The 114,650-nt window shown below is 71.1% G+C and carries 101 protein-coding genes and 1 pseudogene (1 of these 102 running past the window's edge); 33 read left to right on the top strand and 69 right to left on the bottom strand.

Features of this window, described 5'->3' with window-relative positions:
* Positions 1-654: transposase (locus AB0L65_RS46360; RefSeq protein ID WP_364260057.1), on the bottom strand; the 654-nt coding region annotated here is incomplete at its 3' end.
* 151 nt (positions 655-805) lie between these two features.
* Between AB0L65_RS46360 and AB0L65_RS46365 the strand changes: the two genes are divergently transcribed.
* Positions 806-2,191, top strand: coding sequence for a GH1 family beta-glucosidase (locus tag AB0L65_RS46365; protein ID WP_364260060.1), 1,386 nt, complete (start codon positions 806-808; stop codon positions 2,189-2,191).
* On the opposite strand, the gene AB0L65_RS46370 is transcribed toward AB0L65_RS46365, so the two are convergent.
* The 3 genes from AB0L65_RS46370 to AB0L65_RS46380 all read right to left on the bottom strand — a co-directional run bounded on the left by AB0L65_RS46370 (position 2,192) and on the right by AB0L65_RS46380 (position 4,615).
* The gene (locus tag AB0L65_RS46370; RefSeq protein WP_364260063.1) at positions 2,192-3,022 is read right to left on the bottom strand and encodes an SAM-dependent methyltransferase; all 831 of its coding nucleotides are present in this window, start codon (positions 3,020-3,022) and stop codon (positions 2,192-2,194) included.
* A 55-nt stretch (positions 3,023-3,077) separates the two neighbouring features.
* Entirely contained in the window at positions 3,078-3,851 is a 774-nt protein-coding gene (locus tag AB0L65_RS46375; protein ID WP_364260325.1) for a uroporphyrinogen decarboxylase family protein, read from the bottom strand.
* Between the two features lie 116 nt (positions 3,852-3,967).
* On the bottom strand, positions 3,968-4,615 hold the full coding sequence (locus AB0L65_RS46380) for a nitroreductase family protein (RefSeq protein ID WP_364260066.1): 648 nt from the start codon (positions 4,613-4,615) through the stop codon (positions 3,968-3,970).
* A 62-nt stretch (positions 4,616-4,677) separates the two neighbouring features.
* Here AB0L65_RS46380 and AB0L65_RS46385 point away from each other — a divergent pair, with 62 nt between their 5' ends.
* On the top strand, positions 4,678-6,084 hold the full coding sequence (locus AB0L65_RS46385) for an APC family permease (protein ID WP_364260069.1): 1,407 nt from the start codon (positions 4,678-4,680) through the stop codon (positions 6,082-6,084).
* A gap of 36 nt (positions 6,085-6,120) precedes the next feature.
* Here AB0L65_RS46385 and AB0L65_RS46390 read toward each other — a convergent pair whose 3' ends face one another.
* The 5 genes from AB0L65_RS46390 to AB0L65_RS46410 form a co-directional block, all read right to left on the bottom strand.
* Positions 6,121-7,116 (bottom strand): LacI family DNA-binding transcriptional regulator, encoded by a 996-nt coding sequence (locus tag AB0L65_RS46390; protein WP_364260072.1) that lies wholly within the window; start codon positions 7,114-7,116, stop codon positions 6,121-6,123.
* Between the two features lie 29 nt (positions 7,117-7,145).
* The gene (gene iscB / locus AB0L65_RS46395) at positions 7,146-8,456 is read right to left on the bottom strand and encodes an RNA-guided endonuclease IscB (protein WP_364260075.1); all 1,311 of its coding nucleotides are present in this window, start codon (positions 8,454-8,456) and stop codon (positions 7,146-7,148) included.
* A gap of 329 nt (positions 8,457-8,785) precedes the next feature.
* Positions 8,786-9,643, bottom strand: coding sequence for a carbohydrate ABC transporter permease (locus AB0L65_RS46400; protein WP_364260078.1), 858 nt, complete (start codon positions 9,641-9,643; stop codon positions 8,786-8,788).
* Positions 9,643-10,527 (bottom strand): sugar ABC transporter permease, encoded by an 885-nt coding sequence (locus AB0L65_RS46405; RefSeq protein ID WP_350735197.1) that lies wholly within the window; start codon positions 10,525-10,527, stop codon positions 9,643-9,645. Before AB0L65_RS46405 ends, AB0L65_RS46400 begins: the two co-directional genes overlap by 1 nt.
* Entirely contained in the window at positions 10,524-11,840 is a 1,317-nt protein-coding gene (locus AB0L65_RS46410) for a sugar ABC transporter substrate-binding protein (RefSeq protein WP_364260081.1), read from the bottom strand. Before AB0L65_RS46410 ends, AB0L65_RS46405 begins: the two co-directional genes overlap by 4 nt.
* Positions 11,841-12,020: 180 nt before the next feature.
* On the opposite strand from AB0L65_RS46410, the gene AB0L65_RS46415 reads away from it, so the two are divergent.
* The 3 genes from AB0L65_RS46415 (at position 12,021) to AB0L65_RS46425 (ending at position 16,126) form a co-directional block, all read left to right on the top strand.
* Positions 12,021-14,000 carry a beta-galactosidase gene (locus AB0L65_RS46415; protein WP_364260084.1) on the top strand — a complete coding sequence of 660 codons (1,980 nt, stop codon included), beginning with the start codon at positions 12,021-12,023 and terminating at the stop codon, positions 13,998-14,000.
* Positions 14,001-14,010: 10 nt separating this feature from the next.
* The gene (locus AB0L65_RS46420; RefSeq protein WP_364260087.1) at positions 14,011-15,108 is read left to right on the top strand and encodes an arabinogalactan endo-1,4-beta-galactosidase; all 1,098 of its coding nucleotides are present in this window, start codon (positions 14,011-14,013) and stop codon (positions 15,106-15,108) included.
* Between the two features lie 184 nt (positions 15,109-15,292).
* Positions 15,293-16,126 (top strand): SAM-dependent methyltransferase, encoded by an 834-nt coding sequence (locus AB0L65_RS46425; RefSeq protein WP_364260090.1) that lies wholly within the window; start codon positions 15,293-15,295, stop codon positions 16,124-16,126.
* 4 nt (positions 16,127-16,130) lie between these two features.
* Here the strand turns inward: AB0L65_RS46425 and AB0L65_RS46430 are convergent, their stop codons facing one another.
* The 6 genes from AB0L65_RS46430 to AB0L65_RS46455 all read right to left on the bottom strand — a co-directional run bounded on the left by AB0L65_RS46430 (position 16,131) and on the right by AB0L65_RS46455 (position 25,225).
* Positions 16,131-16,505: a YchJ family protein gene (locus AB0L65_RS46430; RefSeq protein ID WP_350735188.1), complete on the bottom strand. Its 375-nt coding sequence runs from the start codon at positions 16,503-16,505 to the stop codon at positions 16,131-16,133.
* Between the two features lie 5 nt (positions 16,506-16,510).
* The gene (locus AB0L65_RS46435; protein WP_364260093.1) at positions 16,511-17,338 is read right to left on the bottom strand and encodes an NAD-dependent protein deacetylase; all 828 of its coding nucleotides are present in this window, start codon (positions 17,336-17,338) and stop codon (positions 16,511-16,513) included.
* 65 nt (positions 17,339-17,403) lie between these two features.
* On the bottom strand, positions 17,404-19,164 hold the full coding sequence (locus AB0L65_RS46440; protein WP_364260096.1) for an ABC transporter ATP-binding protein: 1,761 nt from the start codon (positions 19,162-19,164) through the stop codon (positions 17,404-17,406).
* Positions 19,161-20,906, bottom strand: coding sequence for an ABC transporter ATP-binding protein (locus AB0L65_RS46445; RefSeq protein WP_364260099.1), 1,746 nt, complete (start codon positions 20,904-20,906; stop codon positions 19,161-19,163). Before AB0L65_RS46445 ends, AB0L65_RS46440 begins: the two co-directional genes overlap by 4 nt.
* 132 nt (positions 20,907-21,038) lie before the next feature.
* Positions 21,039-22,514, bottom strand: coding sequence for a hypothetical protein (locus tag AB0L65_RS46450; protein WP_364260102.1), 1,476 nt, complete (start codon positions 22,512-22,514; stop codon positions 21,039-21,041).
* Positions 22,514-25,225, bottom strand: coding sequence for a hypothetical protein (locus tag AB0L65_RS46455; protein WP_364260105.1), 2,712 nt, complete (start codon positions 25,223-25,225; stop codon positions 22,514-22,516). The genes AB0L65_RS46450 and AB0L65_RS46455 overlap by 1 nt, the downstream gene beginning before the upstream one ends.
* A gap of 314 nt (positions 25,226-25,539) precedes the next feature.
* Between AB0L65_RS46455 and AB0L65_RS46460 the strand changes: the two genes are divergently transcribed.
* Entirely contained in the window at positions 25,540-26,628 is a 1,089-nt protein-coding gene (locus AB0L65_RS46460) for a PP2C family protein-serine/threonine phosphatase (protein ID WP_364260108.1), read from the top strand.
* Positions 26,629-26,770: 142 nt separating this feature from the next.
* Positions 26,771-27,880, top strand: a complete 1,110-nt coding sequence (locus AB0L65_RS46465; RefSeq protein ID WP_350735174.1) for a histidinol-phosphate transaminase — start codon at positions 26,771-26,773, stop codon at positions 27,878-27,880.
* Positions 27,881-27,930: 50 nt separating this feature from the next.
* Here AB0L65_RS46465 and AB0L65_RS46470 read toward each other — a convergent pair whose 3' ends face one another.
* Entirely contained in the window at positions 27,931-28,980 is a 1,050-nt protein-coding gene (locus tag AB0L65_RS46470; RefSeq protein ID WP_364260111.1) for a glycerophosphodiester phosphodiesterase family protein, read from the bottom strand.
* A 213-nt stretch (positions 28,981-29,193) separates the two neighbouring features.
* Between AB0L65_RS46470 and AB0L65_RS46475 the strand changes: the two genes are divergently transcribed.
* The 4 genes from AB0L65_RS46475 (at position 29,194) to AB0L65_RS46490 (ending at position 34,281) form a co-directional block, all read left to right on the top strand.
* Positions 29,194-30,792, top strand: coding sequence for an ABC-F family ATP-binding cassette domain-containing protein (locus AB0L65_RS46475; RefSeq protein WP_364260114.1), 1,599 nt, complete (start codon positions 29,194-29,196; stop codon positions 30,790-30,792).
* Between the two features lie 113 nt (positions 30,793-30,905).
* Positions 30,906-31,121, top strand: a complete 216-nt coding sequence (locus AB0L65_RS46480) for a helix-turn-helix domain-containing protein (RefSeq protein ID WP_020547488.1) — start codon at positions 30,906-30,908, stop codon at positions 31,119-31,121.
* A 151-nt stretch (positions 31,122-31,272) separates the two neighbouring features.
* Entirely contained in the window at positions 31,273-32,088 is an 816-nt protein-coding gene (locus tag AB0L65_RS46485; RefSeq protein ID WP_364260117.1) for an enoyl-CoA hydratase/isomerase family protein, read from the top strand.
* 306 nt (positions 32,089-32,394) lie between these two features.
* Positions 32,395-34,281, top strand: coding sequence for an ABC transporter ATP-binding protein (locus AB0L65_RS46490; RefSeq protein WP_364260120.1), 1,887 nt, complete (start codon positions 32,395-32,397; stop codon positions 34,279-34,281).
* Here the strand turns inward: AB0L65_RS46490 and AB0L65_RS46495 are convergent.
* Complete coding sequence (locus AB0L65_RS46495) at positions 34,253-35,137, bottom strand: sulfotransferase (RefSeq protein WP_364260122.1); 885 nt, start codon at positions 35,135-35,137, stop codon at positions 34,253-34,255. The genes AB0L65_RS46490 and AB0L65_RS46495 overlap by 29 nt on opposite strands.
* A gap of 58 nt (positions 35,138-35,195) precedes the next feature.
* Between AB0L65_RS46495 and AB0L65_RS46500 the strand changes: the two genes are divergently transcribed.
* A complete protein-coding gene (locus AB0L65_RS46500) occupies positions 35,196-36,089 on the top strand; it encodes an LD-carboxypeptidase (RefSeq protein WP_364260125.1) in 894 nt (297 codons plus the stop codon).
* A 33-nt stretch (positions 36,090-36,122) separates the two neighbouring features.
* Positions 36,123-36,992, top strand: coding sequence for a hypothetical protein (locus tag AB0L65_RS46505; RefSeq protein ID WP_364260128.1), 870 nt, complete (start codon positions 36,123-36,125; stop codon positions 36,990-36,992).
* Between the two features lie 34 nt (positions 36,993-37,026).
* Here the strand turns inward: AB0L65_RS46505 and AB0L65_RS46510 are convergent, their stop codons facing one another.
* The 10 genes from AB0L65_RS46510 to AB0L65_RS46555 form a co-directional block, all read right to left on the bottom strand.
* Positions 37,027-39,324 (bottom strand): excinuclease ABC subunit UvrA, encoded by a 2,298-nt coding sequence (locus tag AB0L65_RS46510; RefSeq protein WP_364260131.1) that lies wholly within the window; start codon positions 39,322-39,324, stop codon positions 37,027-37,029.
* 111 nt (positions 39,325-39,435) lie between these two features.
* Positions 39,436-42,018, bottom strand: coding sequence for a Tat pathway signal sequence domain protein (locus AB0L65_RS46515; RefSeq protein ID WP_364260134.1), 2,583 nt, complete (start codon positions 42,016-42,018; stop codon positions 39,436-39,438).
* Entirely contained in the window at positions 42,015-42,635 is a 621-nt protein-coding gene (locus tag AB0L65_RS46520) for a rhamnogalacturonan acetylesterase (protein ID WP_364260137.1), read from the bottom strand. Before AB0L65_RS46520 ends, AB0L65_RS46515 begins: the two co-directional genes overlap by 4 nt.
* The gene (locus AB0L65_RS46525; protein ID WP_350735155.1) at positions 42,632-43,531 is read right to left on the bottom strand and encodes a carbohydrate ABC transporter permease; all 900 of its coding nucleotides are present in this window, start codon (positions 43,529-43,531) and stop codon (positions 42,632-42,634) included. The genes AB0L65_RS46520 and AB0L65_RS46525 overlap by 4 nt, the downstream gene beginning before the upstream one ends.
* A 12-nt stretch (positions 43,532-43,543) precedes the next feature.
* Positions 43,544-44,515: an ABC transporter permease subunit gene (locus tag AB0L65_RS46530; RefSeq protein ID WP_364260140.1), complete on the bottom strand. Its 972-nt coding sequence runs from the start codon at positions 44,513-44,515 to the stop codon at positions 43,544-43,546.
* Positions 44,516-44,572: 57 nt separating this feature from the next.
* Entirely contained in the window at positions 44,573-46,006 is a 1,434-nt protein-coding gene (locus tag AB0L65_RS46535; RefSeq protein ID WP_364260143.1) for an extracellular solute-binding protein, read from the bottom strand.
* Positions 46,007-46,122: 116 nt separating this feature from the next.
* Positions 46,123-46,752 (bottom strand): DUF624 domain-containing protein, encoded by a 630-nt coding sequence (locus tag AB0L65_RS46540; protein WP_364260146.1) that lies wholly within the window; start codon positions 46,750-46,752, stop codon positions 46,123-46,125.
* Between the two features lie 123 nt (positions 46,753-46,875).
* Positions 46,876-47,532: a DUF1961 family protein gene (locus AB0L65_RS46545; RefSeq protein ID WP_364260149.1), complete on the bottom strand. Its 657-nt coding sequence runs from the start codon at positions 47,530-47,532 to the stop codon at positions 46,876-46,878.
* Positions 47,533-47,631: 99 nt separating this feature from the next.
* Positions 47,632-48,651 carry a LacI family DNA-binding transcriptional regulator gene (locus tag AB0L65_RS46550; protein WP_350735145.1) on the bottom strand — a complete coding sequence of 340 codons (1,020 nt, stop codon included), beginning with the start codon at positions 48,649-48,651 and terminating at the stop codon, positions 47,632-47,634.
* A gap of 293 nt (positions 48,652-48,944) precedes the next feature.
* Positions 48,945-49,601, bottom strand: coding sequence for an acVLRF1 family peptidyl-tRNA hydrolase (locus tag AB0L65_RS46555; protein WP_364260152.1), 657 nt, complete (start codon positions 49,599-49,601; stop codon positions 48,945-48,947).
* Between the two features lie 201 nt (positions 49,602-49,802).
* Between AB0L65_RS46555 and AB0L65_RS46560 the strand changes: the two genes are divergently transcribed.
* Positions 49,803-50,825, top strand: coding sequence for an EAL domain-containing protein (locus AB0L65_RS46560; protein ID WP_364260155.1), 1,023 nt, complete (start codon positions 49,803-49,805; stop codon positions 50,823-50,825).
* 164 nt (positions 50,826-50,989) lie between these two features.
* Complete coding sequence (locus AB0L65_RS46565) at positions 50,990-52,267, top strand: aminotransferase class V-fold PLP-dependent enzyme (protein WP_364260158.1); 1,278 nt, start codon at positions 50,990-50,992, stop codon at positions 52,265-52,267.
* 9 nt (positions 52,268-52,276) lie between these two features.
* Here the strand turns inward: AB0L65_RS46565 and AB0L65_RS46570 are convergent, their stop codons facing one another.
* From AB0L65_RS46570 to AB0L65_RS46605, 8 genes are all read right to left on the bottom strand, one after another.
* Positions 52,277-52,882, bottom strand: coding sequence for a response regulator transcription factor (locus AB0L65_RS46570; RefSeq protein ID WP_364260161.1), 606 nt, complete (start codon positions 52,880-52,882; stop codon positions 52,277-52,279).
* Positions 52,879-54,021, bottom strand: a complete 1,143-nt coding sequence (locus tag AB0L65_RS46575; RefSeq protein WP_364260164.1) for a sensor histidine kinase — start codon at positions 54,019-54,021, stop codon at positions 52,879-52,881. The genes AB0L65_RS46570 and AB0L65_RS46575 overlap by 4 nt, the downstream gene beginning before the upstream one ends.
* A gap of 231 nt (positions 54,022-54,252) precedes the next feature.
* On the bottom strand, positions 54,253-54,987 hold the full coding sequence (locus tag AB0L65_RS46580) for an ABC transporter permease (protein WP_364260167.1): 735 nt from the start codon (positions 54,985-54,987) through the stop codon (positions 54,253-54,255).
* Positions 54,987-55,871: an ABC transporter ATP-binding protein gene (locus tag AB0L65_RS46585; RefSeq protein ID WP_364260170.1), complete on the bottom strand. Its 885-nt coding sequence runs from the start codon at positions 55,869-55,871 to the stop codon at positions 54,987-54,989. The genes AB0L65_RS46580 and AB0L65_RS46585 overlap by 1 nt, the downstream gene beginning before the upstream one ends.
* 93 nt (positions 55,872-55,964) lie before the next feature.
* Positions 55,965-56,810 (bottom strand): ATP phosphoribosyltransferase, encoded by an 846-nt coding sequence (gene hisG, locus AB0L65_RS46590; RefSeq protein ID WP_364260173.1) that lies wholly within the window; start codon positions 56,808-56,810, stop codon positions 55,965-55,967.
* A gap of 64 nt (positions 56,811-56,874) precedes the next feature.
* Positions 56,875-57,138 carry a phosphoribosyl-ATP diphosphatase gene (locus AB0L65_RS46595; protein ID WP_192785690.1) on the bottom strand — a complete coding sequence of 88 codons (264 nt, stop codon included), beginning with the start codon at positions 57,136-57,138 and terminating at the stop codon, positions 56,875-56,877.
* A gap of 63 nt (positions 57,139-57,201) precedes the next feature.
* Positions 57,202-58,836: a transposase gene (locus AB0L65_RS46600; RefSeq protein ID WP_364260176.1), complete on the bottom strand. Its 1,635-nt coding sequence runs from the start codon at positions 58,834-58,836 to the stop codon at positions 57,202-57,204.
* 193 nt (positions 58,837-59,029) lie between these two features.
* The gene (locus tag AB0L65_RS46605; RefSeq protein ID WP_364260179.1) at positions 59,030-59,167 is read right to left on the bottom strand and encodes a hypothetical protein; all 138 of its coding nucleotides are present in this window, start codon (positions 59,165-59,167) and stop codon (positions 59,030-59,032) included.
* Positions 59,168-59,283: 116 nt separating this feature from the next.
* Here AB0L65_RS46605 and AB0L65_RS46610 point away from each other — a divergent pair, with 116 nt between their 5' ends.
* The 4 genes from AB0L65_RS46610 (at position 59,284) to AB0L65_RS46625 (ending at position 63,707) form a co-directional block, all read left to right on the top strand.
* Positions 59,284-60,324, top strand: coding sequence for a LacI family DNA-binding transcriptional regulator (locus AB0L65_RS46610; RefSeq protein WP_364260182.1), 1,041 nt, complete (start codon positions 59,284-59,286; stop codon positions 60,322-60,324).
* Between the two features lie 204 nt (positions 60,325-60,528).
* Positions 60,529-61,773 (top strand): extracellular solute-binding protein, encoded by a 1,245-nt coding sequence (locus tag AB0L65_RS46615; RefSeq protein WP_364260185.1) that lies wholly within the window; start codon positions 60,529-60,531, stop codon positions 61,771-61,773.
* Positions 61,774-61,836: 63 nt separating this feature from the next.
* Positions 61,837-62,748, top strand: a complete 912-nt coding sequence (locus AB0L65_RS46620; RefSeq protein WP_364260188.1) for a sugar ABC transporter permease — start codon at positions 61,837-61,839, stop codon at positions 62,746-62,748.
* Positions 62,748-63,707 (top strand): carbohydrate ABC transporter permease, encoded by a 960-nt coding sequence (locus tag AB0L65_RS46625; RefSeq protein ID WP_350740076.1) that lies wholly within the window; start codon positions 62,748-62,750, stop codon positions 63,705-63,707. Before AB0L65_RS46620 ends, AB0L65_RS46625 begins: the two co-directional genes overlap by 1 nt.
* Before the next feature lie 6 nt (positions 63,708-63,713).
* On the opposite strand, the gene AB0L65_RS46630 is transcribed toward AB0L65_RS46625, so the two are convergent.
* From AB0L65_RS46630 to AB0L65_RS46695, 14 genes are all read right to left on the bottom strand, one after another.
* On the bottom strand, positions 63,714-65,399 hold the full coding sequence (locus AB0L65_RS46630) for an IS200/IS605 family accessory protein TnpB-related protein (protein ID WP_364260190.1): 1,686 nt from the start codon (positions 65,397-65,399) through the stop codon (positions 63,714-63,716).
* Between the two features lie 422 nt (positions 65,400-65,821).
* Entirely contained in the window at positions 65,822-68,272 is a 2,451-nt protein-coding gene (locus AB0L65_RS46635) for a glycoside hydrolase family 2 TIM barrel-domain containing protein (RefSeq protein WP_364260193.1), read from the bottom strand.
* 41 nt (positions 68,273-68,313) lie between these two features.
* Positions 68,314-69,369 carry a LacI family DNA-binding transcriptional regulator gene (locus AB0L65_RS46640; RefSeq protein WP_364260196.1) on the bottom strand — a complete coding sequence of 352 codons (1,056 nt, stop codon included), beginning with the start codon at positions 69,367-69,369 and terminating at the stop codon, positions 68,314-68,316.
* A 119-nt stretch (positions 69,370-69,488) separates the two neighbouring features.
* Positions 69,489-71,450: a DEAD/DEAH box helicase gene (locus AB0L65_RS46645; RefSeq protein ID WP_364260199.1), complete on the bottom strand. Its 1,962-nt coding sequence runs from the start codon at positions 71,448-71,450 to the stop codon at positions 69,489-69,491.
* Positions 71,451-71,758: 308 nt separating this feature from the next.
* On the bottom strand, positions 71,759-72,118 hold the full coding sequence (locus tag AB0L65_RS46650) for a metal-sulfur cluster assembly factor (RefSeq protein ID WP_350740061.1): 360 nt from the start codon (positions 72,116-72,118) through the stop codon (positions 71,759-71,761).
* A complete protein-coding gene (sufU, locus tag AB0L65_RS46655) occupies positions 72,115-72,552 on the bottom strand; it encodes a Fe-S cluster assembly sulfur transfer protein SufU (protein ID WP_350740058.1) in 438 nt (145 codons plus the stop codon). Before sufU ends, AB0L65_RS46650 begins: the two co-directional genes overlap by 4 nt.
* A gap of 2 nt (positions 72,553-72,554) precedes the next feature.
* Positions 72,555-73,811 (bottom strand): cysteine desulfurase, encoded by a 1,257-nt coding sequence (locus AB0L65_RS46660; protein ID WP_364260202.1) that lies wholly within the window; start codon positions 73,809-73,811, stop codon positions 72,555-72,557.
* Complete coding sequence (gene sufC / locus AB0L65_RS46665) at positions 73,808-74,554, bottom strand: Fe-S cluster assembly ATPase SufC (RefSeq protein ID WP_363970012.1); 747 nt, start codon at positions 74,552-74,554, stop codon at positions 73,808-73,810. Before sufC ends, AB0L65_RS46660 begins: the two co-directional genes overlap by 4 nt.
* A gap of 5 nt (positions 74,555-74,559) precedes the next feature.
* Complete coding sequence (locus AB0L65_RS46670; protein ID WP_350740049.1) at positions 74,560-74,880, bottom strand: non-heme iron oxygenase ferredoxin subunit; 321 nt, start codon at positions 74,878-74,880, stop codon at positions 74,560-74,562.
* On the bottom strand, positions 74,877-75,998 hold the full coding sequence (sufD, locus tag AB0L65_RS46675; RefSeq protein WP_364260205.1) for a Fe-S cluster assembly protein SufD: 1,122 nt from the start codon (positions 75,996-75,998) through the stop codon (positions 74,877-74,879). Before sufD ends, AB0L65_RS46670 begins: the two co-directional genes overlap by 4 nt.
* A complete protein-coding gene (sufB, locus tag AB0L65_RS46680) occupies positions 75,998-77,410 on the bottom strand; it encodes a Fe-S cluster assembly protein SufB (RefSeq protein WP_350740043.1) in 1,413 nt (470 codons plus the stop codon). Before sufB ends, sufD begins: the two co-directional genes overlap by 1 nt.
* Positions 77,407-78,105, bottom strand: a complete 699-nt coding sequence (locus AB0L65_RS46685) for a helix-turn-helix domain-containing protein (protein ID WP_350740121.1) — start codon at positions 78,103-78,105, stop codon at positions 77,407-77,409. The genes sufB and AB0L65_RS46685 overlap by 4 nt, the downstream gene beginning before the upstream one ends.
* 95 nt (positions 78,106-78,200) lie before the next feature.
* Positions 78,201-79,427, bottom strand: coding sequence for a multidrug effflux MFS transporter (locus tag AB0L65_RS46690; protein ID WP_364260208.1), 1,227 nt, complete (start codon positions 79,425-79,427; stop codon positions 78,201-78,203).
* A 93-nt stretch (positions 79,428-79,520) separates the two neighbouring features.
* On the bottom strand, positions 79,521-80,297 hold the full coding sequence (locus tag AB0L65_RS46695; protein ID WP_364260211.1) for a VOC family protein: 777 nt from the start codon (positions 80,295-80,297) through the stop codon (positions 79,521-79,523).
* Between the two features lie 146 nt (positions 80,298-80,443).
* Here AB0L65_RS46695 and AB0L65_RS46700 point away from each other — a divergent pair, with 146 nt between their 5' ends.
* Both AB0L65_RS46700 and AB0L65_RS46705 read left to right on the top strand, forming a co-directional pair.
* Positions 80,444-81,352 carry an ABC transporter ATP-binding protein gene (locus AB0L65_RS46700; protein WP_357742335.1) on the top strand — a complete coding sequence of 303 codons (909 nt, stop codon included), beginning with the start codon at positions 80,444-80,446 and terminating at the stop codon, positions 81,350-81,352.
* Positions 81,349-82,146 (top strand): ABC transporter permease, encoded by a 798-nt coding sequence (locus AB0L65_RS46705; protein ID WP_364260214.1) that lies wholly within the window; start codon positions 81,349-81,351, stop codon positions 82,144-82,146. Before AB0L65_RS46700 ends, AB0L65_RS46705 begins: the two co-directional genes overlap by 4 nt.
* 6 nt (positions 82,147-82,152) lie before the next feature.
* On the opposite strand, the gene AB0L65_RS46710 is transcribed toward AB0L65_RS46705, so the two are convergent.
* Positions 82,153-83,358 (bottom strand): MFS transporter, encoded by a 1,206-nt coding sequence (locus tag AB0L65_RS46710; RefSeq protein WP_364260217.1) that lies wholly within the window; start codon positions 83,356-83,358, stop codon positions 82,153-82,155.
* A gap of 103 nt (positions 83,359-83,461) precedes the next feature.
* Between AB0L65_RS46710 and AB0L65_RS46715 the strand changes: the two genes are divergently transcribed.
* A complete protein-coding gene (locus AB0L65_RS46715; protein WP_364260220.1) occupies positions 83,462-84,376 on the top strand; it encodes an EamA family transporter in 915 nt (304 codons plus the stop codon).
* A gap of 321 nt (positions 84,377-84,697) precedes the next feature.
* On the opposite strand, the gene AB0L65_RS46720 is transcribed toward AB0L65_RS46715, so the two are convergent.
* The 8 genes from AB0L65_RS46720 to AB0L65_RS46755 are packed head-to-tail and all read right to left on the bottom strand — an operon-like array spanning position 84,698 to position 91,998.
* Positions 84,698-85,366, bottom strand: a complete 669-nt coding sequence (locus AB0L65_RS46720) for a GntR family transcriptional regulator (RefSeq protein ID WP_350740024.1) — start codon at positions 85,364-85,366, stop codon at positions 84,698-84,700.
* Positions 85,367-85,378: 12 nt separating this feature from the next.
* Positions 85,379-86,314 (bottom strand): ornithine cyclodeaminase family protein, encoded by a 936-nt coding sequence (locus AB0L65_RS46725; protein ID WP_364260223.1) that lies wholly within the window; start codon positions 86,312-86,314, stop codon positions 85,379-85,381.
* A complete protein-coding gene (locus AB0L65_RS46730) occupies positions 86,311-87,324 on the bottom strand; it encodes a proline racemase family protein (protein ID WP_364260225.1) in 1,014 nt (337 codons plus the stop codon). The genes AB0L65_RS46725 and AB0L65_RS46730 overlap by 4 nt, the downstream gene beginning before the upstream one ends.
* Positions 87,321-88,322 carry a proline racemase family protein gene (locus AB0L65_RS46735; RefSeq protein WP_364260228.1) on the bottom strand — a complete coding sequence of 334 codons (1,002 nt, stop codon included), beginning with the start codon at positions 88,320-88,322 and terminating at the stop codon, positions 87,321-87,323. The genes AB0L65_RS46730 and AB0L65_RS46735 overlap by 4 nt, the downstream gene beginning before the upstream one ends.
* Positions 88,319-89,212: a dihydrodipicolinate synthase family protein gene (locus AB0L65_RS46740; protein ID WP_364260231.1), complete on the bottom strand. Its 894-nt coding sequence runs from the start codon at positions 89,210-89,212 to the stop codon at positions 88,319-88,321. Before AB0L65_RS46740 ends, AB0L65_RS46735 begins: the two co-directional genes overlap by 4 nt.
* 22 nt (positions 89,213-89,234) lie before the next feature.
* Positions 89,235-90,620, bottom strand: coding sequence for an NAD(P)/FAD-dependent oxidoreductase (locus AB0L65_RS46745; protein WP_364260234.1), 1,386 nt, complete (start codon positions 90,618-90,620; stop codon positions 89,235-89,237).
* On the bottom strand, positions 90,617-90,859 hold the full coding sequence (locus tag AB0L65_RS46750; RefSeq protein ID WP_185076981.1) for a (2Fe-2S)-binding protein: 243 nt from the start codon (positions 90,857-90,859) through the stop codon (positions 90,617-90,619). Before AB0L65_RS46750 ends, AB0L65_RS46745 begins: the two co-directional genes overlap by 4 nt.
* The gene (locus AB0L65_RS46755) at positions 90,856-91,998 is read right to left on the bottom strand and encodes an FAD-dependent oxidoreductase (RefSeq protein ID WP_364260237.1); all 1,143 of its coding nucleotides are present in this window, start codon (positions 91,996-91,998) and stop codon (positions 90,856-90,858) included. The genes AB0L65_RS46750 and AB0L65_RS46755 overlap by 4 nt, the downstream gene beginning before the upstream one ends.
* Before the next feature lie 316 nt (positions 91,999-92,314).
* Here AB0L65_RS46755 and AB0L65_RS46760 point away from each other — a divergent pair, with 316 nt between their 5' ends.
* Together AB0L65_RS46760 and AB0L65_RS46765 are read left to right on the top strand one after the other, a co-directional pair.
* The gene (locus AB0L65_RS46760; protein ID WP_364260240.1) at positions 92,315-93,310 is read left to right on the top strand and encodes a COX15/CtaA family protein; all 996 of its coding nucleotides are present in this window, start codon (positions 92,315-92,317) and stop codon (positions 93,308-93,310) included.
* A 62-nt stretch (positions 93,311-93,372) separates the two neighbouring features.
* Positions 93,373-94,080 carry an ElyC/SanA/YdcF family protein gene (locus AB0L65_RS46765; RefSeq protein ID WP_364260243.1) on the top strand — a complete coding sequence of 236 codons (708 nt, stop codon included), beginning with the start codon at positions 93,373-93,375 and terminating at the stop codon, positions 94,078-94,080.
* On the opposite strand, the gene AB0L65_RS46770 is transcribed toward AB0L65_RS46765, so the two are convergent.
* Together AB0L65_RS46770 and AB0L65_RS46775 are read right to left on the bottom strand one after the other, a co-directional pair.
* On the bottom strand, positions 94,056-95,246 hold the full coding sequence (locus AB0L65_RS46770; protein WP_364260245.1) for a PrsW family intramembrane metalloprotease: 1,191 nt from the start codon (positions 95,244-95,246) through the stop codon (positions 94,056-94,058). The genes AB0L65_RS46765 and AB0L65_RS46770 overlap by 25 nt on opposite strands.
* Positions 95,247-95,328: 82 nt before the next feature.
* Complete coding sequence (locus AB0L65_RS46775) at positions 95,329-96,273, bottom strand: heme o synthase (protein ID WP_350739996.1); 945 nt, start codon at positions 96,271-96,273, stop codon at positions 95,329-95,331.
* A 248-nt stretch (positions 96,274-96,521) separates the two neighbouring features.
* Here AB0L65_RS46775 and tkt point away from each other — a divergent pair, with 248 nt between their 5' ends.
* Genes tkt through pgl form a run of 6 tightly spaced genes read left to right on the top strand, consistent with a single transcriptional unit; the run spans position 96,522 to position 104,662 of the window.
* On the top strand, positions 96,522-98,630 hold the full coding sequence (tkt, locus tag AB0L65_RS46780) for a transketolase (protein WP_364260248.1): 2,109 nt from the start codon (positions 96,522-96,524) through the stop codon (positions 98,628-98,630).
* Positions 98,631-98,637: 7 nt separating this feature from the next.
* The gene (gene tal / locus AB0L65_RS46785; RefSeq protein WP_364260251.1) at positions 98,638-99,729 is read left to right on the top strand and encodes a transaldolase; all 1,092 of its coding nucleotides are present in this window, start codon (positions 98,638-98,640) and stop codon (positions 99,727-99,729) included.
* The gene (locus AB0L65_RS46790; protein WP_364260328.1) at positions 99,729-101,342 is read left to right on the top strand and encodes a glucose-6-phosphate isomerase; all 1,614 of its coding nucleotides are present in this window, start codon (positions 99,729-99,731) and stop codon (positions 101,340-101,342) included. The genes tal and AB0L65_RS46790 overlap by 1 nt, the downstream gene beginning before the upstream one ends.
* A 1-nt stretch (position 101,343) precedes the next feature.
* Positions 101,344-102,939, top strand: a complete 1,596-nt coding sequence (gene zwf, locus AB0L65_RS46795; RefSeq protein ID WP_364260254.1) for a glucose-6-phosphate dehydrogenase — start codon at positions 101,344-101,346, stop codon at positions 102,937-102,939.
* A 1-nt stretch (position 102,940) separates the two neighbouring features.
* Entirely contained in the window at positions 102,941-103,855 is a 915-nt protein-coding gene (locus AB0L65_RS46800) for a glucose-6-phosphate dehydrogenase assembly protein OpcA (protein ID WP_364260256.1), read from the top strand.
* A 33-nt stretch (positions 103,856-103,888) separates the two neighbouring features.
* Positions 103,889-104,662: a 6-phosphogluconolactonase gene (pgl, locus tag AB0L65_RS46805; RefSeq protein WP_357742282.1), complete on the top strand. Its 774-nt coding sequence runs from the start codon at positions 103,889-103,891 to the stop codon at positions 104,660-104,662.
* 57 nt (positions 104,663-104,719) lie between these two features.
* Here pgl and add read toward each other — a convergent pair whose 3' ends face one another.
* Entirely contained in the window at positions 104,720-105,733 is a 1,014-nt protein-coding gene (add, locus tag AB0L65_RS46810) for an adenosine deaminase (RefSeq protein WP_364260259.1), read from the bottom strand.
* Between the two features lie 99 nt (positions 105,734-105,832).
* Between add and AB0L65_RS46815 the strand changes: the two genes are divergently transcribed.
* Positions 105,833-106,579 (top strand): class I SAM-dependent methyltransferase, encoded by a 747-nt coding sequence (locus tag AB0L65_RS46815; RefSeq protein ID WP_364260261.1) that lies wholly within the window; start codon positions 105,833-105,835, stop codon positions 106,577-106,579.
* Here AB0L65_RS46815 and AB0L65_RS46820 read toward each other — a convergent pair.
* The 3 genes from AB0L65_RS46820 to AB0L65_RS46830 all read right to left on the bottom strand — a co-directional run bounded on the left by AB0L65_RS46820 (position 106,568) and on the right by AB0L65_RS46830 (position 108,833).
* Positions 106,568-107,143, bottom strand: a complete 576-nt coding sequence (locus AB0L65_RS46820; RefSeq protein ID WP_363970055.1) for a TetR/AcrR family transcriptional regulator — start codon at positions 107,141-107,143, stop codon at positions 106,568-106,570. The two genes, AB0L65_RS46815 and AB0L65_RS46820, sit on opposite strands and share 12 nt — an antisense overlap.
* Before the next feature lie 11 nt (positions 107,144-107,154).
* Positions 107,155-108,024: an oxidoreductase gene (locus tag AB0L65_RS46825; protein ID WP_364260263.1), complete on the bottom strand. Its 870-nt coding sequence runs from the start codon at positions 108,022-108,024 to the stop codon at positions 107,155-107,157.
* A gap of 62 nt (positions 108,025-108,086) precedes the next feature.
* Positions 108,087-108,833 carry a hypothetical protein gene (locus AB0L65_RS46830; protein WP_364260265.1) on the bottom strand — a complete coding sequence of 249 codons (747 nt, stop codon included), beginning with the start codon at positions 108,831-108,833 and terminating at the stop codon, positions 108,087-108,089.
* Positions 108,834-108,905: 72 nt separating this feature from the next.
* Between AB0L65_RS46830 and AB0L65_RS46835 the strand changes: the two are divergent.
* Positions 108,906-109,322: pseudogene (locus tag AB0L65_RS46835) on the top strand (Clp protease N-terminal domain-containing protein); the annotation flags it as partial.
* Positions 109,323-109,496: 174 nt separating this feature from the next.
* On the opposite strand, the gene AB0L65_RS46840 reads toward AB0L65_RS46835, so the two are convergent.
* A complete protein-coding gene (locus tag AB0L65_RS46840) occupies positions 109,497-110,516 on the bottom strand; it encodes a GNAT family N-acetyltransferase (RefSeq protein ID WP_364260267.1) in 1,020 nt (339 codons plus the stop codon).
* Between the two features lie 367 nt (positions 110,517-110,883).
* On the opposite strand from AB0L65_RS46840, the gene AB0L65_RS46845 reads away from it, so the two are divergent.
* Entirely contained in the window at positions 110,884-112,488 is a 1,605-nt protein-coding gene (locus AB0L65_RS46845) for an amidohydrolase (protein ID WP_364260269.1), read from the top strand.
* A gap of 76 nt (positions 112,489-112,564) precedes the next feature.
* Here the strand turns inward: AB0L65_RS46845 and AB0L65_RS46850 are convergent, their stop codons facing one another.
* The 4 genes from AB0L65_RS46850 to AB0L65_RS46865 all read right to left on the bottom strand — a co-directional run.
* Positions 112,565-112,909, bottom strand: a complete 345-nt coding sequence (locus AB0L65_RS46850; RefSeq protein ID WP_350739960.1) for an RNA polymerase-binding protein RbpA — start codon at positions 112,907-112,909, stop codon at positions 112,565-112,567.
* Positions 112,910-112,983: 74 nt separating this feature from the next.
* Positions 112,984-113,214, bottom strand: a complete 231-nt coding sequence (gene secG, locus AB0L65_RS46855) for a preprotein translocase subunit SecG (RefSeq protein ID WP_185076999.1) — start codon at positions 113,212-113,214, stop codon at positions 112,984-112,986.
* 99 nt (positions 113,215-113,313) lie between these two features.
* Positions 113,314-114,096, bottom strand: coding sequence for a triose-phosphate isomerase (tpiA, locus tag AB0L65_RS46860; protein ID WP_364260272.1), 783 nt, complete (start codon positions 114,094-114,096; stop codon positions 113,314-113,316).
* 7 nt (positions 114,097-114,103) lie between these two features.
* Positions 114,104-114,650, bottom strand: the 3' portion of a protein-coding gene (locus tag AB0L65_RS46865) for a phosphoglycerate kinase (RefSeq protein ID WP_364260274.1). Its footprint extends 653 nt past the window's final position; only the last 547 of its 1,200 coding nucleotides appear in the window; its start codon lies beyond the right edge, outside the window; its stop codon occupies positions 114,104-114,106.

The raw sequence follows: 114,650 nt of genomic DNA on the forward strand, positions 1-114,650 counted from the left end.
GCGGGCCAGCTTGCGCCGGTCGGCACGTTCGTGACGCGGGTTGACGATCTTCTCGCCGGTCGAGAGCGTGGCCAGCGCCGTGATGCCCGCGTCCAGGCCCACCGACGCCTCGACCGGTGGCAGCGGCGAGATCTTCTCCTCGATCAGAAGGGACACGAACCACCGCCCGGCCGCGTCTCTCGACACCGTGACCGTGGACGGCTCGGCCCCCTCGGGCAGCGGACGCGACCACACGATGTCCAGCGGCGCATCCATCTTCGCCAAGGTGAGCCGGCCCTGGCGCCAGCGGAACGCCGAGCGGGTGTACTCCGCCGACGCGCGCGCCTTCTTCCTGCTCTTGAACGTCGGGTACTTCGCCCTGCGCACGAAGAAGTTCGCGAACGCCGCCTGCAGGTGGCGCAGCGCCTGCTGCAACGGCACCGACGACACCTCGCCCAGAAACGCCAACTCGGGCGTCTTCTTCCACGCCATCAGCGCCGCGGAGGACTCCACGTAGGAAACCCGTTTGCCCTCCAGGGCGTAGGCGCGGGTCCGCTCTTCCAATGCCTTGTTGTAGACCAGGCGCACGCAACCGAACGTCCGGGCAAGCTCGCCGGCCTGCTCGGGAGTCGGGTAAAAGCGGTACCTGTAGGCCCGCTTCACCAGCTGCACCACGCCTCACATCTTTGCAGGAAGACCAGCCAAGTGCTGCTCGATTGTCGTAGACGGTGGTCCGCCTGACGGCGAACCACCATTCCTGCCTCGCTATGCAGGTGTGCCTTTTCTCTCTGGTTTGAAAGCCTGAGCATCCATAAAAGGAGTTTGAATGACCATCTTCCCCGAGACGTTCGTATGGGGCACCGCCACCGCCGCCTACCAGGTCGAGGGCGCCTGGAACGAGGACGGCCGCGGCCCGTCGATCTGGGACACCTTCTCCCACACCCCGGGACTGGTGACGGGCGGCGACACCGGTGACGTGGCCTGCGACCACTACCACCGGATGGAGGAGGACCTGGACATCCTCGCCGGCCTGGGCGTGGGCGCGTACCGGTTCTCGATCTCCTGGCCGCGCGTGCGGCCGGGCGGCCGGGCCAACCAGCCGGGCCTGGACTTCTACTCGCGGCTGGTGGACGGGCTGCTCGCCCGCGGCATCGCCCCCGTCGCCACCCTCTACCACTGGGACCTGCCGCAGGAGCTGGAGGACGCGGGCGGCTGGCCGAACCGCGACACCGCCCACCGCTTCGCCGAGTACGCCGACCTCATGGGCCGCACGCTCGGCGACCGCGTCCGCACCTGGATCACCCTGAACGAGCCGTGGTGCTCGGCCTACCTCGGCTACGCCTCCGGCGTGCACGCCCCCGCCAGGACCGAGCCCGCCGCCGCCCTGGCCGCCGTCCACCACCTCAACCTCGGCCACGGCCTGGCCGTGCAGGCGCTGCGCGCGGTCGTCGACCCGGCCGCCCAGATGTCGGTCACGCTCAACCTGCACCATGTGCGCGGCGTGTCCGACCAGGACGCCGACGCCGTACGCCGCGCGGACGCGCTGGCCAACCGGGCCTTCCTCGGCCCCATGCTGGAGGGCGCCTACCCGCGCGACCTCATCGCCGACACCGCCGCCGTGACCGACTGGTCGTTCGTGCGCGACGGCGACGAGGCCACCGCGTGCCAGCCGCTGGACGTGCTCGGGGTCAACTACTACAACCCGACGCTGGTCCGCCAGTGGGACGGGTCCTCCGAGCGGGCGACCGCCGACGGGCACCAGGACGGGGCCGCGTCGCCGTGGATCGCCTGCGAGGACATCGAGTTCGTCCCCCAGCCCGGCCCGTACACCGAGATGGGCTGGAACATCGACGAGACCGGCCTGACCGAGCTGCTGCTGCGGCTGCACCGCGACTACCCGTCCATGCCCACGATGATCACCGAGAACGGCGCGGCCTTCGCCGACGTCGTCGACCCCGACGGGCGGATCCGGGACGAGCGGCGCGTCGACTACCTGCAGCGTCACCTGTCCGCCGTGGCCGAGGCGATCTCGGCGGGGGCCGACGTACGGGGATACTTCGTGTGGTCGCTGATGGACAATTTCGAGTGGGCGCACGGGTACGCCAAGCGGTTCGGGATCGTACGGGTGGACCCGGACACGCTCGAGCGCACCTGGAAGGACAGCGCCCACTGGTACCGCGACGTGGTCGCCACCGGAAAACTGCCCGCCTAGCTAGGGTTTGCGGGCCACGCCTCCGACGAAGGTGTGGTACGTGATGCCCGGCGTGGCGCGGTCGTCGGGGCCCGGGCGCCACTCGGGCAGCGGCACCAGGCCGGGCTCCAGCAGTTCGAGACCGTCGAAGTAGGCGAGGATCTCCTCGCGGGTGCGCCACCGGCCGGTGCCGAGGTGCTCGTTGAAGATCCGCTCCGCCTCGTACGCCTGCTTCGACACCTCGGGGTGCTCCTCGCCCGGGTTGTGGAAGTGCGAGATCACCACGTGGCTGCCCGGGGCGAGCGGCCCGATGAGCGCGGCCGCGACGCCGGCCGGGTCCTCGTCGTCGCCCAGGTGGTGCAGGATCCCGAACATCAGCAGCCCGACCGGCTCGCTGAAGTCGATCAGCGAGCGCGTCTTCGGGTCGTCGAGGATCTTCCCCGGCTCGCGGGCGTCGGCCTCGACGATCGTGGTGCTGGCGTCCACGGCGAGCAGGGCGCGGCCGTGGACGAGCACGATCGGGTCGTGGTCCACGTAGACGACCCGCGACTGCGGCGCCACCGCCTGGGCGATCTCGTGGACGTTGCCCTGCGTCGGCAGGCCGGAGCCGATGTCCAGGAACTGGCGGATGCCCGCCTCGGCCGCCAGGAAGTGGACCGTGCGCCGCAGGAACTCCCGGTTGGCCATGGCCGCCTCGGGCGCGTCGGGCGCGACCTTGAGAGCGGCCGCCGCCACCTGGCGGTCGATCTCGTAATTGTCCTTGCCGCCGAGCATGTAGTCATAGACGCGGGAGACACTGGGCTTGCTGGTGTCGATCCCGCGAGGCGCGCGCTCCTGCTCGCTCTCGGGCACTGTCGGCTCCTTGGTCGGATGGGTGGAGCCATGATCCTAATTGGCAACCCCCGATTTATGCCGATATTTCGTGACGCAACAGGCGGGCGGCTTCGGCCATCGCCCGCATCTTGCCCTCGGCCGACTCGCGCGGCAGATATTTCATTCCGCAGTCGGTCGCGATGACGATCCGATCGGGCGGCACGTGGCCGAACGCCCTGCGCACCCGCCCGGCCACCACCTCGACCGGCTCGACCTCCGGCGTGGACAGGTCGATCACGCCGAGGATGACCGTCTTGTCCTTGAGGTCGGACAGCACACCGAGGTCCAGCCCCGACTGCGCGGTCTCGATCGACACCTGCCGCACCGGGCATCCGGCCAGCTCTGGCAGGAACGAGTACGCCTCCGGCCGCTCGTGGATGATGGCGGCGTACCCGAAGCAGATGTGCACCGCCGTCGTGCCGGTGACGCCGTCGAGGGCGGCGTTGAGCGCGGCCAGCCCGTAGGCGCGCGCGGCCTCGGGCCTGGCCTGCATGTACGGCTCGTCGATCTGCACGATGTCGGCCCCGGCGGCGAACAGGTCGCGGATCTCGGCGTTGACCGCCGCCGCGTGGTCCATCGCGGCGGCCTCGGCGTCCGGGTAGTGGTCGTTCTGCGCCTGCTGGCTCATGGTGAACGGCCCCGGCACCGTCATCTTGACCGGGCGATCGGTGCGCGCGCGCAGGAACCGCAGGTCGCCCACCTGGACGGGGGCCGGGCGGCGGATCGGGCCGACGATGCGCGGGACGGGGTTCGGGTGGCCGCTGCGGTCGAGCGCCGTGCCCGGGTTGTCGAGGTCGACGCCCTCCAGGGCGGTGGCGGGTTGGAGTAGCTTTCGCGGCGCATCTCGCCGTCGGTGAGGATGTCGAGCCCGGCGCGTTCCTGGGCCCTGATCGCCTCCTTCTCCCGGATCCTCCTACTGTGCGCCTACCAGCGATCGACGTGAAGCACTTCGTCGAGCGGCTGCCGCTTCGCCGGGGCGAACGTCTCGCCGAGGAAGTAGGCGGTCGGGACGAGCACACCCTGGCGCACGTCGCCGGGGATGCCGAGCAGCTCGGCGATCTCGCTCTCGTAGGCCAGGTGCAGCGTCGTCCACGCCGTGCCCAGCCCGCGGGCGCGGGCGGCCAGCATGTAGCTCCACGCGGCGGGCAGCAGCGACCCCCACAGCCCGGCCTGGTTCCCCTGGGGCAGCCCGTCGCCCGACACCGTGATGCACCCGATCACCAGCACGGGCACGTCCCCCATGTGCTCGGCCAGGTACAGCGAGCTGTCGCCCACCCGCCGCTGCTGCGCCGCCCGGGCCGGGTCGTCCTGGAACAGCGCCCGCGCGGAGGAGGCGGACTCGAAGTACGCCTGGTGCGAGCGCTCGTAGTAGCTCCCGATCGCCTTGCGCAGCTCGGGATCGGTCACCACCATCCAGTGCCACCCCTGCCGGTTGCCGCCGCTGGGCGCCTGGAGCGCGACCTCGAGGCACTCGCGCACGAGCTCCAGGGGAACGGGGCGGGTGAGGTCGAGACGCTTGCGCACGCTGCGCGTGGTGGTGAGCAGCTCGTCCGGGCTCAGTTCGATCGTCATACGGCCATCATGCCCCCCGCGATCACGGTTTCCCCGCGGCTCCCAGCGAGAAGGACTAACGCATGTCCCAAACCAGACCCCCCAGTCCGGCCGAGGAGACCAGCGGCGCCGACGAGCCGAGTCTGAAGCAGGTGATGGGCCCCGGCCTGTTGCTGCTGTTCATCGTCGGCGACATTCTCGGCACCGGGATCTACGCGCTGACCGGCGAGATCGCCGGCGAGGTGGGTGGCGCCGCCTGGCTGCCGTTCGCCATCGCCTTCGCCGTCGCGTTGATCACCGCGTGCTCGTACCTGGAGCTGGTGACGAAATACCCGCAGGCCGCGGGAGCCGCGCTGTACGTGCACAGGGCCTTCGGCAAACACCTCCTGACCTTCCTGGTGTGCTTCGCGGTGATGTGCTCCGGCATCACCTCTGCCTCGGCGGCGTCCCGGGCCTTCGCCGCCAACCTCGCCACCGGCTTCGGCCTGGACGTCGGCAACGGCGTCATCCTGCTGATCGCGCTGGCGTTCATGCTCCTGGTCCTGGCCGTCAACCTCCGCGGCGTCGGCGAGAGCGTCAAGATCAACGTCCTGCTCACCGCGGTCGAGCTCTCGGGTCTGCTGATCGTCATCCTGGTCAGCCTGTTCTTCATCCTCGGCGGGAACGCCGACTTCTCCCGCGTCGTCACCTTCGAGACCGCCTCCGACAAGAGCGTGTTCCTGGCGGTCAGCACGGCCACGTCGCTGGCCTTCTTCGCCATGGTCGGGTTCGAGGACTCGGTCAACATGGCGGAGGAGACCAAGAATCCGGCCCGGATCTTCCCTCGCATGATGTTCACCGGGCTCGGGATCACCGGGTTGATCTACGTGCTCGTGTCCATCTGCGCCGTCGCCGTGGTCCCCGTCGGACAGCTCTCCGAGAGCGAGACCCCGCTCGCGACGGTGGTGCAGACCGCGGCCCCCGGCTTCCCGATCTCCGATCTGCTGCCGTTCATCTCGATGTTCGCCGTGGCGAACTCCGCGTTGATCAACATGCTGATGGCCAGCCGGCTGCTCTACGGCATGGGCAAGCAGGGCGTGCTGCCGCCCTTCCTGGCCAAGGTGCACCCGGGGCGGCGCACACCGCAGGCGGCGATCGTGTTCACCACCGTGATCGCCCTCGGGCTGATCACGTTCGTCTCGCTGAGTCCCGACAGCCCGGTCGTGTCGTTGCTGGGCGGGACGACCTCGCTGCTCCTGCTGGCGGTCTTCACGCTGGTCAACGTGTCCGTTCTCGTCCTGCGCAGGGAACGGGCCGCGACCGAGCACTTCAGCGCGGGGCGCGTCCTGCCCGTGGTGGGCGCGATCACCTGCCTGTACCTGGTCCTGCCGTGGTCCTCCGGACGTCCCTCCGGCCAGTACGAGATCGCGGGCGTGCTGCTCGCGCTCGGCCTGGTGCTCTGGGTGCTCACCTGGTACGCCCGCAGGAAGGAGAACGCGAACGCCGGCTGACCGGGCCGTCCGGCACGCGCCCGGCGGCTCACCGGATCAGGCCGACTCGCGGATCACCAGCTCCGTGGGCAGCACCACGGGATCCACGTGCTCGGCGCCGTCGATGAGCGCGAGCAGCAGGCGTACGGTCTCCTGCGCCACCTCCGCCAGCGGCTGGCGGATCGTGGTCAGCGGCGGGTGCGTCGAGAGGGCCACCGACGAGTCGTCGAAGCCGCCCACCGCCACGTCGTCCGGCACCCGGCGGCCCGCCGCCCGCAGGGCGGCCAGGGCGCCGGCGGCCATCAGGTCGGAGGCCACGAAGACGGCGTCGATGTCGGGCGTGCGGGCCAGCAGCTCGGTCATCGCGCGCTCGCCGCTGGCCTGCGTCCAGTCCCCGTGCGCGATCAGCTTCTTCGTCGCCTTGCGGCCCAGCACGTCGGCGAAGCCCTCCAGGCGCTGGATGCCGCCGGGGGTGTCCATCGGGCCGGTGATCATGGCGATGCGCCTGCGGCCCTGGTTCACGAAGTATTCGGTCATCTGGCGGCCGCCCAGGCGCTCGTCGGCGGCGGCGTACGGGATGACGCCCTCGCTGCCGATGACGGCGCCGCAGGAGACCGCGGGCGGACCCGAACGCAGCGCGTCGATGAACGGGTCGCCGGCGTGCGTCGACATCAGCAGCACCCCGTCGGCGTGGCCGCCCCGGATGTAGCGGACCACCCGCTCGCGGTCGCCCTCGTCGCCCGCCAGCATCATCACCAGCGACAGGTCCCGCTCGGCCAGCATCCTGATGGCGACCCGGATGGTCGTGCTGTAGTTGGGGTCCTCGAACAGCTTCTCGTGCGGCTCCGACAGCACCATCACGATCGATCCGGTGCGCTGGGTGACGAGGCTGCGGGCGGCCCGGTTGACCACGTAGCCGGTCTCCGAGATGGCCCGCTCGATGGCCACGCGTGCCGCCGGGCTGACGTACTTGTCGCCGTTGAGCAGCCGGGACACCGTGCCACGGGACACTCCCGCGGCGGCGGCGACGTCATGGATCGTAGGGCGCTTCATCAGATGTCTGGGGCTGAAACCCCCGGGCTTCAGCCCGAGGAGGACGCCCTTCCCTCCTTCTGCGTGGTGTAGGCGTAGCCATCCGCTCTCTGGAGGAGACGGAAATGACGGTGGTGGACGCCTTGGACGGTTCTATGGACGGTCGTGACGTTGAAGTAGCCGTTTGTGCGGGCGGCGACGCGCCCGGTATGGGTCCCTTGCTTCTTGCCGGTGGGCACGATGGCTCGGACGAAATCTCCGGTCTGGAAGCCGAAGTACAGTTTCCGGCGGGGCATGCGGAGGCGGGGGAAGCCATACTTGTCAGGTCGGGTGCGGGCGTGGGTTCCGCGGCCGGCGCATCCGGCGACCAGGACCGTGGACACGGTCTCGCTGATCGAGTCGAGCTTGCCCACGGCCAGGGCGTCCAGCGTGTGGGTCTTCGGTAGATGGTTGCGGGTGCGGTTCCACTTCGTACGACCTCCCGAGGCCACGTGCGTGGGCAGGCGGATATCGAGTGCTCGCCACAGCGCCCAGCGGCTGGACTGCACGGCTGCCGCGTCTCCAAGCGGTGCTTTGGCCTGTGCGATGATCTTCGCCAGCAGTTCTGGCTTGCGGGTAAGGAAGTCTTCGATGGGGCGGTTGCCTTTGGCCTGGTTGCAGGACACGCAGGCCAAGGTGAGGTTGGAGACGCGGTCGGATCCTCCCCTGCTGCGGGGGTGGATGTGGTCGATGTTCAACGGCACTCCGCTACTACGGCAGTAGGCGCAGGCCCGCCCCCACTTGGCCAGCAGGTACTCGCGGACCTCGGTTCCGTGCAGGGTTCCGAGCTGATACTCGACGCCTTCCAGGGACTTGCCGGCGGCGATGGCATGGGTGTCGAACGCGACCCGTTCCATATGTACCGCCCGCACCGGTGCCCAGCGGGCCAGCCGGTCGATCCACGAGATGGTAGTTGCCACCCGATGTCGCAGCGATGGCGGGAGCCAGCCTGACGGCCGGGTGCGATTGGAGAACCGAGGGGCGCGGTAGCGCAAGTTTTGGGTACGGCGGCGACGCCGGTAGGCAGCCCGCTGCTGCAGCATTTTCCGGATCGTGGCGCCGCGGTGGTCGAGCCGGATCGCGAATCTGGCGCGTCGCTCGCGTGCCTGCGCAGTGAACACCGCGATGCCGGTGTGCCGGGAGCCGGGGTCAACGCCCACTTCTACGCCATCGGCCTCTGAGGAGTCAATGGAACGGTCCTTGAGACGGATGACGAACGGCGTATGCCGGTGAACAACAGCACGTCCCTTCTTGAGCAGTTGACGTGCCCTGGCAGGGGTACAGGGCTGAAGCGGACGCCCGTGCCTGTCAAGCACGAACACATAGGGGTGGGACTCACGTCCCTTCTCCCGGACCGGGTGGTCCGGGGTGACGCCTCTGGCAGCAGGTGAACTGCCGGGGGTCTCACCTCGCACATGTCCCGCGCCCGGTGCCTTACGGCCTTCGAGCCCCGTTTCGTCCCTGATCCCGGGGTTGTCTGCTGACTCGAATTCGAGAGCGCGCTGTTGGTGAGGCACAGCGTGGTCGGTCTTCTGTCGTACGTGGAACGTAGCCAACGTCGGTCACCTCCTCGAATAGTTGGCTGGTGCTGGTAGCACTTGGGCTTTCACTCCGTTTGGCATGAAAACCCCGCTTTCGGGCGGGGATCCGGCTACTTCACGGCTCCGGAAGACAGGTCGGTCTTCCAGTATCGCTGCATCGTGAGGAAGAGCGCGATCAAGGGGACAAGCGACAGGAAGGCCCCGGTGAGGATCAGGTTGTAGAGCGAGGGCTGGTTCGCCCCCGACTCCAGCAGCGTGAACAGGCCCACCGTGAGCGGGAACTTGCCGTCGTCGCCGAGCATGATGAACGGCAGCAGGAAGTTGTTCCAGATGGCCACGAACTGGAACAGGAAGATCGTCACCATGCCCGGCACCATCAGCGGCAGGGCCACCCGGTACATCAGCCGCCAATCGGTGGCCCCGTCGATCCGCCCCGCCTCCAGCAGCGAGTCGGGGATGGCCGCCGTGGCGTAGATGCGGGCCAGATAGATGCTGTACGGGTGCAGGATCTGCGGCAGCAGGACGGCCCAGTAGGTGTCGGCCAGCCCGACCTTGGAGAACAGCAGGTACTGCGGGATCGCCAGCACCACGGCCGGCACGAGGATGCCGCCGATGAGCAGGTTGAAGATGAGGTCGCGGCCGCGGAAGCGGAACTTCGCCAGCGCGTACCCCGAGATCGCCGAGACCGCGGTCGACAGCAGCGCGCCGCCGCCCGCGTACAGCAGTGTGTTGGCCGCCCACAGCCAGAACACCCCGTCCCGGTAGGCGAACAGCTCGGTCACGTTGTCGGCGAACCCGGTGCCGAAGGCCAGCGTCGAGGTGGTGAACAGCTCGCCCGGCGACTTGGTCGCCGCGATCAGCACCCAGAGCACCGGGAACAGGCAGTAGATCGCGCCGAGCAGGAGCAGCCCGGTCGGGGCCACTCCCCACGGCGTGCGCGCGACCGTCGCGCGGTGTGTCGTGGCCATCAGCCCTCCCCGAAGGCGCGGTTGCGGACCACGCGCAGGAACCCGAACGACATGACGAGCGAGATCGCCGCGATGACGATCGAGGTGGCGGCTGCCGAATACAGGTCGCCGGTGACGAAGGCGTCGCGGTAGACCTTCATGAGCGGGCTCCACGTGGAGCTGATCGTGTTGGTCAGCGGCCGCAGCGCGGTGGGCTCGGTGAACACCTGGATGGTCGCGATGATCGAGAAGACGGTGGTCAGGATGATCGCCGGGGTGAGGATCGGGATCTTCACCCGCAGGGCGATCTGGAGCTCGGACGCGCCGTCCAGCCGCGCGGCCTCGTACAGGTCGCGCGGGATCGCCCGGAGCGTGGTGTAGAGCACGAGCATGTTGAAGCCGGTCCCGCCCCACACCGCCACGTTCGCCATGGAGAACGTGACGGTGCTCGCGCCGAGGAAGTCGATGTCCAGGACGTCCCTGATGGGGCTGAGCGAGGGGAGGTAGAGGAAGCCCCACAGGAGCGTGGCGGCCACGCCCGGCACCGCGTACGGCAGGAAGATCGCGATCCGCGAGAACCGGGCCAGCCGCACCCGCGCCGAGTCCAGCAGCAGCGCGAACAGCAGGGCCAGCCCCAGCATCACGACCAGCACCAGCGCGCCGTAGCCGAGCACGCGCAGCCAGCCGTGCCACAGCTCGGGGTCGGACAGGGCGGCGGAGAAGTTGTCGAAGCCGACGAAGATCTCTTTCCGCGCGCCCCTGCCCAGCCCGAGCCCGGACACCTTGGTACGGCGCGTCGCCAGCCAGACGGTGTACCCGATGGGGACCGCGAGGAAGAGCGTGAACAGCACGATCGCGGGGGTCAGGAACAGGTACGGCCACGCCCCCCTCCCGGACTTCTTCATGAGGCGATCTGGAATCCGGACTTGCGCATGTCGGCGACGGTCGCGTCCTGCATGCCCTGGACCGCGTCGGAGAACGATGACTTGTTCTGCACGGCCTTGTCGAAGTTGTCCTTGAAGGCGTTGTACGTCACGCCGACGTTCGGGCCGAAGGTGAAGCCGCGGGCGACGGCGGAGACGACGGCGGCCTGCTGCCAGAAGTCGGGCTGGTTGGAGAAGTAGTCGGGCGCCTGGCCGAGCGACGACTGGGCCTTGGTGGCGGCCGGGTAGATGGCGGCCTCCTTGACCAGCAGGTCCAGGGCGGCGGGGTCGGTGTTCATCCAGGTGACGAACTGGGCGGCGGCGTCCCTGTTCGGCGTCTTGGCGGACACGGCCGTGGACGAGCCGCCCCAGAAGCCGCTGAAGTTCTCGCCCGCGTTCCACTGCGGCAGCGGCGCGGCGGCCCACTTGCCCTTGGCCTTGGGCGCGTTGCTCGCCAGCACGCCCGGCGCCCAGACCGCCGACGGCCAGGTGAGCAGCTTGCCGTCGTTGAGCGCCTTGTTCCATTCGGGGGTGAAGTACGGCATGTCGTCGATGACGCCCTCCTTGACCAGGCCGCCCCAGTAGTCGGCGACCTTCTTGGTGGGCTCGTCGGCGATGCCGACCTTCCAGGACTCGCCGCTGATCGACCACCACTGGGCCCCGGCCTGCTGGGCCAGGCCCGTGAACGCTCCCGGATCCTTGCTGGAGAACGTGCCGAGGTACACCTTCGGGTCCTTCCTGTGCACGGTGCGCGCGGCGTCGGCGTACTCCTGCCAGGTCTTGGGGACCGCGATGCCGTACTTGTCGAACAGGTCCTTGCGGTAGAAGAGCATCATCGGGCCACTGTCCTGCGGGATCCCGTACACGCCCTCCGTGCCGAGCGTGACCAGGCCCCACAGGCCCTCGGCGAACTCGCCCTTGATCGAGGCCGTCTCGGCCTTGATGTCGGCCACCGCGTCGGCGGCGACGAACGAGGGAAGGTGCTGGTACTCGGCCTGCACCAGGTCCGGCGGGTTGCCGGCCTTGGCCGCGGTGAGGAACTTGGCGGCCGCGTCGTCACCGCCCGCCTGCTTGCTGACCGTGACCTGGATGTCCGGGTGCGACTGGTTCCAGACGGCGGCGATCTTGTCCATGTTGGGGGCCCAGGTCCAGTACGTCAGCTTGACCGGTCCCTTGGCGGCGGCCGTGGGGCTCTGCGCCGCCTCGGTGCTTCGGGCGGGTTCGCTGGACCCGCAGCTCGCGAGAGCAGCCGTGAGCACGACGGCCAGGGCGGCTCCGAGGCGGTTGGCGCGCATGCGTACCTCCAGAAAGTTCTGTGAACGTGCACAGAGTGAAACAGGCGCGAAACGCCAGTCAAGGGGTCGTTATGCTCTCGTTAATCAGCCATTATCGGGATAAGTCAGGGCGACTGTTCCCGGAGAGACCGGGTGGGCGCTACTGTGCACGTTCACAGAAGAGCTTCTCTAGGGGGATGGATGTATCCGGAGCGTCCTGCCGGCATCGCCTTTGGCGGCGACTACAACCCGGAGCAGTGGCCACGCGAGATCCTGGAGGAGGACGTGGCCCTGATGCGCGAGGCCGGGGTCAACCTGGTCAGCCTGGGCCTGTTCTCGTGGGCGCTGATGGAGCCCGCGGAGGGGCGCTACGAGTTCGGCTGGCTGGACGAGATCGTCGACCGGCTGCACGAGGCGGGGGTCGCCGTCGACCTGGCCACGCCGACCGCCGCCCCGCCCGCCTGGTTCATCCGGAAATATCCGGACGTGCTGCCGGTGACCAGGGAGGGGACGCGGATCGGGTTCGGCGGCAGGCAGAGCGCCTGCTCCAGCGCGCCGGCCTTCCGCGAGGCGACCGCGCGGCTGGTGCGCGCGCTGGCCGAGCACTACCGCGGGCACCCGGCCGTGGTCATGTGGCACGTGCACAACGAGTACGGGGCGCCGCTCGGCGAGTGCTACTGCGAGCACAGCGTGGCGGCCTGGCGCGGCTGGCTGAAAGCCACCTACCGGGATGTCTCCGCATTGAACGAGGCCTGGGGCGCCACATTCTGGGGCCAGACGTACACCGACTGGGCGGAGATCGACGCCCCCCGGTTCAACCACACGGTCGTCAACCCGGCCCAGCGCCTCGACTACGCCCGCTTCAGCGACGGCCAGCACCGCGAGCACTACGCGCTCCAGCGCGACATCCTGCACGAGCTCACCCCCGGCATCCCCGTGACCACGAACTTCGCCGGCACCGTGAACTGCAAGTCCACCGACCTGTGGCAGTGGGCCCGCGAGCTGGACGTGGTCGCCAACGACCACTACCTCCGGGCCGAGCGGCCGGACAACCACATCGACCTGGCCATGTCCGCCGACCTGGCCCGCTCGGTGGCGGGCGGCGCGCCGTGGATGCTCATGGAGCACTCGGCGGGGGCGGTCAACTGGCAGCCGCGCAACATCGCCAAGCGCCCCGGCGAGATGCGCCGCAACAGCCTGGCGCACGTGGCCCGCGGCTCCGACAGCGTGCTGTTCTTCCAGTTCAGGGCCTCGCGGTTCGGGGCCGAGAAGTTCCACTCGGGGATGGTGCCGCACGCGGGGACCGGCTCCGAGCAGTGGCGCGAGGTGGTCCGGCTGGGCGCCGACCTGCGCGGGCTGGCCGAGCTGCGGGGCAGCCGGGTGCGGGCCGAGGTGGCGGTGGTCTGGGACTGGGAGTCGTACTGGGCGCTGGAGCTGGACTGGCGGCCGTCGGTGGACCTGACGTTCAGGGAGCGGATGGACGCCTTCTACGAGGCGCTGTGGCGGGAGCACGTCACGGTGGACTTCGTCCACCCTTCCGCCGATATTTCGGGATATCGGCTGGTGGTGGCGCCGAGCTCGTACCTGCTGACCGAGGCGTCCGCCAAGAACCTCCACCGGTACGTGGAGGCGGGCGGCAACCTGCTCGTCTCCTACTTCTCCGGCATCGTCGACGAGCACGACACCATCCACCCGGGCGCCCATCCCGGCGCGCTGCGCGAGCTCCTGGGCCTGTCGATCGAGGAGTTCCACCCGCTGCGCGAGCACGAGACGGTGACGCTGGCGGGCGGCGGCACGGCCCGGATCTGGTCCGAGCGGGTCCACCCGGCGGGCGCGGTCGCCGTACGCGACTTCGCCACCGGACCCGACGCGGGACACCCCGCCGTCACCCGCCACGACCTGGGCGCCGGCTCCGCCTGGTACCTCGCCACCGCGCCCGTCACCGGCTTGCGCGAGCTCCTCGGCCAGGTGCTCGACCACGCGGACGTGTCCCGGCCGCGCGGCCTCCCCGACACCCTCGAACTCGTCCGCCGGGGCCGCCACGTCTTCCTGATCAACCACGGCGACGAGCCCGTGACGGTCGAGGGGGTGACCGGGACCAGCGTGTTCGACGGCGTACGGCACGAAGGGTCGGTCACCGTCGCGCCCGGCGCGGTCACGGTCGTCGCCACCACCCCCTAGGGAGACCTCCATGAAACGCATCCTGACCACGCTCCTGTTAGTGCTCGCGTCCCTGACCGTCGCGCACCCGGCCCAGGCGGGGGTGCTGCGGATCAGGGGCGCGGACGTCTCCAGCCTCGCCAAGTCGGAGGCGTACGGCGGCGTCTACCGCGACGCCCGCGGCCGCGAGGGCGACGCGCTGCGCATCCTGTCGGACGCCGGGCTCAACTACATCCGGCTCAAGGTCTGGGTGAACCCGGCCGACGGCTACAACACCAAGGCGCGGATCCTCCCGGTCGCCAAGCGGGCCAAGGCGCAGGGTATGAAGCTGCTGGTGGACTTCCACTACTCCGACACCTGGGCGGACCCGGGCAAGCAGTTCAAGCCCGCCGCGTGGGAGTCGCTCACGCTCGACCAGCTCGCGCGGGCCGTCTACGACCACACCTACGACGTGCTCGCCGCCCTGCGCCGCCAGGGCACCACGGCGGACATGGTGCAGGTGGGCAACGAGATCAACGGCGGCCTGCTCTGGCCGGACGGCTCCAACGCCGACTGGCCGGGCACCGCCCGCCTGCTGAACGCCGGGTACGACGCGGTCAAGCGGGTCTCGCGCGCGACCAAGGTCGTGCTGCACCTGGCGAACGGGGGCGACAACGGGCTGTACCGGTGGTGGTTCGACAACGCCGCAGCCCACGGCATCCGGTACGACGTGATCGGGCTGTCGTACTACCCGTACTGGCACGGGACCCTGGAGACGTTCCAGGCCAACATCAACGACGTGGCCACCCGTTACGGTCGGCCGGTGGTCGTGGTGGAGACGGCGTACCCGTTCACGACGGAGGACGACGACGGCTGGCCGAACATCATCGTCTCCGCCGAGCCGTACCCCGGCTACCCGGCGACCCCGCAGGGCCAGGCCGCGCTGCTGGCCAGGGTCGCCGACATCGTCCGGCAGGTCCCGGAAGGGCTGGGCCTCGGCCTGTTCACCTGGGAGGCGACCTGGACCGGCGTCAAGGGCAACGGCTGGGACCCGGCGGATCCGGCGTCGGGCAACGGCTGGGAGAACCAGGCCCTGTTCGACTACGCCGACCGCGCCCTGCCCGCCATGCGCGTCCTCGGCCACGCCTGACCGTCCATCCCGGCCCCTGACGGCGCCCGGTCTCATCCCGGGCGCCGTCAGCGTGCGCGTCACCTCGGGGGTTTGACCGGATTCCATGACCGGCATTTACCGAAATTGCGGAAATCTGGCTTACCGCGACACTATGATCGCTTTACGCCACCTCCGCACCACGGTGCGTACCCGAAGGAGCCCCATGGTCGACCGCCGGCCTGAGCGCGCGCCGCGCGGAATCGACACCTCCAGGCCCAACGTCTCCCGTGTCTACGACTTCATGCTCGGCGGCAAGGACAACTACGAGGCCGACCGCGAGATGGCGCTGCGGGCGCTGGAGATCGTCCCGGACGCGCCGGAGGCGGCGCGGGCGAACCGGGAGTTCCTCGGGCGGGTGGTCAGGTTCCTGGCGGCACGGGCCGGGCTGCGCCAGTTCCTGGACCTCGGCTCCGGGCTGCCCACGCGGGACAACGTCCACCAGATCGCCCAGTCGGCCGCTCCCGGCAGCCGGGTCGTCTACGTCGACCACGACCCGATCGTACTCGTCCATGCCCGCGCGCTGCTGGCCGTGAACGAGAACACCACCGTCGTCGAGGCCGATGTCAGGGACCCGGACGCGGTCCTCGACGACCCGGAGACCAGACGCCTCATCGACTTCGGCGAGCCGGTGGGGCTGCTGATGTTCGGCATCCTGCACCACCTGGCCGACCACGAGGACCCGGCCGGGATCGCCGCCCGCCTGATGGCCCGCCTCCCGGCCGGCAGCCACCTGGCCGTCTCCCACTTCTACGACCCGGGCACGGAGCACCCCGAGGCGTCCGCCCAGGCGTACGCGGCCGAGAAGCTGTTCAACGAGACCCTGGGCACCGGCCGGTGGCGCACCCGCGAGGAGATCCTCGCCTGCTTCGACGGCCTGGAGCTGCTGGAGCCCGGGCTCGTGCCGCTGCCGGAATGGCGTCCGGTCTCCGCCGACCTCGCCCGGCCCGGCCTGTCCCGTCACACCCTGGCCGGCGCCGTCGCGCGCAAGCCCCGATGAGGGATCACAGCGCGCCCGCGTACACCCAGCGGCCCTCGAAACGGACGAACCTGCTGTTCTCCTCCATCTCCCCCGGATTGCCACGTTCGACGTAGTGGGCGCGGAAGCGCACCGTGCCCTCGGTGTGGACGACGCTGCCGCCGGTCGTCTCCAGCACCTCCAGCCGCACCCAGCGCGTCTTCCTGTCCAGGTCGAGCCGGGCCGGGCGGGCGGACGGATGCCAGGTGCGCAGCAGGTAGGCGGCGTCGCCCACACCGAACGCGCTGTATCTGGACCGCATGAGCTGCTCGGCGGTGGCGGCCGCCGCCTCGCCCCGGTGGAGCCTGCCGCAGCAGTCCTGGTAGGAGGCGGGCAGGCCGCACGGGCATGTACGAGGCATGACCCCTATTGTGCCGGGACCGGCAGCCGGGTCGTGAGCTCGGTCAGCGTGGGGCCGAGCGGGGCGTCCAGGGTGAGCGAGGCATCGGCGTCGCCGCCGGTCTCCCCCTGGTTGACGATGGCGATGGGGATGCCGAGCGAGGCCGCCTTGGTGACGAACCGCAGCCCCGACCTGACCGTCAACGACGACCCCAGCACCAGCAGCAGGCTCGCGCCCGCCACCAGGGCGAAGCACTCGTCCACGCGGGGCCGGGGGACGTTCTCGCCGAAGAACACCACGTCGGGCTTGAGCACCCCGCCGCACGCCACGCAGTCGACCACCTGGAACCCGGTGACCTGCGCGTCGGTGAGCACGGCGTCGCCGTCGGGGTTGATCCGGGCGGCGGCGGCCTCCCAGGCGGGGTTGGCGGCCCGCAGCCGCCGCTCCAGCTCGGCGCGGGGCGTGCGCTCGCGGCACGACAGGCACACCACCCGGTCGAGCCCGCCGTGCAGCTCGATCACCCGCCGCGCCCCGGCGGCCTGGTGCAGGCCGTCGACGTTCTGGGTGACGATGCCGGCGAGCAGCCCGCGCCGCTCCAGCTCGGCCACCGCCTGATGGCCGGCGTTGGGCCGGGCCTGGCCGATCTCCCGCCAGCCGACGTGGCTGCGCGCCCAGTATCGCTGCCGCGCCTGCGCGCTGCCGACGAAGCGCTGGTACGTCATCGGCTCCGCGCGCCGGGCCCGGCCGGTCGGCCCCCGGTAATCGGGGATGCCGGACTCGGTCGACAGGCCCGCTCCGCTGAGCACCGCCACGCCTCCGCCCGCGACCAGCTCGGCCAGTCGTGTCACTGTCACACCCCCCATGGTGCCCGATCTCCGCGCCCGCCCGTCCCCCGGCCCTGGGGACGGGCGGGTCACGCTCAGTCCCCCGTGCGTTCCTCGGCCTCGGCGATCCGCTCGGCGCTCCACAGCCGCCGCATCTCCGGGCAGCTCTCCAGCAGCTCGCCGAGCCGCCCGCGCCCCGCGACCCGGCCGCGGTCGAGCACCACGATCTGGTCGGCGCGTTCGAGCGCGGCCTGCCGGTGGGAGACGACCAGCAGGGTGCCGTGGCCGGCGATCCGCTCCCACAGGAGCCGCTCGGTCTCGACGTCGAGGGCGGACGACAGGTCGTCCACGACCAGCAGGTCCGGGTCGCGTACGAGGGCGCGGGCCGCGGTGGCCCGCTGCACCTGCCCGCCGGACAGCCGCACCCCGCGCGGCCCCACCACCGTGTCGAGCCCGTCGGGCATCGCGGCCAGGTCCGGCTCGAACGCGGCCAGCTCCAGCGCCCGCCCGATCTCGGCGTCGGTCGCGGGCCGGCCGAGGAGCAGGTTCTCGCGCAGGGTCTCGGAGAACAGCCTCGGCACCTGGCTCGCGTACGCCGCCCGGCCGGGGACGAGGAACGTGCCCGGGTCGCCGACGGGCCCGCCGTTCCACGAGATCGTGCCCTCGTCCAGCGGCAGGAGGCCGAGCAGGGCGCGTACCAGGGTGGTCTTGCCCGAGCCGACCGCGCCCGTCACGACCGTGAACGAGCCGCGCTCGACGCGCAGGTCGATCCCCCGCACCCCGCCCGCGCTCAGCCCGCGAACCTCCAGCACCCGGAGCGGACCCGGGTGCGGGGGCACGGCCGCGACGGCCGGCGGGTCGCGGCGCAGCCAGACGTCGGCGCCGCGCGACAGGTCGCCGGCGCTCTCGTGCGGCGCCATCAGCCGGGTGAGCCGGTCGGTGGCGACCGCGGCCTGCGGCAGGCGGTAGAGAACGGTACCGATCGACCGGGGCAGAGCCGTGAGCCAGCCGACGTAGCTGGTGAACAGCGCGAGGTCGCCCACCGTGAACTCGCCGCCGCGCATCGCGGGGGCGGCCAGGAGCAGGACGAGCCCGATGCTGAGCTCGACGGTCGCGCCGGTCGTGGCGTCCAGCAGGTCGGTGGCCAGGCGGTCCTTGACGGCGGCCGCGCGCCGCCGCCGGTTGTGCTCGCGCAGCCGCTCCAGCGCCGCCTCCTCGGCTCCCGCGGTCTTGATCGCGAGCACGCCGCCGAAGATCTCGCCCACGTACGCCGTGACGGCCGCCCCGAGCGTCCTGGCCCGCTGGTGCAGCCGCCCGATGGTCTGCCGCATGAGCCTGCTCAGCACGCCGATCGCGACCATCGGCAGCACCAGCGCCACCGTGATGACGGGATCGACGGACGCCATGATCGCCAGCGCCGCGACGGCGAAGAGCGTCGTACCGGCCAGGCTGACGCTCTCGTCGGTGAAGTCGACCGCGTCGGCCACGTCGTCCCGCAGGCGGGCGACGGACTCGCCGGGCGAGTGCGGCAGCCGCGCCGCGGCGGGGCCGCGGGCGGTCAGGACGGAGCGCAGGGTGTTGGCGCGCAGCAGGGTGGCCGCCGCGGCCCACCAGTAGACCCCGTACGTCCACGCGATGACGATCATCAGGCCCCGGGCGACCTCCACGCCCACGAACGCCGCGCACAACCACAGCGCCCAGCCCGGGTCGCCGCCGAGCCCGTCGAAGATCCGCTGCAGCACGAGCCCGCTCGCCAGCGGGATCACGTGGACGGGCAGCCAGAGCAGCGCGCCGACGAGGTATCGGCGGAAGTCGAACGTGGCCAGCCTGGTGGCCACCAGCATGACCGGCTTCACCGGCTCACCCCCGCCAGGTCGAGCAGGCGCCCGAACCTGCTGCCGGGGTCGGCGGCGAGGTCGGCGCGGCGGCCGCACTCGACGATCTTGCCGTGGTCGAGCACGGCGATCTTGTCCACGCGCGACAGCGAGGACAGGCGGTGCGCGATGATCACGCCGGTCCGGCCGTCGAGCAGGCGGTCGATGCTCCGCTCGATGCGGCGTTCGGTGGCGGGGTCGAGCCTGCTGGACGCCTCGTCGAGCACGACGAGCCCGGGGTCGGCGAGGAACGCGCGGGCGAACGCGATGAGCTGCGCCTCCCCCGCCGACACCTCGCGCAGCTCGGTGTCGAGCCCGCCGGGCAGTCCGGCCAGCCAGTCGCCCAGCCCGACGCCGTGGAGGACCTCCCGCAGCCGGCCGTCCCCCGGGGACTGCCGGAAGAGCGTCAGGTTGTCGCGCAGGCTCGCCGCGAAGAGCTGCACGTCCTGCGTGACCACGCCGATCCGCGTTCGCAGGGACGCCTGGTCGGCCTCGCGCAGGTCCAGCCCGCCGACCCGTACGGCGCCCTCGGTCGGGTCGTACAGGCGCAGCGCCAGGCGGGCGAGCGTGGTCTTGCCGCTGCCGGTGCGCCCCACCAGGCCGAGCGTCTCGCCGGGGGCCAGCGTGAGGGTGACTCCCGACAGCACCTGCTCGTCGTCGCCGGGGTAGGCGAAGCCGACGCCGTCCAGGCGCAGGCCGAGCGGGCCGGTCGCGGGCAGGGGCCGGGTGCCCTCGGGCAGCGTGCGCCGCTCGGCCAGCAGGTCCGCGATGCGGGCCAGGCCGGCCAGCGCCGCCTGGTACCGCCTGATCTGGTCGATGAGCCGCTCGAACGGCGTCCGTACCATCAGCGTGTACTGGAAGATCAGCACGGCGGTGCCGACCGTGAGCGTCCCCGACCGCAGCGCCCAGGCGGCGAGCCCGAGCATGATCGCGGTGCCCGCGGCGAACGCCACCGACGTGCCCGCCAGCAGCGTGGTCCCGATGCGCGCGTCCCTGACCTCGGCGCGGTAGAGGGCGGCGCTGACCTGGTGGAAGCGGCGTACGGTGTGCTCGCCCGCGCCGTTGGCCCGCAGGTCCTCGGCTCCGGCCAGCCGCTCCTCCAGCATGCCGAACAGCCGCGCGCTCGCCGCGCGTGACCGGGCGGCGGCCGGGACGGCCAGCCGCTGGGCGCGGGCCATGCCCCATCCGATGAGCAGGCAGTAGACCAGCAGCGCGCAGCCGATGCGCCAGTCGACGCCGAACACGATGACGACCACCCCGGCCAGGAGCAGCACGCTGGCCACGACGTCCATGAGGAACGCGACGACGAAGTCGGCCACGGCCACGACGTCGCCGTCCACGCGTTCGATCATCTCGCCGGGCGTGTGCCGGCCGTGGAAGGCCAGGTCCAGGCCGAGCGCGTGCCGGGCGAGGCGCTCGCGCAGGCGGTTGGTGCCGTCCCAGGCCAGGCGGCCGGCCAGCCACGCGGTGACGAGCCGGGCGGCCTGGCCGGCGACGGCCAGCGCCAGGTAGCCGACGGCGATCAGGGTCAGCTGTCTGATGCTCGCGCCGCCGATCGCGTCGTCCACGAAGCGGCGGGTGATCTGCGGCGCCGCGAGCGGGAGCGCGGTGGCGGCGGCTATGGCCGCGACGAGCGCCGCGCTCCGGCGGGGTCCTGGACGCAGCAGGCGCAGGACGGAGGTGCTATGCGGTGGAATCCGTTGGTCGAATGATCTCGATGACAAACGTCATGCCCTTTGGATAGGAGGTCTCATTGCTCTGGCGGGACATGAACGTTGTCCTCATCGCCGACCTCCTTGATCCGATGGGCTCGCTCCCGGGAGTACAGCAGCCCCGCGCGGGCCGGGGCAACCGGTTTACCCGCTCTCCCTCAGCACCCCGGCCCGCGCCAGCCCGTCGGTCAGCCGCGCGCGGGCGGGGCCCGGGAGGCAGTCGAGGGCGTGCGGGTCGTCGGCGGCCAGCCGGGAGACGGGCACGACCTGGTACGGGTTGAGCCGGAACGACCGCCCCGACCGCAGGCTCACCGCGAACGTCCCGGGCCCGCACCCGTCGGGCCCCGCGCCGCCGGCCACCACCTGCGCGCACGGGTCCCACCCGGGAACGGGTTCCGCGCCGGCCACGGAACAGGCGGCCAGGCGCCCGGGCGGCAGCCCGGGAAGCCGCTCCAGCCACTCCTTGATCATGCGGGTGACCTCGTAGGCCCGCATCGTGTCGGGCGCGTCGAACTCCACCCACCTGACCAGGTCGTCCCCGGCCCTCGGCGGGAAGCGCACGCTCTGCCCGGCCCACTCCGAGCGGATCGCCATCCGGTACGGCCGCAGCCCGGCCAGCCGGACCCCGCCGGCGCCCGCCGCCAGCAGCTCGACGGACTCCCCCGCGGCGCCCGCGGCCACGCCGGGCGCGCCCAGCACCAGCTCGCACGCCACCGCCACGCCCGGCGGGATCGCGGCCAGCAGCCGCCGCAGGTTGACGGTCCACCCGTTCAGGCCGGTCACGGCGGCCAGGAAGTCGATCCGCGTCACGGCGATCGTCAGGCCGCGGCAGCGGGCCAGGACGTCCCTGGGGAAGGCGGCCACCCGCTCCGCGTCGAGCCATCCGGCCCACGGCCCGCCCGCGGGCGGACGGCACGCCCCGGTCACCCAGCGCACCTGCTTCCCCGGCCGGGTGTCCGAGGCGTCCCGCGACCGTGCCCCCTCGACGGGCCCGGCGTCAGTGTCCTTCCCTTTGCCGGCGCGCCACAAGGGGCGGATCACCCGTTCGGGCGACCACGCGGAGAACTCGACCCCGGCCAGCTCCGGCACGCGCCGCAGCGCCGTGCCGTGCTCGGCCACGAGCCGCCCGCACAGCGTCACCCGCCCCGCTCCCAGCGCTCCCACCAGCGCGAACGCCGCGGGAAGCTGCCGGGCGCCGTCCAGCGCGACGTGCGCCCGCCGCCCGTCGGCGACCTCCGCGGCCAGCTCGACCTCGGGCCGGAACACCTCGCACCGCCCGGCCGCGCCGAGCACGTCCCTGCTGCTCTGCATGCTGCCCTCGGCCAACTCGAGGTCGTCGATGCTGAGCCGGACCGCAGGGTCGGCCGCCAGCCGCAGCGCGGTGCCCACCGCTCTGAGGCGGGCGTCGTCGAACGCCTGCCGTTCCAGGACGGCCGCCGCCGCCCGCTCGAGCAGCGCCGCGAGCGGGCCGCCGTCGAGCCGTTCGGCGGCGGCCCGCAGCCGGGACGGGTCGGCGAGGCGTTCGACGACGTGTTCGTTGAGGTCGAGCACCTCGGCTCCGGGGGGCGGCACGACCTCGGTGGTGAAGTCGGTGAGCGGCGGGACGACGAGCAGCTCCATCAGCGACACTCCCCCTGCCACGGGTACGGATGCGCCGCCCGCGCGCCCGGGGCCACCGGGTCGGCCACCCGCGAGCACGCGTCCGCGCGCACGTCCGCCGGCCCCGGATAGCGGGCGACCGCCCGCGAGCGCGTCACCGGAGCCGGGGAGCAGGTGTCAGCCGCCTCCGGCTTCGGCCGGGACGCCGGGCTGCCGCCGGCCGGGCGCAGGTAGACGCAGCGGAGCTCGGCGGCGAACCGGAGCCCGCCGTCGCGCAGCCAGCACCCCTCCGGCCCCGGCAGGGTCTCCGTCAGCGTGAGCCGCTCGGCCGTGGCCGCCAGCCGGCCCAGCCCTTCGACGAGCGCGGGCGAGCGGGTGTCCACGTGGATCGGCCGGCGTTCGCGGGGGGACGCGGCGAAGAACGTCACGGGCAGGTCGTGCGTCTCCCGCAGCCGCGCCATCGCGACCAGCAGCTCGCGATCCCCGACCGCCTGCCCGAGCGCCTCGAACGACGCCCGGCCCACGCGCCACGCGCGCCGCGAGATGACCACGTTGTCCCAGGTCAGCCGGGGCACGCGGGAGAGGTGCCGCAGGTCCGGCCGGCGCACCCTGGGCAGGGCGAGCGCCGTGTGCAACGCCGTGTCGTCGTGCTCGCCGTTGTGCAGCAGCAGCGGCCCGTCCACCCCCTTGGCCCGCAGGACGGCCCGGCGCCCGTCGCTGTGCACGTACAGCTCGTCGAGCCCGATCCGGCGCCGCCCGCCGTCGGCCGTCACGCCGCCCAGCTCCAGCACCGGCCCGGGGAACTCCAGCGGCGGCCTGCCGGTGGCGCGGCGCGAGATGACGTTGAGTGCGGTGCGGCCGCCGAGCGCCCGCACGATCGCCGCGTCCCGCTCGGCGACGAGCGCGGCGCCGTCGGGGTGGAACTGCAGGGCCCACGGCGTGAGCAGCGCGACGTCGTGGAGGTCACCGAGGACCAGCGGGGTCACCCCCGGCTCGTACGCCTCCAGCGACGGCGCGGCCACCATGACGTCGGCCGAGCAGAGCACGGGCGCGGCCGGTGGCTCGGGGTCGTCCAGCAGGCCCGCGAGGTCGACGGTGGCGGCGCCGGGCGGGGCGGCGCGCACGATCGCGGCGATCCGCTCGGCGAGGCGGTCACCGTGGCGGATCTCCAGGTCGCCGGTCACCCCCAGCACCTCGGCCAGCCCGAACGTGCCCGCGCCGAGCCGTCCGGCGAGCAGCCGGTTGGTGCGCTGCCTGGTCAGCTCGGCGTCGGCGGCGAGCAGGTCGAGCACCTGGGGCACGCGACCTTCCAGGTCGGCCGCCAGCCCTTCGCCGACGGTCACCCGGAGCGTGCCGGCCGCGGCCTCGTGCACGACCACGCGGTCGTCGCCGGGCCGGTCGCCGGGCCGGTCGTCGTGCGTTCGCCCGCTGCCGGCCAGCGTCTCGACCCGCCGCTGGAGGGCCAGCTTCACGTCGGGAGAGGCGGCGGGATACTGGGCGAGCAGCTCGGTGATCTCCCGCACGCGCCGCCCCACCGACAGGTCGCCACCCGAACGGTGGGCGTCCGGCCGGAGCGCATCCGGACGGGGAGCCTCCGAGCGGGGAGCCTCCGAGCGCGGGGCGTCCGGGCGGTGGGCGTCCGAGCGTGGGACGTCCCGGTGGAGGGCGTCCGGGCGGGGGGTTTCGGTGGGGAGGCGTTCGCGTAGCCAGGACAGCGGGTCGGCGACCGTGGCCGGCGGGCAGAGGTCGTGGGTGAGCAGCCCGCGGCGCACCGCCACCGCCAGGGCCGCGGCGGCCTGCTCCAGCTCCGTCCCCGACTCGGCGGCGATCTCGGCCAGCGTCCGGCTCCCGTCGCACAGCGCGACGAACGGCGCCGCGTCGGGCACGGCGTCCGGCACGGCGCCCGTCCAGGTCCGGCGGCGCGGCACCAGCCCCGCCACGAGCGCGGGGTCGGCCAGGACGCGCTGCTGGAGCGACTCGCCCACCCAGTCGGCCGGGTACGCGACCCGCCGCGGCCGCTCCCGGTGGCCCGACCAGGTGTGGCCGCCGGCCGCCGCGGGCTCGACCCGGCCGTGGTCGAGCGGACCGAAGGAGCACGTGGCGCAGAGCCCCTGCAGGACCGAGCCGACCAGGCGCCGCAGCCGGCCGCCCTTGGCGACGCCGCGCCGCAGGTCGCGGTAGAGGCCGGGCGCCGAACGGACGAGGGCGTCGAGGAAGCGCTCGTCGGCCGCGATCCCGGCCACGGCCGCGCGGGCGAGCGCCGCGTCGGCGGCCGTCGTGCCCGCCAGGGCGAGCCGGGCGTCCTCCAGCGACCCGGTCACCTCGTTCCAGGCGGCGAGCCAGCCGGCGGGCGCGGGCGTGTCGCCCGGGAGCGGGCGCAGGTCACGCAGGCGGCTGCGCAGACCGCGCGGCAGCCGCCCGCTGCCCGTCCCGCGTGCGGAACGGGCGTCCCCGCCTACGGCGCTGCGGGCCGGACGGGGGTCCTCGGCCGAGGCACCGCGGGCCGGGGCCTCGGCAGGGGCACGGCGGGCCGGACGCTCGGCCGGGTTCTCGGCCGGGGCTCGGTGGGCCGGGGCCTCGGCGAGCAGGTCGAGCGCCCGCCGCTCCAGCCGGACGACCGCGGCGGCCGCCGCCGCGGCCCGCGGGTAGGCCAGGGATCGGACGAGCTCCCAGGCGAAGCCCGCGCTCCGGACGGTCACGGCCGGCAGCAAAGTCCAGTCCTGCTCGCTCACACGGCCACCCCTTCTCGCGCGGAATTACACCCGGCACGTCTTAACTCAAAATGCTTACAAGATCATCTTTGCTTGTCAATGAGACCGTCGATGAGAAATCAATGAGCAGTCATGACGACCCTGACCACCGACACCTGTAAATCCCGCCATAAGATGCAGAGTCGTTTACTTCTGGTTTTCATCCCCTTATCCGCCCTGCACAGAGGCCAGATCCGGGTGCGACGGCCCGAATTCGGCCGCTCATTTCACGGTTTTCTTCCGTACGTTCGAGAAAACCGCCGTTACGCCGTTCCATGACGGGGGATGAAGGACTCGTGACGGATGGCGGGCGACACGAAGGGCCGAATCTCTCGACACCGGCGTTCGTCGCCGGGCTCGTCGTCATCACCGCCGTGGTGGCCGCGCTCGACACCCTCTCGGGCACGGCGGTGCGGCTGTTCCCGCTGCTGATCTTCCTCCCGGCGATCGTGGCCGGGCTGGGCACCGTGCGGCAGACGATCGTCGCGTCGCTGTGGGTGGTCCTGGCGGCGGCGGGGGTCACCACATACCTGGGCGGCGAACTGGACGACAACCTGCTGGCCGCCGGGTTCACGGCCGTGTTCGGCGCGCTGAGCGTCTTCGGCTGCGCCTACCGGGTGCGGCGCGAGGAGGAGGTGCACCGGCTGCGCTCGGCGGCGGCCGCCCTCCAGCGGCTGATCGTGCGCCCGCTGCCGCTGCGCACCGCCGACGTCGTCATCGACGGCCTCTACCAGCCGGTGGAGGAGGACACGATGGTGGGCGGCGACATGTACGAGGTCGCCGTCTCCCACCACGGCACCCGGGTGCTCATCGCCGACGTGCAGGGCAAGGGGCTGCCCGCCATCGGGACCGCGCTGGCCGTGCTGGGCTCGTTCAGGGAGGCGGCCTACCGGGAGGAGACGCTGGCCGGGGTCGTCGAGGCGATGGAGAACGCCGTGGCCAGGCAGAACACCTTCGCCGCCACCACCGGGGAGCCCGAGCGCCTGGTCACCGCCCTGGTGCTGGACATCAGCCGACAGCTGGACGTCGAGGCGGTCAACTGCGGGCACATCGCCCCGTACATGATCCACCGCGGTGACGCGCGGCAGGTCAACCTCGGGGAGCCGTCCGTGCCGCTCGGCGTGGGCACGCTCGCCCCCGGGCCGCGCGGCGGCGCGCGGTTCGCGTTCCCGCCCGGCGCGTCGCTGGTGCTGTGCACCGACGGCGTCACCGAGGCCCGCAACCCCCGCGGCGCCTTCTACCCGCTGGAGGAGCGCCTGGAGGGCTGGGCCCCCGACCCTCCCGACCGGCTCGCCCAGGCGCTCGGCGAGGACCTCCGCGCGTTCACCAGGACCGCGCCGCGCGACGACATCGCGATCCTCACGCTACGCCGGTCCGAGTCCTGACCTGCCGGGAACGGGCTCGCGCACCGTCATGAACCGGTCGCTCCACCCACGCGTACCTACACACATCGGACATGTCCATGGAGGTGTCGTGGAGCTCAGCCTCTTGCGGGCACAGGCTCACAGCCCGTCGTATTTTTCGTTGATGCGCGCCTCGTCAGGAGAGCGCGCACCGGTTGACTTCTGCATCCCGTGCAATCCATATTTCCCGACCCCGGAGATCTTCGAGCATCTCGGGAGAAACCTGGAGACGATTCTCAAGTTCTATCCGAGCGACGCGGGCACGATCACCGCGGAGCTCTGCGCCACGCTCGGGCTCCACCCGAAGACGGTCGCCATGGGCAACGGGTCGACCGAGTTGATCACCTGGATCGATCACCTGCTGGTGCGCGAGAGCCTCGCGGTGCCCATCCCGACTTTCGGGCGCTGGACCGACCAGCCGCTGGAGACGGGCAAGCGGGTGGACATGTACCCGCTGCTGGAGAGCCGCAACTTCACCCTCGACGTGCAGGACTACGTCTCGTTCATCCGCATGCGCGGCTCCCGGGTCGCGGTGATCTGCAACCCGAACAACCCCGACGGCGGCTACCTGCCCAAGCACGAGGTCCTGCAGCTGCTGGACGAGCTCATCGACCTCGACCTGGTGATCGTGGACGAGTCGTTCGGCGACTTCGTGGACTGCGAGCCGGACGCGGGGCTGGCGGCGGAGGCGGCGGTCCGGCCGAACGTGATCGTGCTGCGCAGCCTGGGCAAGAACTTCGGCCTGCACGGCATCCGGTTCGGCTACATGGTCGCCAACCCGGCGCTGGCCGGGCGGGTGCGCGACGCGCTGCCCAAGTGGAACCTCAACTCGTTCGCCGAGGTCATCGTGTTCATGATGCGGCAGTTCATGGGTGAGTACCACAACAGCCTCAGGCTGGTGGGCGCGGACAGGCGGGCCATGTTCCAGCAGCTCAGCACCATGCCGGGGCTGTCGGTGTTCGCATCGCAGGGCAACTTCCTGCTGATCAAGCTGCCGCCCGGCTACGACGGGGTGGGACTGCGCGACCACCTGCTCTCCGAGCACGGCGTGTACGTGCGCGAGTGCGGCAACAAGCTGGGCACGACCAGCCAGTTCATCCGCCTGGTCGTGCGGCCGCAGGACGACGTGCGTCGGCTGCTCATCGGCATGACGCAGTTCCTGTACTCCGGCAGCCTGCACGAGATCCCCGTCATCGGGGTCCACCACCGGCACGTCAACCCGCTGTCGGCCTGAGATTCCGCCCGGGCCCCGGCAGCGCTCCGCCGGGGCCCGGGCGGGCCCCGCTACTGCCGGTGGAGCCGGTAGCGCTTGGGCAGCTTGAACCCGCGCTCGGCCATGATCTGCCGCAGCCGGTCGGGGTAGTCGGTGATGATGCCGTCCACGCCGTCGTCGATGAGCTTGTTCAGCGTCGGCCCGTCGTCGATCGTCCACGGGATCACCTTGAGGCCGAGGGCGTGCGCCTGGTCGACCATGTCCTTGGTGACGTACGCCTGGTAGCCGGGGTCGGTCACCTTGCCGTTCTGCGGGAACCCGTGCACCGGCGAGAACGCGTCCGCCCCGAACGACTTGACCGCCTTGAGCGGGTCGCCGCCGAAGTCGTCGATGTCGATGCCGCCCAGCCAGGGCGAGGCGCCCGGCTGGCCGGTCTGCAGGAAGTCGCGGTTGGTGAGCGCGACGAGCGGCAGCCGCGGCTCCAGCTCCCGCATCCGCATCAGGGTGCCCCAGTCGAAGCTCTGGATCGTGACCTGCCGCAGCATCCCGGCCTGCCGGATCTCCTGCAGCGTCACCTGGACGAACTGCTCCCTCGGCGCCGTCTCGCTCGGCGCCCCGGCCTCCACCTTGGTCTCGACGTTGAGCTTCACGCCCCACGCCCGGTACCGGCGCACCAGGTCGAAGACCTCGCGCAGCATCGTCATGGGCGCCCCGGGCACCGCCCGCTGCCCCGGGAACTCGGCCAATGTCTGCGACCCGCAGTCCATGGTCCTGACCTGCTGGAGGGTGAGCGTGTTGATGTACTTGCCGACGTACGGGAACTCGGGGTCCCCGGGCACGGCGGGCGCCGTGTCGCGGCACTTCCTGTTGCTGATCCGCCTGTCATGCGTGACGACGGCCTGGCCGTCCTCGGTGATCTGCACGTCGAGCTCCAGCGTGCCGACGCCGAGCTCCAGCGCGTTCGCGAACCCGGGCAGGGTGCTCTCCACCACGAGCCCGAGCCCGCCCCGGTGCGCCTGGAGGTCGAACGTACGCCGCCCGTCGGCGAGCGCCGCCTCGGGCGTGGCCGTCAGGGTCACAACTGCCGCCGCGAGGACCGCGAGCCATCTCTTCTTGTTCACACGCGACAAGATCTGGCATGACGGGGACGGCCGGGCGTACGCGAGATGAGCGCGGGACGAAGCCTTCGCGATCAGGCGCCCTGCCCACGGCGGGGGCCAAGCTGCCGACGCGTGGGTCCGAACAGCCTACACTGATCGGTATGCATACTCCCGATTGATCTGGCGTCGCACGCCTCAATCCTCCGTTTCCTAGCTCGGGAGTGTTCCGCCAACATGATCATCGCCAGTGACATAGAGCTGCGCGCGGGCGCGCGGCTGCTTATCGAAAAAGCGTCGTTCCGGGTCAACCCGGGCGACAAGATCGGGCTTGTCGGGCGCAACGGCGCGGGCAAGACGACCCTCACCAAGGTGCTGGCGGGCGAGGGCCTGCCCGCCGCCGGCACCGTCACCACCAGCGGCAGCGTCGGCTACCTCCCCCAGGACCCGCGCACCGGCGACCTGGAGGTGCTCGCCCGCGACCGCATCCTGTCGGCGCGCGGCCTCGACGAGGTCATGCGCAAGCTGCGCGAGGCCGAGCGCGGCATGTCCTCCGCCGACGACCGCACCCGCGAGAAGGCCGTCAGGAAGTACGGCAGGCTCGAGGACCAGATGCACGTGCTGGGCGGATACGCGGCCGAGTCGGAGGCCGCGTCCATCGCCTCCAGCCTCGGGCTGCCCGATCGCGTGCTGTCACAGCCGTTGCAAACGCTTTCCGGCGGTCAGCGCAGGCGCGTGGAATTGGCGCGAATTCTTTTCAGCGGAGCGGAAACTCTCCTTCTCGACGAGCCGACAAACCACCTAGATGCCGACTCAATCGGGTGGCTTCGTGATTTTTTGCGTTCGCATCAAGGCGGCTTGGTGATCATCAGCCACGACGTCGGTCTTCTTGAAGCGACGGTCAACAAGGTCCTGCACCTGGACGCCAACCGCTCGGTGATCGATCACTACAACGTCGGCTGGAAGGCCTACCTCGCCCAGCGCGAGACCGACGAGAAGCGCAGGAAGCGCGAGCGCGCCAACGCCGAGAAACAAGCAGGTGCGCTGCTCGCGCAGGCCGACAAGATGCGCGCCAAGGCGACCAAGGCCAAGGCCGCGCAGGACATGATGCGGCGTGCGCACCGGTTGCTGTCGGGCACCGAGGAAGAGCGCCAAAGCGACAAGGTGGCGCGACTGCGCTTCCCCGAGCCGCAGCCGTGCGGGCGCACCCCGCTCACGGCCGAGGGGCTGTCCAAGTCGTACGGCTCGCTGGAGGTCTTCACCGACGTCAGCGTGGCCATCGACCGAGGTCACAGGGTCGTCATCCTCGGCCTGAACGGCGCCGGCAAGACCACGCTGCTGCGGATTCTCGGCAACATCGAGACTCCCGACACGGGCGAGATCCGGCCCGGCCACGGCCTCAAGGTCGGCTACTACGCCCAGGAGCACGAGACCCTCGACGCCGGCCGCACCCTGCTGGAGAACATGCAGTCGGCCGGGGGCCAGTTCACCGACACCGAGCTGCGCAAGGTGCTCGGCTCGTTCCTCTTCACGGGCGACGACGTCGACAAGCCCGCCGGGGTGCTGTCCGGCGGCGAGAAGACCCGGCTGGCGCTGGCGATCCTCGTGCTGTCGAGCGCCAATGTCCTCCTTCTCGACGAGCCCACGAACAACCTCGACCCGGTCAGTCGCGAGCAGGTTCTCAATGCTCTGAGGTCCTATTCAGGAGCAATCGTCCTAGTCACACATGACGAGGGTGCCGTTGACGCCCTGTCACCGGATAGGGTGATCTTGCTACCGGACGGAACTGAAGACGCATGGAGCGACGAATTTTCCGATCTTGTGGCACTTGCCTGATCTTAATTTGAGTGGGTACGGATCTTTTCCCGTGGAGTAGGTAGCCGATCCCGCTGAAATGACTGATCATGGCGGAGTAACGCTGCGGAAGTCCGGCACTACAGGAGGTACTCGTGGCCGAGACACTGAAGAAGGGCACCCGGGTCACCGGGGCCGACCGGGAAAAACTGGCCGGCGATCTCAAGAAGCGCTACGCCGCGGGCGAGAGCATTCGCGCCCTGGCCGCTTCGACCGGTCGGTCTTACGGGTTCATCCACCGCATCCTGAGCGAGTCCGGCGTGACTCTGCGCGGGCGCGGCGGGGCGACCCGAGGCAAGTCCAAGCGCTGACGGCCGCCTCGGAACGTGCGACCGCAGCCGCCCGTCCCTAGTCAGCCATACCGTCGCGCCCGGGCCAGAACCATGTTCTGTAGGCTCGGGCGCGACGGTCAGCACACTGGGCGCGCACTCCTTGCGCGACCAGGACTGGAGGGAGCGGGCGATGGCGGCAGCACAGGCGCGACAGCGCGGGGGGAATGCGGACGAGGTCTCCGTCACGGCGGAGCACGGAGTTCGTCTCGAGGTGGACGGTGAGATAGCGACGATCACGCTGGACCGGCCGGAAAAGCGGAACGCGCAGACGTTCGCGACATGGTCGGCGCTGGCTCGGATCGGCGAGAGCCTGCCCGAGCAGGTGCGCGTAGTCGTCGTGAAAGGTGAGGGACCGTCCTTCTCGGCAGGGATCGACCTGCGGATGTTCACACCTGAGGGGGTGCCCGGACAGGGCTCGTTCAGCTCGGCGGCCACGAGCGTCGACGCAACCTTCGAGCAGCGCATCAGCCAGGCACAGGCGGGGTTCCTGTGGCTGCGCCGCCCGGAGATCGTTTCCATCGCCGCAGTGCAGGGGTACGCGATCGGTGCGGGGTTCCAACTCGCGCTCTCCTGTGACCTGCGGATCGTGGCCGATGATGTTTCCTTCTGCATGAAAGAGCCCGCACTGGGCCTGGTGCCCGACCTGACGGGGACCAAGCCCCTGGTCGAGCTGGTGGGCCTGGCCAAGGCGATCGACATCTGCCTGACCGCCAGGACCGTGCACGCGGACGAGGCCATGCGCATCGGCCTCGCGGAGCAAGTGGTCGCTCGGGGCGACCTGGATCAAGCCGTACGAGACAAGGTCGCGGAGCTGCTGGCCGTCAACCGGGACGCGGCGATCGCGACGAAGCGACTCCTCCAGGGGGCGCAGGGCCGCTCCCTGGAGGAGCAGTGTGCGGCCGAGCGGATCGAACAGGCGGCCCGCATCAAGGCCCTCTTCGCCTGACCCATCGGACGGCCGCCCTTCGGGGGCGCGGGGCCCTCGTGGGCTCGCCCCGGACGGCCGCCCGCCACCGCTGCCCCATCCGGGCGTCCGAGGCGGACCCAGGACCGCCTCGCGTCCTCGTGCTCCCCAAAGGACGCTCGTGCTCCTCAAAGGACGGACGTGGCGACGGCGGCGAGCGCCCTGGTCACGCGGGTGGGCGGTACGTTGGAGGGGCGGCGGCGCCGGTGGGTTTCGCGCTGAGCGGACGCGGGAATCGCCGGGCGCGCCGGCGGTGCTCTCTCCCGTGGAGAAGGAGGGATCCCCCGGATGGCGATGATGGGAGGGGGTTTCGGCCCCAATGTGATGGCGTCGCTGCGGCGCGACGGCTCGGTGACCAAGCAGCGGCTGCGGCCCGGCACCGTGGGGCGCATCGCGCGCTACGCCAGGCCGTACAGGACGCACATTGCCGCGTTCCTGCTGCTCGTCGTGGCGGGCGCGGTCATCGTGATCGCCAACCCGCTGCTGATGAAGGCGATCATCGACGACGGCATCCTGGCCAGGCGGCCGGGCGTCGTGGTCGGGCTGGCGGTGACGATCGGCGCGCTGGCGCTGGTGGACGCCGGGCTGACGCTGGTGCAGCGGTGGTTCTCGGCGCGCATCGGCGAAGGGCTGATCTACGACCTGCGTACCGAGGTGTTCGACCACGTGCAGCGCATGCCGGTGGCGTTCTTCATGCGGGCCCAGACCGGCGCGCTGGTCAGCAGGCTCAACACCGACGTGATCGGCGCGCAGCGGGCGCTGACGAGCACGCTGTCGTCGGTGGTGTCCAACGTGGTCAGCCTGGTCCTGGTGCTGGGCGCGATGCTGGCGCTGTCGTGGCAGGTGACGCTGGTCGCGCTGGTGCTGCTGCCGATCTTCATCGTGCCCGCCAAGTTCGTCGGGCGGCGCATGTCGGCGCTGACGCGCGAGCAGATGCAGCTCGACGCCGAGATGAGCTCCGTGACGACCGAGCGGTTCAACGTGGCGGGCGCCATGGTGGCCAAGCTCTACGGCCGCCCGGAGGACGACGCGGAGGTGTTCGGCCGCAGGGCGGCCCGGGTGCGCGACGTGGGCGTGACGGTCGGCATGTACGGCACCGTCTTCCGGGTCGCGCTCGGGCTCGTCGCCGCGCTGGCCACCGCCCTGGTGTACGGCATCGGCGGCGTCCTGTCCGTGTCCGGCGTCTTCGAGCTGGGCACGCTGGTGGCCCTGACCGCCCTGCTGATGCGCCTGTACGGCCCCCTCACGTCCCTGTCGAACGTGCACGTCGACGTGATGACCGCGCTCGTGAGCTTCGACCGCGTCTTCGAGATCCTCGACCTCAAGCCCATGGTGGCCGAGCGGCCCGGCGCCGAGCCGATCCCCGGTGGGCCGGTCACGATCGAGTTCGACGACGTGCGCTTCCGCTACCCGGCCGCCGAGGAGGTCTCGCTGGCCTCGCTGGAGTCGGTCGCCAGGCAGGACAGCGGCCCGTCGTACCCCGTGCTCAAGGGCATCTCGTTCACGGCCGCGCCGGGCCGGCTGGTCGCCCTGGTCGGCCACTCGGGCGCGGGCAAGACGACCATCACGTCACTGGTGTCCCGCCTGTACGACGTCAACGAGGGCGCGGTCCGCATCAACGGGCTCGACGTGCGCGAAGCCACCCTCGACTCCCTGCGCGACACCGTCGGAGTGGTCATGCAGGACGCTCATCTCTTCCATGACACGATCGGGGCCAACCTCCGCTATGCCAGGCCGGAGGCGAGCGACGGGGAGATCTGGGAGGCTCTCAGGGCCGCGCAGATCGGCGACCTCGTGGAGGGCCTGCCCGAGCAGCTCGACACCGTCGTGGGCGACCGCGGCTACCGGCTGTCGGGCGGCGAGAAGCAGCGCCTCGCGCTGGCCCGGCTGCTGCTCAAGGCGCCGCGCGTGGTCGTGCTCGACGAGGCCACCGCCCACCTCGACTCGGAGTCCGAGGCGGCCGTGCAGGTGGCGCTGAAGACCGCGCTGGAGGGCCGCACCTCGCTGGTGATCGCGCACCGGCTCTCGACGATCAGGGAGGCCGACGAGATCCTGGTGATCCACGAGGGCCGCATCGCCGAGCGGGGCCGCCACGAGGAGCTGCTGGAGCGCGGCGGGCTCTACGCCGAGCTCTACCGCACCCAGTTCACCTCTGCAGGTAGCCCAGGCGGTTGAGCTCCTCCCTGGCCACCTTCTCCACCAGCTCCAGATCGGGTCCCCGGAGCTTGGCGCGCCAGGCGCCGACCCTGGGGACGCCGGTGTCGTACAGGACGACCTTGGACACCCGCGTCTCCAGGAACTCCGCGAGCGTGGCGACCGACGGCGCCGGCTTGTGCACCAGGTCCTCGTAGCGCAGCGTCAGGAGCTGCTCCTCGGGCAGCGTCCTGCGCAGTTCGGCGCTCATGCGCACGGCGCTGCGCCAGCGCAGGGCGCTCTTGCCCGCCGCCGGCATGCCCTTCCAGCGCTCGAGGTGCTCGTCCTTGTTGACGCCCAGGAACGGATTGGGGAACTCGGTCTGCTCCGTCAGCATGGCCGGCTTGAACCAGGCCAGGCACGCGGGGTCGTCGAGCATGCCGGCGACCACGTCCCTGCCGTCGCGGATGAGCTGCACGAACCGCGCGTCGGGGAACGCCTGGAGCAGCACCGGGGCGCTGTAGAGCAGGTCGGGGCTGCCGTCGCCGAACCTGGTGATGTCGCCGGCCGAGACGCAGGGACCGGTCCCTGTGACGCCGCCCGCCTCGCGGCACGACACGGCGCACTGGCCGCACGACCGGGGCAGCACCTGCCAGGACTCGGCGAGCGCGTCGCGCATGACGCGCACGGCGCCGGAGGTCTGCCCGATGGACGGCTTGCGGGCGAAGGCGTACACCACGTGCGCCACACTCGCGCGGCCCATGGTCACATGGAAGCCAGGGGATCGTTTCAGGGCGCGGGCCAGCAGGTCCGTACCGGAATGCGGCGCTCCGATCAGGAAGACCGGCCGGCGGACCTTGATGCCGTTGACCACGAGGATGTGGGGCGGAAGTCGCATACGAGAGGTAAGTGTGACACCGTTTGCCACGTGTACGAGCCAAACGAGGAGTCGATCCATGCGACCCGGTGACACCGTCGCCGTCGTCTCACCGTCGGGGCCGCCCAGCGCGGTGCTGCTGAGGCGTGGCGTGGAGCGACTGGAGGGCCTCGGGCTGAAGGTGGTGGTGGGCGCGCACGCGCTCGACCGTCAGCCGCTCGACTACCTGGCGGGCGACGACGCCGCCCGGGCCGCCGACCTGCAGTCCGCCTGGTGCGACCCGGCCGTCTCGGCGGTGTTCTGCTGCCGCGGCGGGTACGGCGCCGCCCGGCTCCTCGACCTGCTCGACTGGGACGCCATGCGGGCCGCCGGCCCCAAGGTCCTGCTGGGGTCGAGCGACATCACGGCGCTGCACAACGCGTTCGCCATCGAGCTGGGCGTGCCGACGCTGCACGGGCCGATGGCGGCCTGCGACGTGCTGGCCGCCGAGGAGGGGCCCGAGCCGCGCACGTGGGAGAGCCTGCGGGCGGCGCTGTTCGGGACACCCCAGACCGTCCGGGGCGAGCGGGCGCTGGTGCCGGGGCGGGCCGAAGGCGTGCTGGCCGGGGGCAACCTGTCCTTGCTGGCCTCGATGTGCGGGACCCGGTGGCAGCCGTCGTTCGCGGGCAGGATCGCGTTCCTGGAGGACATCGGGGAGGAGCCGTACCGGATCGACCGCATGCTCACCCAGCTCCTGCAGGCGGGGGCGTTCGACGGGGTGCGCGGGATCGCGCTCGGCTCGTGGGTCGACTGCGGCGATCCGTACGCGGTGCTCGAGGACCGGCTCGGGAGGCTCGGAGTGCCCATCCTGGCGGGACTTCCGGTGGGGCACGGGTCGCCCCAGATGAGCGTGTGGCTGGGGAGACTTGGGGTTATCGATACCGAATCGTGCTCGCTAGCGGGCATGGTCAGTGATGAGGGGCAGGCAAGGTAGGAGGGACGAATCCGACAGAAAGGGACACGGCGCGTGAGCTTGTTCAAGCGTGACCGCCGGCCCTCGCGCCGGCCGGTCGAGGATGTCGACCTGGACTCGCTGCTCTCGCTCGTCGCGGAATCCCTCGGATACTCCTTCGAGTTCGCCAAGGACGGCGGCTCCGTGACGCTCAGAGGCGACATGGAGCTGGTCGTCAGGCTCACCGGGCTGCGCCGCGAGGCGGGCCGCCGGGCCAGGGAGGACTGGCCCATGCTGGTCTCCGAGCACCTCGCGCACGCCGTGGCCACCGCGGGCGAGCGGCTGGACGTGTGCGACCTGAAGCAGGCCCGGCCGCTGCTGCGCACCCGCGTGGACGCCGTGGACGCGGTGCCCGACCTGACCCGCGTCGTGGGCCGCCACCTCAACGCCGACCTGGTGGAGCTGCTCTTCGCGGGCTCCCGGCCGGTGCGGCCCGAGCAGGCCGGGTGCTGGCCCGTGGCCGCCGGGAAGGCGCTCGACCTGGCCGTCTCCAACGTCCGCCGCGAGGAGCGGCTGGAGGTGGAGACGATCCTGCTGTCCGGCACGCCGGTGACGCGGCTGACCGCCATGACCCCGGCGGCCGCCACGCACCTGCGGTGGCTGGGCGACTACCTTCCCGTGCCCTCCGACGGGGCGCTCGTGGTGCTGCCCGACCCGTACACGCTGCTCGTGCACCCGGTGGACGGGATCGGCGTGGTACGCGCGATCGAGCGGCTGCGGGTGCACGCGGCGCGCACGGACGGGCTGAGCTCGCAGGTCTACTGGTGGCACGAGGAGCGGCTGACGCTCATCAGGGCCGACATCGTCACCCAGGAGGGGCAGACCAGGCTCGTGGTGGCGCCGCCGCCGGAGTTCGCCCGCGTCCTGGCCCGCCTGGCCGTCTGAAGGGCCTGGGGCGGGCTCCAGGAGCGCGGAACGGTCAGGCCCTGCTCACGTAGTCGCGCAGGTGGATCGCGGTGAGCGAGGTGCCGTCGGCGACCAGCTCGCCGGGGGTGCCGGAGAAGACGACCTGGCCGCCGTCGTGACCGGCCCCGGGGCCGATGTCGATGATCCAGTCGGCGTGCGCCATGACGGCCTGGTGGTGCTCGATCACGATGACCGTGTTGCCGTCCTCCACCAGGCGGTCGAGCAGGGCCAGGAGCTGGTCCACGTCCGCCAGGTGCAGCCCCGTGGTGGGCTCGTCCAGCACGTACGTGGTGCCGCTCTTGGCCATGTTGATGGCCAGCTTGAGCCGCTGCCGCTCGCCGCCCGACAGCGTGGTGAGCGGCTGGCCCAGGCCCACGTAGCCGAGCCCGACGGCCACCAGGCGGTCGAGGATCGTGCGGGCCTGCCGCTCGGTCAGGAAGTCGCGGGCCTCGGCCACCGGCATGTCGAGCACCTCGCCGATGTTCTTGCCGCGCAGCGTGTACGTCAGCACCTCCGGCGTGAACCGCCGGCCCTCGCACTCCTCGCACACCGACGCCACGCCGGCCATCATGGCCAGGTCGGTGTAGATCAGGCCGATGCCCTTGCAGGCCGGGCAGGCGCCCTCGGAGTTGGCGCTGAACAGGCCGGGCTTGACGCCGTTGGCCTTGGCGAACGCGGCGCGGATCGGGTCGAGCAGGCCGGTGTAGGTGGCCGGGTTGCTCCTGCGCGAGCCGCGGATCGGCGACTGGTCGGCCACCACCACGCCCTCGCGCCCGGCGATGTATCCGTGGATGAGGGAGCTCTTGCCCGACCCGGCCACGCCGGTGACCACGGTCAGCACGCCGAGCGGGACCTCCACGCTCACGTCCTTGAGGTTGTGCAGCGTGGCGCCCGTGATCGACAGGTGGCCGGCCGGCTTGCGGACGTCGTCGCGCAGGCGCACCCGGTGGTCGAGGTAGCGGCCGGTCAGCGTGCCCGAGGCGCGCAGCCCGTCGAGGTCGCCGTCGTAGCACAGGCTCCCGCCCGCCGTGCCCGCGCCGGGGCCGAGGTCCACCACGTGGTCGGCGATGGCGATCGTCTCCGGCTTGTGCTCGACGACGAGCACCGTGTTGCCCTTGTCGCGCAGCTGGAGCAGCAGGTTGTTCATGCGCTGGATGTCGTGCGGGTGCAGCCCGGCCGTGGGCTCGTCGAAGACGTACGTGACGTCGGTCAGGCTGGAGTTGAGGTGGCGCACCATCTTGACCCGCTGCGCCTCGCCGCCGGACAACGTGGACGACTCGCGGTCGAGGCTCAGGTAGCCCAGGCCGATCTCGACGAGGGACTCGAGCGTCGAGCGCAGCCCGTCCAGCACCGGGCCGACGGCGGGGTTGCCGATGCCGCGGACGAAGTCGGCCAGGTCGTTGATCTGCATGGCCGAGCACTCGGCGATGTTGCGGCCGGCGATCCGGGCGGACCGGGCGGCCTCGTTCAGCCGGGAGCCATCGCAGGACGGGCAGAGGGTGAGCTTGAGCGCCCGGTCGGCGAACGCCCGCGCCGAGGGCTGCATCGACTCCCGGTCCTTGCCCAGCAGGGTCCGCCTGACCTTGCCGGCCAGGCCCTCGTAGGTGAAGTTGTTGGTGCCGTACTTGAGCTTGGTGGGGGGCTTGTGCAGGAAGTCCTCCCACTGCTCGGGCGTGAAGTCCTTCAGCTTGACGGCCGGGTCGAACAGCCCGGACCCCGCGATGACCTGCCACTGCCAGCTGTCCACCGGGTATCCCGGGACCTTGATCGCCCCTTCGTTGAGCGACAGCTCGCGGTCGACCAGGGCGTCGACGTCGATGGTGGACGCCTTGCCCAGCCCCTCGCACTCCGGGCACATGCCCTCGGCCAGGTTGAAGCTGAAGGCGCCGGCCCCGCCGACGTGGGGCTCGCCGATGCGGCTGAACATGATCCGCAGCATCGTGTGCGCGTCGGTGGCCGTGCCCACGGTGGAGCGGGCGTTGGCGCCCATGCGCTCCTGGTCGACGATGATGGCCGCGCTCAGGTTGTGCAGCGCGTCCACGTCGGGGCGGGCCAGGCTCGGCATGAACGACTGGATGAACGACGTGTACGTCTCGTCGATCAGCCGGCGCGACTCCGCGGCGATCGTGTCGAAGACGAGTGACGACTTGCCGGAGCCGGACACCCCGGTGAAGACGGTGAGGCGGCGCTTGGGGAGGTCGAGGGAGACGCCCTTGAGGTTGTTCTCCCGCGCGCCGCGGACCTGGATGAGGTCGTGGCTGTCGGCGGCGGTGTGATCGCGGTGTACGGCGCTGGCCTGGCTGGAAACCACGGAACCCTTCCATCTTGGGATTTGTTGCCATAGGGGAAAGCCGGGACAGCGTACAGCGCCGCCCCGACATTTCCGGGCTCCGTACAGCGTACCGTACGTCATACGGTACGGTTATGACTCCTTCAGCTGCGCTCCGATCAGGGCGAGGTTGTGGATGGCGGCCAGTCCGTACTGGGCGGCGCCGTTGGTGCTGACGAAGGCCGCCTCGTGCACCGGGGACAGCACGTGCGGCCCGTCCACCAGGTTCAGGCGCCAGTCCTTCTCCCGCTGCATCGGGTTGCTGTTGAGCTGGTCCCCCTCGTCCAGGGAGAACTTGCGCCACGCCCAGGCGGCCAGGCCGGCGTCGCCCGTGCGGGCGGCCGCGTACGCGGTGAGCCTGCTGTGCGCCTGGATCAGCGAGATCCCGCTCAGCCGCTCCCCCACCTCCGCCTCCTGCTGCTCGGGCGGCGCGAGGTAGAGGCGGCAGTACTGCAGCCACGCCTGCTCGAACCCGGGCACGTCCAGGTCCAGCCCGATCAGCTCGGCGCACATCTCCGGCAGCCCGAACAGCGACGACAGGTGCGAGACGGAGATCTTGTCCCGGGAGGTGTCGAACCGACCGGTCGCCAGGTCCAGCCGGGCCTCGCCGGTCAGGAAGCCGTTCGGCAGCGCGCCGATGTCGGCCATCGTGCCCAGCAACCGGTCTCTGGCCCGCTCGTCGCCATAGCGCTCCCACCGGGTCAGCCACGCGGCCGCGAGCGATCCCCAGTCGGTGCCCAGGCCGACCGACAGCGCCGACGGGTCCGGCGTGTAGACGTCCTCGCGCACCTTGCGCTGGGGGTCGATGACGGTGAACGTCTCCTCGGGGACGCTCAGCTCGTCCATCAGGTCGCCCGTGCGCTCGTCGGCGGTCAGGTAGTAGTAGAAGCGGCGGTAGGCGGCGTTGGAGATGCGCAGCTGCTTGCAGCTGCACCCCCAGTGCTGCACGTTGTGCCTGCTGCCCAGGCCCTTCCAGCGGCCCGCGTGGTAGACGTCCACCTCGCCGGTGTGGCGGGTCATCGACTCGGCGAAGCGGAAGACGTCCGGCCGGCCGGTGCGCAGATACTGCAGCCACAGCCACAGGTCGGGCGAGAGCTCGGAGTTGTCCCAGGCGTAGCCGCCCACGTCGTAGCGCCAGGTGTGGCGGTCCGGGTCGTAGGTGTGCATGACGTCGCCGTAGTCCCAGAACCCGTACCACCTGCGCTGCTCGCGCTCGCGCACGTACAGGTCGAACAGGAAGTCCAGCCGGTCCTCGATCTCGGCGTGGGCCGGCGTCGAGCGGTCGGGCAGCTCCCAGACGCCGAAGACGCCCGCCTCGCGCATCCGCTCGGGCGACACGGCCAGCAGCCCCGGCTGGTTCATCGCGGTCGCGTGCCGGGACAGGTCCTGCGCGGACGGCGTGGCCTCGTAGGCGCGCAGGGTCAGCTCGTGCGTGCGCGCCACGCCGTGGGCGTCGCCGAAGCCGGGCTCGTAGTCCTCATAGGTGACCTCCAGGCCCTCGAGCTGCTCGGCGAAGGTGTCCTGGCCCATGCCGTCGTGGTAGAAGCGCAGGTCCATGGCGGGCGCGGACGGCGACCACAGCCAGGCGGTCACGGTGGCCAGGTCGGTGGCCGCGTTCCTGACGTCGAGGCGGGTGGGGTGCAGGCGCCAGAAGTCGCGCAGCCCGAAGCCGAGGCCGCCGCCGGCGCCGCCGACGTAGCCGTAGCCGGCCGAGCGGGTGCCGGAGGGGATCGTCACCCAGGAGTGGCCCTCGGCGGTGCGCTTGCGCAGCGTGAAGCCGTCGGCGGAGCCCTGGTCGAGGGTGTAGTCGTTCCAGGTGGGGATGAGGTGCAACCGGTTGGCGACCTCGGGGGCGATCTCGCCGACCGGCCGGCCCTCGACCTGCGCCCGCCGTACGGACTCGCCGGGGTCGCGGCGCAGGCCGGTCAGCCCGCGCACGGCCTCGGTGAGGAAGCCGCCGCTGCCGGCCAGGCGCACGTGCCGGTCGTGCGGCTCGTCCCGCATGACCACGTCGGCGCTCAGCCCGAGCCCGGCCAGGAAGTCGCGCTCGGGGTCGCCGTCCCAGACGAACGTGTGCATGATCCGCACCTGCTCGGCGCCCGCGTGGAAGTACAGGCGCACGGTGAACGGCAGCCAGTCGCCGTGCCGGCCCTCCAGCCGGACGACCGCGCGCACGGGCCCGTCCTGCTCGACCGTGACCGTCTCGACCTGCCCCGTGGCCCGCGAACGGGCCACCGCACCGCCGTCGTCCGGCGTGGGCTCGCTCTGGCGGAGGCTGACCAGGCGCACGTCCCTGGCGATCTCGCGGCTCCCGCGCGAGATCGAGCGGGCCAGCGTGCCGCCGGACTCCTCGATCGTCCAGGTGACCACGCCGGTGCTCACGGTCAGCACGCCGTCCCGGCGGGCCACGGTGACGGGCGTGGCGGCCGCGGCGGGCTCGCGTCCGGCCTCGATCCGGTACGACAGCGCCGCGGGCCGCGCGCCGATCGCGTGGGCCGACCACTTGACCGAGCCGTCGGGCCAGGTGGCGGTCACCCAGCTCTGCACGGGCACCTCGCGGCCCTCCGGGTCGGCCAGCGCGAACGGCGCATCCCGCTCGACCGCGCCGCGCGGCCACGGAACCCCCCAGGTCACCCCCTGTTCCCCCGGTCGGTCCAGCCAGCGAAGTGCCGTCATCGGATCTCCTTCAGTCGTTCGGCGACGATCGCGGCCACCTCGTCGGCGCCGCGGAAGCTGAAGTGGGTGTCGTCGGCCACCCCGTCGGGGTAGAGCGGGTGCTCCCCCGGCTTGAAGTGCGTGAACAGGCTCCTGGAGCCGTCGGGGCCGAGCCGTTCGTACAGCTCGGTGGTGGCGGCGGTCAGGTCGATCAGCGGCACGCCCCCGGCGGCGGCCAGCGCCCGCACCTGGTCGGGGTAGTCGCCGTGCGTGGGCACCAGCCGATCTCCGTCGAACCGGCGCCGCTGCACCGGCGTGCACAGCACCGCCGACGCTCCCGCCCCGCGCGCCTCCTCGACGAAGGCGCGCAGGTTGTCCTGGTACGGGATCGCGGGATCCTTCTGGTCGTTGTGCCCGAACTGGATCACGACCACGTCTCCGGGCACGGCCTCGCGCAGCAGCGCCGCCCACAGCCCTTCGGCCCGGTGACCGGCCGTGGTGGCGCCGCCCTTGGCGAAGTTGCGCACGGGCTCGCCCGCGTACGCGCCGAGCTGCGCCCCCCACCCGGACATGGGCGCCTCCCAGGCCGGGCACGAGGCGACCGTCGAGTCACCGGCCAGGAGGATGGCGCGGCTCACTCCTTGACGCCCCCGATCAGAACGCCCTTCGCGAAGTGCTTCTGCAGGAACGGGTAGAAGAGCAGGATCGGCAGCGTCGCGATCACCACGACCGCGAACTTCAGGCCCTGCTCCGGCGGCACGAACGTCCTGTCCATGTTCGCCAGCGCGTCGGCCTGGTCGGCGCTGGTCAGCTGGCGCACCAGGATCTGCAGCGTCCATTTGCTGGGGTCGCTGATGTACAGCAGCGGCGACATGTAGTCGTTCCAGATGCTCACCGCGTAGAACAGCGCGAACGTCGCGATGATCGGCTTCGACAGCGGCAGAACGATCTTGAAGAAGACGCCCATCTCGTTGCAGCCGTCGATGCGCGCCGCCTCCTCCAGCGCCTGCGGCAGCTCCTGGAAGAAGCTCTTCACGATGATCAGATAGAACGGGTTGATCGCCAGCGGCAGGATCAGCGCCCAGTAGCTGTCCAGCAGCCCCATGTCGCGCACCACCAGGTAGGTGGGGATCATGCCGCCGGAGAAGACCAGCGTGAAGATCACCAGGTTGAGCACCAGCGTCCGGCCCGGCAGGTACCGCTTGGCCAGCGGATACGCCATGGTGAACGTCAGCACCAGCTGCACCACCGTGCCGACCGCCGTCACGACGATGGTCGTGAGCAGGGCGCGGACGAAGGTGGGGGTGGAGAAGATGAACGTGTACGTGTCCGTGATGAACTTCTCCGGCCACAGGAAGAACGGCCGCGCGGCGATCTCCGACTCGCTCGCGAAGGACCCCGCCAGCACGTACAGCAGCGGCAGCACCGTGACCAGCGCCAGGCCGACGAGCACGGCGACGTTGATCACGTCGAACACCCGGCTGGCCACGGTGCTGTACTCGGTGTTCAGCTTCTTGTGCTTCATGCTGTTCATATCCAGGGCCCCCTAGAGCAGTCCACGCTGGCCGAGGCGCTTGGCCAGCCAGTTGGAGCCGAAGATCAGGATGCAGCCGACGACGCCCTTGAACAGGCCGACGGCGGTGGAGTAGCTGATGGCGCCCTGGGTGATACCGGTGTAGTAGACGTAGGTGTCGAACACGTCCGCCACAGAGCGGTTCAGCGAGGTGGTCATGAGCCAGATCTGCTCGAAGCCCGTGTCGAGCAGGTTGCCCGAGGTGAGGATGGCCATGACGACGATCGTCGGGCGGATCGCGGGCAGCGTGACGTGCCAGAGCTGGCGGAAGCGGCCGGCGCCGTCCATGCGTGCCGCCTCGTACAACTGCGGGTCCACACCGGCCAGCGCGGCCAGGTAGATGATCGTGCCCCAGCCGGTCAGCTTCCACATCTGCTGCAGGATGATCAGCGGCCGGAACCACTCCTCCTGCGCCACATAGTCGATCTTCGCGGTGTCGCCGAGTATGTCGCGGATCCATCCGGAGAGCACCCCGTAATCCGCGGAGAACAGCAGATACGTCAGCGACGCGACGATCGTCCAGGACAGGAAGTGCGGGATGTACATCACCGACTGGACCCAACGCTTGAGCACGTTGATCCGCAGCTCGTTCAGCAGCAGCGCGACGATGATCGGCGCGGGGAAGATGAAGACCACGGTCAGGAGCGCCAGGAACAGCGTGTTGAACATCAGCCGGCCGAAGTCCGGCCCGGTGAACAGATCCTGGAAGTGCTGGAAGCCCACCCAGGGGCTGCCGGAGTAGCCGAGGAACGGCAGGAAGTCCTGGAAGGCGATGGTGATGCCGTACATCGGCAGGTACTTGAAGAGCGCGAAGTAGACGACGCCCGGAAGGAGCATCAGGTAGAGCCAGCGATAGCGCGCCAGGGCGGCGCCCAATCCCGGCCTCCGGCGTCGGCCGGGCTTGCTCGCCGCCCTCGCGGGAGGCGGCGCCAGGTCGGTGGCCACAGCGGCCTCCTTTCATGTGAGGGGCCCGGGCACGGCGGCCCGGGCCCCTCAGGCGGATCAGTTGGTGCCGAGCTTGGAGACCAGGTCGTTGATCTCGGTGGCGACCTGCGTGCCGCCGGCGTCGTACCAGCGCTTGATCTCGCCCTTCAACTGCTCCTCGGTCATCTCACCGGAGAGGTACTTGATCCGGGCGTCGGGGATGATGTCGTCGAGCTGCGCGCCCTTGGCGACCTTGGTGGGTGAGACCACGGGCAGCGCCGGGTTGAACACGGCCGTCTTGAGGTCCTCGTTCATCAGGTCGAGGCCCAGCTTGATGATGTCCTTGTACGGCTGGCCGGACGGCGTGCGCGCGTAGGCGAGGCCGCCGTACGTCGTGTCGCCCTGGAAGCCGAGCTGGGTGAAGGCCTGGTCGACGTTGTCCTGGACGACCCTGACCGCGGGGTCGGTCTCGTTGATCAGCGCGGCGGTGTCGCCCTCGGCCTTGAAGTTGCGCCCCTCGATGCCGTTCTGGACCAGGACCTGGCCCTCCTTCGACCCCAGCTTGTCCAGGACCTTCAGCACGTTGTCGAGGTCCTGGTCGGTCCGCACGCTCTGCTTGGAGATCGCGATGGCGTCGTTGTAGCCGGTGAACGGCAGGGAGAACTTCTTGCCGTCGGCGCGCTTGAGGTTGCCGACCATGGCGACCTTGTCGCCGTAGTCCTTGTCGCCGTCGTCCCTGAACTTGTCGAGCAGCGCCCTGGAGCGGACGTTGACGTCGATGATGATGCCGCCCTTGCCCTGGAAGAACGGATCGTCCCACTTGGCCGTGTCGTAGCTGGCGAAGTCCGGGTTGACCAGGCCCTCGTCGATCATCTTCTTCAGGAACTTGTTGGCCTCGAGGAACTCGGGGGTGTCGAAGCCGGGGACCAGCTTGCCGTCGCGCTCGCCCCACTCGTTCGGGGCGCCGAACCAGGTCTCGAGCGTGTCATAGGGGCTGGAGCTGGCGTACTTGCCCGGCCACTTCGGGATGATCAGGCCGTAGGTGTCCTTCTTGCCGTTGCCGTCGGGGTCCTTCTCGGTGAACGCCTTGGCGATGGTGTAGAGGTCGTCGACGGTCTCGGGCAGCTTCAGGTCGAGCTTCTCCAGCCAGTCCTTACGGATCATGACCGCCGAGCGCAGCATGGGCCGCATCCGGGGGATCGAGTAGGACTTGCCGTTGATGGAGGCGTTGAGCACGCGGCGCGCGTCCGTCGGCTTCAAGTTCGGGTACTTGTCCAGCTTGTCGGTCAGGTCCCAGAACGCCCCAGCCTGTGCGGCCTTGACGAACGCCGGACCGTGCGGGTCCACGACAAGGAGCTGCGGCACGTTGCCCGAAGCCAGCGTGACGTTGACCTTGTCGGCATACTCGGCGTTGGGAACCCAGTTGATCTTGAGCTTCTTGCCGAGGAACTTCTCGACCGCCTGCTGCATCTCGCCCTTGGGGTCGGGCGCGGCGCCGAACAGCTTGGTCATGATGGTCAGCGTGTTCGGATCGCTGGCGGGCGCGTCACCGCCTGAGCAGGCCGAGGCGGTGAGTGCAGCCGTGAGCGTTAACACACCGGCCAGAAGCCGGCGACGACGGGATGCGCTCATGAGTTCCCTTTCGAATGCAGATGCGCCTCGTTCTCCGCGAAGAAGCGCTGGCAGAGCCACGTGTTGAGATAGATCCACGCGCCGAAGCTGATCACCGGCGCGAGGATGGGCGCCGCCGAGGTCGCGTAGGCGATGGCTGATAGCGCTAGCAGCAACAGCACGGACGAGGCCGGGCGCAGGAGCGCTAGCTGCGCCGCCTTGGGCCAGTAGGCCCGCAGCGGCAGATCGTAGTGCGCGTACAGCGGTCCCACGTACGCCCCCACACCGGCGAGTGCGATGAGCGCCACGAAGGTCGCGATCCGCAACGCTCCCATGCTGGGCCCGAGAGCGGAGAGGTAAAGATAGTTGCCGACCAGGACGGTGGCCAGCGCCGCCACGGGCAGGACCAGCAGCGAGGCCCGGACGAACTCCCGTCGGTAGACGGTCCAGAATTCGGCCCAGCCATGAAACGATTCATTACGAGTCCGCCGCCGAGCCAGCGTGTACGCGGCGACAGTGGCGGGCCCGAGCCCGCCGATCACGCCTCCAGCGAGCGTGAAGACGATCCACATCAGGTTGAGCTGGACCGCCCAGATGAGCTCTGAGCAGGCAGCTTGAAGCCTGATAGACATGGCGGGATGGTTCATCCGGCACCACCTCTCGTGGCATGTGCACGGATTCGGGGGTGGGGTTGTTGCACCGCGATTCCTGCCCCGTTACAAGCCAGTGAACGGCGGTTGGTGCGAAATTAGTGTTGAATCGACTCAAAGTCAATGACGAGATACCCGGAGATTTGCGTACTCTCCGATCAGCGGGGCCATCTGCCGGAACCCGACCTTGCCTCCGGCCAGGGCGGGACCGCCGATCGAGCCGTCGTCGGCCCAGCGGAACGAGACCAAATCGTTGACCGAGAACGTGACCGTCCCGGCCTCGACCTCGAGGCGCATCGCGTACGGGCCCTCGGCGTCCAGCACCGCGGGCAGCGGGTCGGGACCCTGCGCGACCAGGTGGAACCCGTGGCTCTTGCGCAGGTTGCAGGTGTGCAGGGCGCGTTCGGAGGCCCACATCCGGCGGAAATAGGAGACGTGGTAGGCGTCGATGTCGCCATGGTGGTACTGGTCGTACGGGCCGGTGCGGGTGGCCAGGCCCGGGTCGAACAGGTCCGCGCCGTTCCTGCCGCGGGCATGGAAGAACATGATGGCCAGGCCGGGTTCGCGGACGGGCCAGAAGTTCCATTCGATCCGCACGTCGGCGGGGAACTCCTCGGGACACCAGAGCACCAGGTTGGCCGCCTGGCCGTCCGAGGGCGGCCTGAGGCTCTCCAGGCGCAGGCGTCCCTGGGGGAACGAGGTGGCGCCGTCCCCCTCCAGGCGGAATCCTGCCAGGTCATCGGGGGTGGCCAGGGGGTTGCTGTAGAGCTCGGTCAAGGGGGCTCCTTCAAGGGTCGCTCGGCTCGCCGGGAACGTGCGCACGCCGAACGGAGCCGGCGGCGGCCGGCTATGAAACGGTTCATGGACGCGCCGGGGTCAGGAGCGCCGATCGAACGCGCTCGACTCCCGGATCACCAGGTCGGGCTGGAAGATGACCTGCCGGTGCCGGTGCTGCTCCGGGTCGGCGACCTCTTCGAGCAGCAGGTCGATCGCCGTACGTCCGAGCAGCTCACGGGGCTGCCGGATCGAGGACAGCGGCACCGCGGCGGCCGCGGCGAAGTCGATGTCGTCGTACCCGATGATGGCCAGGTCCTCGGGCACGCGCAGTCCGTGCGTGGCCATCGCCTGTAAGAAGCCCAGCGCCATCATGTCGTTCGCGCAGAACGCCGCCGTCGGCCGCTCGTCGGCGGGCAGCGCCGCGACGCGCTCCCCGACGGCCCGGCCCTCCGCGACGGTCAGCGTGGGGGCGGTGGAGGTCAGCAGCTCGACCGCGCCGTCGGCCGCGGCGACGGCGCTGCTGATGCCCGCGTGCCGGTCGGCCACCTGTCTTATGGACGTCGGCCCGCCGACGAACATGATCCGCCGGTGCCCCCGCTCGATCAGGTGGGCGCCGGCGATCTGGCCGCCGAGCCGGTCGTCGACCGCCACCGAGCACTGCAGGCCGGTCGCGGGGCTGTCGACCAGCACCACGGGGGTGCCGCGGGCGGCCAGCTCCTCCAGCCAGGGACTCTCCATCTCCACCGGGGTGATCAGTATGCCCATGACGCGCTGCTGTTCGAGCTGGTCGAGGTGGCGGCGCTCGCGACCGGGGTCGCCGGCGCTGTTGCAGAGCACCACCATCGAGTCGTGGTCGTCGGCCACCGACTCGGCGCCCTGGGCCACGTCCACGAAGAACGGGTTGGAGACGTCGAGCACGACGAGGCCGACCGTACGGCTACGGCCCACCCGCAGGTGGCGGGCCACCTCATTGCGGACGAAGCCCAGTTTCTTGATCGCTTCGAAGACGCGTTCGCGTGTGGCGGGGGACACGATCTCCGGGCGGTTGAGCACATTGCTCACCGTGCCCACCGAGACGCGCGCCAGCTGCGCGACCTCCTTGATGTTCCTGGTCGCCATCGATCCTCACGAGGCCGTGCTGCTTGAAATGCATAATCCGCTACTTGGGGGTGGTCCACTGGACGCGGTCCACCGAAGGTGCTGCGGCGGGCCGCTTTGAAGCGGTCCACCGTGGATGCGCCCTACCGCTACCTGCGGCGATCCGCTGGAAGCGGTACGCCGTGGGCGCAGGGACAACGGATGGACCGTCGATGACGGTCCTCCGCGAACTCTCGCATCATAGCGGCATTCAAGATTCTTTTGAATCGTCTCAAACTCTCAAACCGGTCACGGGTCCGCGTGAAGGGATGAGGTCAGGACGGATCGACGATGCGGATGCGGGCCGCGCGGAAGGACTCCGGGGTGTCCCGGAGCACCGCCAGCCGGGGGTCGGGCACCACCAGGAACGGCTCGGTCTCCAGAGCCAGCAGGGGCGCGAGCCGCCGGTCGGCGCGCAGGGCGTCCATGGCCCGGCGGTCGCCGCCCAGCACCACCCCGTCCAGCTCCCCCAGGTACGGCGTCAGCACCCGTACCGCCGTCTCCACCGCGTCGTCGTACGCCTGCGCCGCCTGGTTGCGCCGCCGCCGGGCGAAGCGCTGCTGCGACCACCCGCCCGCCGCCGTACGCCCCTGCACCAGCCGCGACCCCACCTTGGAGGCCACCAGCGACGCCCCGGAGAAGACCCCCGCCGCGTAGCCCCCGAGCCGCACCAGGAACACCCCCACCTGCCGCGCGGCCTGGGCGTGCGTGACGAACCGGGTGACGTGCGGCGGCCCCGGCGGCGTCATGGGCGGGAACGGCACGTGCAGCTCGGCCAGGGCCCCGTCGTCGGCGAGCAGCCGCACGACCCGTTCGTCGCCGGTCGCCGTGAAGGGCCCGTGACGCCCCGCGAACCCGTCGATCCACGGATGCAGGCGCTCCGGCGGCACCGTGACCCACCGGCCGCCACCCCTCGCCGGACGCGCGCTCATGCCCCGAAGGCTAACCGACCGCGCGGCCGGGACAACCTGCAAACCGAACGACATCCCCCACAACCGGCGGGGGAATCAGCGGCCCCCAAGGAAACCGAAAGATCTTTCCCTCTCGGTCGGTGGGGAACTGAAGGGTAAATGTCGGTAAATTCTGTTTCGTGGGCCTTCTGTGGCTCCAGCTATCGGCGGAATCATCTGAACGTGTCGTCCTCCCTGCTCGACAGCCCCATGGTGGACCTCGACACCGGGGCGGTCATCGCGCACCCCGCCATCGTCGAACAGGGGGGCACGCTCAGGGCGGCTCCCCTGCCCATGGTGCTGGAGCTGCCCGTCAGGGTCGTCCTGGCGGGCGCGGGTGCCCTGGCGCCCCTGCACGAGGCGCTCCGAAGAGCCGGCAGGCATCCCCGCGAGGCGATCCTGCTGCTCACTGGACCGTGCCAGGAACAGGACCGGCCGCTGCTCAAGGTCGGGCTCGACGGCCTGCGCACGATCGGCTACCTGCTTGGCTTCGCCGACGTCGGCACGAGCGGCGCGGCCCTGGACCTGGTCGCCGACACGAGCCCGTACCTGCTGGCCCTCGACCCCGAGCTGGTCACCCGCATCCCTGGGGACCATCGCGCGACCGCGGTGGCGCGGTCGGTGGTGACGCTGGCCCGCGGCATCGGCGCCCACGTGCTCGCCCCCGGCGTCGAACGCGAGCCGCAGGTCGCGGTGGCCCGCGGCCTCGGCGTGCGGCTGGCGCACGGCCCGCTGCTGGCCCCCGGCCCCGACGGCAAGGTACGGGTGCCGCTCCCGGTCACCGACGAGCCGGTCTCCGTCATGCTCGGCCCACGCGTCCAGGAGCTGCTGATCCCGGCGGTGACGCTGCCCGTGGAGGCCAAGGCGGAGGACGCGGTCAAGGCGTTCGGGCACGAGCCGACGATCACCAGCGTGATCCTGGTGGACGAGTTCCAGCGGCCCAAGGGCAGCCTCGACCGCAGCCGGTTCCTGCTGTCGTTCGCGGCCCGGTACGGGCACGCGCTGCACGGCGCCAAGCCGGCGCAGCGGCTGGCCGACCCACCCCGCACGGTGCCGCGGACGACCCCGGCGATCGCGGCCATGCAGGCGGCGGGCCGGGACTCGGCCCGCGTCTATGACGACCTGGTGGTCACCGACGAGATGAACCGCTGCCTCGGCATCGTCCGCGTCTCCGACCTCATCAGGCAGGTCGCCGCGATCAGGTGAGGGAGCGGCGGGAGCGGAGCGACCAGAGCGACGAGGGAAGGCGGCGGCTCCCCGGCGACCGAGCCCGCCTTCACGAAGCGGAGGCCATGCGCAGGAGTTGACGAACGACTCGCGTGGGGGTCCTGGGCGCGGGCGCGCGACCGGGATAGGAAGTAGCCATGCGGATGGACAGGAGAACCCTGCTCGGGGCGGGGATGCTGGCGGGGCTGGCGAACGGGTGCACGACCAGCACGCCTGCGGTGAAGCCGAAGTTCGACCCCGGCGACTGGGCGTCCGTGCGGGCCCAGTTCGCGCTGGACCCGGCCTACGGGCAGTTCGCGGCGTTCGTGCTGGCGCCCGCCCCGGCCCCGGTCCGCGAGACGATCGCCAAGCACCGCGACGCGCTGGACGCCGACCCCGAGTACACGCCACCCGGCGCGCAGTCGCCCGACCAGACGGTACGCGAGGCCGCGGCCCGCTATCTGGGCGCCAGGGCGGGGGAGGTCGCGCTGACCGACAGCACCACCATGGGCCTGGCCCTGCTCTACTCCGGCCTCAGGCTGCGCCCCGGCCAGGACGTGCTGACCACCGAGCACGACTTCCTCGCCACCCACGAGGGGCTGCGGCTGCTGGCCGAGCGCACGGGCGCGAAGGTGCGCAAGGTCAGGCTGTACGACGACCCCGCCCGCGCCGACGCCGGCCGGATGGTGGCGGCGATCAAGGCCGGGCTCGGCCCGCGTACCAGGGTGGTCGCGGTCACCTGGGTGCATTCCAGCACCGGCGTGCGCGTGCCCGTCCGCGCCATCGCCGACATGCTCGCCGAGGCGAACAAGGGCCGCGCCGAGCACGACCGGGCGCTGCTGTGCGTGGACGGCGTGCACGGGTTCGGCGCGATGGCCGACGGCCCCGGCGACCTGGGCTGCGACTTCCTGGCCAGCGGCACGCACAAGTGGCTGTTCGGGCCGCGCGGCACCGGCATCGTGTGGGGCAGGGCCTGGGACGCGGTCTCCCCGATCATCGCCAGCTTCAGCGGAGCGTCGTTCCAGGCGTGGCAGGGCGGCGCTGCCCCGGGGGCGAGCACGGCGGAGCTGGTCACGCCGGGCGGTTTCAAGGCGTTCGAGCACCGGTGGGCGATGCCGCAGGCGTTCGGGTTCATGACGGCGATCGGCAAGGACCGGGTGCGGCGGCGCACGCAGGAGCTGGCCACCAGGCTCAAGGACGGCCTGGCCGCGATCCGGCACGTCACGCTGGCCACGCCGCGGGCGCCCGAGCTGTCGGCGGGCCTCGTGTGCTGCTCGATCGAGGGGATGGCGCCGATGGAGGCCGTCGACCGGCTGCACGCGGGCAAGGTGATCGCGAGCGTGACGCCGTACGACCCGCCGCTGCTGCGCTTCGGCACCAGCATCGTGACCACCCCCGAGCAGGTGGACCAGGCGGTCAAGGCGGTCGCCGGGCTCCGCTGAGCCCGGGAGTCAGAGCCAGCCCTGGGCCTTGGCGCGCTGCACCGCCTCGATGCGGTTGCGGGCGTGCGTCTTCTGGATGGCCGAGGACAGGTAGTTGCGCACGGTCCCCTCCGACAGGTGCAGCTTGCCGGCGATGTCGCCGATCGTGGAGCCGTCCACCGCCGCCTCCAGCACGTCCCGCTCCCGCGCCGACAGCGGGTTCGGCCCCGCGCTGAGGGCGGCCGCGGCGAGCCCGGGGTCGATCACCCGCTCCCCCGCGTGCACCCGCCGGATGGCCGCGGCCAGCTCCCTGGCCGGGCTGTCCTTCACCAGGAACGCCGAGGCCCCGGCCTCCATGGCGGTGCGCAGGTAGCCGGGCCGCCCGAACGTGGTCAGGATCATCACCCGGCACCCCGGCACCTGCCGCGTGATGCTCGCGCAGGCCGCGAGCCCGTCCATGCCGGGCATCTCGATGTCGAGCAGCGCGATGTCGGGCCGGACCTCGGCGGCGACCGCCACCGCCTCCTCCCCGTCGGCGGCCTCGCCGGCCACCTCGATGTCGGGCTCCAGGCCCAGCAGGGATGCCAGCGCGCCGCGTATCATGCCCTGGTCCTCCGCCAGCATCACGCGGATCACGCGCACGCCTCCTTCCCGACCGGCACCAGCACCCGCAGGTGATGGCCGCCGCCCCGCGCCGGGCCCGCCTCCACCGTGCCGCCCGCACCCGCCACCCGCTCGTTGAGCCCGCTCAGCCCGCTGCCCATCGCGTACGGCCCGTCGCCGCCCGTTCCGTTGTCCATGATCTCCAGGGTGGCGTGTCCGGCCTCGAACGTCACCCTGATCTCGCACCGGGTGGCCCGCGCGTGGCGCACGACGTTGGTGACGCCCTCGCGTACGGACCAGCCGAACAGCCCGTCGAGCAGCTCGGGCAGCGGCGTCCCCGAGACCCGCACCTCGGCCGCCACGCCCGCCGCGCGTAACACGATCCTGGCGTTGTCGAGCTCCTCGGGCAGGCTGCGCTGGCGGTAGCCGGTGACGGCCTCCCGCACCTCGGTCAGGGCCTTCCTGGCGACGGTCTCGATGTCGGTGATCTCCCTGTGCGCCTGCGGCGAGTCCTCGGACAGCCGTCCGGCCAGCTCGCTCTTGAGCACGATCAGCGACAGGCTGTGCCCGAGCAGGTCGTGCAGGTCGCGGGCGATGCGCAGCCGCTCCTCCGTGGCCGCCAGCCGGGCCACCTCGTCCTGGGCCAGGCGCAGCTTGACAGTCAGGGCCCTGGTGTTGCGCACGCTGATGAACAGCACGCCGAGCGTCAGCACCTGCAGGCCCAGCACGATGATCGTGTCGGCGTCGTCGTGGTTGACCAGGCCGGCGCCGACGACGACGGCCAGCTGGGCGATCACGGCCGCGACGGCCCACAGGGGCGGCAGCGTGAACCCGTACAGCACGACGGTGTAGACCGGCAGGCTCAGCCAGGGGCCGCCGAAGGAGGTGGCGCCCACCACGCCGAGCACGCTGGTCACCAGGAGCAGCGGATAGGTCAGGCGGCTGTGGTCGAACATGCCCTTGTTGATCAGCACCGTCGCGAGGAAGGAGGCGACGAACGTGACGAGCAGCACCCCCGCCCACACGGCCCGGGCCCCCGTCAGGTTGCCCCCCACGATGTCGCTGACGGGGAAGACCAGGTAGACCAGACCCACGGAGATGCCGATCAGCCGCCGCTTGCGCGACGGCTTGCCATCCGCGTCCCCGAAGGTGATCCGCTCGGCGAAGCTCATGGAGACTCCTTGGACGAGGAAACACGGCGCGCCGCCCCGTGTTCCGCTGCAGTGTGTGAGGCGGCGATGACCAAGCCGCCTCCCGCCCGATTCGCAGGATCCTCACCGCCGGGCCGGCGGAGCGGTGAAACGCCTGTGGAGCTGGTGTAAGACCTCGGGCGGTCGGCGGTGAAGCAGGAAGATCCGACCCGCGAGGGCCGGAATCCCCCGGCTTCGGCTGTGGGGAGGATGTCAAACCCGTACGGTAGCCCGATGGTAAAGGTAGGCGGCCGCGCCCCCCAGCGCGACCGCCCACCCGGCGACGACCAGCACGTCCGTCATGGGCAGTCCCTGGCCGGCGACGATGCTCTGGCCCAGCCTGGCGTAGTGGAACGACGGGGTGACGTCCGCGACCGTGCGCAGGGTGTCGCCGAGCACCTCGGGCGGGAACCACAGCCCGCCGGCGATCGCCAGCGCGAACATGCAGATCATCGCGGCCGGCTGGGCGGCGTCGGCCGAGAGCACGGACCCGATGGCCAGGCCCAGCGCGACGAACGGCAGCACGCCGAGCCAGAGCGCGAGCAGCAGCTCCGCCCAGGTGCCGAGCGACAGCGACACGTGCTGCTGCACCACGGCGGCCAGGCTCACCAGCACCAGCGAGGGCAGCACGAGCACCATGGTGGCGCCGAGCTTGGTCACGATGATCGCCCAGCTCGGCAGCGGGGTGATCTGGAGCTGGCGCAGCCAGCCGGACTGCCGCTCGGTGGCCCACGGCACGGCCGAGCTCATCATGGACGAGGCCAGCGCCCCGTAGGCGGCCATCGACACCATCAGGATGACGCTGTACTTCACGCCGCCCGCGTCGGTCTGGTTGCCGTAGATGTTGGAGTTGATGAGGTAGAGCAGGACGGGGAAGGCGACCACGAAGATCAGGTAGCGCCGGTTGCGCAGCATCCGCAGGGCCTCGGTCTTGGCGTAGTAGAGCATCAGGACTCCCTGGTGAGGGCGAGGAAGGCGGATTCGAGGTCGGCGCTGGAGAGCTTCAGCCCGCTCACGTCGAGGGTGGTGCCCCGGTAGAGCGCGGCGAGGGTGGCGTCGGTGTCGGAGGTGTGCAGCGTGACGACGCCGCCGGCGACCTCCACGGCGGTCACCCCGGGCAGCCGGTCGAGCCCGGCAGCGGGCTGCTCGCCGAGGGCGAAGCTGACGGTGTGGCCGCCGGCCCCGGCCTTGATCTCGGCGGCGGTGCCGTCGGCGGCCAGCCGGCCCTTGGCGATGACGATCACCCGGTCGGAGTGCTCGTCGGCCTCCTCCAGGTAGTGGGTGGCGAACAGCACGGTCCTGCCGCCGGAGGCGTAGTCGTGCATGCTGGCCCAGAAGCGCAGCCGCGATTCCACGTCCATGGCCGCGGTCGGCTCGTCGAGCAGCAGGATCTTGGGCGCCCCCGCGATGGCCAGGGCGAACCTGACGCGCTGCGACTGGCCGCCGGACAGCTTGTTCGCCCGCCGGCCCGCGAGCTCGGTCAGGTCGGCCAGCTTGAGGATCTCGTCCAGGGCGAGGGGGTGCGGGTAGAGGCGGCGTACCAGGTCGATGAGCTCTTTGACGGACAGCTCGGGGATGAGCGCGCCGTTCTGGAGCATGGCGCCCATCTGGCCGGCCCGGACGGCCTCGTCGGGGGTGCGGCTGTGCACGGCGACCGTGCCCGCGGTGGGCTTGAGCAGGCCGAGCAGGAGGTTGATGGAGGTGGACTTGCCGGCGCCGTTGGGGCCGAGCAGGGCCACGGTGTTGCCTGGCTCGATCGCGAGGGAGAGGTCGTCGACGGCGAGCACGTCCCCGTAGTGCTTGCTGACGTGGTCGAACACGATGGCGTTCATGAAAAGAACGCTATGGCCGCGGCTTCCGGCCGGTTAGTGCGTTACCTCCGGCGTTGGCCGTGACATTTGTCAGGCCAACGCCGGGGCCGGACGTCACACGCGGCAGGCGTAGATGTCGGTGATCAGGATCGCCCGCGCGCCGATGTCCCAGAGCTGGTCCATCACCAGCTGGTGGCCCTGGCGGCGGACCATGACGCGCACGGCCACCCAGCCCTCGCGGTGCAGCGGGGAGACGGTGGGGCCCTCCATGCCGGGTGTGAGCGCGATGGCCTCCTCGATGCGCTCGGCCCGGATGTCGTAGTCCATCATCACGAAGTCGCGGGCGTGCACGACGCCCTGGATACGGCGGACGAGCTGCTGGGCGGCGGGCGTGTCGGGCGAGCTCTGCCGCTTGATCAGCACCGCCTCCGAGCGCATGATCGGCTCGCCGAACACCTCCAGGCCGACGTTGCGCAGCGTGGTGCCGGTCTCGACGACGTCGGCCACCGCGTCGGCCACGCCGAGCCGGATGGCGGTCTCGACGGCGCCGTCGAGCTTGATCACGCGGGCGTCGACACCCTCGTCGGAGAGGTATTTGTCGAGCAGGCCCGCGTAGGAGGTGGCGATGCGGCGGCCGTTGAGGTCGGCGACCGAGGTCATCGTGCCGGCCGCGGCGGCCAGGCGGAAGGTGGAGCCGCCGAAGCCGAGCGGCATGATCTCCTCGACCGGCGCGCCGGAGTCGACCAGCATGTCACGGCCGGTGATGCCGACGTCGAGAGTGCCTTCGCCGACGTAGACGGCGATGTCGCGGGGTCGCAGGAAGAACAGCTCGCAGCCGTTGGCCTCGTCGACGACGACGAGCTCCTTGCTGTCGCGGCGGGGCCGGTAACCGGCCTCCTTGAGCATGTTCTGGGCCGCCTCGCTGAGCGAGCCCTTGTTGGGTACTGCCAGACGCAGCATGTTCGGGTCCTCGATCTGTCTCGCTGTTGCTTCTCCAGGGGCTTGGTGGCGGGCGCCGGGCGCCCTAGAGATGCTTGTAGACCTGGTCGAGGCCGATGCCCTTGGCGATCATGAGCACCTGCACGTGGTAGAGGAGCTGGGAGATCTCCTCGGCGGCCCTGTCGTCTGACTCGTGCTCGGCGGCCATCCAGCTCTCGGCGGCCTCCTCGACGACCTTCTTGCCGATGGCATGGACGCCGGCGTCGAGGGCGGCCACGGTGCCCGAGCCCTCGGGCCGGGTCCTGGCCTTCTCGGACAGCTCGGCGAACAGCTCTTCGAAGGTCTTCATGGTCTCTCTCGTGGTTGGCTGACGTGCTTGTCAAGCGTCTCTGAGCAGCGTAGCGATCCTATCTCAGACATGACTCTGGATCGCTTCCCACCGGGGTGGGGTGGCGTGCGCGTGGAGGTAGAACCCTGCGCCTAACGCTGCCCCGCGTGGACGGTGTCGCCTGGTGGGTGTGCTGATCGCCTGCCCGCCCTGGTGCCGGTGGGCTGCGCGGGGCAGCCTCCTCCGGTCCGTTGGTGCGGGTCCCTCCGGACGCCGGCCCGCCTGGCCGTTGGGCCGGGCGGGGGAGGGTGCCCTGCGTCGCCTGGGCGCGGAGCGTGTGGTGTGACGCCGGGTGGGTCCGGTCTTCGACCGGTCCTTCCGGTTGGTCTTGGGGTCGAGAGGGCTGAGGACAGCCTTGGCCTCGAGCGTGTTTGCCACGGAGCGGATCGCTCTCTGCCCGGTTGCCTGGTCCACGGCGGTGGTGGCCTGGTGGGTGAGGCCGCGGGCGGCGATGCCGCTCTCGGCGGCCAGGTGCCGGATACGGTCCGAGATCTGGCCGCGCACCTGCTGCGACAACCGGGTGTTCAGGGTGCGGCCCATCCCACGGGCCTCCAATGAACGCAGATCCTCCAGATAGATCGCCGTCGCCCCGGCAGCGGCCGCCTGGTCTACCGCCCAGCGTGCCGCCGACCAGGCCAGCGCCTCGTTGAGACTGGTACGGCGCGTGGAGATGTGTCGGATCTCCGCGGACAAGACCTCCAGCTTGCCTTCCAACGCCGGATGCGCCTGATGCGATTTGCGTCCGTCGATCAGGCGCTGGTAGCAGTCCGCCCGGGAGTGTGGCCACTCGGACAGGCGGCGAAGACGATGTTGCTTGGCCAGCACGCCCGCAGCGCGGAATTCCGCTCCGGCACCGAGCGCGGTCAAGCGCCCGTCCGCATGGAGTCGTACCGCGCCGGCGGACAGCAACGTGTTGAGACCCCAGTCCACCCCGAGCGCGACGGTGTGGCCGGTGCGCTGGGCACGCGGCACAGCGTGCGTGTAGGCCACCTCGGCGCGCACGTTCTGGCCCTGGACGCGCAGGGTGGGCAGATGCAGCACCGCTGCAGCGGGAACAGTCGGGGGCAGAATGATCGGGCAGGCAACCCATGCCCAGTCCGCATACCTCTGCGGGTCTGGCCGAATGGGCAGTTGGAGCCGCAGCAGCGCCCGCTGCGGGTTGCTGTCGCTGCGCTCGAAGGTGGCCTGCTGACGATCGCAGGCGGCCGGCAGCAGTATCGCGGCCGTGCGGGGTGCGCCCTCCAGTTCGAACACGTCGACTGGCAGTCGCCCCTTGACGTGCAGGAATGAGGCGATCTGTCGGGTACGAGTCTTTATAAGGCTGGAGGGCAGATCCCGGCCGCCGGGAACGGCGGCGCGCACGGCGTTCCATTCCTCGGCCGTGCGCTTCAGCGAGTCGGCGGGCCAGGTGGCCAGCACGCCGGCGGTCACCCCGGCCCGCCAGGCGGCGGAGCGCAACAGGCGTCCGGCTTGCTCCTGGGACATGCGTACGATGCGGTCGTTGACTGTCACACCCTCCGGCGCACCGGCTGTCCCCCCGAGCCGCCTCAGCGCCATCCAAGCCTGCGACGGCAGACGTCGCCCGCCGGCATCCACTCCGCCCGCCAGCACCTCGACGTCGGCGCGGTTCCAGTGCTCGGCCAGCAACCCTGCAGCCATGACCGACATCAACTCGGCGCACCAGGCGACCCGCTCGCCCTGGCCTGGCACACCCAATCGAGAGCAAACTTGCCTGCGTGCACCTCACCCTTACCCAATCATCACCTTGAGTGACCGATAGGTTGCCAATCGATGGCCTGGTTGTATAGAACATGCGAGCGATACATGGACCTCTCAGATCCCGGCAATCCCATCACTCCATTACGACCACCACAAACCTTCCATCAGAACCGAGAATCCGACCGCCAGCCCTGGTGAGCTCGGGGGCGAGGTCGTGGGTGCGGGCCTCGGCGAGCGTGCGGTCCCAGAAGGCGTCGAAGTCGGCGCTCACCGTAACGGCGATCGCGCCGGCGCGATCATCCGGTCACAGGCGGCGGGCGAATGATGCCAGGAACGCCTCCGTCGTCGCTGATACGGTTCAGTGAAAGTTTCAGAGAGGAGCACGGGGTGAAGAGGCCAACGATCGCCGACATCGCCAGACGGGCCGGCGTGTCCAAGGGGGCTGTCTCCTACGCGCTGAACGGCCAGCCCGGTGTCTCCGCCGAGACCAGGGCGCGCATCCAGGCGATCGCCCAGGAGATCGGCTGGCGGCCCAACGTGGCCGCGCGCTCGCTCAGCGGCGCCAGGGCCGACGCCATCGGCCTGGTCCTGTGCCGCCCTGCGCGCTTCCTCGGCGTGGAGCCGTTCTTCATGGAGCTGATCAGCGGCATCGAGGGCGAGCTGGCGGCCAGCTCGTGCGCGCTGATGCTGCAGGTGGTGGCCGACCACGAGGCCGAGATCGCGGTCTACCGGCGCTGGTGGGGCGAGGGCCGGGTGGACGGCGCGATCCTGGTCGACCTGCACACCGACGACCCCCGGATCCCGGTGGTCGAGCGGCTGGGCATGCCCGCGGTGGTGACCGGCCACCCGTCGGGCACCGGCTCGCTGCCCTCGGTGTGGTCGGACGAGGTGGCCGTGCTGCGCGAGGTGGTCGAATATCTCGCGGCGCTCGGCCACCGGCACATCGCCAGGGTGGCCGGGCTGCCGGCGCTGCTGCACACCAGGATCAGGGACGAGGCGTTCGCGGAGCTCTGCGCCGAGTCGGGCGTCGGCGAGCACCCGGTCGTCCACACCGACTACACGGGCGAGCAGGGCGCCCGCGCGACCAGGCGGCTGCTCAGCTCCCGGGCCAGGCCCACCGCGATCGTCTACGACAACGACATCATGGCGGTGGCGGGGCTGTCGGTCGCCCAGGAGATGCGCCTGGACGTCCCCGCCGAGCTGTCGATCGTGGGCTGGGACGACTCGCCGCTCTCCCAGGTGGTGCGGCCGTCGCTGACCGCGGTGACCCGGGACATCCCCGCCTGCGGCGCGCACGCCGCCCAGACCCTGCTCCGGCTGATCGGCAGCGGGGAGACGGGGAGCCTGGAGGGGCCGCCGGCGCGCCTGCTGCCCCGGGGCAGCACCGCCCCCGCGGGCCGTGACCGAACCGTTTCACGGGCGATGTAGCCACAGGTCAGCGGCTCCATAAGGGGAAACATTTCAGCAATCTCCAAGGCTGGCTATTGTAACTTACCCGTTTAAGTGGTGAGATCCCTACACCATTGAATTTGGGCGCCAGTCGTGGGGATGCCCTCGCACATCCGCACGCCCTTCGCAGGGAGTCCCGGCGCCCATCCGACCGATAGATCGGACAGCCCCATGCGACGAACGATGGCAGCGTGCAGCGCGGTCCTGCTGACGGTCCTGAGCGCGGCCTGCGCCACGAGTGGCCAGACGCAGACCAAGCAGGCAGACCAGAACGCCCCCGCGACCCTGTCCTTCTGGTCCACGGGCGGAGACGACGAGACCGCGACCTTCCAGAAGGCGGCCGACCTCTACCACCAGAAGCATCCGAACGTGACGGTCAAGGTGCAGACCCTGTCGTGGAGCGACGCGTACGCCAAGTTGCTGGCCGCGGCCACCAGTCGCAACGGGCCCGACATCATCTCCGGCGGCATGACCTGGACCATCCAGTTCGGCACCAGGGGCGCCATGGTGGACCTGCGCAAGTACGGCGCCGACTCGCTCAAGGCGCAGGCGCTGCCCGCCCAGTGGGAGTCGGCCATCTCCCCTGACGGCTCGGTGTACGGCGTGCCGCTGGACATGTCGACCCTGGCCCTCTACTACCGCACCGATCTGCTGGAGAAGGCCAAGGTCGAGCCGCCCAAGACCTGGGAGGAGCTGACCGCGGCCATCGACAAGCTCAAGGCCGCCGGCGTGAAGAAGCCCTACAGCCAGGACTGGGGCAACCTGGACTGGATCGGCTACTTCAACTACCTCTACCAGGCGGGCGGCTCGTTCTACACCGCCGACTGCAAGCCCTCGCTCAACACCCCGGAGGCCGAGCAGGCGCTGACGTACTGGGCCGACCTGTACAAGAAGCACGGCGCGCCGACCGCCACCGTGGAGGGCTCCGACGCGCTGGACACCGGCACCGCGATGGTGGTGGCGGGCAACTGGATCGCCAAGGGCATCGACATCAACAAGCCGAAGCTGAAGGGCAAGTGGGCGATGTCCACGATCCCCGCGGGGCCCGCCGGGCCGACCGCGTTCATCGGCGGCCGGGCGATCGGCGTGACCTCCTTCAGCAAGTACGTCGAGACGGGCGCGGACTTCGTCAAGTTCATGTACAGCGATGAGGCCATCGCCGCGATCTCGGACGAGGCCAGGAAGCGGAACATCTCCTACATCTCACCGCGGGCCGACAAGATCGTGAACGGCTCGGTGTTCGCGCCCGAGCAGGCTCAGGTGTTCGAGGCGTCGATCAAGACGGGCAAGGCCGCGCCGGGCTGCCCGGGCTGGGACGAGAGCGCGCCGGACGTGACCAAGCAGCTCCAGTCGGTCATCCTGGGCAAGTCGGATGCCAAGACCGCGCTGGCGGAGGCCGCCAAGGTCATGGAGCGCAACGCCGGTTAGCCGCTCGCCGGGACCGGCCTGTCCCGGTCCCGGTCCGGCCCCCCGATGACCTAGGAGTCTGACATGGCCTCCCCCATCCCCCTGCGCAGCAGGCTGCGCCGCTACGGCACCTCGTACGCGATGCTGCTGCCCTTCCTCGCGCTGTTCGCGGGCTTTCTGATCTGGCCGCTGGCCAACTCCCTCTATCTGAGCTTCACGAAGTTCGACGGGATCAACCCCGCCGCGTTCACCGGCCTGGAGAACTTCCAGCAGCTGGCCTCGGACGGCAGGTTCCGCCACGCGCTGGGCAACACGGCCCTGTACGTGGTCGCGTCGGTCGTGCTCGGCACGCTGCTGTCGCTGGGCCTCGCGCTGGCCTTCAGCGGCACCAGCTGGCTGCACCGGATCATGCGCACGGTGTTCTTCCTGCCGTCGGTGACCTCCTCCATCGCGCTCATGCTGATGTGGAAGTGGGTCCTCTACCCCAGCGACGTGGGCCTGGCCAACACCATCGTGGGCTGGTTCGGCGGCAAGGCCGTGGCCTGGCTGGCCACGCCGGGGCTGACGATCCCCATCCTGGTGGTGATGTCGGTGTGGGGCGGCATGGGCTACGGCATGGTGCTGTACGTGGCCGGCCTCGGCTCGATCCCCGAGGAGTACTACGAGGCGGCCAAGATCGACGGCGCCTCGACCTGGCACCGCTTCCGCCACATCACGCTGCCGCTGCTGCGTCCCGTCACCACGTACGTGGTGGTGACCGGCCTGATCGGCGCCTTCCAGGTGTTCGAGGCCGTCTACATCGTCTTCTCGTCGGGCGCCAACACCATCGGCGGCGTGCTCGACTCGGGCCTGATGATCGTCCCCTACCTCTACGACCAGGGATTCACCCACTTCAGGCTGGGCTACGCCTCGGCGATCGCCTGGGTGCTCTTCCTGATCATCTTCGTGCTGAGCCTCGTCAACCTGCGCGTGGGCCGCGCCATGAAGGAGCTGTGATGGCCGTCGCCCCGATGGACACGATCGCCCCCGCGCCGCAGCCGTCCCGGCACGCGGCCCCGGCGGGCGGCAGCCGGCGCGCGAAGATCAACGGGCATCTGCTGCGCCTGCCGTTCTACCTGCTGGCGCTGACGATGATCGCGCCGTTCTACTGGCTGCTCATCACGGTGTTCAAGCCGCCGAGGGAGCTGGCCAGGACGCCGCCGTCGTTCGTGCCGCAGTCCCCCACGGTCGCCAACTTCTACGACACGGAGTGGAGCCCCAAGGGGATCAACCCCGGCCACCTGGCGGGCATCTTCCAGCGCTACCAGGTGGACATGGGGTTCTGGCGGTTCATGCTCAACAGCCTCGTCATCACCACCGCCATCACCGTCGGGTCGCTGCTGATCTGCTCGCTGGCCGCGTACGTGATCTCCAAGCACGACATCAAGGGCCGCCGGACGATCTTCCTGCTGATCATCGCCTCGATGATGGTGCCCTGGCAGACGACGCTGATCCCCAACTACGTGATCATGCGGAACCTGGGCTGGCTGGACAACTACGCCGCCTACATCGTGCCGGCGCTGGCCAAGGCGTTCGTGCTGTTCTTCCTGGTGCAGTTCCTGCAGTCGCTGCCGAACGAGCTGATCCAGGCGGCCAGGGTGGACGGCGCCGGGGAGTGGCGGATCTGGTGGAAGATCGTGCTGCCGCTGCTGCGGCCGGCGCTCGCCGCGATGTCGATCTTCATCGTGCTCGCGGAGTGGAACAACTTCCTCTGGCCGCTCATCATCGTCCAGAGCGACGAGATGGCGAACATACCCGTCGCACTGGCCAGGCTCAACTCCTACTACGTGGGACCCGATCACCAAGGCGCGATCATGGCGGGCGGGCTGCTCGCGTCGGTCCCGACGATCGTCTTCTTCGTGATCTTCCAGAAGTACTTCACCCGCGGCATCGCCCTCAGCGGCCTCAAGGGCTGACCGTTCCTAGGCAATATCGCCGGCGCTGGCCGGATCGCCATGACCTGGACCCGATCCAGGTCCTGGTGCACCCCGAACGGTCTTGGGTGCGGGGGGCTGCGCGAGTTGGCCGCCTGGGCCCCGGCAGGTCTTGCCGCCCTCGTGGGACGTGCCTACGGTCCTGGGCGGGCGCGTGGCCCCTTGCACTTTCGGAAGCGATACGGCCTGGCCGGTAGCTCTCCGCACCGCCATCCTCTGGTGGCGGACGGTCACACCTGGCCGACGCCGTATCGCATGCCCGAAAGCGCGTCGTGCGATCGCCACCGCAGCTGCATGATGCCGGGTGGCAGTGCTCTGCTTGGCCTGCTGTTGCAGGGGGCGGTGCCAGTGCTGGCCACCCCACTTGGAGGTGTAGGCCGGGTCGACGGCGATCACGACCAGGCCGCGGTGGCACGCCATGCCACGCAGCCGCTCGCGAAAGCGGGCGGTGGGGATGCCGGCAACGGTGCGGCGGAAGGCCTTGCCCCGGCGGCCGCGCCCCAAGCTCTCCCGGCCGATGTTGCGGGCGTCATCGAAGCCCAGGTTCTCGATCGCGATCCCGGCACAACCGTGCTGGCGGGCAATCCGGATCAGGTCACTGATCGCCTGCCGCAGGCGGCCATCGCGCTGGGCGGCGGGGCCGGCCAGCGCGGTGGGGATGGTGATGGGCTCGCCGATCGGATTGCCGCAGGCGTCGATGACGCAGGCTGCGAGGTGGTCGGCGTTGAGGTCCACTCCCAGCAAACGGGCGCCGGAGGCGGCCAGTTGCTTCGTGGATGGCAGAGTGGGGGTCTCGGCGGACCAGGAAGCGTCCAGATACCACCGATCCCGCGCCGGGTCTTGAGCGATGTCATAGCGCACCGCCCGATGGGCCTGGACACGGTCCAGCCACTGCTCGCGGCGGTGGTGGAAGCGCACGCTCCCGGCCAGCCGGTAGCGGCCCCGGGGGGCGTTGGCCAGGTGCCGCAGCGGCTCCGGCAGCACGATCGTCACCGAGCCGTCGCCGGGGTCGACGGTGATGGTGTAGTTGCCGAACGGCGCTCCGGTCTCTCCATCGGCAGTCAGAAACAGCCGCCGCGCCTCCCACCTCCGACGCCACTGCTGCTCAGTGAGCTCGGCGTCGGCCAGGTGATGCCGAGCCTTGACCAGCCGTCGGCCGCCGACCACGATCGCCGGGCGGCCTTGCTTGATGCGGTACTCTACGCGTGCCAACCGGCCAGTGAGCACCTGCAGCCGGCGCTGCTTGTGCCACCGCTCCTCCTGATCGGCGTACCCACGTACTCGCCCCTGACGCTGCCCGCACCCCACAGCCAGCCGCCTGCGGATCGCGGCGATGGCATGGCGCAGGACTGCTCGCTGGTCGCGCAGGGACCGCAGCGAGAGCCGGTACTGATCCTCCGATGCGCGGGTCATCGCCCCGGCCCACCGCGACGACGCCACAGCGGTGAGCCTCTTCTTCCGCTCCGCGCGCCGGTTATGCGCGGCTGTGACGTCACCGATGCGGATGCGCTCAGCCAGATCAGCACGAGCATGGCCGCCAAGATGACCGCCTACGGCGGTAAGCACCTCGATATCGCCGGCCGACAGCCGCAGGCGATCCCGAATCCGCGCCCCCGCAGGGCCGGCCACGGTGAATGGCGCCGCGATCGGCCGCAGCCCCTTCCCTGCCCTCACACTCCCGCCCACCCCGTCACCCTTTCGCGGAGTTGCCCGCCGCACTGGAGCACTCAAGATCAGCGCGTCCGGACCAGCAGCGAGCCGGTACGTACAGGGCTTGCCTCTCGCCAGATCATCGCTCTGAGTGATCGATAGGCTACCGAAATTCGCCGCTGTCGGGTAGAACATATGAGCGATACCTGGAGTGCCAGCCACTCGCGACCCCGCCTCGGCGAGGCCGCCTTTGCCTGCGGCAAGCGTGGCCGCCGAGCAGGATGATCAGCAGCCGACATGTTCGGATGCTAGCGCGGCGGCCACCGGCTCAACGCCGCTGCCGCAGCCATGGCGCCGGGCGCAATCCTGCTGTCGATATCAGGAGGGCGGCGCCCAAAGAGACCGGATTTCGATGACCGCCGCAGGGGCTTCCAACCCATGACGTCTCATCGGACCACCACATCGTTGACGCAGCGCAGCACCGGCACGCGGACGAGGGCCTGCTCGTCCAGGCCCGCCGTGTTGATCAGGAACTCGGCCCGCTCGCCCGGCAGCAGCGTGACGAGCTGGTCGTCGGCCTCGGCGGCCGGGTCCAGCCGGTCGGGGAAGACGGCCAGGTCGCGCAGGAGCGTGCGCGCGGTGACCGTCAGCCGGAGCCCGCCGGGAACGGCCTCGGCCGCGGTGTCGTAACGCGGCTCGGGCAGGCGCAGGTCCCGGTCGGGCGCGAAGAACCACAGCGCCCGCGCCACCGCCGGCTCGCCACCGCCCGGCGCGGCGAAGGCGGCGATCGGCCCGCCCGCCCGGTCGTCCGGCTCGGTGAGCGCGGCGGTGATCAGCTCGCTCGCCGGGTCGCCCGGCTCGGCGACGGGCGCGGCCAGCGGCAGGGTGACGACCGCCCGGGGCGGCACGTCCAGCGCGAGGTCCTGCGCCGCGAGCACGCTGCCGTCGAAGCCGTGCCGTACGGCCCGCGCCGACGCCCGCCACGGCCGCGCGCTGTCGTTGACGGCGACCAGCGCCATCCCGCCGTCGCGCGGCTGCACCGTCAGCAGCCGATCGGCGTACGCCCTGCGCAGCGCGTGGAACAGCGGTTTCCTCCGCCCGTCCCCGTCCACGGCCGACCACGACGTGACCGGCCAGCAGTCGTTGAGCTGCCACACCACGCTGCCCGCGCAGTGCGGCCACAGGGCCCTGAAGTGCTCCACCCCGAGCTGGATGGCACGCGCCTGGTTGACCTGGGTGAGGTAGTGCCAGTCGTCGAAGGTCCCGGGGACCGGGAAGTGCGGCTTGAGCCCGGCGGCCAGCTTGAGGTTGCCGTCGACGGCCTTCTGGTGGTGCAGCAGGCCCCGGGAGTCGGGCAGCAGCGGCTCGTCGCTGATCGCCCGGCGGATCGTGGCGTACGCGGCGGGCCCCTGGAACCCGAACTCGGCGGCCATGCGGGGCCGGTAGTCGCGGTAGACGGTGTAGTCGCGTTCGTTCCACACGTCCCAGATGTGCATGGTGCCGCGGGCCGGGTCATTGGGCGGCAGGTCCATGGAGCCCGAGTAGGGGCTGCCCGGCCAGTACGGGCGGGTCGGGTCCAGCTCGGCCACGACGCGCGGCAGCGTCTCCAGGTAGAAGCCGCCTCCCCAGCTGCGTCCCTGGAGCGGCTCCTGCCAGCCCCAGTCGGCGTAGCCCTCGATGTTCTCGTTGTTGCCGCACCACAGGACCAGGCTCGGGTGCGCGCTCAGCCTGGCCACCTGCTCGCGCGCCTCCGCCTCCACCTCGGCCCCGATCGGGTCCTCCTCGGGGTAGGCGGCGCAGGCGAACGGGAAGTCCTGCCAGACCATCAGCCCGAGCCGGTCGCACAGGTCGTAGAAGTCCTCGCTCTCGTACAGGCCGCCGCCCCACACGCGGACGAGGTTGACGTTCGTCTCGCAGGCCTGGGCGAGCCGGGCGGCGTAGCGGTCGCGGCCCACCCTGGTGGGGAAGCAGTCGTCGGGGATCCAGTTGACCCCTCTGACGAACACCTCGACCCCGTTGACGGCCAGGGTGAACGCGCCGTCCTCGGTACGCAGGCGCACCTCGCGCAGCCCGATCTCGCGGCGCCACACGTCCTCGCCGGCCGTCACCTCGAGCTCGTGGAGCGGCTGCTCGCCGTACCCGCGCGGCCACCACAGCTCCGGGTCGGGCACCTGCAGCGTGAGCACGGCCTCGTCGCCGTCCTCGGGGATCACGGCGCGGGCCGTCACCCCCTTGATCGCCGCGCTCACCTCGGCGGCGCCCGTCTTCTCCACCCGGACGTGCACGTCCACCCTGGCCGTCCCGTCCTCGACGGTCACCAGCGGCCGGACCTCCGCGATCCTGGCCCCGCTCCACTCGTGCAGCCCGATCGGCCGCCAGATGCCCGCCGTGATCAGCGTCGGGCCCCAGTCCCAGCCGAAGTTGCAGGCCATCTTCCTGATGAAGTTGTAGGGCTGGGTGTAGGCGCCCGGCCGGTGGCCGAGCTCCTCCCGCAGCCGCTCGGCGTATTCGAGCGCCGACCCGAACGTGACCGTCAGCCGGTTGCTCCCGGTCCGCAGCGCGTGGCGGACGTCGAACCGGTATGAGCGGTGCATGTTCGCGGACTCGCCCACCCGCACGCCGTTGAGCTCGACGGCCGCCACGGTGTCGAGCCCCTGGCACACGAGGTCGACGTGCTCGTGCCCGGTGCCGTCCCACGAGAACTCCGTCTCGTAACGCCACTCGGTGCGCCCGATCCAGGCCAGGTGGGTCTCGTTGTCGTCGAGGTAGGGATCGGGGATCAGCCCCGCGGCGAGCAGGTCGGTGTGCACGCAACCTGGGACGGTGGCCGGGGCCCGCACGTCGCCGCTCGCGGAGCGGACGGTCCAGGCTTCATGAAGGGGGCGGAACGGGCTCATCAACCCTCCGGGCTCGAGCAGCGGGAATTGCAATCGCATCACTAAACCCGTTTAGTTTCAATGTTTCCGACCATTAACTGAACGGGTTCACGTACGGGCGCGGTGCTGCCTCTGCCGACCATGCGCGGGTTGGCCTGCCGCGCGTCGGCCACCTCGCGGCCCTGGACCAGATCGAGCAGGGCGCGGGCGGCGTGGGCGCCGCAGGCGGCGATGTCCCTGCTGACCGCCGTCAGGTGCGGCCGGGCCAGCAGGCACAGGGCGGAGTCGTCCCAGGCCACGACGGACAGCTCGCCGGGCACCGAGATCCCGGCCTCGCGGGCGGCGGCGGTGCCCGCGACCGCCATCACGTCGTTGTCGTACACGATGGCGGTGGGCCGGTCCGGCCCGCGCAGGAGGTCGAGCGTGGCGCGCTCGCCGCTCTCGCCGCTGTAGTCGGCGTACACGGTGACGCTCTCGACGCCCAGCCGGGCGGCGGTGGCCCGCATGGCGGCGGTCCTGACGCCGGTGTGCATGAGCTCCTCGGGGCCCGCGACCCTGGCGATCCTGCGGTGCCCCAGCCCGGCCAGGTGCTCGATCACGGCGGCGAGCGCGCCGCCGTCGTCGATCCACACGGCGGGCAGCCGCCCGGTCCCGCCGGGGCCGCCGATGACGACGGCGGGCAGCCGCAGCTCCTCCAGCACGGCGATCCTGGCGTCCGCGACCCGCAGGTCCACGACGAACACCCCGGCGACCCGGTGCTGCGCCCACCATTTGCGGTAGATCGAGATCTCGGCCTCGTGGTCCTCGGTCATCTGCAGCAGCAGCCCCACGGACGCGGCCGACAGCGTGGCCTCGATGCCGGAGATCAGCTGCATGAAGAACGGCTCCAGCCCCAGCGTGCGCGCCGGGCGGTCCACGACCAGGCCCAGCACGTCGGGCCGGCCGTCGAACAGGGCCCGCGCCAGGCTGTTGGGCTGCCAGCCCAGCTCGGCGGCGATGGCCTGGATGCGGCGGCGCGTCTCGCTGGAGACGCCGGGACGGCCGTTCAGCGCGAACGACACGGCCCCTTTCGAGACGCCGGCCCTGCGCGCGATGTCGTCGATCGTGGGTCGCTTCATCGGCCGCCCCTTGGATTTACCGGTTCATATATGTCGCCAAGCGCGACTCTACGGCAAATGACACCGCCCGCCGTACCCCTTGCGGGGTCCGGCGGGCGGGTGGGAGATGAAGCTGCGGGTCAGCGCTCGAAGCGACGGCCCGAGTTGCGGCTGTAGCCGCCGCCGTTGCCGCGCTCGTCCGAACGGCCGCCGCCCGAGCGGTAACCGTCGCGCGGGCCGCGCTCGTCCGAACGGCCACCACCGGAGCGGTAACCGTCGCGCGGGCCGCGCTCGTCGGAGCGGGGGCCACGATCGCGGTCGGCCGAGAACGGGCGGCTGCGGTCGGAGGCGTAGCGTCCGCCGCGGTCGTCCGAACGGTAGCCGCCGCCACCGCGCTGGCCGCGGTCGTCCTGGCGGAACGGCCGGTCGTCCGAGCGGTAGCCGCCGCGCGGCCCGCTGTCACGGCGCCGGTCGTCCCCGAAGGTGCGCGGCTCCTGCGAGCGCCCGAAGGGCCGCTCACCCTCGGCGTGCGGCCGGGAACGACGGTCCTCGCCGGAGCTGAAGGGCCGCTCGCCGTCCTGGTGACGGCGCGGGCGACGGTCCTCACCGGAGTTGAAGGAACGCTCGCCGTCCTGGTGACGGCGCGGACGACGGTCCTCGCCCGACCCGAACGAACGCTCGCCGTCCTCGTGACGCCGGGGGCGGCGGTCGCCGTCGAAGTCGCGGCGGGGGCGGCGGCCGTTGCGGCGCTCGCCCTGACCGCCGCCACCCTCACGGCGGGGGCGCAGGGGCTTGCGCACGTCCGGCTCCCAGACCGGGATGGCCTCGCCGCTCGGCGTGCGGGCGCCGGTCACCTCGGCCACCCGCGGGTGGCCGGGCGTGGCCTTCAGGCGGAACGGGTGGATGCCGGCCCGCCGGGTGAGCGCGTCGGTGGAGCGGCGCTCGCTGGGCAGCACCAGCGTGACCACGGTGCCCTTCTCGCCGGCGCGGGCGGTGCGGCCGCCCCGGTGCAGGTAGCTCTTGTGGTCCTGGGGCGGGTCCACGTGCAGCACCAGGCTGATGTTGTCGACGTGGATGCCGCGCGCCGCGACGTCGGTGCAGACGAGCACGTTGATGGCGCCCTCGCGGAACTCGGCGAGGATGCGGGTGCGCTGGTTCTGGCGCTTGCCGCCGTGCAGGCCGCCCGACTTGACGCCGACCCTGGCCAGCTGCTTGCAGAGCCGGTCGACGCCGTGCTGGGTGCGGACGAAGATGATCGTACGGCCCTCACGGTTGGCGATCTCGGCGATGACGTCGAACTTCTCGTCGCGCGTGACCTGCATCACGTGGTGCTCCATGGTGTCGACCGGCGAGGTCGCGGGGGCCACGGAGTGGGTGATCGGGTTCTTGAGGAAGCGCTGCACCAGCTTGTCGACGTCGCCGTCGAGCGTGGCGGAGAACAGCAGCCGCTGCCCGTCGGCCGGGGTCTGCGCGAGCAGGTCGGTGACGACGGGGAAGAAGCCGAGGTCGCACATGTGGTCGGCCTCGTCCAGGACGCTGACCTCGACGTCGGCGAGCGAGCACTCACCCTGCCGGATGAGGTCGCCGAGCCGGCCGGGCGTGGCGATGACGATGTCGACGCCGCGCCGCAGCGCCTCGATCTGCTTGCCCATGGACATGCCGCCCACGACGACCTTCATGCGCAGGCCCAGGCCGCGGCCGAGCGGCTCCAGCGCGTCGTGCACCTGGAGCGCGAGCTCACGGGTGGGAACGAGGATCATCGCGCGGGGGTGGCCGGGGGCCGGCCGCACGCCCGCGAGGCGGGCCATGGTGGGCAGTCCGAACGCCAGCGTCTTGCCGGAGCCGGTCTGGCCGCGGCCGAGCACGTCGTTGCCGGCGAGCACGTCGGGAATGGTCGCGCTCTGGATGGGGAACGGGCTGTCGATGCCCTGCTTGGCCAGCCCGGTGATGAGCGGCTTGGGCAGGCCGAGCAGCTCGAACTCCGACGGCCTCGGGTCGGCGTCTCTGCCAGAGGCCGAGGCCGTCTGGCCGGAAGGGGCCGGCGAGTCGGAGCCCGCCGCACCGGCGGTCTCGTCGAACGCGGGCATGACAGCGTCAAGCATGGTCACGAAAGTCGTGCCTTTCAGTCGAAGTGGCACGTCACTTCTGCGAAAGGACGAGCCGGGACGTGCGGCGCACGCCGCACAGGGGTTCTGGTCACCCGCCGTACGGGCGGGTCAAATCATTTAAGGGGGGAACACACCGGGCACCGGCCGCAGGCGATGCAGACGCGCGATGAGACGTCAGGTGCGTTTGGTACCAACGCCGGGATGCTATCTGAAATTCCCCGGACGGGCCCGGACCTTCCGCAACCCTCTATGGCACGCTGAAACGGCTGACGAGTCAACATCAGCCGTTTCAACAGAAAAGATCAGACATTGAATCCTAGCATACGGAGCTGATCGCGCCCCTCATCGGTGATCTTGTCCGGGCCCCACGGCGGCAGCCAGACCCAGTTGATCTTGACATCGGACACCATGCCGTCGAGCGCCGAGTGGGCCTGGTCCTCGATGACATCGGTCAGCGGGCAGGCCGCGCTGGTCAGCGTCATGTCGATGGTGGCCACGGGCCGCGCACCGTCGGCGGGGTCGAGGTTGAGCCCGTAGATGAGGCCCAGGTCGACCACGTTGATGCCGAGCTCGGGGTCCACGACGTCCTTGAGCGCCTCCATGACCTCTTCGACGGTGGTCTCGCCGTCGAAGTCGGTCGGAGTCTCCACGGGCTTACTCATCGGGCACTCCTCACTACCGCATCCTTGTAGGCCATCCACGAAAGCAGCGCGCATTTGACGCGCGCCGGGAACTTGGCCACGCCCGCGAACGCGACCGCGTCGCCGAGCACCTCTTCGTCCGCCTCGACCTGTCCCCTGCCCTGCATGAGCCTGGTGAACTCGTCGACCACGGAGAGCGTCTCCTCGACCGTCGAGCCGGTGGCGAGCTCGTGCAGCACCGAGGCGGCGGCCTGGCTGATCGAACAGCCCTGTCCGTCGTAGGAGACGTCCAGGACCTTGCCGCCGTCGCCCACCTTCACCCTGAGCGTGATCTCGTCGCCGCACGTGGGGTTCACGTGGTGAACCTCGGCGTCGTACGGCTCACGCAGCCCCCGCCCCTGCGGGTGTTTGTAGTGCTCCAGGATCAGCTCCTGGTACATCGACTCGCCGATCATGGCTATGCGAACACCTTCTGAACGTGATGGAGGCCGCGGACCAGAGCGTCGATCTCGCCCGTGGTGTTGTACAGGTAGAACGACGCCCGCGTGGTCGCCGGTATTCCAAAGCGTAGGTGCAGGGGACGCGCGCAGTGGTGACCGACGCGTACGGCGACGCCGAACTGGTCGTCGAGGATCTGGCCGACGTCGTGCGGGTGGATGCCCGCCAGCGTGAACGACACCGTGCCGCCCCGCTGCTCCAGCGAGTCGGGCCCGATGAGGCGCAGGGTGGGCACCTCGCGCAGAGCGTCGAGCGCGTAGGCCGTCAGCGTGCGCTCGTGGGCCTCGATGGCCTCCATGCCGACCTCGGTGAGGTAGTCGACGGCCGCGCCCAGCCCGATGGCCTCGACGATCGGCGGCGTGCCGGCCTCGAACTTGTGCGGCACCGGCGCGTACGTCGAGTGGTCCATCCAGACCGCCTCGATCATCTCGCCGCCGCCCAGGAACGGGGGCATGGCGTCGAGCAGCTCGGCCTTGCCCCACAGGACGCCGATGCCCGACGGGCCGACCATCTTGTGGCCGGTGAAGGCCACGAAGTCGGCGCCCAGCTCGGTGACGTCGACCGGGTGGTGCGGCACGGACTGCGACGCGTCCAGCATGATCAGCGCGCCGACCTCGTGCGCCCGCCTGGCCACCTCGGCGACCGGGTTGACGGTGCCGAGCACGTTGGACTGGTGGGCGATCGAGACGATCTTCGTCCGCTCGGTGATCACGGACGGGTCGTAGTCGAGCCGTCCCTCGTCGGTGACGCCGAACCACTTCAGCGTCGCGCCGGTGCGCTGCGCGAGCAGCTGCCACGGCACGATGTTGGAGTGGTGCTCCATCTCGGAGATGACGATCTCGTCGCCGGCCCCGAGCGTGAAGCGCGGATCGGTGTTGATGGGGTTGCCGAAGGCGTACGCGACGAGGTTGAGCGCCTCGGAGGCGTTCTTGGTGAAGATCACCTCGTCGCGCGACGGCGCCCCGACGAACGCGGCGACTCTGTCGCGGGCGCCCTCGTAGGCGTCGGTCGATTCGGCGCCGAGCACGTGCATGGCCCGTCCGACGTTGCTGTAGTGCAGCGCGAAGTGGTCACGCATGGTCTCGATGACCTGGTTGGGCTTCTGTGAGGAGTTGCCCGAGTCGAGATAGACGAGCGGGCGCCCGTCGGGCAGCTCGCGGGAGAAGACCGGGAAATCCTTCCTGATCTTCTCCACGTCAAAGCTGATCTGAGTCATGCAGATGCCTTCGTGTACTGCTCGTAGCCCTCGGCCTCGAGCTTCTCGGCCAGCTCGGGGCCGCCCTCCTCGACGATCCGGCCGCCCGCGAAGACGTGGACGAAGTCGGGCTTCACGTAGCGCAGGATGCGGGTGTAGTGCGTGATCAGCAGCACGCCGGTCTCGCCGGAGGCGCGGAAGCGGTTGATGCCCTCCGACACCACGCGCAGCGCGTCGACGTCGAGGCCGGAGTCGGTCTCGTCGAGCACCGCGATCTTCGGCTTGAGCAGCTCGAGCTGGAGGATCTCGTGGCGCTTCTTCTCACCGCCGGAGAAGCCCTCGTTGAGGTTGCGCTGGGCGAAGGCGGCGTCGATGGACAGCGCGTCCATGCCGTTCTTGAGGTCCTTGGCGAACTCGCGCAGCTTCGGCGCCTCGCCGCGGACCGCGGTGACGGCCGAACGCAGGAAGTTCGAGACCGACACGCCGGGGACCTCGACCGGGTACTGCATGGCCAGGAACAGGCCCGCGCGGGCCCGCTCGTCGACCGACAGCTCCAGCAGGTCCACGCCGTCGAGCAGCACCTGGCCGCCGGTGATCGTGTATTTCGGGTGACCGGCGATCGCGTAGGCGAGCGTCGACTTGCCCGAGCCGTTGGGGCCCATGATGGCGTGGGTCTCGCCGGAGTTGACGGTCAGGTTGACGCCGCGCAGGATTTCCTTGTCCTCGACGGCGACGTGGAGGTCGCGGATCTCAAGGGTGGACATTGTTGTTATGACTCCTTCGAGAGCGAGACGAGCACGTCATCGCCGTCGATCTTGACTGTGTAGACGTTCACGGGCTGGGTGGCGGGCGGGCCGGTGGGCTTGCCGGAGCGCACGTCGAAGCACGAGCCGTGCAGCCAGCACTCCAGGGTGCCGTCGTAGACCTCGCCCTCGCTGAGCTTCACCTCGGCGTGGGAGCAGACGTCGCGCAGGGCGAACACCTCGCCGCCCTTGCGCACGAGCGCCACCGGCGTCTCGTCGACCTCCACCCCGATGACTCCCCCGTCGGGGATGTCGTCGAGCTTGCAGACCTTCTCGAACGAACTCATCTCGCGAGCTCCGCCTCCAGCGCGCTCAGCACGCGCTCGCGGATCTCCCCGACCTCGATCTTCTCGACGAGCTGGCCGAGGAAGCCCCTGATGACCAGGCGGCGGGCCTCGTCGTAGGGGATGCCGCGGGCCTGGAGGTAGAAGATGTGCTCGTCGTCGAGCCGGCCGGAGGCGGAGGCGTGCCCCGCCCCGGCGACCTCGCCGGTGAGGATCTCCAGGTTGGGCACCGAGTCGGCGCGGGCGCCGTCGGTCAGGATGAGGTTGCGGTTGAGCTCGTAGGTGTCGGTGCCCTCGGCCTCGACCCTGATGATCACGTCGCCGATCCAGACGGCGTGCGCGTCCTCGCCCTGCAGGGCGCCGCGGTAGTCGACGTTGCTCTTGCAGTTGGGCTGCGAGTGGTCGACCAGCAGGCGGTGCTCCAGGTGCTGCCCGGCGTCCACGAAGTAGACGCCCGACATGTCGGCGTCGCCGCCGGGAGCGGTGTAGGACACGTTGGGCGACAGGCGTACGAGGTCGCCGCCGAGCGTCACCGCGAAGCTGCGGAACGTCGCGTCCTTGGCCAGCTGCGCGTGATGGTGGGAGACGTGGACCGCGTCGTCGTCCCAGTCCTGCAGGCTGACGACCCTGAGCGAGGCCCCGTCGCCGACGACGAACTCGATGTTGTCGGCGTAGACCGCGCTGCCCTTGTGGTCGAGCACGACCACGGCCTCGGCCAGCGGCTCCACCTTGACCACGATGTGGCCGTACGCGGCGCCGTCACCGGAGCCGGTGAGCGTGAGCACGGTCGGCTTGGAGGTGACGGCCTCGCGCGGCACCGTGATGACGGTGGCCTTCTCGAAGCTGTTCCACGCCTGGGCGCTGACCCGGTCGGTGGGCACGAAGGCCTTGCCGACGCGGGCGTCGTCGCGGCCGACCGTCTCGACCGTGACCTCGGGCGCCGCGTCGACGTCCACCCGGACGTGACCGACGGCCTCGGCCTTGCCGCTGTGCAGGCCCTTCAGACGGGAGAGCGGCGTGAAGCGCCACGCCTCCTCGCGCCCGGTCGGGACCTCGAAGTCGCCCAGCTCGTAGGACGCCTTCTCGTGCAAGGTCGACAAGGGCTTCTCGTTCAGGCCCATCAGCCGACGGCTCCTTCCATCTGCAGCTCGATCAGCCGGTTGAGCTCGAGCGCGTATTCCATGGGCAGCTCACGCGCGATCGGCTCCACGAAGCCGCGCACGATCATCGCCATCGCCTCGTCCTCGTCGAGCCCGCGGCTCATGAGGTAGAAGAGCTGGTCCTCGCTGACCTTGGAGACCGTGGCCTCGTGGCCCATCTTGACGTCGTCCTCGCGGACGTCGACGTAGGGATAGGTGTCGGAGCGGCTGATCTGGTCGACCAGCAGGGCGTCGCACTTGACGGTGCTGGCGCTGCCGTGGGCGCCCTCCTCGATCTGCACGAGACCGCGGTAGGAGGTGCGGCCGCCGCCGCGCGCCACCGACTTGGAGATGACGCTGGAGCTGGTGTTGGGCGCCAGGTGCACCATCTTGGAGCCGGCGTCCTGGTGCTGGCCCTCGCCCGCGAACGCGACGCTCAGCGTCTCGCCCTTGGCGTGCTCGCCCATCAGGTAGACGGCCGGGTACTTCATCGTGACCTTGGAGCCGATGTTGCCGTCGATCCACTCCATGGTCGCGCCCTCGTAGGCCACGGCGCGCTTGGTGACCAGGTTGTAGACGTTGTTCGACCAGTTCTGGATGGTCGTGTAACGGCAGCGGGCGTTCTTCTTCACGATGATCTCGACGACCGCGCTGTGCAGCGAGTCGGAGGAGTAGATCGGCGCGGTGCAGCCCTCGACGTAATGGACGTAGCTGTTCTCGTCCACGATGATCAGGGTCCGCTCGAACTGGCCCATGTTCTCGGTGTTGATCCGGAAGTAGGCCTGCAGCGGGATCTCGACCTCGATGTTCGGCGGCACGTAGATGAACGAGCCACCGGACCACACGGCACTGTTGAGGGCGGCGAACTTGTTGTCGCCCACCGGGATGACCGAGCCGAAGTATTCCTGGAAGATCTCCGGGTGCTCCTTCAGGCCCGTGTCGGTGTCGAGGAAGATGACGCCCTTCTCCTCGAGGTCCTCACGGATCTTGTGGTAGACGACCTCGGACTCGTACTGGGCGGCGACACCGGCGATGAGGCGCTGCTTCTCCGCCTCGGGGATGCCGAGCTTGTCGTAGGTGTTCTTGATGTCGGCGGGCAGCTCGTCCCAGGAAGCGGCCTGCTTCTCGGTGGAGCGCACGAAGTACTTGATGTTGTCGAAGTCGATGCCGGTGAGGTCAGAGCCCCAGGTGGGCAGCGGCTTGCGGTCGAACAGGCGGAGGCCCTTCAGGCGAAGGTCGAGCATCCACTCCGGCTCGTTCTTGAGAGCGGAGATGTTGCGGACGACCTCCTCGGACAGGCCGCGCTTGGCCGCCGCCCCGGCGGCATCCGGGTCGGCCCAGCCGAACTTGTAATTCCCGAGGCCTTCCAGCTCCGGGCGGTCGGTGACAGTCACCTTCCGGTCTCCTTGCTCTTGTCTCTATGTGCGGATTCACCCAGCGACTGTGGGCTCACATGTGTCGTGCAGACCCCGTCGCCGTGGGCGATCGTGGCCAGGCGCTGCACCGGGGTGCCGAGCAGCTGCGCGAACGCCTCCGTCTCGGCCTCGCAGAGCTGCGGGAACTCCGCAGCCGCGTGGGCCACCGGGCAGTGGTGCTGGCAGAGCTGGTCGCCGCCCGACTTGGCCTTGCTGGCCGAGGCGGCGTACCCCTCTGCCGACAGCGCCTGCGCCAGCACTTGTACGCGCTGGTCCGCCGGCACCGTCCGCATGACCGGCTCCAGCCGCTTGAGCAGGCTCGAGACCTGCAGGCGGGCGAAGTCGGCCACCGCTTCCTCTCCCATGCGCTCGGCCAGGAAGCGCAGCGCGCTCCCGGCGAGGTCGTCATAGGCGTGCTCGAAAGCACTGCGCCCCGCGTCGGTGATCGCGAACAGCTTGGCGGGGCGTCCGCGCCCGCGCTGCCCGCGCGGCCCGACCGTGCGAGGCTCTATCATTCCGTCAGCCAGCAGCGCGTCCAGGTGTCGGCGGACGGCGGCGGAGGTGAGCCCCAGCCGCTCGCCCAGCGCGGCGGCCGCGACGGGACCATGCTCAAGGATCAGCCGGGCGACGCGGGCACGCGTGCTCCGCTCGCTTCCTGGCTCGATCCCCGGCATGTTTTTCACAACATCAGTGTGCCGTAATTCCTTCCCGGTTCACAAACGGATCCGTGCAGCCCGGGAATGGAATTTCTCACGCAGGGTAGCCTTACCTAACTCTTCCGCAGGAAGGCGAAGGTCAAGCTTGCGCAAAGGATGAGGCCCAGCATCACGCAGGCCATCGGCACGGCGCTGGTGGCGCCCGCGAGACCGACCAGCGGGGCCGCGGCGGCGCCGAGCGCGAACTGCAGCACGCCGAGCAGGGCCGAGGCGCTGCCGGCGATCTGCGCGGGCTGGCTGGCCAGGGCCAGCGCGCCGGTGGCCGGCATGACCAGGCCCTGGCCGAGCATGATGACGAACAGCCCGCCCACGATGCCCCACAGGCCGAGCCCGGTGAGCGCGGCGGTCAGCAGCAGCGAGGCGCCGGTCAGCGCGACGGCGAGCCCGGTGATCACGAGGGTCGCCGGCGGCACCCGTCCCGACAGCCGGCCGCCGAGCTGGGCCATGGCGGTCAGGCCGAAGGCGTTGAGCCCGAAGATGAGCGAGTACTGCTGCGGCGTGGCGCCGTACACCTCCTGGAGCACGAACGGCGAGCCGGAGATGTAGCCGAACATGGCCGCGAACGCCAGGCTCGCGGTCAGCGCGGTGCCCATGAACGTCCGGTCGCGCAGGAGCCTGCCGAACGTGCCGACGGTGTGCTTGAGGCCGCCGCTCTCGCGCTCGGCCGCGGGCAGCGTCTCGCGCACGCCCCCCAGGACGGCCAGCAGCAGCACGATCCCGGCGACGCTGAGCGCCACGAACACGCCGCGCCACGAGGTGAACTCCAGCAGCTGCGCGCCGGCGATGGGCGCCAGGATCGGCGCCAGGCCGCTGACCAGCATGAGCGTGGCGAAGATGCGGGCGATGGCGGCGCCGTCGTACAGGTCGCGGACGACCGCCCGCACGATCACCAGGGCCGCGCCGCCCAGCACGCCCTGCAGCAGGCGGAAGGCGATGAGCATGGGCACCGACGGCGCGAACGCGCACAGCAGCGAGGCGACCATGAAGCCGGCCACGCCCACGATCAGCGGTGTCCTGCGGCCGCGTACGTCGCTGACCGGACCGGCGATCACCTGGCCGATGGACACGCCGATGAGGCAGGCGGTGAGGGTGAGCTGGACCTGCGCCGGCGCGCTGAGCATCTCGGAGGTGATGGCGGGCAGCGCCGGGAGGTACATGTCGATGGACAGGGGCCCGATCGCCGACAAGGCGCCCAGGATCACCAACAGCAGCCCGCGGCTGCTCCTCCTCCGCTCGATCCCGATGGTGGACGTGGACGTGGCTTCGGCCGCCACGGACATGCGTGATCCCCTCTCCCTCGCAGGCCTTTGGCCCACGAGGGCCGAGAGATCAAACCAGGATCCGGTCCTCCGAATTCCCGGTCATCAGATATTTCACGCGATTTCGTGAAGCTGGATGACGGAGAACGCCGCACCCTGGGGATCGGTGAGCATCGAGAACCGGCCGGGCGGCGCCTCCATCGCCCGCACCAGCACGCTCGCGCCGGCTCCCTCGGCCGCGGCCGTCGTGGCTTCGAGGTCGGCGACCGCGAAGTACGTCATCCAGAACGACGGCGTCGCCGCCGGGTAGTCGGAGAACATCTCGACCATGCCCGCGACGGCCCGCTCCCCCATCTGCCACTCGGTGTACTTGACCCCGTCCATCTCCTGCAGCCGAGGCATCCAGCCGAAGACGGCCGGGTAGAAGCTCTCGGCGGCCGACGGGTCGCGCGTGACCAGCTCGTTCCAGCAGAACGAGACGGGCTCGTTGACCAATTGCGCGCCGTGGTGGTTGCCCGCCTGCCAGGCGGCCGCGTACGAGCCGTCAGGGGCCTGGAAGACCGTCATGACGCCTTCGTCGAAGACCGCCATCGGCTCCATGGTGACGGCGCCGCCGGCGTTCCTGACCCGCTCGGCGAGCGCGGCGGCGTCGTCGGTGGCGACGAACATGTTCCAGAACGAGGGCGACCCCGCGCCCATGACCGGCCCCAGCCCCGCGACCTGCCTGCCCTGGTAAAGGAACATCCCGTAGCCACCGGCCTCGGGGTCGTCGATCATGTCGGCCTGCCAGCCGAAGACCTCACTGTAAAACCGGGCGGAAGCTTCGACGTCGGTGCTGGACAGGTCCACCCAGCACGGGACTCCCGGGTCGTACCCACTGCGTTGCGCCATTGCGCCCTCCTGCTACATGGAGCTCGTCGTCAGACTTTCACCTCTGTTGGCGCCTTTCTGGGAAATGGCCGGGTCAAGACATGTCCAAATCCGGCCAACCCCACCTGCGGCTCGAACCGCCTGCCCCAGTCCCTAAACTCGTGGCCATGGAGTCCCCAGCCGTCGAGATCATCGGCCTGGTCAAACGCTACGGCGGCATCACGGCCGTGGACGGCCTCACGCTGCGCGCCGAGCGGGGCGCGGTGACCGCCGTGCTCGGGCCCAACGGCGCGGGCAAGACGTCCACGGTGGAGATCTGCGAGGGGTTCCGCAGGGCCGACGCGGGCACCGTCCGCGTGCTCGGCCTGACGCCCACGCTGGCCGAGCTGCGGCCGCGGGTGGGGGTCATGCTGCAGTCGGGCGGCGTCCCGCCCGCCATGCGCTGCGCCGAGTGGCTGCGCCTGGTCTCGCGCTTCTACGCCCGTCCCCTCGACGCGGGGGCGCTGCTGACGCGGCTGGGGCTGGCCGATCACGTACGCACCCCCTACCGGCGGTTGTCGGGCGGGCAGCAGCAGCGGCTGTCGCTGGCCGCGGCCGTCGTCGGGCGGCCCGAGCTGGTCTTCCTCGACGAGCCGACGGCCGGGCTCGACCCGCAGGCCCGGCACGCCTGCTGGGAGCTGGTGGGCGAGCTGCGCGGGGCGGGCGTGTCGGTGGTGCTGACCACGCACCACATGGACGAGGCGGAGCGGCTGGCGGACCAGGTGGTGATCATCGACAAGGGCCGGGTGGTGGCCGAGGGCAGCCCGGCCTCGCTGACCGGGGCCGAGCGGCAGCTGCGCTTCCGGGCCCGGCCGGGGCTGGCGCTGGAGGAGCTGCTCAACGCGCTCCCCACGGGCAGCGCGGCCAAGGAGTCGCCCGCCGGGCACTACATCATCGAGGGTCAGGTGGGTCCCGAGCTGCTGGCCACGGTGACCGCCTGGTGCGCGGCCGAGGGCGTCACGGCCGACGATCTGCGCATCGAGCGCCGCACGCTGGAGGACGTCTTCCTGGAGCTGACGGGCAGGGAGCTGCGATGACCGGATCGGAGCGCGCGCCCGCCGGGCAGATCGCGCTGGACTTCACGCCCGCGCCCGGGGCGGCGCCGTTCCCGCGGATGGTCCTCGCCCAGGCGGGCGCGGAGATCCGGGCGATGCTGCGCAACGGCGAGCAGCTGCTGCTCACCCTGATCATCCCGGTGCTGCTGCTGACCGGGTTCTCGCTGGCGCCGCTGATCGACATCGGCGGCGGCAGGCGCATCGACTTCCTGGCGCCCGGCGTGCTGGCGCTGGCCGTCATGTCCACGGCCTTCACCGGCCAGGCCATCGCGACCGGCTTCGAGCGCCGCTACGGCGTGCTGAAGCGGCTGGGCGCGACCCCGCTGTCCAGGGCCGGGCTCATGCTCGCCAAGACTTCCGCCGTGGTGGCCGTGGAGGTCATCCAGGCCGTGGTGATCGTCTGCGTCGGCCTGGCGCTGGGCTGGCGGCCGCACGGGTCGTTCCTGAGCGCGGCGCTGCTCATCGTGCTGGGCACGGCGGCGTTCAGCGGGCTGGGGCTGCTCATGGCCGGCACCCTGCGCGCGGAGGCCACCCTGGCCGCCGCCAACCTCGTCTACCTGCTGCTGCTGGGGGCCGGCGGGGTGATCTTCCCGCTGTCGAAGTTCCCCGAGGGCATGCGCCAGGTCCTGGAGCTGCTGCCCATCTCGGCCCTGACCGGCGGCCTGCGCGCGGTCCTCGCCCAGGGCGCCGCGCTGCCCCTCGGCCCGCTGGCCGTGCTGGCCGCGTGGGCGGTGCTGTCGCTGGGGCTGGTCTCGCGTACGTTCCGCTGGGAGTAGTTCGGCTCACCCGGTCCGGGGCAGCTCGCCGTGCAGGGTGCCGTAGCGACGCCTGGTGAGGGCGGCCGCGGCCGTCAGCGGGATCGCGGCGGCGGCCGCCAGGCCGAACAGCAGGGCGTAGCGGCCGTGCTCGGCCAGCGGGCCGGCCGCCCACGACGCCACCGCGCTGCCCACGAAGAGCGCGCAAGCGAAGAAGGCGATCGTCGTCCCCCTGGCCTCGGGCACCACCGACGTGGCCCACGTCTGCAGCGAGGAGTGCAGGAAGGACCAGCCGCCGCCGAGCAGCAGCGCCGTGACCGCCACGGTGGCCATGTCCACGTGCACGGCGACGATCGCGAACCCGGCGCAGAGCTGCGCCCCGCCCACCGTCATCAGCGCGGGAGTGGGCCAGCGCCCCGACAGCCGCCTGACGAGCTTCGTGAACAACCACAGGCCCAGCCCGTACGCGGTGATGGCGAGCCCGGCCACGGCGGCGGCGTACCCCGCGTGCTCCAGGGCGGTGGCCAGGAACGGCATGGCGCCGAGCATGATCGCGCCCTCGACGAACGCGAGCCCGAACACCAGCAGCGCCCAGCCGTGCCCGAGCACCGCGCCCAGGTAGCGGCCGACACCGAACCCCCGGCCGCTTCCCAGGCCGTGCGGGAGGGCGCGGGACGGCTCCGGCAGCGAGCGCAGCGCGAGCGCGCAGACCAGGGCGCAGGCGGCGGGCACGGTGAACGCCACCCGCCAGTCCACCAGGCCCGCGAGCACCCCGCTCAGCCCGGTGGCCAGAGCCGTGCCGAGGGCGGCGGCGCCCATCAGATCGGTCAGCGCGCGTTGCCGGGTCGACGGCTCCACGGTGTCGCCCACGTACGTCAGCCCGGTCGGGATCACCGCGCCGAAGCAGGCGCCCGTCACGATCCTGGCCACCACCAGCGCCCCCAGGACCGGCATCAGCGCCGAGGCCAGCCCCGCCAGCGCCGCGCCGAACAGCGTCCCGCGCATCACCCGCACGCGGCCGAACCGGTCGGACAGCAGCCCCCACAGCGGCTGGGTGAGCCCGTAGGCGAGGTAGTAGCCGCTGGCGGCCGCGACGGCGGCGGACAGCGGGACCTTCAGGTCCACCGCGATCAGCACGAGCATGGGGCTCACGGCGAAGCGGTCGAAGCTGCTGACGAACGAGGCCGCGGACAGGGCCAGCGGCGGCCGGGCGAGACTCGTGGGGGACTTCATACGATCAATGATCCAAGAGCCATCCAGAACACCCTATGTCGGGTCATGTCGCAGGCCACGAGTACGCTCTGACCGTCATCCCCTGAAGCCCGTGAGGAGTCCTGTGACCGCGTTCGCCCTCGACGATCCCTTCGATCGCGGTTCCGGCCTGCCCAGGCCGGGAAACCTGCTGCGCACGGCCGCCGACTCGATCCCGCCGTCCGGGCTCGTGCTGCTGGCCATCGTCTCGGTGCAGTTGGGCGCCGGGTTCGCGAAGGAGCTGTTCGCGGCGCTGCCGCCGAGCGCGGTGGTGTTCCTGCGGATCACGGCCGGGGCGCTGATCATGGGGGCGCTCGTCCGGCCCCGGCTGAAGGGCCTGTCCTGGCGCGACTGGGCGGTGGGGATCGGGTTCGGGGTGACGCTCGCCCTCATGAACCTGACGTTCTACGAGGCTTTGTCGCGGCTGCCGATGGGGATCGCGGTGGCCATCGAGTTCCTGGGGCCGCTGGGGGTGGCCGTGGCGGCCTCGCGGCGCAGGATCGACCTGGTGTGGATCGGCCTGGCGGGCGCGGGCGTGGTGCTGCTCGCGCCATGGGGGCAGTCGGCGTCGGTGAGCTGGCTCGGCATCGGGTTCGCGATGCTGGCGGCCGTCGGCTGGGCCGGGTACATCCTGCTGTCGGCGGCGGCCGGGCAGCGATTCCCCGGGACGAGCGGGCTGTCGTTCGCGATGATCGTCTCAGCCCTGGTGGTCGCCCCCGTCGGCATCGCGACGGGCGGGGCGGAGCTCCTGCAGCCGGAGTTGCTGCTGATCGGGCTCGGTGTGGGCCTGCTGTCGTCGGTGATCCCGTACTCGCTCGAACTCCAGGCGCTGCGGCGGATGCCCAAGCACGTGTTCGGCATCCTCATGAGCCTGGAGCCGGCCGTGGCGGCGCTGATCGGCGTGATGCTGCTGAACGAGGTCCTGCACCCGCAGCAGTGGGCGGCGATCGTCTGCATCGTGGCCGCCAGCCTGGGCTCGACCCGGCGGCGCAAGGTCTGACGCGGGAGCTGTGGCGGGCCGCCGCGCGCCCGTGGGATGGGGTCTCGGGCGCGCGGCGGAGGGCTCGGCTTTGGTGGGCGGGGTAGGCCGAGCCCATGGAAGGTCAGCGGAGTGCGGGTGTCCGCGTGACCAGGCATGCGCCACCCACCGGAATCGGTGGTGGCCGGTCCGCTTGGGACCTGGACGACGGGGCCGCCGGCGGACGCTTGGGGCGTCGCTCTTTCGACCCGAGATGAGAGTACCGCCATCCCGGTCCGCGCGATCCCCGAATGTCAGAACTTAGTGGGCGAAAAACGGACGAGTCCACCCACCAGCGGCTTCTCAGTGCTCGGCCCAGATCCCCCGCACGTGGCCGATGTGCTCCTTCATGAGGTGTTCGACGGCCTGGCGGTCGCCGCTCTTGAGCGCGTCGAGCAGCGCCAGGTGCTCCCTGGCCGACTCGCCCAGCACGTCGCGCTCCCGGAGCTGGGACAGGCCGTAGAGCCTGGCCCTGTTGCGCAGGTCGCGCACCACCTCGACCAGGTGGGCGTTGCCCGCCAGGGTCAGCAGCTCGACGTGGAAGCGCAGGTCGGCGTCCACGTACGCGAGCAGGTCACCGCGTTCGGCGGCCGAGACGATCTCCTCGGCGACGGGCCTGAGCCGCTCGAGCTCCGCCTCCCGCGCGCCGCCGGCCAGCCGGGCGACGGTGGGCACCTCGATCAGCTGGCGGATCTCCGTGAGCTCGTCGAGGTCGCGGTCGGACAGCTCGGTCACCCGGAAGCCCTTGTTGCGCACCGCCTCGACCAGGCCCTCCTTGGCGAGGTCGAGCATGGCCTCGCGCACCGGCGTGGCCGAGACGCCGAACTGGGCGGCCAGCACCGGCGCGGAGTAGACCACTCCCGGCCGCATCTCGCCGGTGATCAGCGCGGCACGCAGCGCGTGCGCGACCTGCTCGCGCAGGCTCTGCCGCTCCCCCACCATCGGCAGGTCGAGCCGGTCCTCGGCAGCCATCCGCATCCCTTTCTACTTCCACGCCTCGTACGCGGCGGCCGCGACCACGAGGTCCTCCCAGGCCATGCCCGTGCTCTTGAACACGCGCGGCCCCGTGCCGGCGACCACCCGCCCCGCGACGAGGTCGGCGAGGTTGCCCGCGAGATGACCAGCGGTGATCGTGCCCTCGCGGATCGGGATGAGCAGATCGCCCGCCTCCTCCAGGGCGGCCGCCCTGGCCTCGACGACCACGGTGGCGCGGGCGATGAGGTCGCCGTCGAGCTCGCGGGCGCCGGGCTCGTGCGACCCGACCGCGACGACGGTGCCGCCGTCGCGGGCGAGCTTACCCGGGAACAGCGGTTCTCTCGCTGTCGTGCAGCACACGACGACGTCGGCCCCGGCCAGTGCCTCCGCCGCCTCGGACCGCCGCAGCGCGCGGGCGGTCAGGCCGAGCGCGCGGCAGCGGCCGGCGAGCGCCTCCGCGCGGTCCTGGTCGCGCCCGACCACGGTCACGTCCTCGACGGGCCGCACCTCCCGCAGCGCGAGCACGTGCCCCCACGCCTGCGGGCCGCTCCCGAACACCACCAGCCGCCGGGCGTCCCCGTCCGCCAGGTGGCTGACGGCGAGCGCCGAGACGGCGGGGGTGCGCAGGGAGGTGAGCGCGATCCCGTCCAGGGCCGCGAGCGGGGTCAGGGTGTCGCCGTCGAACAGCAGGTACGTCCCCTGGATCCGGGGCAGCTCGCGATCGGGGTTGCCGGGCGCGATGGTGACGGCCTTCACCCCCGCGTACCGTCCGGCCGCGGCGGGCATGAGCAGGAGCTGCCCGGCCGGCAGGTCCACGATCGGCCGCTGCGGCGTGGCCTCGGGGTCGAGGCCGGCGCGCAGGGCGTCCTCCAGGATCCGTACGGCGCGCCCCATCGGCACCAGCCGCTCCACCGTGGCGGCGTCGAGATATGGCAGTCCGGTCATCGCAGCGTGAACCCCACACCCATCGGATCGTCGGAATCGAGCTCGAAGACGTGCCGCCCGGTCCGGTAGGCCATGCCTTCGATCTCCGGGACGACCCCCTCGTCGCGCACCTCGGCCACCCGCGCCAGGAAGGTGCTCCCGACGACGCCGTCGTGGATCAGGGGCGCGCGCAGCCCCGAGTCGTGCAGCAGCGCCATCCGCGCCGCCGTGCCCGACCCGCAGGGCGAGCGGTCCACCTCCCCGTCGGCGAACACCGTCACGTTCCGCTGGTGCGCCGCCCCGTCCCGGTCCGGCAGCTCGTCGTAGAAGATCACGCCGTAGACGCCGGACAGCCGGTCGTCGGACGGGTGCCGGGCGGCCGGATGGTCCGCCAGGTCGGCCTTGATGCGGCGGGCGTGGCCGATGAGCGCCGTCAGGTTCGCGGGCTCCACGGACAGGCCCACCGCCGCGGCGGGCAGCGACGCGTAGATCGCGCCGCCGTACGAGACGTCGACCTTGGTCCTGGCGGCGGCCACGTCCCGCGCCACCACGAACGACGGCACGCTGACGAACGTCACCCCGGTCACCTTGCCCCCGGAGCAGCGCACCCGCGCCGTGACGCGCCCCGACGGCACGTCGACGACCACGTCGGTCTCCCCGTCGGGGTCGGCGGCCACCAGCCCCTCGTGCACGGCGTAGGCGCCGAGCGCGATGGTGCCGTGGCCGCAGGCGGTGGAGAACCCGTCCTTGTGCCAGAACAGCGCCCCGAACGCGGCTCCCGGGTCGTCCGGCGGGACGAGGAAGCAGCCGTACATGTCGGCGTGGCCGCGCGGCTCCTGGCACAGCAGCCGCCGCACGTCGTCGAACCGGGGGTCGGCGACGGCGGTGGAGCGGCGCGAGAGCACGTCCGCCCCGGGGACCTCGGGCACGCCGCCGGTCACGATCCGGAACGGCTCCCCGCCCGTGTGGTAGTCGGTCGTCGTGATCGTGGTCCCGGCCAGGCCGGAACCACGTTCGTCACGCTCGCTCACAGCTCGAACCCGGCGGGGAACGGGTCGCGCGGGTCCAGGAAGTATTGGGCGGTGCCGGTGACCCAGGCGCGGCCGGTGATCGAGGGCACGACCGCCGGCCCGCCGCCCACGGTGGTCTCCTCCAGCAGCCGCCCGATGAACCGGGTCCCGATGAACGACTCGTTCACGAAGTCCCGGCCGAGCGGCAGCTCCCCCCTGGCGTGCAGCTGCGCCATCCGCGCGCTGGTGCCGGTGCCGCACGGCGAGCGGTCGAACCAGCCCGGGTGGATGGCCATCGCGTGCCGCGAGTGGTGGGCGTCCGAGCCGGGGGCGGCGAAGTAGACGTGGTGACAGCCGCGGATGCGGTCGTCCTCGCGGTGCACGGGCTCGTCGGCCGCGTTGATCGCCTCCATGGTGGCCAGGCCGGCGGCGATGATCTCGTTCTTGGCCCTGCGGTCGAAGGGCAGGCCGTAGGAGTCGAGGTCGACGACGGCGTAGAAGTTGCCGCCGTACGCGAGGTCGTACGGGATCTCCCCGAACCCGGGCACCTTCACGACGGCGTCCAGCCGGTCGCTGTAGGAGGGCACGTTGCGCAGCGTCACCGCCATGGCCTGGCCGTCCTCGACGGCCACGTCCACCTCGACGAGCCCGGCGGGCACCTCCAGGCGCACGGTGGTGACCGGCTCCACGACCTCGACCATGCCCGTCTCGACGAGCACGGTGGCCACGCCGATGGTGCCGTGCCCGCACATCGGCAGCAGCCCCGACACCTCGATGAACAGCACGCCGTAGTCCGCGTCCGGCCGGGTGGGCGGCTGCAGGATGGCGCCGCTCATCGCGGAGTGGCCGCGCGGCTCGGTCATCAGCAGGGTGCGGATGTGGTCGAGGTTGTCACGGAAGTAGACGCGCCGCTCGGCCATGCTCGCGCCCGGGATCACGCCTATCCCGCCGGTGATGACGCGCGTGGGCATGCCCTCGGTGTGGGAGTCGACGGCGTGGAAAACGCGTTTTGTCCTCATCGCAGCCCTTCTGCCAGTGCCTTCTCGGTCGCCGCTCGCACGATAGCGGCCTGCTCGTCCGTCAGCGGCTGCCTGGGCTGCCTGCACGGCCCGCCGTAGCGGCCCGCGAGGTCCATGGACAGCTTGATGGCCTGGACGAACTCCGTCTTGGAGTCCCAGCGCAGCAGGGGGTGCAGGGTCCGGTAAAGAGGCAGCGCGGTCTCCAGGTCGCCGGCGACGGCGGCGCGGTAGAGCGCGGCGTTGGAGACGGGCAGCGCGTTGGGGTAGCCGGCGATCCAGCCGACGGCCCCGGCCACGGCGAGCTCGAGCAGCACGTCGTCGGAGCCGATCAGCAGGTCCAGCTCGGGGGCCAGCTCGGCCAGCTCGTACGCGCGCCGCACGTCCCCGCTGAACTCCTTGATCGCCACGATCAGCCCCTCCTCGTGCAGCTTGGCCAGCAGCGCGGGAGTCAGGTCCACCTTGGTGTCGTACGGGTTGTTGTAGGCCACGACGGGCAGGCCCACCTTGGCGACCTCGCGGTAGTGCTCGATGACGGCCCGTTCGTCGGCGCGGTAGGAGTTGGGCGGCAGCAGGAGCAGCGAACCGCAGCCGGCCTCGGCCGCCTGCTCGGCCCACCGGCGCGACTCCGCGGCGCCGTACGCGCCCACTCCGGCCATCACCCGGCGCCCGCCCACGGCCTGGACGGCGGTCTCGACCACCTTGGCCCGCTCCTCCGCGGTGAGCGTCTGGTACTCGCCCAGCGAACCGTTGACCGCGACGCCGTCACAGTCGTTCTCGACCAGCCAGCGGCAGTGGTCGGCGTAGCCGTCGTAGTCGACGGAGAGGTCGTCGCGCAGCGGCAGCGCGGTGGCCACCATGATGCCGTGCCAGGCTTTGGTGCGGTTGTCCATGGGAAAGTCCTCCATGTCAGGGTCAGTGGGCGGGGGGAACGTCGGGAAGATCGGAATCGTCGGGAAGCTCGGCGAGGGCGCCGAGGGTGACGGGCTGGGCGATGGGGCGGCGGGGCGGCCGCTGCGGCTCCCCGGCCAGGCAGGAGACGGCGTAGCCGCAGATGCGGCCCTGGCACCAGCCCATGCCGGGCCTGGCCAGCAGCTTGATCGAGCGCGCGTCGGTGGCGCCGAGGTCCTGCGCCTCGCGTACGCGGGCCAGCGGCACCTCCTCGCAGCGGCACACCAGCGTGTCGTCGCGCAGCCAGCCCTGCCAGCCGGGTTTGACGGGGTACGCCCGCTGCAGCGCCTCCCCGAAGGCCCGCCCGCGCTCCCGGCGCCGCAGCAGCAGCCCCGAATCGGCACCTGAGGCCGACCGGGGGGAGCGCGCGTCGGCCACCACGGCGCGGCCGGCGATGCGGCCCTCCGTCTCGGACAGGAGCCAGCCGCCCACGCCCGTGGGCTCCCCGGCGGCCCAGACCCCGGGGACGGAGGTGCGCTGGGCGGCGTCCACGTCGAGCACGGGGCTGCCGTCCACGTCGTTCCGGGTGGCGCAGCCGAGCTGGGTGGCCAGTTCGATCTGCGGCACGAACCCGTACCCGACGGCCACCGTGTCGCACGCGACGACGCGGGTGGAGAGAACGTTCCACTCCTGGTCGAGGCGGGCCACGGTGACGGCCTCCACCTCGCGCTCCCCGTGCGCCGCGACGACCGCCTGGCGCGTCCGGTACGGCACGCGGTGCCTGGCCAGGCTCGCGGCGTACCCGGCGGCCTCCCCGGCCTTGCCCAGGGCCAGCAGCGGATGCCTGGCCAGCCCGAGCCCGCCGTTCGCCTCCAGCACCCCGAGCACCCGAGCACCCGCCGCGGCCAGCCCGGTGGCCACGGGCAGCAGGAACGGGCCGGTGCCGGAGACGACGATCCGCCTGCCCGCCACGACGCCGTTGCCCTTGAGCAGCGCCTGCGCGCCGCCGGCGGTCAGGACGCCGGGCAGGTCCCACCCGGGGAACGGCAGCGGCCGGTCGTGCGCGCCGGTCGCGATCAGCAGCCGCCGCGCCCGCAGGACGACCTGCCGCTCCGTGGAGTCCGCGCCACGGGTGACGCAGTGCACGACCAGGTCCCCGTCGGGCTCGCGGGTGACGCTCCACACCTGGTGCCGCGGCAGCACCTCGGCGCGGGCGTCCAGGGCCCGCGCCTGCCGCAGGAACCGGTCCAGGCCGGGCGCGGGCTTGGGGTCGGCGGCGTGGCGGAAGTACTGGCCGCCGAGCCGTACGGACGAGTCCAGGAGCGCCACCCGCAGTCCGGCCAGCGCCGCCGTGAGCGCGCCGGCCACCCCCGCGGGCCCGCCGCCGATCACCACCAGGTCGTACGTCATGACGTCGTCACCTCGTCACCGGGCGCGGCCTCCACCAGGCAGGCCCGCTCAGGGGCCCGCCCGTTGACCGAGATCAGGCAGTCGAAGCAGACCCCGATCCCGCAGAACAGCCCGCGGGGCCGCCCGCCGAAGCGGGTGCTGCGCCACGACCGCACCCCGGCCGCGTGCAGCGCCGCCCCGATCGTCTGCCCGGGCACGACGGGTACCGGACGCCCGTCGATCGTGATGTGGAACGTCAAGAGGACTCCTCCGCGAAGCGATCCGGCCGGAAGGGCCGCAGGTCCAGGTCGGCCGGGGAGCCGGTGAGCACCTGCGCGAGCAGGTGACCGGTCGCCGGGGCGAGCCCGATGCCCGCCCCCTCGTGCCCGCAGGCGTGATAGAGCCCGGGAACCCGCGGGTCGGCGCCGATGACGGGCAGGTGGTCGGGGCAGTACGGCCGGAACCCGCAGTACGACCTGATGGCCCGCACCTCGCGCAGCGCGGGGAACAGCGCCACGGCCTGCTCGGCCAGGCGGGCGAGCACCGGCACCGACGTCGTCCGGTCGAACCCGACCCTTTCCCTGCTGGCCCCGATGAGCACGGTGCCCGCGGGCGTGCCCTCCACGACCGCCGACGTCTCCAGGGCCTCCGAGTCGCTGGCCACGTTCGTGACGTAGGCGGCGGTGTAGACCTTGTGCCTGATCAGCGGCTCCGGCAGCGGCTCGGTGACGAGGATGAACCCGCGCCTGGGCAGGATCGGCAGATCGACCCCCGCCAGCGCGGCCACCTCGCCGCCCCAGGTGCCCGCCGCGTTGATCACCGCGTCGCCGAGCACGTCACCCTGGGAGGTGCGCACACCCGCGATCCGGTCGCCTTTCCGCACGAACCCGGTCACCGCCGCCCCGAGGCGCAGCCGCAGCGTCCCGTGGCCGAAGCTCTCCGCGCCGTGCCTGAGCAGGCGCGCGGCGGCCAGCATGGGCTGCACCTGGGCGTCCTCGGGGTAGTACACCCCGCCGGCCAGGCCCTCGGCCAGGTGCGGCTCGTAGTCGCGCAGGGACTCGCCGGGCACCAGGGTGTGCTCCACGTCCTGCTTGGCGGCCAGCTCGGCGAGCTGCCGCCGAACCTCGCCGGTCTCGGCGACCACCAGGCCGCCCTTGGGCTCGAACTCGAAGCCGCCGAGGTCCGCCAGCGAGCGCCAGAGCCGGTTGGACAGCAGGGCCAGCTCCAGCTCGGGGCCCGGCTCCTTGTCGGACACCAGCACGTTGCCCTCGCCGGAGCCGGTCGTGCCGCCCGCCACGGGGCCACGGTCGACCACGGTCACGTCGAGACCGGCGCGCGCGGCGTAGTAGGCGCATGCGGCGCCCACGACTCCGGCGCCGACCACGATGACGTCGGACATCCATCACCTCCCAGGTCTGTAATATGTCACATACCTCGCTCTCTTGAGAAGGCCTTTTCCACCGGACGACGACACCGCCGCCCGCGCCGCACCTCCTGACCACGCCGCTACCCACCGACGGCATATCACCACCTCACCGCACCCGGCCGAGCTCCCTTCGCGGAGGGATGCCTCACGGGCCCCGCCGCACTTCGCCCGGCCGCGCTTCGGGTGAGGCCCGTGGGAGGAGGGTGGCCGGTCGCGCCGCGGGGTCGTGCGTGGTGGGGGCGGGTGACCGGTGGGGGGACCGGGTGGGTGGGCCCGTACCATCGATGGCGTGAAGCTACCCACGGACCACCCCAACCGCCACGTGCGCCGCCTGTTCTCCTTCTGGGCGCCCACGACGCAGTCGATGCGGGCCTGGGCGATGGCGTCCGTGGTGGTCAACGCGGGCATCGCGGTGACGGGCGCGGGCGTGCGCGTCACCGGTTCCGGGCTGGGCTGCCCGACCTGGCCCAAGTGCACGCCGGACAGCTTCATCCCGGTCGCGCACCCCGAGGTGTCGATGCTCAACATGCTCGTCGAGTTCGGCAACCGGCTGCTGACGTTCCTGGTGCTGGCGGTGGGTGTGGCGTGCGTGCTGTCGGCGTTCCGGCTGGCGCCGCGCAGGCGCTCGCTGATGACGCTGGCGCTGCTGCAGCCGGCGGGCGTCCTGGCCCAGGCGCTGTGGGGCGGCCTGGTGGTCAGCACGATGCTCAACCCGTTCACGGTGGGCATGCACTTCCTCATCTCCATCGGCCTGATCGCCGCCTGCTGGATGCTGTACGCCCGCGCGGGCGAGGGCGACGGGCCGGCGCGGCGGGTGACCCACCGCGACATCCGCAGGCTCGGCTACGCGCTGCTCGCGGCCGTGTTCGCGCTGCTGGTGGTCGGGGTCGGGGTGAGCGGCACGGGCCCGCACTCGGGCGACGAGATGGCCTCCCGCTTCGACCTCGACATCGAGGCGGTGGCCCGGCTGCACGCCGACGTCGCGTACATCGTGGTGGGGCTGACGTTCGCGGTGCTGTTCGCCCTGCACGTGAGCAAGGCGCCGCGGCCCGCCCGGCGGGCGGCGCTGGCGCTGCTGGCCGTGGAGCTGGGTCAGGGCGTGATCGGCTACACGCAGTACTTCCTGGCCGTGCCCGCCGCGCTGGTGCTGCTGCACGTGCTCGGCTCCACGCTGGTCTGGATCGCCGCGCTCAGGGTGGTCACCTCCCTGCGCACCCGCTCCCCGCAGAGCGCCCCCGCCGACCACTCCCCCGCCGAAGCCGCCGGAGCGCCCGCCGCCGTCTGAGTGGATATGCCAGGGTATGAGGGGATCGGTCCGCCACTCCCCCACCCTCTGGAGGGTGAGATTTGTTACTGAAAGTCCGCCCCACTCGGAAGGCCCTGCGGCGCGCGTACCAGGGTCTGGTGCTGGTCAGCGTGCTCTCCCTGGCGCCCATGACGTGGGCCTGGCTCGGCAGCTCGGCGCACCGGGTGACGGCCGTGGGCGACGCCTGGCTCGGGCGGGTGCCGGTGGCGCAGGCCGCGCTGGTGCTGGGCGCGGGCCTGTACGGCACGCAACCCACGCCGATGCTGGCCCACCGGCTCGACATCGCCGCCGAGCTCTACCGGGCCGGCAAGGTACGGGCCCTGCTGCTGTCGGGCGACAACAGCCGCAAGGAGTACGACGAGCCGACGGCCATGCGCGACTACCTGCTCCGCAGGGGCGTGCCGGAGCGGGTGATGGTGCTGGACTACGCGGGGTTCGACACGTGGGACTCGTGCGTGCGGGCGCGCAAGGTGTTCGGGGCGCGGCAGGTGACGGTCGTGACGCAGGAGTTCCACCTGCCCAGGGCCGTGACGCTGTGCCGGACGGCCGGGCTCGAGGCGTTCGGGGTGGGTGACGACTCGGCCAGGGAGTTCGCCGCGCCCACGTACGCCTACGCCACCCGCGAGCTGCTCGCCACCGCCAAGGCGTTCGCCGACGCGATGGTGCTCCACTCCGACCCGGTGTATCCGGGCCCGCGCGAGGTCTCCCTGACGAACGTCCTGGCTCAGCCCGGCGCGCCGGGCGCGTAGCCGGGCGGCGGGGTGCCCCGCGCGGCCGACCTGGCGTGCGCCGTCGGCACCGGGAAGTCCGCCCGGGCCGTGCTCATGCACTCCAGCAGCGCCCGCTGCTCCTCGTGGAAGCCCTGCTCGTCGACCATGTGGCGGGCCGCCCGCTCGTGCAGCAGGCCCAGCTCGGTGGCGGCCAGCTGGTAGTCGCGCATGGCGCGCAGCCCGGGCTTGCCGCCGTGGGCCTTGGCCCACTGCCTGGCCTGGCGCCGCCGGGGGAACGTCGACAGCATGTAGATGTCGGCCTGGGTGACCAGCTTGGTCGGCTCGTACGGCGGCAGGTAGCGCTGGATGAGGGCCACGATGCGCCGCCGGTCCTTGAACACCACGCCGATGAGCACGATCAGCACGGCCAGCAGCGCCAGGTAGGCCACCACGAGCCCGGGGAAGCCGCCGTAGGAGGCCAGGCCGTTCCACAGGCCGTGCAGGATCATCGCGCCCGACCAGCCCGCCAGGATGTAGAAGACCCGCTCGGGGCCTTCGCGCCGGGCGGCGTAGGCGACGGCGACGCCGATCATGGAGCTGAACAGCGGGTGGGCCAGCGGCGACAGGATGCCGCGCAGCACCACGGTGACCGCCAGCCCCTTGACGCCGGAGTTGGACAGCGCGGCGAGGTAGTAGCTGACGTTCTCGCTCATCGCGAAGCCGAGCCCGACCATGCTGGCGTAGATGATGCCGTCGGTGGGGCCGTCGAGCTCGGCCCTGCGGAACCTGAGCAGCCCGAGCAGCACCAGCCCCTTCATCGTCTCCTCCACCACGGGCGCGCCGAAGGTGGCCGCGACGTTGCGGGCGCCGGCCTCCGACAGCTTGGCGGTGTCGATGATGTAGTGCAGGTTGAGGTAGTTGATCAGGCCGGCGACCAGCACCGCGACGCCCGCGCCCCAGGCGAAGGCGAAGATCAGGTTGCTGCGCGGCTCCGGCTCCATCCGGTCGAGCGCCAGCACGGCCGCCAGCAGCAGCGGCACCGGCGCGAGCGCCAGCGCCAGCGCGATGAAGAACTGCACCGGAGCGCCGTTGAGCACGTCGAAGGAGAACGAGACCAGAGCGCATACGCCGGTGAGGACGAGCCCGATGATCAACGCGAACGACGGGCGGTCCTTCAACACCCAGCGTGGATCACGGGTCGCCATACGGTGACTTTAACGGATCAGAGGGCCGGGGTCCGTGCCGGTCAAGACAGCCTCACCGTCCGGACACGCGGCCGCATGACCGTCAGGCCAGCAGCGGGTCGATGGCCACGGCCAGGAACAGCAGCGCCAGGTAGGCGTTGGACCAGTGGAAGAAGCGCATGGGGCGCAGGTCGACGCCGGTCTTGCCGGCGTTGAGCCGGGCCAGCAGGCGGTGGACCTCCCACAGGCACATGGCGCCGAGGACGGCGGCCACGATCGGGTAGAACAGCGTGGTGCCGGCCACCGGCCACAGCGCCAGCGAGCACAGCACGGTCGCCCACGTGTAGGCGATCGACTCCAGGATCACGCGCCGCTCGGTGGCCACGACGGGCAGCATGGGCACCTTGGCCGCCGCGTAGTCCTCCTTGTAGCGCATGGCCAGCGTCCAGGTGTGCGGCGGCGTCCAGAAGAACACCACCCCGAACAGCACCAGCGGCGCCCAGTCGAGCCGCTCGGTGATGCCGGCCCAGCCGATCATCACCGGCATGCACCCCGCGATGCCGCCCCACACGATGTTCTGGGCCGTGCGGCGCTTCAGGATCATCGAGTAGACGAGCACGTAGAACAGGATCGCCCCGGTGGACAGCATGGCGGCCAGCCAGTTGGTGGTCACCCAGAGGCCCACCAGGGACAGCACGCCGAGCACGATGCCGAAGACCAGCGCGCCCCGCGGCGACACCTGGTGCCTGGCCAGCGGCCTGCGGCGGGTGCGGCGCATCTTCTGGTCGATGTCGCGATCCACATAGCAGTTGAGCGCGTTGGCACTGCCCGCCGATAGGGTGCCGAACACCATGACCGAGATCGACGTCCACAGCGGCGGCAGGCCGCCCGCCGCCAGGAACATCACCGGCAGCGTCGTGATCAGCAGCAGCTCGATGATCCGCGGCTTGGTGAGCGCGATGTAGGCCTTGACGATCATGCCGATCGAGCGCGGCCCCTCCACCTGCGGAGATCGGGCCGTCGCCTGCCTGTTGGTCAGCACCGTCAAGGCGCTTCCAGCCTGTGCGGAGTCAACGCGTAACCTCTGATTAGAGCGGATCCATGGGTGGGCGCCGTGACGCCCCTGCGAACAAACAAACTGTAGTCGCAGGGGCGGCCGGTCCGGCCAATGGGGGGCTTGCGCCGCACATGGACACGTGCGGGTGGGATGGGAATCGTTCGCCAGCTCCACTCAGTTAGGGTCCCGTGTGGGCGGGATAGCCAATCAATGACTACTAGATTCCGGAGATCGAGCACTTGAGCACCGAACTCGTGCCAGCCCTCGAATGGACCGACCTGGACAAGCAGGCGGTCGACGTCGTTCGAGCCCTGGCGATGGACGCAGTGGAGAAGGCGGGCTCGGGTCACCCCGGCACCGCCATGAGCCTGGCTCCCGCCGCATACCTGCTGTTCCAGCGTGTGATGCGTCACGACCCGACCGATCCCAAGTGGGCCGGGCGCGACCGTTTCGTGCTGTCGTGCGGCCACTCGAGCCTGACGCTCTACATCCAGCTCTACCTGTCCGGCTACGGCCTCACGCTCGACGACCTGCGCCGGCTGCGCCAGTGGGACAGCCTGACGCCCGGTCACCCCGAGTACGGCCACACGGCGGGCGTCGAGACCACGACGGGCCCGCTCGGCCAGGGCCTGGGCAACGCGGTCGGCATGGCGATGGCGGCCCGCCGCGAGCGCGGCCTGTTCGACCCCGACACCGAGGCCGGCGGCTCGCCGTTCGACCACCACATCTGGTGCGTGGTCAGCGACGGCGACATCGAGGAGGGCATCAGCCACGAGGCCAGCTCCATCGCCGGCCACCAGAAGCTGGGCAACCTCATCGTCGTGTGGGACGACAACCAGATCTCCATCGAGGACGACACGCTGATCGCCAAGTCCGAGGACGTGGTCAAGCGTTACGAGGCCTACGGCTGGCACACCCAGAGCGTCGACTGGACCGAGACCGGCGAGTACGCCGAGGACGTCCAGGCGCTCTACGACGCGCTGCAGGCGGCCAAGGCGGAGACCGACCGGCCGTCGTTCATCCGGCTGCGCACGATCATCGGCTGGCCGGCCCCCAACAAGAAGAACACCGGCAAGATCCACGGCTCGGCCCTGGGCGAGGCGGAGGTCGCCGCCACCAAGGAAGTCCTCGGCATGGACCCGGCCAAGACGTTCGACGTCCCGGCCGCGGTGCTGGAGCACGCCCGCGGCGTCGCCCAGCGCGGCCGCGCCGAGCACGCCGAGTGGGAGAAGGGCTACGCCGAGTGGCGGCTGGCCAACCCCGAGCGCGCCGAGGAGTTCGACCGCATCTCCCAGCGCGAGCTGCCCAACGGCTGGGCCAGGGCGCTGCCGTCGTTCGAGACGGGCGCGTCGATCTCGACCCGCAAGGCCTCCGGAGACGTGCTCAGCGCGCTGGCGCCGGTGCTGCCGGAGCTGTGGGGCGGCTCGGCCGACCTGGCGGAGTCGAACAACACCACGATGAAGGGTGAGCCGTCCTTCATCCCCGAGGAGTTCCAGACCAAGGAGTTCCCCGGCAACCGCTACGGCCGCACGCTGCACTTCGGCATCCGCGAGCACGCCATGGGCGCCATCCTCAACGGCATCGCCCTGCACGGCGGCACCCGCCCGTACGGCGGCACCTTCCTGGTCTTCTCCGACTACATGCGCCCCTCGGTGCGCCTGGCCGCGCTGATGAAGCTGCCGGTCACGTACGTGTGGACGCACGACTCCATCGGCCTCGGCGAGGACGGCCCCACCCACCAGCCGATCGAGCACCTGTGGTCGCTGCGCGCGATCCCCGGCCTCGACGTGGTGCGCCCGGCCGACGCCAACGAGACGGCGTACGCCTGGAAGGCCGTGCTCAAGCACACCGACCGGCCCGCCGCCCTGGCTCTGACCAGGCAGAACCTGCCGGTCGTCGAGGGCACCAGCGCCGAGGGCGTCGCCCGCGGCGGTTACATCCTGCGCGAGGCCTCCGACGGCCAGCCCAAGGTCATCCTCATCGCCACCGGCAGCGAGGTGGAGATCGCACTGGCGGGCCGCGAACTGCTGGAGGGCAAGGGCATCCCGACGCGGGTCGTGTCGATGCCGTGTGTCGAATGGTTCAAGGGGCAGGACATCGCATATAGGCAGACGGTTCTGCCTTCGTCGAACCGGGCTCGCGTCGCGATCGAGGCCGGCATCGCGCTCGGCTGGCACGAGTTCGTCGGCGAATGCGGCGAAGTGGTCGGTCTCGAACACTTCGGTGCCTCCGCCCCGTACAAGACTTTGTACGAGCTGTTCGGGCTGACGGCGGAGCGCGTGGCGGCGGCGGCACATGCGAGCCTGGCCAAGCTTGGTCAGGAAAAGGGCGAGACGACGGGAAACTGAAGAAGAGATGAGCGAGATCCTCAAGAACCTGTCCGGCCAGGGCGTTGCCATCTGGCTCGACGACATCAGCCGTGAGCGACTGCGCACGGGCAACCTGGAGCAGCTGATCCGCGAGAAGAACGTCGTCGGGGTGACCTCCAACCCGACGATCTTCGCCAACGCGCTCAGCAAGGGCGACGCCTACGCCTCCCAGCTCCACGACCTCGCCGTACGCGGCGTGGACGTGGGCGAGGCCGTGCGCGCCATCACCACCTACGACATCCGCTGGGCCGCCGACGTGCTGCGCCCCGTCTTCGACGCCACGGGCGGCGTGGACGGCCGCGTGTCGCTGGAGGTGGACCCGCGCCTGGCCCGCGAGACCGAGAAGACGGTCGCCGAGGCCCGGGCGCTGTGGTGGATGGTCGACAGGCCCAACCTGTTGATCAAGATCCCGGCCACGGTCGAGGGTCTGCCCGCGATCACGCAGGCGCTCTCGGAGGGCATCAGCGTCAACGTCACGCTGATCTTCTCCCTCGAGCGCTACCGCGCGGTCATGGACGCCTGGCTGGCCGGCCTCGAGGCGGCGCAGGCCAAGGGCCTCAACCTCGCCACGATCGAGTCGGTGGCCTCGTTCTTCGTCAGCCGCGTCGACACCGAGATCGACAAGCGGCTCGACAAGGTGGGCAAGCCGGAGCTGAAGGGCAAGGCGGGCATCGCCAACGCGCGCCTGGCCTACGCGGCGTACGAGGACGTGATGAACTCCGAGCGCTGGCAGCGCCTGCGCTCGGCGGGCGCCCGTCCGCAGCGGCCGCTGTGGGCCTCGACCGGCGTCAAGAACCCCGACTACTCCGACACCATGTACGTCGACCAGCTCGTCGCCCCCGGCACCGTCAACACGATGCCGGAGAAGACGCTCGACGCCACGGCCGACCACGCCAACGTCACCGGCGACACGGTGCGGCCCTTCTACGAGCAGGCCTGGAACACCATGGCCGCGCTCAAGGAGGCCGGCATCGACTACGACGACGTGGTGAAGGTGCTGGAGGAAGAGGGCGTCGAGAAGTTCGAGGCGTCCTGGAACGAGCTGCTCGAGAGCGTCACCAAGAACCTGGTTCCGTGATGGAGGTGCTCTACCGCGAGGAGGGGGTGGCCTCGGCCGCTTCCTCCGTCGCGGGGCGCCTCGTCGCCGACGGCGTGCCCGCGCGGCTCGCCGCCGGCGACCCCACGCTGTGGGGTGAGGACGCCGAGCGGGAGGCGGCGGTCAGGCTCGGCTGGCTGACCCTGCCCCGCTACTCTCGCGAGCTGCTGCCCGTGCTGGGCGGGCTCGTCGAGCGGGCCCGCGCCGCGGGCCTGACCAACGTGGTGCTGGCCGGGATGGGCGGCTCCTCGCTGGCGGCGGAGGTCATCTGCGCGACCGCCGACGTGCCGCTCACCGTGCTGGACACGACCGACCCGGGGCAGGTGCGGCGCGCGCTGAGCGAGCAGCTCGACGCCACGGTGGTGGTCGTGGCCGGCAAGAGCGGCTCGACCGTGGAGACCGACTCCCTGCTGCGGATCTACGAGCGGCTGTTCACCGACGCGGGCCTGGCCCCCTCCGGCCGCGTCGTGGTCGTCACCGACCCGGGCTCGCCGCTGGAGAAGCGGGCCGTGGAGGCCGGTTACGAGCTGGTGCTCGCCCAGCCGGACGTCGGCGGCCGTTTCTCGGCGCTGTCGGCGTTCGGGCTGGTGCCCAGCGCGCTGGCGGGCGCCGACGTGGCCCGGCTGCTGGACGAGGCCGGGGAGGTGCTGCCGCTGCTGTCGCGCGACACCGGCAACCCCGGGCTCGACCTGGGTGCCGCGCTCGGCGGCGCGGCGCTGGCCGGGCGCGACAAGCTGCTGCTGGCGGACCAGCTCTCGGCCATCACCGGGCTGCCCGACTGGATCGAGCAGCTCGTGGCCGAGTCCACCGGCAAGCAGGGCAGGGGGCTGCTGCCCGTCGTGGGCGCCGACCCCAACGAGAGCGGCGACGAGCTGGTCGTCGCCATCGAGACCGACGTCGGGGACGTGCGCGTGGACGGGCCGCTGGGCGCGCAGTTCCTGGTCTGGGAGTACGCCACCGCCCTCGCGGGGCTGCTCCTGGAGATCAACCCGTTCGACCAGCCGAACGTGGCCGAGTCGAAGGCGAACACCGCGGCGCTGCTGGCCCTGCCCGACCTGCCGACCGGCGCGCCGTCGTTCGTGGACGGGCCCGTCGAGGTGTACGGCGCGGCCACGGCCCGGGACCTGCCCGGGCTGTTCGCCGAGTTGCTGAACGCGATACCGGCGGACGGCTATCTGTCGATCATGGCCTTTCTCGACCGGATGGCGGCCTTCGACGCCCCGGTGCCCGACGGGGCCGACTTCGAGCAGATGACCGACGCCTGGATGATGGCCGACCCGGCGACGCTGCGGGCGCTGCTCGCGCTGCGCACGAACCGGCCGGTGACGTTCGGGTGGGGCCCGCGCCTGCTGCACTCGACGGGGCAATACCACAAGGGCGGGCCGCAGAACGGGGTGTTCCTGCAGATCACCGGGGCGGTGGCCGAGGACGTGACGGTCCCCGGCCGGCCGTACACGCTGGGGCGGCTCCAGCTGGCCCAGGCGCTCGGCGACCTGGGAGCGCTCGAGACCCGCGGACGGCCCGCCGTACGACTGCATTTGACCGATCGCGCGGCGGGTGTCGCGCGTTTGCTCGCAGCAGCACAGGAGGCTTGACATGACTGACCAGGCAGCACCCGTGGAGGAGGCCGTCGCGGCCGCCGTCGCGGGCACCGCCACCACCGAGGAGGTGGCCGCCGCCAACCCGCTGCGCGATCCGCGTGACAAGCGGCTGCCGCGGGTTGCGGGACCGTGCGTGATGGTGTTGTTCGGCGTGACAGGTGACCTGGCCAAACGCAAGCTGTTGCCGGCGATTTACGACCTGGGCAACCGGGGGCTGCTGCCGCCCGGCTTCTCGCTGGTCGGCTTCGCCCGGCGGGATTGGAAAGACCAGGATTTCGCCCAGTTGACGCACGACGCCGTCAAGGCGCACGCCAGGACGCCCTTCCGCGAGGAGGTCTGGAAGCAGATCCGCGAGGGCATCCACTTCGTGCCCGGTGAGTTCTCCGACGACGGGGCGTTCGACGCGCTGGCCATGGCGCTGGCGGAGATCGACGAGACCCGGGGCACGGGCGGAAACTACGCGTTCTACCTGTCGGTGCCGCCGAAGTTCTTCCCCGTGGTGGTGGAGCAGCTCAAGCGGACCGGGCTGGCCGACGCGCCCGACGGGTCGTGGCGCCGCGTGGTCATCGAGAAGCCGTTCGGGCACGACCTCAAGTCGGCCCACGAGCTGAACGAGATCACCAACTCGGCCTTCCCGGAGAGCTCGATCTTCCGGATCGACCACTACCTGGGCAAGGAGACCGTCCAGAACATCATGGCGCTGCGGTTCGCCAACAACCTCTACGAGCCCATCTGGAACCGCGGCTTCGTCGACCACGTGCAGATCACCATGGCCGAGGACATCGGCATCGGCGGGCGCGCGGGCTACTACGACGGCATCGGCGCGGCCCGCGACGTGATCCAGAACCACCTGCTCCAGCTCCTCGCGCTGGTCGCCATGGAGGACCCGACCTCGTTCGATGCCTCGGCGCTGCGGCGGGAGAAGGAGAAGGTGCTCAAGGCCGTGCGGCTGCCGGCCAACCTGGCGCTGAACACGGCGCGGGGCCAGTACTCCGCCGGCTGGCAGGGCGGCGAGAAGGTGGTCGGCTACCTGCAGGAGGAGGGCATCTCGCCCGAGTCCACGACCGAGACGTACGCGGCCGTCAAGCTGGAGATCGCCAACCGCCGCTGGGCGGGCGTGCCGTTCTACCTGCGCACCGGCAAGCGGCTGGGCCGCCGGGTGACGGAGGTGGCCGTGGTGTTCCAGCGGGCGCCGCACCTGCCGTTCAGCAAGGACGACACCGAGATCCTGGGCCAGAACGCGCTGGTGGTGCGGGTCCAGCCGGACGAGGGCATCACCGTGCGGTTCGGCTCGAAGGTGCCGGGGACCGCCATGGAGGTCCGGGACGTGTCCATGGACTTCGCCTATGGCGAGTCGTTCCTGGAGTCGTCTCCGGAGGCGTACGAGCGGCTGCTGCTCGACGTGATGATCGGCGACCCGCCGCTCTTCCCGCACCAGCGGGAGGTCGAGCTGTCGTGGACGATCCTCGACCCGATCGAGGAGTTCTGGGCCACGCAGGGCCAGCCCGAGCCCTACGAGTCCGGTTCGTGGGGGCCGCCGTCGGCCGACGCGATGATGGCCCGCGACGGCCGCGTGTGGAGGAGACTCTAAAGTGACAACCTTCATGCTGTCGGACACGACGGCTGGGAAGATCTCGGCGCAGTTCACGCACCTGCGCCACCAGATGGGCGCGCCCGCCATCGGCATGGTGCTGACGCTCGTGGTGGTCTGCGAGGAGCGCCACCAGTACGACGCGCTGCGCGCGGCCACCGACGCGGCCCGCGAGCACCCGTCGCGCATCATCGTCGTGATCAACCGTGAGGCCGACGAGCCGATCAGGCTGGACGCGGAGCTGCGCATCGGCGAGTCCACGCCGGGCGAGGTCGTGGTCCTGCGCCTGTACGGCGAGCTGACCCAGCACGCCGACTCCGTGGTCAGCCCGCTCCTGCTGCCCGACACGCCCGTCGTGGTCTGGTGGCCGGGCGCGGCGCCCGACGTCCCGGCCAAGGACGCGGTCGGCGCCCTCGCGCAGCGCCGGATCACCGACGCCAGGGGTTTCGACGACGGCGGCGTCAAGTCGCTGGTGACCAGGGCCAAGGGATACTCCCGCGGCGACACCGACCTGTCCTGGGCCCGGCTGACGCCGTGGCGCAGCCTGCTGGCGGCCGCGTTCGACCAGCCGGTGGGCAAGGTCCGCAAGGGCGTGGTGGAGGCCTCTCCCGGCAACCCGAGCGCGCCGCTGCTGGCCGCCTGGCTGTCGGACCGGCTCGGCGCCCCGGTCAAGGTCGTCGACTCCTCCGGCCCCGGGCTGACGGCCGTGCGCCTGCAGCTCAACGACGGCGACCTGACCGTGGTGCGGCACGACGCCCGCCTGGCCACGCTGTCGCGGCCGGGCCAGCCCGACCGGAACGTGGCCCTGACCCGGCGCCAGACCGCCGAGCTGATGGCGGAAGAGCTGCGCAGGCTCGACCCCGACGAGATCTACGAGGCCGCGGTCAAGCGGTTCGCACGCACGTACAAGGGATGACGTGGGACCGCAGTGGCTGAGAAAGTAGTACCTGTGAGCGTTCCCAGCGTGGTTGTCCACCGCGACGCCGACGTCCTGGCCAATGCCGTGGCGGCACGGATCATCACCCGCCTGGTCGACGTGCAGTCGGCCAAGGGGTCGGCCTCGATCGTGCTCACGGGCGGCACGGTCGGCATCGCCACGCTGGCGGCGATCGCCGCGACCCCCGCCCGCGACGCCGTCGACTGGCGCCGGCTGGACATCTGGTGGGGCGACGAGCGCTTCGTGCCCTCCGGCGACAAGGAACGCAACGAGACCGGCGCCCGGGAGGCCCTGCTCGACCACGTGGACGTCAACCCGGAGCGGGTCCACGTCATGCTCGGCCCCGACTCGGGCCTGACGGCCGAGGAGTCGGCCGAGTCCTACGCGGCCGAGCTGCGCAGGGCGGCCCGGCCGGAGGACCACGGTCCCGTGCCCGGCTTCGACGTGATGCTGCTCGGCATGGGGCCCGACTCGCACGTGGCGTCGCTGTTCCCGGGCATGCCCGCGCTGTACGACACGCGCGCGGTGGTGGCCGTCCACGGCGCGCCGAAACCGCCGCCGACCCGCATCTCGCTGACGCTGCCCGCCATCCAGTCCTCGCGCGAGGTCTGGGTGGTGGCGGCCGGTGAGGAGAAGTCGGGCGCCGTCCGGCTGGCGCTGTCGGAGTCGGGGCACGTCCAGGTGCCCGCTTCGGGTGCCAGAGGGCGGGCGCGCACGCTGTTCCTGCTGGACCGGGCGGCGGCGAGCAAGATCCCGCCGGAGCTCGGACGCATCTCGTCCCCCTGATTCCGGGCGCTTTTTCGGACAGGGCGGGGGCCGCGCGGTTCCCGCCCTGTGTCGTCGCTACCCGGCCAGCTCGTCGATCTCCTCGATCAGCGCCCGCTTGCGCTCCTCGGCCAGGTACGACGCCCGGACGCCGTTCCTGGCCAGCTGGGCCAGCTCGGACGTGCCGAAGCCGAAGGCGCGGGCCGCGGCCCGGTACTCGTCGGCCAGCGTCGTGGCGAACATGGGCGGGTCGTCGCTGTTCAGCGTCACGTACAGGCCCTCCTCCAGCATCCGCGGCAGCGGGTGCCCGGCGAGGTCGGCGACCTGGCCGGTGCAGACGTTCGAGGTGGGGCAGACGTCCAGCGGGAGCTGGGTGTCGCGCAGGTGGGCGACCAGGCGCGGGTCGGCGAGGCAGTTGATGCCGTGGCCGATGCGTTCGGCGCCGTAGCCCTCGATGACCTCCCAGATCGTCTCGGGGCCGGACATCTCGCCGCCGTGCGGGACGCTGTGGAGGCCGGCGGCGCGGGCGGCCGAGAACGCCGATCGGTACGCGTCCCGATATTTCGGGCGCTCCTGCTCGATGCCGCCGATCCCGAAACCTACCAGCGCGGCGGGAGGTTCCTGGAGCGCATGCTCCACGGTCACCTTGGCGGCCTCCTCGCCGTACTCGCCGGGGATGTCGAAGATGTACGCCATCTCCACCCCGTGATCGGCCAGCGAACGGGCGGCGGCCAGGTCAAGGGCCTCCGTCACCTCGCGCATGGGCATGCCGACGATGTGGTGGGCGTACGGCGTCACCTGGAGCTCCACGTAACGGGCACCCTGCGGGGCCAGGTCGCGGGCCAGGCCGAGGACGAGGGTCGCCACGTCCTCCGGCTCCCTGACGAGCGCGTTGACGGCCCGGTACACCTGGGCGAAGTGCGGGAAGTCGCGGAAGGTGTAGAAGCTGCGCAGCTCCTCCTCGCTGGTGGGGACCGTGCCGCCGGGGTGGCGGCGGGCGAGTTCGAGCACGGTGGGGACCGAGGCCGAGCCGATCAGGTGCACGTGGAGCTCGACCTTGGGGAGCGCGTCGATGAAGGCGTCGATGGTCATGGCGACGACCATACGAGCGATATTTCCCGAAAAAATAGCCTTCATGGGGAAATCTCACAGAAGAATGTCAGGATCAGCGGCTGGGATAGGGTTGAAGGCGTGACCAACGCCGAAGCGTACGATCGCGGCTTCGCCCACCTGAGCTCCCACACCGTCGGCCCCCTCCTCGATCGGGCGTGCGCGCCCCGGCTGCTCGACATCGGCTGCGGCACCGGCGTGGTCACCTCCGCGGCGCTCGCGTTAGGCGCCGAGGTCACGGCCGTGGACGCCGATCCCGGCATGCTCGAGCTGACCGCGCGCCGCCATCCGTACGCGACGATCCGCCAGGCCACACTCCCCGAGCTCCCCTTCGGCGACGGGGAATTTGACGCGATAGCCGGAAATTTCGTCATCAATCATGTGCCCGACACGGCCAGGGCCCTCAAGGAGCTCCACCGCGTGCTGCGTCCCGGCGGCACCATCGCGCTGACCTGGTGGAAGTCCGACGAGATGACCGCCACCAACGTCTTCGCCGACGCCATCGCCGCCGCCGGGGTCCCCTACGAGCCGCCGGCCCGGCCGTTCACCGGCAACGACACGCCGCGGCGCTTCACCGAGCTGCTGGAGGCGGCGGGGTTCGAGGCGGCGGCGGTCGATCCGGTGCGCTGGCGCCACCGGGTCGACCTGGCCACCTGGTGGGACGACATCGTGCAGGCGGGCGGCCCGCGCTTCGCGATGATCGCCAGGCAGCCGCCGGAGACCTTCGAGCGGATCAGGGCCTGCTACACCCGGCTGGCGGCCCCGTACGAGCGGGAGGGCTTCCCCGTGTGCGCCTACCTGGCGCACGCCGCCCGGTCAGGCCTTTGACCAGGCGGTCACCAGCGGCATCAGCACCCCGTCGACCGACTCGGCCACGAACTCCGCCCCGAACGGCGGCCCCGCGAAGATCATCCGATGCCAGACCAGCGCCTCGGCGAGCGTGAAGAGCCGCCCGGCGTCGACGGGCCCGGACAGCTCCCCGCGCTCGGCGGCCCGCTCCAGCAGGGCTTGCACGTCGTCGAGGTCCTTGGTGGGCATGTGCGCGCGCAGCGTGCGCGCCAGCTCCTGGTTGGACACCAGCGTCGAGGACAGGCCGATCACGAGCGTGTGCTTGCGCTCCACCGTCTGGCACAGCCCGCGGAAGATGGAGACCAGGTCGCCGCGGAGCGACCCGGTGTCCTCGCCCGCGGGCGCGTCCATGTCGAAGCGCCGGCAGATGACGTCGACCACCAGCTCGGGCTTGCCCGACCAGCGCCGGTAGATGGTGGCCTTGCTGGCCCTGGCCCGTTTGGCGATCTGGTCGACCGACATCCGGTCGTAGCCGACCTCCGACAACAGCTCCATCGTGGCGTCGAGAATGGCCCTGTCGCGATCAGGGTCTAGTGGAGCCACGCACACGTCCTTCAGCTGTAGGCGATTTCATCGAATCGTACGCCCGTCAGTTCCGTCGACACGTCCCAGAGCCGCCTGGCGTCCGCTTCCGAGCGCGCCCTCTCCGACGGCGTGAGGCGGTTGAGCTTGGGGCCGATGAACTCGCCGCCGCGGACGTCGGGCGAGGTCGCGGCGTAGAGCGAGGACGCCGCCCCGGCCGCCGCCGACTTGAAGAACACGCCCATGAGGGGCTGTAGCGGCCCGAGCTTGACGATGTTCGTGGCGGTGGTGCCAGGGTGGGTGGCGACGCTGATGAGGCCCGTGCCGGCCCTCTCAGCGCGCCGTTGGAGCTCCAGGGTGAAGAGCAGGTTGGCGAGCTTGGAGCGTCCGTACGCGCCGAAGCGGCTGTAGCCGCGCTCCAGGCCGAGGTTGTCGAAGTCGATCCTGCCCATGGCGTGGGCGTCGCTGGAGACGTTCACCACGCGGGCGGCGGGGGCGGCCAGCAGGAGCGGCAGCAGCAGGCCCGTGAGCGCGAAGTGGCCCAGGTGGTTGGTGCCGAACTGCATCTCGAAACCGTCCTTGGTCTCCTGCCGCGCGATCATGCCGATGCCCGCGTTGTTGACCAGCAGGTCGAGCCGGTCGACGCCCTCGGCGAACCGCCTGACCGAGGCCAGGTCCGCGAGGTCGAGCCGGCCGTACTCGACCTCGCCGCCGGGCACCGCCCGCAGGATGTCCTCCACGGTCGCCTCACCCTTCTCGGGCGAGCGCGCGGCGACGATGACGCGGGCGCCGTGCCTGGCCAGCTCCAGCGCGGTGGGGCGGCCGATGCCGCTGTTGGCGCCGGTCACGATGGCGGTCTTGCCGGTCAGGTCGGGGATGGAGTCAGGGGTCCAGCCAGTCATCGCCACTCCTCGGTCTGGGCGTTGGCTCATCGGTGTACGAAACCGTTTCGTACACCGCCACCCTAGCCCAATCTCTGCCGCGCGTGCCGCTCCTCGCGCCGGGCGACTTCCAGCCGCTGCTCGCTCTCGGTGAGCCTCTTGCGGGCCTTGGCCAGCTTCCGCTCCAGCAGCGCCACCCGCTCGGCGCGCTCGTCGTGCTCCAGCACGGCGGACTCCAGCGCCGCCTGCCACTCCCGGTGCGCGGCCTCGGCCTCCTCGCGTTCCCTGGCCCTCCTGGCCTCGGCCTCCTCGCGCTTCTTCGCCTCGTCCTCGGGGGACGGCCGCCTGGCGGGCCGCTCGCGCGGGACGGGGGCGGGGGCGAAGCCGCTGTAGCTGAGCGGCTTGACCAGGCGGCCCCGGCGCACCTGCGCGGCCGCGTCGGCGTCCACGATGGCGGACTCCAGCGTCTGGTCCACCTCGGCCGCCGCCGCGGGCGACAGGCCGCCCGCCTGCCTGACGAGCCTGCCCACCTTGCCCATGACGCCGGCCCGGCGCCGGGTCAGCTCGGCCAGCGCGTCGGCGTCCTGCTCCTGCCAGGCCGCGCGCAGCCGCTCCCCCACGTCGAGCAGCTCGGCGAGCTCGTCGGGGCGCTCGCGGACGACCCGGTTCACGGCCCAGGCGGACACCGTGGGCTTGCGGAGCCTCGCTATCTCGCGGGCGAGCCCCGCCTCACCCGCGTCCTTGGCCGCACGGGCCTCGGCCTCGCGCGCGGCGGTGAACTCGGACGGCGGCAGCGCATAGAGCCGGCCGGCCACCTCGTCAAGATCCACACAGGACAAATACCCCACATCCGCTGGTTTGTAGCGCATAGTGGAGGCAGTGGCAGTCGAACGGAGGCCCCCGTGTTCGAACGCTTCACCGACCGTGCGCGACGGGTCGTCGTCCTCGCCCAGGAGGAGGCGCGGATGATGAGCCACAACTACATCGGCACGGAGCACATCCTGCTCGGCCTGATCCACGAGGGCGAGGGGCTGGCCTCGCTGGTGCTCGACGGCTGTGGCGTGGAGCTCGACCACGTACGCGCGTTCGTCGAACGCGAGGTGGGCCACGGCGCCAAGTCGCCCAGCGGGCACATCCCCTTCACGCCGCGCGCCAAGAAGGTCCTGGAACTGTCACTGCGCGAGGCCCTGCAGCTGCGCCACAACTACATCGGCACCGAGCACATCCTGCTCGGGCTGATCAGGGAGGGAGAGGGGCTGGCGGCCCAGGCGCTCGTGGACGCGGGCGCGGACCTGGCGGACGTACGGCAGCGCCTGCTCGACCGTGTGGGCCGCGGCTCCAAGGAGCGCCCCACCGAGATGTTCTTCGCCGGCGGCTCCGTGCTGGGCGAGCGGCTCACCCGCATCGAGGAGAGCCTGGAGCGCATCGAACGCCACCTCGGCATCCGGCCGCAGGCCGACAATCGGCCGGAAGAGCCGCCGCGCGAAGAGGACCTAGGCTGAGACCATCGTGCCGACCGGCAGCCTGCCCTCCATCACCCCGGGGTCCTCGGTGTAGCCGAGCGTGGCGCCCAAGGAGATCAGCAACCTGCGCATCCTGGCGTTGTCGGACAGCATGGTGGCCTTGACCTCGGCGTACCCCAGGTCGCGGGCGCTCCGCACGAGCATCCTGGCCATCGCCGCGCCCAGGCCGCGCCCCTGCCAGCGGTCCTCGACCAGGAAGGCCATCTCCGCGATGCCCGGGTCGGGGGTGAACATGAGGTTGGCCATCGCCACGACCTGCCCGTCGTGCCCGGCGACCAGCGAGAATCCCCTGCTCCTGTCGCACAGCCGGTCGAACGTGCGCGCCGGCAGCGCGGGCATCGAGGTGAAGTAGCGGAACCGGCGCGACTCGGGCGAGCACCTGTCGTGCAGGTCGCGCACGGCCTCGCGGTAGATCGAGGTGAGCGGCCGGACCGTGACCTCGACGCCGTCGGAGAGCTTGATCGCGCGCTCGGCGGCACTCGTCTCCGCGGGCTGGGCGAGCCGGGCGAAGGAGGCCGCCCTGGCCGCCTCGGTCAGCGTGAACGGCAGCTCCGCGCGGCGCAGCCGGACCGCCCGTCTGGGGGCCACGGGGACGACGAGCTGGGTCGGGTCGGGAAGATCACTCACCGCTTCACCATAGATCCACCTGGCGTCGTCCGCGCGCAGCAGCTCGGCCAGGAGCTCGGGCAGCCGCCACGGCATGGAACGCAGCCTGGAGGCCAGCAGCAGCGCTCTGGTGGGCTCGTCGGTCAGCTCGTGGGCGGTGGCGGGGACCACCTGGACGCGGCGGCCACCGGCCGCCTCCAGCGCCTCGCGCACCGTCTCGGGGTTGGCGGGGATGTCGGCGACGAACTCGTCGACGGTGCCGTCCGCGTCGGACTGCACGCTCAGGCCGAGGATGTTGCCGCCCCTGGCCGCCAGGGCCGCGGCGAGTGAGGCCAGCCGGCCGGGTCGCTCGTCCACCGTGGTGCGGATGCGCAAGAATCCCATGGCCTGAGCATGCCTGGCAGCTGTTACACGACCGCTACCGATGTGTTTCATCGCGCATTTCATCGCGAAATGATGCGATTTATCCCCATATTTCCCTCCATCACCCCCGCCCCGGACCCCCACCTCCGCACCTCCGTGCGCCCGCCTCCGTGCGCCCCCTCCCCCGCCGCGATGCGACCACGCGCCATGGCCGCCCGAGCGGGCCTCGTCCGGGGGCGGAGGTCGCACCACCACACGGCCCGACGCCGTCACGGGCCCGTCACCAGCCCGGGGACCGCCCCCGCTTGTCGCAGGTCACCAAGCCGAGCGGGAAGATGTACGGCGGGCTCGGAGCGCGCGAGCCGGATCCACCACAGAAGGGAACCCCATGAACATCCTCTTCCGAGGAGGCCGCGTCTTCACGCCGGGCGGCGTGCGGGACGAGGCCGTGCTGGTGAGCGACGGTGTGATCGCCGCGGTGGGGCCGGAGGGCGAGCTGGCCCGCCAGGCGCCGTCCCACGAGACGGTGGATCTGGAGGGTGGCCTGCTGGTGCCCGGCTTCACGGATGCGCACATGCACCCGGTCCAGGCGGGCCTCGAACGAGCAAAGTGCGACTTGTCAGAAGATTTCGGCCTTGACGCGTACATAGCCGTGATAGCCGACTATGCCGCGAAAAATCCGGCTAAAGAGTGGATCGATGGCGGCGGCTGGGACATGTCGGCGTTCCCCGGCGGCCTCCCCCACCGCGACCAGCTCGACTTCCTCGACCGCCCCGCGTACCTCATCCAGCGCGACCACCACGCGGCCTGGGTCAACACCCGGGCCCTCCAGCTGGCCGGCATCACCAAGGACACGCCGGACCCCGCCGACGGCCGCATAGAGCGCGACGCCGCGGGCGAGCCCACCGGCGTGCTGCACGAGGGCGCGATGGACCTCGTCGGCCTGCTCACCCCGCGCCCGACCGCCCAGGACCTGGACGACGCGCTGGAGGACGCGCAGCGGCACCTGTTCTCGCTGGGCATCACCGGCTGGCAGGACGCCATCGTGGGCTCCTACGCGGGCTCCCAGGACCAACTCCCCACCTACCTGTCCGCGGCCCGCTCGGGCAGGCTCAGGGCGCGCGTGGTGGGCGCCCTGTGGTGGGACAGGACGCGCGGCCTGGACCAGATCGAGGAGCTGGTCGAACGCCGGGCCGCCGCCGAAGGGCTCGACCGGTTCAGGGCCACCTCGGTCAAGATCATGCAGGACGGCATCACCGAGAACTTCACGGCGGCCACCCTGGAGCCGTACTGCCTCTGCGGCGGCACGGGCCTGTCGTACGTGGACCCGTACAAGCTGAAGGAGTATGTCGCCGAGCTGGACCGGCTCGGCTTCCAGGTGCACTTCCACGCCATCGGCGAGCGGGCCGTGCGCGAGGCCCTGGACAGCTTCGAGGGCACCGACCCCGCCAACCGCCACCACATCGCCCACCTGCAGATCATCGAGCCGTCGGACGTGCCGCGATTCGCCGCCCTGGGCGTCACGGCCAACCTGCAGCCGCTGTGGGCCACGCACCACGCCCAGATGGACGAGCTGACCCTGCCGTACCTCGGGGAGCCGCGCTCGTCGTGGCAGTACCCGTTCGCGGACCTGCTGGCGCACGGCACCCGCTTCTGCGCGGGCAGCGACTGGCCGGTCTCCAACGCCGACCCGCTGCAGGGCATGCACGTCGCGGTCAACCGCACGGAGCCCGGCGGCTCGGTGCACGCGGACTACCCGACCGCGCAGACCCCGTTCCTGCCCGGCCAGCGCATCGACCTGGCCGCCGCCATGACCGCGTACACGGCGGGCTCGGCCTGGATCAACCGCTCCCCGGCCGGCGCCGTCGAGCCGGGCCGCCCGGCCGACCTGGTGGTCCTGGACCGCGACCCGTTCGAGCTCGCGCCGGGCGAGATCTGGACGACGCGGGCGCGCCTGACGTTCGTGGACGGCGACCCCGTCCACGAAAGCTGAGTCCACGAAAGCTGAGCGGCCGCGGAAACGGCGAAAGGGCCTCGGAGAACCGAGACCCTTTCGCCGAACGCAGCCACTACCAGGGGGACTTGTTGTTCCTCAGGCGCTCCAGTGCCTCCTCGAGGATCGCCTTGCCGTCCTTGTCGCTCCTGCGCTCCTTCACATAGGCAAGATGCGTCTTGTACGGCTCGTTCTTCGGTGGGGCAGGCGGGGCCGACTCGTCCTGTCCGGCAGGGAGGCCGCAACGGGGGCAGTCCCAATGTTCGGGAACCGCCGCGTCGCTGGCGAAACTGGGGCGCGTCTCGTGCATGTTGGCGCACCAGAACGAGACCCGCACTCTCGGAGCTGCCTCGCCGCGCTCGGCCTCCCCCATAGGGCCGGCGCCGACTCGGCTGCCACGGATCGCGTTGCCACTACCCACGGATGAACTCCTCGCTCGATCGCCCCGCGCGCAGGCACGGGGGGAGAATCACTGTCACGCGTTAACTTGTTTGCTCAGGGCTTCATGAGAAGGCCGAGAGCGATGATGCAGACGAACCAGATCGTGCCGGTGATGATCGTCAGCCGGTCGAGGTTGCGCTCCACCACCGAGGAACCACCGAAGTTCGACGAGAAACCGCCGCCGAACATGTCAGACAAGCCGCCACCCTTGCCCTTGTGGAGCAGCACGAGCAGGATCATGAGACCGCTCGCCAGGATGAGGGCGATGGAGATTCCGATTTCCACGGTATGCCTGTTCCTTCAATGCTTTGTTACGCGTGACGATTCAGACTTGCCTTCTGAGGGTACGGCCTGTTGTCAAGTCGCACCCCCAGAACGACTCAGTTAGCCTGGCATATCGGAGAAACGGCAGATCTTCGCGAACTCCCCGGCGTCGATGCTGGCACCGCCCACGAGCGCGCCATCGACATCGGGTTGAGCCATGATCCCCGCGATATTGCCCGACTTGACCGAGCCTCCGTAAAGGATACGGATCCCGGCGGCCACTTCGGAGTCGTAGAGCTCCGCGAGTCTGACTCGCAGCGCGCCACAAACCTCCTGGGCGTCCTCCGGGGTGGCCACCTCACCGGTGCCGATCGCCCACACCGGTTCGTAGGCCACCACTATCGATTTTGCCTGCTCGGCGCTGATTTTGCGCAGCGCGCCGTCGAGTTGTCCAAGACTGTGCGCGATGTGGCCGCCCTCTTGACGTACGGACAGGCCCTCCCCGACGCACAGGATCGGGGTGAGCGAGTGCCGGTAGGCGGCCTGCACCTTGGCGTTGACCAGGTCGTCGTCCTCGTGGTGGTACTGCCGCCGCTCCGAGTGGCCGATCACCACGTAGGTGCAGCCGAGCTTGGCCAGCATGGCGCCCGAGATCTCACCGGTGTAGGCGCCGCCCTCGTGCTGCGACAGGTCCTGGGCGCCGTACACGATCCTCAGCTTGTCGCCGTCGACCAGCGTCTGCACGCTGCGCAGGTCGGTGAACGGCGGCAGGACGGCGACCTCGGCCTTGTCGAAGTCCTTGTCGTTGAGTGCGAAGGCCAGCTTCTGGACCAGCGCGATGGCCTCGAGGTGGTTGAGGTTCATCTTCCAGTTGCCGGCGATGAGCGGCTTGCGCGTGCTCATAAGTTGCTCAGTCCTCCAGGGCCGCGAGTCCGGGGAGGGCCTTGCCCTCAAGGTATTCGAGGCTGGCCCCGCCACCGGTGGAGATGTGCGAGAAACCGTCCTCGGGGAGCTCCAGCCTCCGCACGGCCGCCGCCGAGTCGCCGCCGCCCACCACGGTGAAGGCCCCTTCGGTGCTGGTACGGGCGATCAGCGCCTCGGCCACCGCCCTGGTGCCGCCGGAGAACGCGTCGAACTCGAACACGCCCATGGGGCCGTTCCAGAAGACGGTCCTGGCGTCGGCCAGCTTCGAGGCGAACAGCTCACGCGTCCTGGGCCCGATGTCGAGCCCCTCCCGGTCCGCCGGGATCTCGGTGGCCGCGACCACGTCGTGCTCGGCGTCCGCCCCGAACGTGACCGCCGCCAGCACGTCGACCGGCAGCACAAGGTCGACGCCGCGCTCGGCGGCCGTGTTGAGGAAGCCGCGCACCTGGTCGAGCTGGTCCTCCTGGAGCAGCGACTTGCCGACCTCGTAGCCCTGGGCCTTGAGGAACGTGTACGCCATGCCGCCGCCGATC

Source organism: Nonomuraea sp. NPDC052116, assembly GCF_040680035.1.
Taxonomy (GTDB): domain Bacteria; phylum Actinomycetota; class Actinomycetes; order Streptosporangiales; family Streptosporangiaceae; genus Nonomuraea; species Nonomuraea angiospora_A.

What these genes read in the sequence shown, in the direction of transcription:
- AB0L65_RS46365 (WP_364260060.1), top strand. Translation starts at nt 806, where the DNA reads ATGACCATCTTCCCCGAGACGTTCGTATGGGGCACCGCCACCGCCGCC.
- AB0L65_RS46380 (WP_364260066.1), bottom strand. Translation starts at nt 4,615, where the DNA reads ATGACGATCGAACTGAGCCCGGACGAGCTGCTCACCACCACGCGCAGC.
- AB0L65_RS46385 (WP_364260069.1), top strand. Translation starts at nt 4,678, where the DNA reads ATGTCCCAAACCAGACCCCCCAGTCCGGCCGAGGAGACCAGCGGCGCC.
- AB0L65_RS46390 (WP_364260072.1), bottom strand. Translation starts at nt 7,116, where the DNA reads ATGAAGCGCCCTACGATCCATGACGTCGCCGCCGCCGCGGGAGTGTCC.
- AB0L65_RS46400 (WP_364260078.1), bottom strand. Translation starts at nt 9,643, where the DNA reads ATGGCCACGACACACCGCGCGACGGTCGCGCGCACGCCGTGGGGAGTG.
- AB0L65_RS46405 (WP_350735197.1), bottom strand. Translation starts at nt 10,527, where the DNA reads ATGAAGAAGTCCGGGAGGGGGGCGTGGCCGTACCTGTTCCTGACCCCC.
- AB0L65_RS46410 (WP_364260081.1), bottom strand. Translation starts at nt 11,840, where the DNA reads ATGCGCGCCAACCGCCTCGGAGCCGCCCTGGCCGTCGTGCTCACGGCT.
- AB0L65_RS46415 (WP_364260084.1), top strand. Translation starts at nt 12,021, where the DNA reads ATGTATCCGGAGCGTCCTGCCGGCATCGCCTTTGGCGGCGACTACAAC.
- AB0L65_RS46420 (WP_364260087.1), top strand. Translation starts at nt 14,011, where the DNA reads ATGAAACGCATCCTGACCACGCTCCTGTTAGTGCTCGCGTCCCTGACC.
- AB0L65_RS46425 (WP_364260090.1), top strand. Translation starts at nt 15,293, where the DNA reads ATGGTCGACCGCCGGCCTGAGCGCGCGCCGCGCGGAATCGACACCTCC.
- AB0L65_RS46430 (WP_350735188.1), bottom strand. Translation starts at nt 16,505, where the DNA reads ATGCCTCGTACATGCCCGTGCGGCCTGCCCGCCTCCTACCAGGACTGC.
- AB0L65_RS46450 (WP_364260102.1), bottom strand. Translation starts at nt 22,514, where the DNA reads ATGGAGCTGCTCGTCGTCCCGCCGCTCACCGACTTCACCACCGAGGTC.
- AB0L65_RS46465 (WP_350735174.1), top strand. Translation starts at nt 26,771, where the DNA reads ATGCGCGCCTCGTCAGGAGAGCGCGCACCGGTTGACTTCTGCATCCCG.
- AB0L65_RS46475 (WP_364260114.1), top strand. Translation starts at nt 29,194, where the DNA reads ATGATCATCGCCAGTGACATAGAGCTGCGCGCGGGCGCGCGGCTGCTT.
- AB0L65_RS46485 (WP_364260117.1), top strand. Translation starts at nt 31,273, where the DNA reads ATGGCGGCAGCACAGGCGCGACAGCGCGGGGGGAATGCGGACGAGGTC.
- AB0L65_RS46490 (WP_364260120.1), top strand. Translation starts at nt 32,395, where the DNA reads ATGGCGATGATGGGAGGGGGTTTCGGCCCCAATGTGATGGCGTCGCTG.
- AB0L65_RS46495 (WP_364260122.1), bottom strand. Translation starts at nt 35,137, where the DNA reads ATGCGACTTCCGCCCCACATCCTCGTGGTCAACGGCATCAAGGTCCGC.
- AB0L65_RS46500 (WP_364260125.1), top strand. Translation starts at nt 35,196, where the DNA reads ATGCGACCCGGTGACACCGTCGCCGTCGTCTCACCGTCGGGGCCGCCC.
- AB0L65_RS46515 (WP_364260134.1), bottom strand. Translation starts at nt 42,018, where the DNA reads ATGACGGCACTTCGCTGGCTGGACCGACCGGGGGAACAGGGGGTGACC.
- AB0L65_RS46525 (WP_350735155.1), bottom strand. Translation starts at nt 43,531, where the DNA reads ATGAACAGCATGAAGCACAAGAAGCTGAACACCGAGTACAGCACCGTG.
- AB0L65_RS46535 (WP_364260143.1), bottom strand. Translation starts at nt 46,006, where the DNA reads ATGACCAAGCTGTTCGGCGCCGCGCCCGACCCCAAGGGCGAGATGCAG.
- AB0L65_RS46540 (WP_364260146.1), bottom strand. Translation starts at nt 46,752, where the DNA reads ATGAACCATCCCGCCATGTCTATCAGGCTTCAAGCTGCCTGCTCAGAG.
- AB0L65_RS46550 (WP_350735145.1), bottom strand. Translation starts at nt 48,651, where the DNA reads ATGGCGACCAGGAACATCAAGGAGGTCGCGCAGCTGGCGCGCGTCTCG.
- AB0L65_RS46555 (WP_364260152.1), bottom strand. Translation starts at nt 49,601, where the DNA reads ATGAGCGCGCGTCCGGCGAGGGGTGGCGGCCGGTGGGTCACGGTGCCG.
- AB0L65_RS46565 (WP_364260158.1), top strand. Translation starts at nt 50,990, where the DNA reads ATGGACAGGAGAACCCTGCTCGGGGCGGGGATGCTGGCGGGGCTGGCG.
- AB0L65_RS46575 (WP_364260164.1), bottom strand. Translation starts at nt 54,021, where the DNA reads ATGAGCTTCGCCGAGCGGATCACCTTCGGGGACGCGGATGGCAAGCCG.
- AB0L65_RS46580 (WP_364260167.1), bottom strand. Translation starts at nt 54,987, where the DNA reads ATGCTCTACTACGCCAAGACCGAGGCCCTGCGGATGCTGCGCAACCGG.
- AB0L65_RS46585 (WP_364260170.1), bottom strand. Translation starts at nt 55,871, where the DNA reads ATGAACGCCATCGTGTTCGACCACGTCAGCAAGCACTACGGGGACGTG.
- hisG (WP_364260173.1), bottom strand. Translation starts at nt 56,810, where the DNA reads ATGCTGCGTCTGGCAGTACCCAACAAGGGCTCGCTCAGCGAGGCGGCC.
- AB0L65_RS46595 (WP_192785690.1), bottom strand. Translation starts at nt 57,138, where the DNA reads ATGAAGACCTTCGAAGAGCTGTTCGCCGAGCTGTCCGAGAAGGCCAGG.
- AB0L65_RS46600 (WP_364260176.1), bottom strand. Translation starts at nt 58,836, where the DNA reads ATGGCTGCAGGGTTGCTGGCCGAGCACTGGAACCGCGCCGACGTCGAG.
- AB0L65_RS46615 (WP_364260185.1), top strand. Translation starts at nt 60,529, where the DNA reads ATGGCAGCGTGCAGCGCGGTCCTGCTGACGGTCCTGAGCGCGGCCTGC.
- AB0L65_RS46620 (WP_364260188.1), top strand. Translation starts at nt 61,837, where the DNA reads ATGGCCTCCCCCATCCCCCTGCGCAGCAGGCTGCGCCGCTACGGCACC.
- AB0L65_RS46625 (WP_350740076.1), top strand. Translation starts at nt 62,748, where the DNA reads ATGGCCGTCGCCCCGATGGACACGATCGCCCCCGCGCCGCAGCCGTCC.
- AB0L65_RS46635 (WP_364260193.1), bottom strand. Translation starts at nt 68,272, where the DNA reads ATGAGCCCGTTCCGCCCCCTTCATGAAGCCTGGACCGTCCGCTCCGCG.
- AB0L65_RS46640 (WP_364260196.1), bottom strand. Translation starts at nt 69,369, where the DNA reads ATGAAGCGACCCACGATCGACGACATCGCGCGCAGGGCCGGCGTCTCG.
- AB0L65_RS46645 (WP_364260199.1), bottom strand. Translation starts at nt 71,450, where the DNA reads ATGCTTGACGCTGTCATGCCCGCGTTCGACGAGACCGCCGGTGCGGCG.
- AB0L65_RS46650 (WP_350740061.1), bottom strand. Translation starts at nt 72,118, where the DNA reads ATGAGTAAGCCCGTGGAGACTCCGACCGACTTCGACGGCGAGACCACC.
- sufU (WP_350740058.1), bottom strand. Translation starts at nt 72,552, where the DNA reads ATGATCGGCGAGTCGATGTACCAGGAGCTGATCCTGGAGCACTACAAA.
- AB0L65_RS46660 (WP_364260202.1), bottom strand. Translation starts at nt 73,811, where the DNA reads ATGACTCAGATCAGCTTTGACGTGGAGAAGATCAGGAAGGATTTCCCG.
- sufC (WP_363970012.1), bottom strand. Translation starts at nt 74,554, where the DNA reads ATGTCCACCCTTGAGATCCGCGACCTCCACGTCGCCGTCGAGGACAAG.
- AB0L65_RS46670 (WP_350740049.1), bottom strand. Translation starts at nt 74,880, where the DNA reads ATGAGTTCGTTCGAGAAGGTCTGCAAGCTCGACGACATCCCCGACGGG.
- sufD (WP_364260205.1), bottom strand. Translation starts at nt 75,998, where the DNA reads ATGGGCCTGAACGAGAAGCCCTTGTCGACCTTGCACGAGAAGGCGTCC.
- AB0L65_RS46685 (WP_350740121.1), bottom strand. Translation starts at nt 78,105, where the DNA reads ATGCCGGGGATCGAGCCAGGAAGCGAGCGGAGCACGCGTGCCCGCGTC.
- AB0L65_RS46690 (WP_364260208.1), bottom strand. Translation starts at nt 79,427, where the DNA reads ATGTCCGTGGCGGCCGAAGCCACGTCCACGTCCACCATCGGGATCGAG.
- AB0L65_RS46695 (WP_364260211.1), bottom strand. Translation starts at nt 80,297, where the DNA reads ATGGCGCAACGCAGTGGGTACGACCCGGGAGTCCCGTGCTGGGTGGAC.
- AB0L65_RS46700 (WP_357742335.1), top strand. Translation starts at nt 80,444, where the DNA reads ATGGAGTCCCCAGCCGTCGAGATCATCGGCCTGGTCAAACGCTACGGC.
- AB0L65_RS46705 (WP_364260214.1), top strand. Translation starts at nt 81,349, where the DNA reads ATGACCGGATCGGAGCGCGCGCCCGCCGGGCAGATCGCGCTGGACTTC.
- AB0L65_RS46710 (WP_364260217.1), bottom strand. Translation starts at nt 83,358, where the DNA reads ATGAAGTCCCCCACGAGTCTCGCCCGGCCGCCGCTGGCCCTGTCCGCG.
- AB0L65_RS46720 (WP_350740024.1), bottom strand. Translation starts at nt 85,366, where the DNA reads ATGGCTGCCGAGGACCGGCTCGACCTGCCGATGGTGGGGGAGCGGCAG.
- AB0L65_RS46725 (WP_364260223.1), bottom strand. Translation starts at nt 86,314, where the DNA reads ATGACCGGACTGCCATATCTCGACGCCGCCACGGTGGAGCGGCTGGTG.
- AB0L65_RS46735 (WP_364260228.1), bottom strand. Translation starts at nt 88,322, where the DNA reads ATGAGGACAAAACGCGTTTTCCACGCCGTCGACTCCCACACCGAGGGC.
- AB0L65_RS46740 (WP_364260231.1), bottom strand. Translation starts at nt 89,212, where the DNA reads ATGGACAACCGCACCAAAGCCTGGCACGGCATCATGGTGGCCACCGCG.
- AB0L65_RS46745 (WP_364260234.1), bottom strand. Translation starts at nt 90,620, where the DNA reads ATGACGTACGACCTGGTGGTGATCGGCGGCGGGCCCGCGGGGGTGGCC.
- AB0L65_RS46755 (WP_364260237.1), bottom strand. Translation starts at nt 91,998, where the DNA reads ATGTCCGACGTCATCGTGGTCGGCGCCGGAGTCGTGGGCGCCGCATGC.
- AB0L65_RS46770 (WP_364260245.1), bottom strand. Translation starts at nt 95,246, where the DNA reads ATGGCGACCCGTGATCCACGCTGGGTGTTGAAGGACCGCCCGTCGTTC.
- tal (WP_364260251.1), top strand. Translation starts at nt 98,638, where the DNA reads ATGAGCGAGATCCTCAAGAACCTGTCCGGCCAGGGCGTTGCCATCTGG.
- AB0L65_RS46790 (WP_364260328.1), top strand. Translation starts at nt 99,729, where the DNA reads ATGGAGGTGCTCTACCGCGAGGAGGGGGTGGCCTCGGCCGCTTCCTCC.
- zwf (WP_364260254.1), top strand. Translation starts at nt 101,344, where the DNA reads ATGACTGACCAGGCAGCACCCGTGGAGGAGGCCGTCGCGGCCGCCGTC.
- add (WP_364260259.1), bottom strand. Translation starts at nt 105,733, where the DNA reads ATGACCATCGACGCCTTCATCGACGCGCTCCCCAAGGTCGAGCTCCAC.
- AB0L65_RS46825 (WP_364260263.1), bottom strand. Translation starts at nt 108,024, where the DNA reads ATGACTGGCTGGACCCCTGACTCCATCCCCGACCTGACCGGCAAGACC.
- AB0L65_RS46840 (WP_364260267.1), bottom strand. Translation starts at nt 110,516, where the DNA reads ATGGGATTCTTGCGCATCCGCACCACGGTGGACGAGCGACCCGGCCGG.
- AB0L65_RS46845 (WP_364260269.1), top strand. Translation starts at nt 110,884, where the DNA reads ATGAACATCCTCTTCCGAGGAGGCCGCGTCTTCACGCCGGGCGGCGTG.
- tpiA (WP_364260272.1), bottom strand. Translation starts at nt 114,096, where the DNA reads ATGAGCACGCGCAAGCCGCTCATCGCCGGCAACTGGAAGATGAACCTC.